Source organism: Oceanobacter antarcticus (assembly GCF_044962685.1).
Classification (GTDB): Bacteria; Pseudomonadota; Gammaproteobacteria; order Pseudomonadales; family Oceanobacteraceae; genus Oceanobacter; species Oceanobacter antarcticus.
In genome coordinates this window covers 56,226-171,568 of record NZ_JBBKTX010000007.1, presented here as the reverse complement: position 1 = coordinate 171,568, position 115,343 = coordinate 56,226, and the positions used below count along the sequence as shown (strand labels likewise).

Annotated in this window: 107 protein-coding genes and 2 tRNA genes (2 of these 109 cut by a window edge); 66 read left to right on the top strand and 43 right to left on the bottom strand. The window is 54.5% G+C overall.

Going from position 1 to position 115,343, the window contains the following annotated elements:
• Positions 1–1,466, top strand: the 3' portion of a protein-coding gene (locus tag WG929_RS07725; RefSeq protein WP_416205585.1) for a response regulator. The gene continues 604 nt to the left of window position 1, outside the view; the window shows 1,466 of its 2,070 coding nt (coding positions 605–2,070); the start codon falls outside the window, past its left edge; it ends in the stop codon at positions 1,464–1,466.
• Between the two features lie 21 nt (positions 1,467–1,487).
• Here the strand turns inward: WG929_RS07725 and WG929_RS07720 are convergent, their stop codons facing one another.
• The gene (locus tag WG929_RS07720; protein ID WP_416205584.1) at positions 1,488–1,892 is read right to left on the bottom strand and encodes a hypothetical protein; all 405 of its coding nucleotides are present in this window, start codon (positions 1,890–1,892) and stop codon (positions 1,488–1,490) included.
• Between the two features lie 141 nt (positions 1,893–2,033).
• Here WG929_RS07720 and WG929_RS07715 point away from each other — a divergent pair, with 141 nt between their 5' ends.
• From WG929_RS07715 to WG929_RS07685, 7 genes are all read left to right on the top strand, one after another.
• Entirely contained in the window at positions 2,034–3,185 is a 1,152-nt protein-coding gene (locus tag WG929_RS07715) for a 1-acyl-sn-glycerol-3-phosphate acyltransferase (protein WP_416205583.1), read from the top strand.
• Positions 3,186–3,341: 156 nt separating this feature from the next.
• Positions 3,342–4,457, top strand: a complete 1,116-nt coding sequence (locus tag WG929_RS07710) for a hypothetical protein (RefSeq protein WP_416205582.1) — start codon at positions 3,342–3,344, stop codon at positions 4,455–4,457.
• A 111-nt stretch (positions 4,458–4,568) separates the two neighbouring features.
• Complete coding sequence (locus tag WG929_RS07705; protein WP_416205581.1) at positions 4,569–4,895, top strand: PepSY domain-containing protein; 327 nt, start codon at positions 4,569–4,571, stop codon at positions 4,893–4,895.
• A 15-nt stretch (positions 4,896–4,910) separates the two neighbouring features.
• Entirely contained in the window at positions 4,911–5,432 is a 522-nt protein-coding gene (locus WG929_RS07700) for a cytochrome b/b6 domain-containing protein (RefSeq protein WP_416205580.1), read from the top strand.
• Positions 5,433–5,502: 70 nt separating this feature from the next.
• Positions 5,503–7,485 (top strand): DNA topoisomerase III, encoded by a 1,983-nt coding sequence (locus WG929_RS07695; RefSeq protein WP_416205579.1) that lies wholly within the window; start codon positions 5,503–5,505, stop codon positions 7,483–7,485.
• A 105-nt stretch (positions 7,486–7,590) separates the two neighbouring features.
• On the top strand, positions 7,591–8,523 hold the full coding sequence (locus tag WG929_RS07690; protein ID WP_416205578.1) for an AEC family transporter: 933 nt from the start codon (positions 7,591–7,593) through the stop codon (positions 8,521–8,523).
• 340 nt (positions 8,524–8,863) lie between these two features.
• Positions 8,864–9,820, top strand: a complete 957-nt coding sequence (locus tag WG929_RS07685; protein ID WP_416205577.1) for a glycine betaine ABC transporter substrate-binding protein — start codon at positions 8,864–8,866, stop codon at positions 9,818–9,820.
• Between the two features lie 85 nt (positions 9,821–9,905).
• Here WG929_RS07685 and WG929_RS07680 read toward each other — a convergent pair whose 3' ends face one another.
• Positions 9,906–11,618 carry a sigma 54-interacting transcriptional regulator gene (locus tag WG929_RS07680; protein ID WP_369856741.1) on the bottom strand — a complete coding sequence of 571 codons (1,713 nt, stop codon included), beginning with the start codon at positions 11,616–11,618 and terminating at the stop codon, positions 9,906–9,908.
• Between the two features lie 400 nt (positions 11,619–12,018).
• Between WG929_RS07680 and WG929_RS07675 the strand changes: the two genes are divergently transcribed.
• Positions 12,019–12,948: a catechol 2,3-dioxygenase gene (locus WG929_RS07675; protein ID WP_416205576.1), complete on the top strand. Its 930-nt coding sequence runs from the start codon at positions 12,019–12,021 to the stop codon at positions 12,946–12,948.
• A gap of 134 nt (positions 12,949–13,082) precedes the next feature.
• Here the strand turns inward: WG929_RS07675 and WG929_RS07670 are convergent, their stop codons facing one another.
• Positions 13,083–13,655, bottom strand: a complete 573-nt coding sequence (locus WG929_RS07670) for an antibiotic biosynthesis monooxygenase (protein ID WP_416205575.1) — start codon at positions 13,653–13,655, stop codon at positions 13,083–13,085.
• 107 nt (positions 13,656–13,762) lie between these two features.
• On the opposite strand from WG929_RS07670, the gene WG929_RS07665 reads away from it, so the two are divergent.
• From WG929_RS07665 to WG929_RS07600, 14 genes are all read left to right on the top strand, one after another.
• Positions 13,763–14,665, top strand: a complete 903-nt coding sequence (locus WG929_RS07665; RefSeq protein ID WP_369856744.1) for a LysR family transcriptional regulator — start codon at positions 13,763–13,765, stop codon at positions 14,663–14,665.
• Positions 14,666–14,938: 273 nt separating this feature from the next.
• The gene (locus WG929_RS07660; protein WP_369856745.1) at positions 14,939–16,399 is read left to right on the top strand and encodes a 2-hydroxymuconic semialdehyde dehydrogenase; all 1,461 of its coding nucleotides are present in this window, start codon (positions 14,939–14,941) and stop codon (positions 16,397–16,399) included.
• 37 nt (positions 16,400–16,436) lie between these two features.
• Positions 16,437–16,664, top strand: a complete 228-nt coding sequence (locus tag WG929_RS07655; RefSeq protein ID WP_416205596.1) for a 4-oxalocrotonate tautomerase — start codon at positions 16,437–16,439, stop codon at positions 16,662–16,664.
• Positions 16,665–16,878: 214 nt separating this feature from the next.
• Positions 16,879–17,151 carry a CopG family ribbon-helix-helix protein gene (locus WG929_RS07650; RefSeq protein WP_416205574.1) on the top strand — a complete coding sequence of 91 codons (273 nt, stop codon included), beginning with the start codon at positions 16,879–16,881 and terminating at the stop codon, positions 17,149–17,151.
• Positions 17,148–17,429 carry a type II toxin-antitoxin system RelE/ParE family toxin gene (locus tag WG929_RS07645; protein ID WP_416205573.1) on the top strand — a complete coding sequence of 94 codons (282 nt, stop codon included), beginning with the start codon at positions 17,148–17,150 and terminating at the stop codon, positions 17,427–17,429. Before WG929_RS07650 ends, WG929_RS07645 begins: the two co-directional genes overlap by 4 nt.
• 144 nt (positions 17,430–17,573) lie before the next feature.
• Entirely contained in the window at positions 17,574–17,843 is a 270-nt protein-coding gene (locus tag WG929_RS07640) for a type II toxin-antitoxin system Phd/YefM family antitoxin (protein WP_416205572.1), read from the top strand.
• Positions 17,844–18,137: a type II toxin-antitoxin system RelE/ParE family toxin gene (locus WG929_RS07635; protein ID WP_416205571.1), complete on the top strand. Its 294-nt coding sequence runs from the start codon at positions 17,844–17,846 to the stop codon at positions 18,135–18,137.
• 240 nt (positions 18,138–18,377) lie between these two features.
• On the top strand, positions 18,378–19,844 hold the full coding sequence (locus tag WG929_RS07630) for a TolC family protein (protein WP_416205570.1): 1,467 nt from the start codon (positions 18,378–18,380) through the stop codon (positions 19,842–19,844).
• A gap of 1 nt (position 19,845) precedes the next feature.
• Positions 19,846–21,165, top strand: coding sequence for an efflux RND transporter periplasmic adaptor subunit (locus tag WG929_RS07625; protein ID WP_416205569.1), 1,320 nt, complete (start codon positions 19,846–19,848; stop codon positions 21,163–21,165).
• Positions 21,158–24,328: an efflux RND transporter permease subunit gene (locus tag WG929_RS07620; RefSeq protein WP_416205568.1), complete on the top strand. Its 3,171-nt coding sequence runs from the start codon at positions 21,158–21,160 to the stop codon at positions 24,326–24,328. Before WG929_RS07625 ends, WG929_RS07620 begins: the two co-directional genes overlap by 8 nt.
• Positions 24,322–25,014, top strand: coding sequence for a response regulator transcription factor (locus WG929_RS07615; protein ID WP_416205567.1), 693 nt, complete (start codon positions 24,322–24,324; stop codon positions 25,012–25,014). Before WG929_RS07620 ends, WG929_RS07615 begins: the two co-directional genes overlap by 7 nt.
• A complete protein-coding gene (locus WG929_RS07610) occupies positions 25,014–26,372 on the top strand; it encodes a sensor histidine kinase (RefSeq protein ID WP_416205566.1) in 1,359 nt (452 codons plus the stop codon). The genes WG929_RS07615 and WG929_RS07610 overlap by 1 nt, the downstream gene beginning before the upstream one ends.
• Positions 26,373–26,450: 78 nt before the next feature.
• Positions 26,451–27,317, top strand: a complete 867-nt coding sequence (locus WG929_RS07605) for a cation diffusion facilitator family transporter (protein WP_416205565.1) — start codon at positions 26,451–26,453, stop codon at positions 27,315–27,317.
• 59 nt (positions 27,318–27,376) lie between these two features.
• Positions 27,377–28,387, top strand: coding sequence for a hypothetical protein (locus tag WG929_RS07600; RefSeq protein WP_416205564.1), 1,011 nt, complete (start codon positions 27,377–27,379; stop codon positions 28,385–28,387).
• On the opposite strand, the gene WG929_RS07595 is transcribed toward WG929_RS07600, so the two are convergent.
• The 7 genes from WG929_RS07595 to WG929_RS07565 form a co-directional block, all read right to left on the bottom strand.
• The gene (locus WG929_RS07595) at positions 28,379–28,987 is read right to left on the bottom strand and encodes an alpha-ketoglutarate-dependent dioxygenase AlkB family protein (protein WP_416205563.1); all 609 of its coding nucleotides are present in this window, start codon (positions 28,985–28,987) and stop codon (positions 28,379–28,381) included. The genes WG929_RS07600 and WG929_RS07595 overlap by 9 nt on opposite strands.
• Before the next feature lie 239 nt (positions 28,988–29,226).
• Positions 29,227–30,090 carry a fumarylacetoacetate hydrolase family protein gene (locus tag WG929_RS07590; protein ID WP_416205562.1) on the bottom strand — a complete coding sequence of 288 codons (864 nt, stop codon included), beginning with the start codon at positions 30,088–30,090 and terminating at the stop codon, positions 29,227–29,229.
• Between the two features lie 107 nt (positions 30,091–30,197).
• Positions 30,198–31,259 (bottom strand): cupin domain-containing protein, encoded by a 1,062-nt coding sequence (locus WG929_RS07585; RefSeq protein ID WP_416205561.1) that lies wholly within the window; start codon positions 31,257–31,259, stop codon positions 30,198–30,200.
• Between the two features lie 201 nt (positions 31,260–31,460).
• Positions 31,461–32,750 (bottom strand): TRAP transporter large permease, encoded by a 1,290-nt coding sequence (locus tag WG929_RS07580; RefSeq protein ID WP_416205560.1) that lies wholly within the window; start codon positions 32,748–32,750, stop codon positions 31,461–31,463.
• Positions 32,751–32,754: 4 nt separating this feature from the next.
• Positions 32,755–33,255 carry a TRAP transporter small permease gene (locus WG929_RS07575; protein WP_369856764.1) on the bottom strand — a complete coding sequence of 167 codons (501 nt, stop codon included), beginning with the start codon at positions 33,253–33,255 and terminating at the stop codon, positions 32,755–32,757.
• Positions 33,256–33,271: 16 nt separating this feature from the next.
• The gene (locus tag WG929_RS07570) at positions 33,272–34,294 is read right to left on the bottom strand and encodes a TRAP transporter substrate-binding protein (RefSeq protein ID WP_416205559.1); all 1,023 of its coding nucleotides are present in this window, start codon (positions 34,292–34,294) and stop codon (positions 33,272–33,274) included.
• Between the two features lie 69 nt (positions 34,295–34,363).
• Positions 34,364–35,560 carry a 3-hydroxybenzoate 6-monooxygenase gene (locus tag WG929_RS07565; protein WP_416205558.1) on the bottom strand — a complete coding sequence of 399 codons (1,197 nt, stop codon included), beginning with the start codon at positions 35,558–35,560 and terminating at the stop codon, positions 34,364–34,366.
• A 182-nt stretch (positions 35,561–35,742) separates the two neighbouring features.
• On the opposite strand from WG929_RS07565, the gene WG929_RS07560 reads away from it, so the two are divergent.
• The 3 genes from WG929_RS07560 (at position 35,743) to leuD (ending at position 38,450) form a co-directional block, all read left to right on the top strand.
• The gene (locus WG929_RS07560) at positions 35,743–36,333 is read left to right on the top strand and encodes a MarR family winged helix-turn-helix transcriptional regulator (protein WP_416205557.1); all 591 of its coding nucleotides are present in this window, start codon (positions 35,743–35,745) and stop codon (positions 36,331–36,333) included.
• A gap of 61 nt (positions 36,334–36,394) precedes the next feature.
• Complete coding sequence (leuC, locus tag WG929_RS07555) at positions 36,395–37,822, top strand: 3-isopropylmalate dehydratase large subunit (RefSeq protein ID WP_416205556.1); 1,428 nt, start codon at positions 36,395–36,397, stop codon at positions 37,820–37,822.
• Positions 37,815–38,450, top strand: a complete 636-nt coding sequence (gene leuD / locus WG929_RS07550; protein WP_416205555.1) for a 3-isopropylmalate dehydratase small subunit — start codon at positions 37,815–37,817, stop codon at positions 38,448–38,450. Before leuC ends, leuD begins: the two co-directional genes overlap by 8 nt.
• 125 nt (positions 38,451–38,575) lie before the next feature.
• On the opposite strand, the gene cysK is transcribed toward leuD, so the two are convergent.
• From cysK to WG929_RS07530, 4 genes are all read right to left on the bottom strand, one after another.
• Entirely contained in the window at positions 38,576–39,523 is a 948-nt protein-coding gene (gene cysK / locus WG929_RS07545) for a cysteine synthase A (RefSeq protein WP_416205554.1), read from the bottom strand.
• A gap of 108 nt (positions 39,524–39,631) precedes the next feature.
• Entirely contained in the window at positions 39,632–40,534 is a 903-nt protein-coding gene (gene yihG / locus WG929_RS07540; protein WP_416205553.1) for a 1-acylglycerol-3-phosphate O-acyltransferase, YihG family, read from the bottom strand.
• Between the two features lie 126 nt (positions 40,535–40,660).
• On the bottom strand, positions 40,661–41,023 hold the full coding sequence (locus tag WG929_RS07535) for a hypothetical protein (protein ID WP_416205552.1): 363 nt from the start codon (positions 41,021–41,023) through the stop codon (positions 40,661–40,663).
• A gap of 1 nt (position 41,024) precedes the next feature.
• Positions 41,025–41,933 carry a glucosaminidase domain-containing protein gene (locus tag WG929_RS07530; protein WP_416205551.1) on the bottom strand — a complete coding sequence of 303 codons (909 nt, stop codon included), beginning with the start codon at positions 41,931–41,933 and terminating at the stop codon, positions 41,025–41,027.
• A 209-nt stretch (positions 41,934–42,142) separates the two neighbouring features.
• Here WG929_RS07530 and WG929_RS07525 point away from each other — a divergent pair, with 209 nt between their 5' ends.
• Positions 42,143–43,069 (top strand): diguanylate cyclase, encoded by a 927-nt coding sequence (locus WG929_RS07525; protein ID WP_416205550.1) that lies wholly within the window; start codon positions 42,143–42,145, stop codon positions 43,067–43,069.
• Here WG929_RS07525 and WG929_RS07520 read toward each other — a convergent pair.
• Both WG929_RS07520 and WG929_RS07515 read right to left on the bottom strand, forming a co-directional pair.
• Positions 43,050–43,379 (bottom strand): hypothetical protein, encoded by a 330-nt coding sequence (locus WG929_RS07520; protein ID WP_416205549.1) that lies wholly within the window; start codon positions 43,377–43,379, stop codon positions 43,050–43,052. The two genes, WG929_RS07525 and WG929_RS07520, sit on opposite strands and share 20 nt — an antisense overlap.
• Positions 43,380–43,494: 115 nt before the next feature.
• The gene (locus WG929_RS07515) at positions 43,495–44,262 is read right to left on the bottom strand and encodes a GNAT family N-acetyltransferase (protein ID WP_416205548.1); all 768 of its coding nucleotides are present in this window, start codon (positions 44,260–44,262) and stop codon (positions 43,495–43,497) included.
• 64 nt (positions 44,263–44,326) lie between these two features.
• On the opposite strand from WG929_RS07515, the gene WG929_RS07510 reads away from it, so the two are divergent.
• Complete coding sequence (locus tag WG929_RS07510) at positions 44,327–45,067, top strand: hypothetical protein (RefSeq protein WP_416205547.1); 741 nt, start codon at positions 44,327–44,329, stop codon at positions 45,065–45,067.
• A 19-nt stretch (positions 45,068–45,086) separates the two neighbouring features.
• On the opposite strand, the gene WG929_RS07505 is transcribed toward WG929_RS07510, so the two are convergent.
• Both WG929_RS07505 and hemN read right to left on the bottom strand, forming a co-directional pair.
• Complete coding sequence (locus tag WG929_RS07505; protein WP_416205546.1) at positions 45,087–45,650, bottom strand: TlpA family protein disulfide reductase; 564 nt, start codon at positions 45,648–45,650, stop codon at positions 45,087–45,089.
• Positions 45,619–47,013, bottom strand: coding sequence for an oxygen-independent coproporphyrinogen III oxidase (gene hemN / locus WG929_RS07500; protein WP_416205545.1), 1,395 nt, complete (start codon positions 47,011–47,013; stop codon positions 45,619–45,621). Before hemN ends, WG929_RS07505 begins: the two co-directional genes overlap by 32 nt.
• Before the next feature lie 364 nt (positions 47,014–47,377).
• Between hemN and WG929_RS07495 the strand changes: the two genes are divergently transcribed.
• Positions 47,378–48,040, top strand: a complete 663-nt coding sequence (locus WG929_RS07495) for a TetR/AcrR family transcriptional regulator (RefSeq protein ID WP_416205544.1) — start codon at positions 47,378–47,380, stop codon at positions 48,038–48,040.
• Between the two features lie 5 nt (positions 48,041–48,045).
• Here WG929_RS07495 and WG929_RS07490 read toward each other — a convergent pair whose 3' ends face one another.
• Both WG929_RS07490 and fliK read right to left on the bottom strand, forming a co-directional pair.
• Positions 48,046–48,336, bottom strand: a complete 291-nt coding sequence (locus tag WG929_RS07490; RefSeq protein ID WP_416205543.1) for an EscU/YscU/HrcU family type III secretion system export apparatus switch protein — start codon at positions 48,334–48,336, stop codon at positions 48,046–48,048.
• Positions 48,333–50,033, bottom strand: coding sequence for a flagellar hook-length control protein FliK (fliK, locus tag WG929_RS07485; protein ID WP_416205542.1), 1,701 nt, complete (start codon positions 50,031–50,033; stop codon positions 48,333–48,335). Before fliK ends, WG929_RS07490 begins: the two co-directional genes overlap by 4 nt.
• Positions 50,034–50,434: 401 nt before the next feature.
• Here fliK and ccmA point away from each other — a divergent pair, with 401 nt between their 5' ends.
• The 9 genes from ccmA to ccmI are packed head-to-tail and all read left to right on the top strand — an operon-like array spanning position 50,435 to position 57,549.
• The gene (gene ccmA / locus WG929_RS07480) at positions 50,435–51,118 is read left to right on the top strand and encodes a cytochrome c biogenesis heme-transporting ATPase CcmA (protein ID WP_416205541.1); all 684 of its coding nucleotides are present in this window, start codon (positions 50,435–50,437) and stop codon (positions 51,116–51,118) included.
• On the top strand, positions 51,115–51,783 hold the full coding sequence (ccmB, locus tag WG929_RS07475) for a heme exporter protein CcmB (RefSeq protein WP_416205540.1): 669 nt from the start codon (positions 51,115–51,117) through the stop codon (positions 51,781–51,783). Before ccmA ends, ccmB begins: the two co-directional genes overlap by 4 nt.
• A gap of 25 nt (positions 51,784–51,808) precedes the next feature.
• Positions 51,809–52,570, top strand: a complete 762-nt coding sequence (locus WG929_RS07470) for a heme ABC transporter permease (RefSeq protein ID WP_416205539.1) — start codon at positions 51,809–51,811, stop codon at positions 52,568–52,570.
• Positions 52,570–52,791, top strand: a complete 222-nt coding sequence (ccmD, locus tag WG929_RS07465; RefSeq protein ID WP_416205538.1) for a heme exporter protein CcmD — start codon at positions 52,570–52,572, stop codon at positions 52,789–52,791. Before WG929_RS07470 ends, ccmD begins: the two co-directional genes overlap by 1 nt.
• Position 52,792: 1 nt before the next feature.
• Complete coding sequence (gene ccmE, locus WG929_RS07460) at positions 52,793–53,305, top strand: cytochrome c maturation protein CcmE (RefSeq protein ID WP_369856787.1); 513 nt, start codon at positions 52,793–52,795, stop codon at positions 53,303–53,305.
• Entirely contained in the window at positions 53,305–55,317 is a 2,013-nt protein-coding gene (locus tag WG929_RS07455; RefSeq protein WP_416205537.1) for a heme lyase CcmF/NrfE family subunit, read from the top strand. Before ccmE ends, WG929_RS07455 begins: the two co-directional genes overlap by 1 nt.
• Positions 55,314–55,835 (top strand): DsbE family thiol:disulfide interchange protein, encoded by a 522-nt coding sequence (locus WG929_RS07450; protein ID WP_416205536.1) that lies wholly within the window; start codon positions 55,314–55,316, stop codon positions 55,833–55,835. The genes WG929_RS07455 and WG929_RS07450 overlap by 4 nt, the downstream gene beginning before the upstream one ends.
• Positions 55,835–56,347 (top strand): cytochrome c-type biogenesis protein, encoded by a 513-nt coding sequence (locus WG929_RS07445; RefSeq protein WP_416205595.1) that lies wholly within the window; start codon positions 55,835–55,837, stop codon positions 56,345–56,347. Before WG929_RS07450 ends, WG929_RS07445 begins: the two co-directional genes overlap by 1 nt.
• Positions 56,344–57,549: a c-type cytochrome biogenesis protein CcmI gene (gene ccmI, locus WG929_RS07440; protein ID WP_416205535.1), complete on the top strand. Its 1,206-nt coding sequence runs from the start codon at positions 56,344–56,346 to the stop codon at positions 57,547–57,549. The genes WG929_RS07445 and ccmI overlap by 4 nt, the downstream gene beginning before the upstream one ends.
• Positions 57,550–57,647: 98 nt before the next feature.
• On the opposite strand, the gene WG929_RS07435 is transcribed toward ccmI, so the two are convergent.
• On the bottom strand, positions 57,648–59,582 hold the full coding sequence (locus WG929_RS07435; protein ID WP_416205534.1) for a VacB/RNase II family 3'-5' exoribonuclease: 1,935 nt from the start codon (positions 59,580–59,582) through the stop codon (positions 57,648–57,650).
• Positions 59,583–59,756: 174 nt separating this feature from the next.
• Between WG929_RS07435 and WG929_RS07430 the strand changes: the two genes are divergently transcribed.
• Positions 59,757–61,523: an alkaline phosphatase D family protein gene (locus tag WG929_RS07430; RefSeq protein WP_416205533.1), complete on the top strand. Its 1,767-nt coding sequence runs from the start codon at positions 59,757–59,759 to the stop codon at positions 61,521–61,523.
• Positions 61,524–61,583: 60 nt separating this feature from the next.
• On the opposite strand, the gene WG929_RS07425 is transcribed toward WG929_RS07430, so the two are convergent.
• Positions 61,584–62,267: a class I SAM-dependent methyltransferase gene (locus WG929_RS07425; RefSeq protein WP_416205532.1), complete on the bottom strand. Its 684-nt coding sequence runs from the start codon at positions 62,265–62,267 to the stop codon at positions 61,584–61,586.
• Between the two features lie 65 nt (positions 62,268–62,332).
• Positions 62,333–63,076 (bottom strand): MBL fold metallo-hydrolase, encoded by a 744-nt coding sequence (locus WG929_RS07420; protein WP_369856795.1) that lies wholly within the window; start codon positions 63,074–63,076, stop codon positions 62,333–62,335.
• A gap of 58 nt (positions 63,077–63,134) precedes the next feature.
• Here WG929_RS07420 and msrA point away from each other — a divergent pair, with 58 nt between their 5' ends.
• Together msrA and WG929_RS07410 are read left to right on the top strand one after the other, a co-directional pair.
• Positions 63,135–63,785: a peptide-methionine (S)-S-oxide reductase MsrA gene (gene msrA, locus WG929_RS07415; RefSeq protein ID WP_369856796.1), complete on the top strand. Its 651-nt coding sequence runs from the start codon at positions 63,135–63,137 to the stop codon at positions 63,783–63,785.
• Positions 63,786–63,934: 149 nt separating this feature from the next.
• Positions 63,935–64,669 carry a ParA family protein gene (locus tag WG929_RS07410; protein ID WP_369856797.1) on the top strand — a complete coding sequence of 245 codons (735 nt, stop codon included), beginning with the start codon at positions 63,935–63,937 and terminating at the stop codon, positions 64,667–64,669.
• Positions 64,670–64,684: 15 nt separating this feature from the next.
• On the opposite strand, the gene WG929_RS07405 is transcribed toward WG929_RS07410, so the two are convergent.
• Positions 64,685–65,059, bottom strand: a complete 375-nt coding sequence (locus WG929_RS07405) for a hypothetical protein (protein ID WP_416205531.1) — start codon at positions 65,057–65,059, stop codon at positions 64,685–64,687.
• A 441-nt stretch (positions 65,060–65,500) separates the two neighbouring features.
• Between WG929_RS07405 and WG929_RS07400 the strand changes: the two genes are divergently transcribed.
• From WG929_RS07400 to WG929_RS07380, 5 genes are all read left to right on the top strand, one after another.
• On the top strand, positions 65,501–66,355 hold the full coding sequence (locus WG929_RS07400; RefSeq protein ID WP_416205530.1) for a TatD family hydrolase: 855 nt from the start codon (positions 65,501–65,503) through the stop codon (positions 66,353–66,355).
• 225 nt (positions 66,356–66,580) lie between these two features.
• Positions 66,581–67,927 carry a DUF1329 domain-containing protein gene (locus WG929_RS07395; RefSeq protein WP_416205529.1) on the top strand — a complete coding sequence of 449 codons (1,347 nt, stop codon included), beginning with the start codon at positions 66,581–66,583 and terminating at the stop codon, positions 67,925–67,927.
• Between the two features lie 53 nt (positions 67,928–67,980).
• Positions 67,981–69,126: a murein transglycosylase domain-containing protein gene (locus WG929_RS07390; protein WP_416205528.1), complete on the top strand. Its 1,146-nt coding sequence runs from the start codon at positions 67,981–67,983 to the stop codon at positions 69,124–69,126.
• On the top strand, positions 69,123–69,800 hold the full coding sequence (locus WG929_RS07385) for a class I SAM-dependent methyltransferase (protein WP_416205527.1): 678 nt from the start codon (positions 69,123–69,125) through the stop codon (positions 69,798–69,800). The genes WG929_RS07390 and WG929_RS07385 overlap by 4 nt, the downstream gene beginning before the upstream one ends.
• Before the next feature lie 63 nt (positions 69,801–69,863).
• On the top strand, positions 69,864–70,400 hold the full coding sequence (locus tag WG929_RS07380; protein WP_416205526.1) for a hypothetical protein: 537 nt from the start codon (positions 69,864–69,866) through the stop codon (positions 70,398–70,400).
• A gap of 167 nt (positions 70,401–70,567) precedes the next feature.
• On the opposite strand, the gene WG929_RS07375 is transcribed toward WG929_RS07380, so the two are convergent.
• Entirely contained in the window at positions 70,568–71,629 is a 1,062-nt protein-coding gene (locus WG929_RS07375) for an AraC family transcriptional regulator (protein WP_416205525.1), read from the bottom strand.
• A gap of 175 nt (positions 71,630–71,804) precedes the next feature.
• Between WG929_RS07375 and WG929_RS07370 the strand changes: the two genes are divergently transcribed.
• From WG929_RS07370 to WG929_RS07325, 10 genes are all read left to right on the top strand, one after another.
• Positions 71,805–71,881: transfer RNA gene (locus WG929_RS07370), tRNA-Met, on the top strand.
• 44 nt (positions 71,882–71,925) lie between these two features.
• A tRNA-Met gene (locus WG929_RS07365) sits at positions 71,926–72,002 on the top strand.
• 298 nt (positions 72,003–72,300) lie between these two features.
• Positions 72,301–73,986 carry a type I restriction-modification system subunit M gene (locus WG929_RS07360; protein ID WP_416205524.1) on the top strand — a complete coding sequence of 562 codons (1,686 nt, stop codon included), beginning with the start codon at positions 72,301–72,303 and terminating at the stop codon, positions 73,984–73,986.
• Positions 73,983–74,402 carry a nucleotidyltransferase substrate binding protein gene (locus WG929_RS07355; RefSeq protein ID WP_416205523.1) on the top strand — a complete coding sequence of 140 codons (420 nt, stop codon included), beginning with the start codon at positions 73,983–73,985 and terminating at the stop codon, positions 74,400–74,402. Before WG929_RS07360 ends, WG929_RS07355 begins: the two co-directional genes overlap by 4 nt.
• Complete coding sequence (locus WG929_RS07350) at positions 74,395–74,706, top strand: nucleotidyltransferase family protein (protein ID WP_416205522.1); 312 nt, start codon at positions 74,395–74,397, stop codon at positions 74,704–74,706. Before WG929_RS07355 ends, WG929_RS07350 begins: the two co-directional genes overlap by 8 nt.
• A 99-nt stretch (positions 74,707–74,805) precedes the next feature.
• Positions 74,806–76,191 carry a restriction endonuclease subunit S gene (locus tag WG929_RS07345; protein ID WP_416205521.1) on the top strand — a complete coding sequence of 462 codons (1,386 nt, stop codon included), beginning with the start codon at positions 74,806–74,808 and terminating at the stop codon, positions 76,189–76,191.
• 189 nt (positions 76,192–76,380) lie between these two features.
• Complete coding sequence (locus WG929_RS07340) at positions 76,381–76,728, top strand: virulence RhuM family protein (RefSeq protein WP_416205520.1); 348 nt, start codon at positions 76,381–76,383, stop codon at positions 76,726–76,728.
• A 60-nt stretch (positions 76,729–76,788) separates the two neighbouring features.
• Positions 76,789–80,079, top strand: a complete 3,291-nt coding sequence (locus WG929_RS07335) for a type I restriction endonuclease subunit R (RefSeq protein ID WP_416205519.1) — start codon at positions 76,789–76,791, stop codon at positions 80,077–80,079.
• Between the two features lie 312 nt (positions 80,080–80,391).
• Positions 80,392–83,238, top strand: coding sequence for an excinuclease ABC subunit UvrA (gene uvrA, locus WG929_RS07330; RefSeq protein ID WP_416205518.1), 2,847 nt, complete (start codon positions 80,392–80,394; stop codon positions 83,236–83,238).
• A complete protein-coding gene (locus WG929_RS07325) occupies positions 83,238–83,816 on the top strand; it encodes a tRNA-uridine aminocarboxypropyltransferase (protein WP_416205517.1) in 579 nt (192 codons plus the stop codon). Before uvrA ends, WG929_RS07325 begins: the two co-directional genes overlap by 1 nt.
• A 64-nt stretch (positions 83,817–83,880) precedes the next feature.
• Here the strand turns inward: WG929_RS07325 and WG929_RS07320 are convergent, their stop codons facing one another.
• On the bottom strand, positions 83,881–85,206 hold the full coding sequence (locus WG929_RS07320; RefSeq protein ID WP_416205516.1) for an adenylate/guanylate cyclase domain-containing protein: 1,326 nt from the start codon (positions 85,204–85,206) through the stop codon (positions 83,881–83,883).
• A gap of 265 nt (positions 85,207–85,471) precedes the next feature.
• Here WG929_RS07320 and WG929_RS07315 point away from each other — a divergent pair, with 265 nt between their 5' ends.
• Complete coding sequence (locus WG929_RS07315; protein ID WP_369856814.1) at positions 85,472–85,642, top strand: hypothetical protein; 171 nt, start codon at positions 85,472–85,474, stop codon at positions 85,640–85,642.
• 34 nt (positions 85,643–85,676) lie between these two features.
• The gene (gene serB, locus WG929_RS07310) at positions 85,677–86,924 is read left to right on the top strand and encodes a phosphoserine phosphatase SerB (protein ID WP_369856815.1); all 1,248 of its coding nucleotides are present in this window, start codon (positions 85,677–85,679) and stop codon (positions 86,922–86,924) included.
• 27 nt (positions 86,925–86,951) lie between these two features.
• Here the strand turns inward: serB and WG929_RS07305 are convergent, their stop codons facing one another.
• The gene (locus tag WG929_RS07305) at positions 86,952–89,054 is read right to left on the bottom strand and encodes an EAL domain-containing response regulator (RefSeq protein WP_416205515.1); all 2,103 of its coding nucleotides are present in this window, start codon (positions 89,052–89,054) and stop codon (positions 86,952–86,954) included.
• A gap of 231 nt (positions 89,055–89,285) precedes the next feature.
• Entirely contained in the window at positions 89,286–90,311 is a 1,026-nt protein-coding gene (epmB, locus tag WG929_RS07300; protein WP_416205514.1) for an EF-P beta-lysylation protein EpmB, read from the bottom strand.
• A 35-nt stretch (positions 90,312–90,346) separates the two neighbouring features.
• Here epmB and efp point away from each other — a divergent pair, with 35 nt between their 5' ends.
• The 3 genes from efp to WG929_RS07285 all read left to right on the top strand — a co-directional run bounded on the left by efp (position 90,347) and on the right by WG929_RS07285 (position 92,484).
• Positions 90,347–90,913 carry an elongation factor P gene (gene efp, locus WG929_RS07295; protein ID WP_369856818.1) on the top strand — a complete coding sequence of 189 codons (567 nt, stop codon included), beginning with the start codon at positions 90,347–90,349 and terminating at the stop codon, positions 90,911–90,913.
• A gap of 148 nt (positions 90,914–91,061) precedes the next feature.
• On the top strand, positions 91,062–91,988 hold the full coding sequence (gene epmA / locus WG929_RS07290; protein ID WP_416205513.1) for an EF-P lysine aminoacylase EpmA: 927 nt from the start codon (positions 91,062–91,064) through the stop codon (positions 91,986–91,988).
• Positions 91,989–92,139: 151 nt separating this feature from the next.
• Positions 92,140–92,484, top strand: coding sequence for a hypothetical protein (locus tag WG929_RS07285; protein WP_416205512.1), 345 nt, complete (start codon positions 92,140–92,142; stop codon positions 92,482–92,484).
• Here the strand turns inward: WG929_RS07285 and asd are convergent.
• From asd to WG929_RS07270, 3 genes are all read right to left on the bottom strand, one after another.
• Positions 92,478–93,491 carry an archaetidylserine decarboxylase gene (asd, locus tag WG929_RS07280; RefSeq protein ID WP_416205511.1) on the bottom strand — a complete coding sequence of 338 codons (1,014 nt, stop codon included), beginning with the start codon at positions 93,489–93,491 and terminating at the stop codon, positions 92,478–92,480. The genes WG929_RS07285 and asd overlap by 7 nt on opposite strands.
• A 69-nt stretch (positions 93,492–93,560) precedes the next feature.
• Entirely contained in the window at positions 93,561–94,385 is an 825-nt protein-coding gene (locus WG929_RS07275) for a sulfurtransferase (RefSeq protein ID WP_416205510.1), read from the bottom strand.
• 101 nt (positions 94,386–94,486) lie between these two features.
• Positions 94,487–96,220 (bottom strand): hypothetical protein, encoded by a 1,734-nt coding sequence (locus WG929_RS07270; RefSeq protein WP_416205509.1) that lies wholly within the window; start codon positions 96,218–96,220, stop codon positions 94,487–94,489.
• 81 nt (positions 96,221–96,301) lie between these two features.
• Here WG929_RS07270 and motA point away from each other — a divergent pair, with 81 nt between their 5' ends.
• Positions 96,302–97,153 carry a flagellar motor stator protein MotA gene (motA, locus tag WG929_RS07265; protein WP_416205508.1) on the top strand — a complete coding sequence of 284 codons (852 nt, stop codon included), beginning with the start codon at positions 96,302–96,304 and terminating at the stop codon, positions 97,151–97,153.
• Positions 97,153–98,142 (top strand): flagellar motor protein MotB, encoded by a 990-nt coding sequence (locus tag WG929_RS07260; RefSeq protein ID WP_416205507.1) that lies wholly within the window; start codon positions 97,153–97,155, stop codon positions 98,140–98,142. Before motA ends, WG929_RS07260 begins: the two co-directional genes overlap by 1 nt.
• A gap of 28 nt (positions 98,143–98,170) precedes the next feature.
• Here the strand turns inward: WG929_RS07260 and rsgA are convergent, their stop codons facing one another.
• The 10 genes from rsgA to urtA all read right to left on the bottom strand — a co-directional run bounded on the left by rsgA (position 98,171) and on the right by urtA (position 108,416).
• Entirely contained in the window at positions 98,171–99,199 is a 1,029-nt protein-coding gene (gene rsgA / locus WG929_RS07255) for a small ribosomal subunit biogenesis GTPase RsgA (RefSeq protein ID WP_369856826.1), read from the bottom strand.
• Between the two features lie 278 nt (positions 99,200–99,477).
• The gene (locus tag WG929_RS07250) at positions 99,478–99,864 is read right to left on the bottom strand and encodes an FmdB family zinc ribbon protein (protein WP_416205506.1); all 387 of its coding nucleotides are present in this window, start codon (positions 99,862–99,864) and stop codon (positions 99,478–99,480) included.
• Between the two features lie 90 nt (positions 99,865–99,954).
• Complete coding sequence (fmdA, locus tag WG929_RS07245; RefSeq protein ID WP_369856828.1) at positions 99,955–101,187, bottom strand: formamidase; 1,233 nt, start codon at positions 101,185–101,187, stop codon at positions 99,955–99,957.
• Positions 101,180–102,355 (bottom strand): AAA family ATPase, encoded by a 1,176-nt coding sequence (locus tag WG929_RS07240; RefSeq protein WP_416205505.1) that lies wholly within the window; start codon positions 102,353–102,355, stop codon positions 101,180–101,182. The genes fmdA and WG929_RS07240 overlap by 8 nt, the downstream gene beginning before the upstream one ends.
• 13 nt (positions 102,356–102,368) lie before the next feature.
• Positions 102,369–103,415: an aliphatic amidase gene (locus WG929_RS07235; RefSeq protein WP_369856830.1), complete on the bottom strand. Its 1,047-nt coding sequence runs from the start codon at positions 103,413–103,415 to the stop codon at positions 102,369–102,371.
• Positions 103,416–103,443: 28 nt separating this feature from the next.
• On the bottom strand, positions 103,444–104,133 hold the full coding sequence (gene urtE / locus WG929_RS07230; RefSeq protein WP_416205504.1) for an urea ABC transporter ATP-binding subunit UrtE: 690 nt from the start codon (positions 104,131–104,133) through the stop codon (positions 103,444–103,446).
• A 30-nt stretch (positions 104,134–104,163) separates the two neighbouring features.
• Positions 104,164–104,928, bottom strand: coding sequence for an urea ABC transporter ATP-binding protein UrtD (urtD, locus tag WG929_RS07225; protein WP_416205503.1), 765 nt, complete (start codon positions 104,926–104,928; stop codon positions 104,164–104,166).
• Positions 104,915–106,126, bottom strand: a complete 1,212-nt coding sequence (urtC, locus tag WG929_RS07220; RefSeq protein WP_416205502.1) for an urea ABC transporter permease subunit UrtC — start codon at positions 106,124–106,126, stop codon at positions 104,915–104,917. The genes urtD and urtC overlap by 14 nt, the downstream gene beginning before the upstream one ends.
• A gap of 10 nt (positions 106,127–106,136) precedes the next feature.
• Complete coding sequence (gene urtB / locus WG929_RS07215) at positions 106,137–107,066, bottom strand: urea ABC transporter permease subunit UrtB (RefSeq protein WP_416205501.1); 930 nt, start codon at positions 107,064–107,066, stop codon at positions 106,137–106,139.
• Between the two features lie 87 nt (positions 107,067–107,153).
• Positions 107,154–108,416, bottom strand: coding sequence for an urea ABC transporter substrate-binding protein (urtA, locus tag WG929_RS07210; protein WP_369856835.1), 1,263 nt, complete (start codon positions 108,414–108,416; stop codon positions 107,154–107,156).
• Positions 108,417–108,609: 193 nt separating this feature from the next.
• Here urtA and WG929_RS07205 point away from each other — a divergent pair, with 193 nt between their 5' ends.
• Genes WG929_RS07205 through orn form a run of 3 tightly spaced genes read left to right on the top strand, consistent with a single transcriptional unit; the run spans position 108,610 to position 113,535 of the window.
• Positions 108,610–112,005 (top strand): hybrid sensor histidine kinase/response regulator, encoded by a 3,396-nt coding sequence (locus WG929_RS07205; protein ID WP_416205500.1) that lies wholly within the window; start codon positions 108,610–108,612, stop codon positions 112,003–112,005.
• The gene (locus tag WG929_RS07200) at positions 111,995–112,927 is read left to right on the top strand and encodes a response regulator (RefSeq protein ID WP_369856837.1); all 933 of its coding nucleotides are present in this window, start codon (positions 111,995–111,997) and stop codon (positions 112,925–112,927) included. The genes WG929_RS07205 and WG929_RS07200 overlap by 11 nt, the downstream gene beginning before the upstream one ends.
• Positions 112,928–112,986: 59 nt before the next feature.
• Positions 112,987–113,535, top strand: coding sequence for an oligoribonuclease (gene orn / locus WG929_RS07195; protein WP_369856838.1), 549 nt, complete (start codon positions 112,987–112,989; stop codon positions 113,533–113,535).
• Positions 113,536–113,618: 83 nt separating this feature from the next.
• Here the strand turns inward: orn and WG929_RS07190 are convergent, their stop codons facing one another.
• Together WG929_RS07190 and WG929_RS07185 are read right to left on the bottom strand one after the other, a co-directional pair.
• Entirely contained in the window at positions 113,619–114,530 is a 912-nt protein-coding gene (locus WG929_RS07190; protein WP_369856839.1) for a lysophospholipid acyltransferase family protein, read from the bottom strand.
• Between the two features lie 61 nt (positions 114,531–114,591).
• On the bottom strand, positions 114,592–115,343 hold the 3' portion of the coding sequence (locus WG929_RS07185; RefSeq protein ID WP_369856840.1) for a fatty acid desaturase CarF family protein. It continues 7 nt past the right edge of the window; 752 of the gene's 759 nt are visible here — the last part of the coding sequence; its start codon lies beyond the right edge, outside the window; its stop codon occupies positions 114,592–114,594.

Sequence of the window (115,343 nt, the reverse complement as noted above, 5' to 3'; positions counted from 1 at the left end):
AACAACAAGGTTTTCAACGGGTTATCCAGAGTTCTTCCGAACATTTGCTGGCGATCATCAATGATATCCTCGATATATCCAAAATTGATGCTGGTAAGCTGAGCCTTGAGACCGACGTGTTTGATCTGCCTGAACTGGTGCAAAGCCTGTTGGAAATGGTGTCCAGCAAGGCGCAGGAAAAACAACTGGTGTTACAGTCGTTTATGGACGAAAAAATACCGGCTCAATTGATAGGTGACCCGATTCGTATTCGCCAGATTCTGATGAATTACCTGAGCAACGCCATCAAATTTACCGAGTCTGGCCATGTCTTGCTGCGGGTGGTGCAAGTTCGGGAACTGGGTCATAAAGTGCAGTTGCGGTTTTCGGTTGAAGATTCGGGGATCGGTATCGGTGCCAACAAGGTGATGGCGTTATTCGAGGAATACAGTTTTGTTCACGGCAGGATTTCCTTCGCTGCGGGCGGTTCCGGGCTGGGTCTGAATATCTGCCAACGGCTGGCCAAACTGATGGATGGCTATGTCGGTGTGGTCAGTTCGCCGGGTGTCGGATCCAACTTCTGGTTTGATGTCACCTTGCCAGTGGTCTCCGTCAAAGCCGGTGATGAAGGGGATATTTCGCCGATCGGCGGGCAGGCGTTGTGGATCTGTGACGAACTGCAGGCAAATCGTACCTTGCTGATTTCGGTTGCGCGTCAGCTGGGGATGCCGTATCGGGAATTTGGCCGCCCAGCCGATGTGGTGGCCTTGTTGCCGCATGAGCAGCCGGCCATTCTGGTACTGGCTTATCGCAGCTGGATGGCGAGTGACGAGGACTTGCGCCGTACGCTGGCGGCCAGTCCGGTGCGATTGGCCTTATCGTCCAAGGATGTGTTAACCACTGGCCGTGACGCCTTGTTGGCTGCCGGAGTGGGCGCTCACTGGGACTGGCCAATCAGCCAGAGCAATTTGCGTGAATTGCTCAGCCGTCTGCTACAGCAACCGCCTCAGCCCACCTTGATGATTACCCGTGCCAATCGTTATCAGGGTGTGGGCAAGCCGGTTGCTGAAGATGATGCACTGTTGCACAACTGTCGCATCCTGCTGGCAGAAGACAATGCCGTGAACCAGAAAGTGGCCACCCAGATGCTGGCGCACCTGGGGTGTATTGTTACTGTCGCCAATAATGGCCGCGAAGCGGTTGATAGCAGTGCCGTTGCTGAATTCGACCTGATCCTGATGGATTGCCATATGCCGGTGCTGGATGGCCTTGATGCCTGTCGGGAAATTCGTCGACGAGAGCAACAGCAAGCGCTGCCTGGGGTACCCATTGTGGCGTTATCTGCCGATGTGATGTCAGACCGCAAGGGCGCCTGTGAAGCTGCCGGTATGAATGGTTACCTGGCCAAACCGGTACGGCTGGAAGACTTGCGGCGCGAGTTGCCAACGTTTCTGCGGGCTGGACGAGGGCCGGTAAGCGGCCCCTGAAGAGCTGTTACTGGCGGTTATTCAGAGAGCGCTACCGTGCGGAATATAGCGGTTGTCGGTGAGTGCCTTGATGGCCCGGATCTGCTCCTTGCTCGCCGGAGTGCCCTGTTTCTTCAGGTAACGAAATACCCAGATCGCCGGATTGCTGCTGCCACATTGCCAATCTTCCAGTTGTTGCTCGGCGCAGACAAAAAAAGTAGCAACCTGTAGCAACTGGTCAGCTGCTATCCCGGCCAGCGCCGTCTGCCATGCCGCTTCGTCCAGTGTGATCCAGGTATGGGCTTTGGCCCGTACGCTGTCATCCAGACGCTGACGGTCAATAACCGGTGATTGCGGTTGCTGGGGCAGGGCTGCTAGCAGTTGCAGCAGAGTGTCGGAATCCGGTTTGCTGGTCTGGCTGGAAGCCGGTTGCCACTGCTCAATCATCGGGTGTCTCCTCAAAAACCGTCAGTACGGTGCACTGACCAGAAATTTTATGGGGCTAACGGTACCACATCCCTCAATGTGCCTTAACAGCAACGCATTGTTCAGGCATCATCCCCGCGCCTTTTACTGCCGAATCCAGATATGCCAATACCAGATTGTTACGCCGATATCCGCCCCTACCAGGATGATGAAGTTGCTGCCGTACTGGAGCGAGTGAGTCAGTCCGACACCGTACACCGGGCACTGCTGAAATACCGCCTGCCGATGTTGCCGCATTGGCTGCGCGAACGGATGCTGCCATTAGCCCGTTACCTGTTGGATCGCCAGCTGGCGGGCGTCAATACGGTGCACGATTTCCAAATGTGGATGGAAGGCTGGATTGAACGTCTGCTGGCCAAAACCGCCACCGCTGTGGTGGTACGGGGACTGGATAAAATGACCCCGGAACAGGGGCATTTGTGGATATCCAACCACCGTGACATCGCCATGGATCCAACGCTGATCAACTACTCGCTGTATCAGGCGGGCTGGCCCACCAGTCGGATTGCGATTGGTGATAATTTGCTCAGTCACCCGGATATTGCCGATGTCATGCGTCTCAATAAATCATTTATCGTCCGACGAAACATTACCAATAAACGAGAAAAGCTGACGGCATTACAGCAGCTATCGGGCTATATTCGTTTTTCGCTGGATCAGCATGAATCGGTCTGGATTGCCCAGCGGGAAGGCCGGGCCAAAAATGGCATCGACCTGACCGACAAGGCGGTATTAAAAATGCTGGCCCTGCATGGACGTGAACACGCGGAGACCTTTGCCGCAACCCTGTTCGCCCTGCGTCCGGTACCAGTGTGCATCCAGTACGAATGGGATCCATGTGACTTGATGAAAGCCAGAGAACTGGTGGCCCGATCCAAATACGGCTGTTACAGCAAGGAAGAAGGAGAAGATACCCGCAGTTTGCTGGCGGGCATTATCGGTCAGAAGGGAACGATACACGTTGATTTTGGCCAGCCATTGACAGATGACGAGCTGGCCAGCGCAGAAACCATGGCGGCGGCGATTGATCGCCAGATGCGTCACATGACTGAAATTCTGCCTGTGCATCATGCTGCGGTGCGGTTGTTGCAGCAGCGTTTCGCTTGTTATCCGGATGTTGATGGCGGTGATTGCAGTCGCCAGATTCAGGATACGTTGTGGCAGCGCATCGAAGGTGAAGCACAGGATGTACAAAAACAGGTATTAATTGGCTACGCCATGCCTATTCTATTGCAGCAAGGCATTGAGCAATAACTGGCTGTCATAACCCGCCAGTCCACCGCTATGAGTGTCACCTATTAATAAGGGGAAGTGCTGTGGTTATGATGCCGTTGTGATGCCGTTGTGATGCCGTTTGATATGGTTGTTATTCTTATTCGATGAACACGCTAACAGAAGAGAGTTGAACGGATGCGTTGGATAATACGATTGCTATGGCCGGTGATGGCACTGTTGCTGTCGGGCTGCCTGGAACTCGGGCGTCACTGGGACGACCAGGCCGAAACCCGCCAGGTCGACTATTACAAAGAACAGTGCGATACCGACAGCACCAGCCTCTGCTTTCGTATTCGGGAAGAGAGTGACGACAGCTGGGGTGTAGTCGAAGAAACTTTCAGTGGCTTCAGCGAATTTGCCTGGGGTAACCGTTATGTGGTGAATGTCACCGTCTCATTTGACGAAGATGGCGACCCTAGCCGTTACCGCTTCGATAGCATCGCTTCGACCGAGGCCGTCAGCGACAGTGAAGAAACCTTCGCCCTGACCCTCTACACCGACACCGGTATTCTCTACGCCGTAGATGATACGAACTGGAATCTGGCCAGCGAGATCGACTTTGCCTGCAACAGCGCCTGTGATGAGCTGACTGCGGCGGTTGCCAATGGCTATGTGGCACAACTGGAATTCAGTGTCGACGGGGCTGGTGGCATTACACTGGACAATATTCTCTGTGCTGCAGCTGAAGACGATTTTGACAGCAGCTGTGAAGGCAGCAGCAGCGTGTCCTGGTACATCGGCTGGTTCCAGAGCGAATGTGGTTTGGCCGAAGCGGCCATGTGCCTAGTGTACAAGGTTAACAGTTCGGACGATTTTGAACTGCTGCAACTGGACGATGGTATCGACGGCTTTACGCCGGTATGGGGAGAGCAGCCTTATATTGATGTGATCAAAACCACCAGTGACGGCGGCAGTATTACGGCAGTCGAGCTGGATAATGATGACAGCAGCCCGGATGACCGTCTTGGCAGCAGCTACGATTTCAAAATAATTGTACGGGGCAGTGAACTGTCAAAAAGCAGTGGCGGTTCTATCTCTGTGTACGACAGTGCCCCCAATCTGGATTGCAGCAGCTTCAGCCAGTGTTCTGACCTGGATAATGCCATCGACGATGACAAGTGGCTGCTGCTCGACGGTTACTACGACGGCACGGATATCGTCGTAACCGACCTGACCTGCAGCAACGCCACACTGGCGACGTTCCGTACCGATTGTGTCGCAAAACACGAGGATGTGAACTGGAGTATCTGAGGCTCTGGAGCGTCGTTGTTGTCAGGGTGTAATTGTTTACAAACGATATTGATAGTAATTTATATTCAATGTAATGTCGGGCCGATAAGTTACCCTTTGTCGGAGTCTTCCATGATGTTGAAAAAAATGTTGAAAAAAATGTTGAAAAAAGTGACGTTGAAAAAAATAGTGTTGCTGTCATTCGCTACCCTGGCCAGTGGCCCACTGTATGCCAGTGCTGATTGCCAGAAGCACCCCAAAGAAGAACAACTGCATGTGCTGGAAATGCAGAAAAAGATCGTGAATGACTATGGTTTTGCCATCAAGAAATTCCAGTCAGCTGGCCATTGTTATGAAATCTATGGCTGGGGTCTGAACGAGGCAAAGACCGAGTTTGTCAAAATCGAAGTGTATTTCGATACCAAAACGGGCGACATCGTCAAGAAAAAAATCGACTGAGTTGGTGCTGCTGGAATGATCTGGGATCGTTTTATACGTCTGTTTCACTGGTCGGTGGCGGTTTTGTTTCTGGCTAACTTCTGGTGGCTGGACGATGGCGACGATGCGCATGAATGGGCCGGTTATACGCTGTTGGCACTGCTGCTGGCGCGTCTGGTCTGGGGCTTTGTTGGCCCGACCAACGCCCGCTTCAGCGACTTTCTGCCGACACCAGCGCGGTTACGCGATAACTGGCAACGGTTTGGCGAGTACCAGCGCCAGCATCGGCATAACAGTCGTCATAGCCCGGTTGCCGGGCTGATGGTGCTGTTGTTGCTGTTAATGCTGACAGTCACCGGCGTCAGCGGCTGGATGCAGGAACTGGATGCCTTCTGGGGCGAAGATTGGGTGCAAAATCTGCATCGCTGGTCGGCCAATAGCGTTATGGCCATGGTGGTGATCCACGTTGTGGCGGTGTTATTGATCCAGTGGCGTTACCGGGTGCCTCTGCTGCAGGGCATGCTGCCCGGTATCAAGGATAACCGACCGCAGCGTTAAACCACGCGGTACGTTCCCTTTGTCGCCAGTCTGGATATACTGTACAAAATCCCAGTTATCCAGAAAAGCCATGCGTCTGTTTATTGCTGAAAAACCCTCTCTTGGCCGCGCCATTGCGGCAGTGCTGCCGAAACCCCATCAAAAAGGTGAAGGTTTTGTACGTGCTGCCAATGGCGATGTCGTCAGCTGGTGTATCGGTCATTTGCTGGAACAGGCCGAGCCAGAAGCTTACAACCCGGCGTTCAAACAGTGGCGGCTGGATGTATTGCCGATCGTGCCCGAGACCTGGCAACTGCAACCCAAAAGCCAGACCCGTAAACAACTGTCGGTGTTACGTAAACTGGTGAAAGAGGCCAGTCAACTGGTGCATGCCGGCGACCCGGATCGGGAAGGGCAGCTACTGGTGGACGAAGTCATCAGCTATCTGAATGTCCCGGTAGTCAAACGTCAGAACATGCAACGCCTGCTGATCAGCGACCTCAATCCCCAGGCCGTGAGCCGGGCCTTAACGCAACTACGTTCCAATCGGGACTTTATCCCGCTCTCAACCTCGGCGCTGGCACGCAGTCGGGCTGACTGGCTGTACGGCATTAACCTGACTCGCGCCTGTACCGTCAAGGGGCAGCAAGGTGGGTTGAAGCAGGTACTGTCGGTGGGACGGGTACAAACACCGATTCTCGGACTGGTGGTGCGTCGCGATGAAGAAATAAGCGATTTTGTCTCCAAGCCTTTTTATGAAGTCCGTGCCGCCATTCATCTGCGTGCCGGTCACCCCTTGTGTTTTTACGCTCGCTGGCAACCCAGTGAAGCCTGTGCCAGCCACCTGGATGACGAGGGGCGGGTACTTAACCCCAAACTTGCCCATAACGTGGCTGAACGTATTCGACAGCAACCCGCCACCGTCACAGCCAGCGAACGCAAGGAGAAACAGCAAATCGCACCGCTGCCCTATAACCTGTCGGCGTTGCAGATTGATGCCGCCAAAGCGTTTGGACTGAGCGCCAAACAGGTGCTGGATGGCTGTCAGTCGTTGTACGAAAACTATCAGCTGATTACCTATCCCCGCTCCGATTGCCGTTACTTACCAGAGGATCACTACAGCCGCCGCCAGTCGGTCGTTAGTGCCATTGGTCATCATCAGCAAGATCTGGCGACGGTGATTGAGGGAGCCAATCTGTCGTTACGTTCCAAAGCCTGGAATGACCGTAAGGTCGAAGCGCACCATGCGATTATTCCTAGCGAAAAAACCACGGCTTCCGGCAGCCTGACACTGGCAGAAAAACAGCTGTATTCGATGATTGCCCGCCAGTATCTGCTGCAGTTTTATCCGCCGCATCGTTATGCCGACCGTCGTATTGAGCTGGTCATTGCGGGCGGCCAGTTTGTCGCCACCGAACGGGAGAACCTGGAACCTGGTTGGAAGGCCGCCATGCCACAAGGCAAACAGCAGCGGCAAGCGGATGATTCAGCGCTACCCGGCGACGGCCGCTTGCCCATGCTGGCACCCGGCCAGACAGTATGGAGTGGTGAGCCGTTGGTGGATGAAAAACATACCCAACCTCCGGCGCATTTCAGCGATGCCACGCTGCTGGCGGCGATGACGGGCATCAACCGCTTTGTGAAAGACCGCGAGCTGAAAAAAATCCTCAAAGACACCGATGGCCTTGGCACCGAAGCCACGCGGGCCAGTATTATCGAACTGTTGTTCAAGCGGCGCTTCCTGCAGCGCGCAGGCAAAACCATACTGGCCACCGAGCTGGGTCGTGCGTTGATTAATACCCTGCCAGAAAGCACCACCGTGCCAGACATGACCGCGCATTGGGAACGCCAGCTGAACGACATCAGCGAACGGGCGTTAAACTACGAGGGTTTTATGCAACCGCTGCTAGGGCAGTTGCACACCCTGGTTGGCCAGGCCTGCCAGCTCAATACTCAGGCTTTTAGTGGTATCCAGAGCGACAACTCCAAGGCGAAACCCCGGCGCCGTAGCAGCGCCAGCAGCACACATAGCAAGGGCCGCAAGACGGCAGGTCGACGTCGCCAGGTGGACTGAAGCACAACGGCCAGCGCTTGTGCCCTACCAATCGCTGTCTGGTGCCGGGCAATATTTTCTCTTTATACTGCTGGCCCTCCATGCGGGAGGTATTTTGGGGGTGAAATGTCGATTTTGATTGATACGGTTTTTCCGGTCTTCCTGATCATCCTGGCCGGATTCCTGGCTGGGACATTCAGGATTTGCGGCAGCGAGGCGGCCAAGGCATTAAATGATTTTGTCTTTTGGTTTGCCATGCCGTGTCTGCTGTTCAAGGCCATGGCGGTGGTTGATCCACAGGTGTTGCTGAATCTGGATTACCTGATCCTGATTGCAATCAGCGTGGTGCTGACCATGGTGATCGGGGTTGTGCTGGCGAAATACCTGCTCGGCAAGCGGCTTGGCAGCGCCACTATGCTGGGTTTGAACTCGGCTTACGGTAATACCGGGTATCTGGGTATCCCGCTGGCGTTTGCCAGCTTTGGTGACGCAGCCAGTGTGCCAGTGATTCTGTTTGTGGTGGTTGGCTCTCTGCTGACCATTACCATGGCCACTATCATGATTGAACTGGATAACAAGGTGGCAGCCAGTCCCGGGCGTATTACCCTGGATATTGGCAAGGCGGTGTTTAAAAACCCGATGTTGTTATCGCCGCTGGTCGGCATCCTGTATGCGATGTTGCCACTGGAGCTGCCCTCCATGGTATTTAACTTCTGCGATATTCTTGGCGCTGCCGCCGGGCCATGCGCGCTGTTTTCGCTCGGGTTGTTTCTGGTGGGCAAACCCCTGTTTGGCGATCTCGGGGCGATCTCGATGACGGCGGTACTGAAGTTACTGGGGCAGCCGTTGCTGACCTGGGGGCTGGCCAGTTATGTCTTTTCGCTACCACCACTCTGGACCAGTGTGGCGATTCTGATGGCCAGTACACCAACCGGTGCAGGCAGCTTTGTACTGGCGCAAAAATACAACACTTTCGTGCAGGAAACCTCCACCACCATTATTTGGACATCGATGATTTCGCTACTCACCATCAGCTGGGTGCTCGGCTCCGGCTTGTAGGTTGTGATCTGTTCCGTGTAACAATCCGTTCCGCACAGACGGAGGTCTTTCTGTCATATTGTCCGCCTCGGCTCAGCTAACCCTGTCTGAGCCATTGCGTAGCCTTTTGGCGCGTCAATCACCCCAACGATATACCCCACCCGAGTTATTCCTTTTATCAAAAGCCGGTTTTTTTGCCGTTTTCCGCTGCCTGGTTACCTCTTAGGGAATGTCCCTAATGGGGAAATGCTGCCGCTGGCGGTTATTTATAAGCTGAAGGCTGCTTGCTGCGTGATTGGTGATGTTTCCCGGCTCCTCACCAGTTAATTGCTAATCCCCAGGGTCTGAATCGAGGTAATTCATGAAATTTGTTTCCCGTTGCGTACTGGTGTGGCTGCTGGCACTGACCGGTTATGCCGAAAGCGCGACAGAAGCACAGTGTCAAACCGTGCGTATAGGCGTGGTGGACTGGACCGATTTGCATGTGGTTAACGGCATTGCCAAATCGCTGCTGGAGCAATTAGGGTATCGGGTGGAACTCAGTAACCAGCCCGCCACACCGGAAGTATTCAGCCAGATGCAGCAACGGAATATCGATGTTTTTATGGGTTACTGGACGCCCGCCATGGTTGAGGTGGCAGCGCCGTTTTACGGCCCGCAAGACGTATCAACCTTGACGGCCAACCTCGATGAAGCGCTCTGGACACTGGCGGTGCCCGATTATGTTTATGAACAGGGCGTGCATGATTTTGCCGATATCGCCCGGTTTAGCGACAAGTTTGAAGGACGTATCTACGGCCTGGAGAAAGGCAGTAGCGGTAATGCCGCCATTCTCGAAATGATTTCCTCCAATGCCTTTGGGCTGAAAGACTTCAAACTGATTGAAACCTCCGAACGGCTGATGCTGGCACAGGTGAATGGCCGAGTCCGCAAGGGAGAATGGATCGTGTTTATGGGTTGGAAACCGCATCCGATGAACCAGCAGTTTGCCATGCGTTATCTTGACGGTGGTGATCAGTATTTCGGCCCGGATTATGGCAAGGCCACGGTGAATACCAGTATCCGCAAGGGACTGGAGCAGGAATGTCCCAACCTCGCCCGCTTTTTCAGTAATCTGACCTTCAAGGCCGCGATCGAAGAAGAAATTATGCAGAAAACCAGCAATGAGTTTGTCCCGGTCGATCGCGCCGTGCGGATGTGGATGCACCGCAACCCGGCCCAGGTCAGTGCCTGGCTCAGTGGCGTCAAAACACTCACCGGTCAGCCGGTCGACGCGCAGATGATGGCCGATGAGATGGAAGTGACCTTTGGGCGGTAGCCGTCGTGGCATAGCGTTGGTGTAAAACAATCAAAATTACAATTGCACTACGGACATGGACACCCGGCCACGGACGGTACGTGATTTATTGCCGTTTTTTCATCCGGTAGGCCAGCGCCGGGCGTGTCAGTCCCAGCTGTTTCGCCGCTTCGGTGACTACGCCATGGCTGTTCTGTAGTGCTTTTTCGATCAGCAGGGTTTCCAGTTCATCAAGGCTGGTGCCGGAGGCGATGAGGATGTCGGCCAGCTGGTCGGTCGATAACCCCGGCGCTATGGTGGTTATTTCGCTGCCGGGTGAAGCAATTCTACCCTGACGGTTAATGATGTTGAGCGGATGAGATGGCTCTGTCAGGGAGGGGAACAGATGTTCCAGCTCAATGACCCGATGGTTGTCGGTCAGAATCACGCCGCGTTCGATCATATTTTCCAGTTCACGGACGTTACCCGGCCAGGCGTATTCCGCCAGCATCGACATGGCGCGGTCGGTGAGGCCGAGAATTTTCTTGTTGTACTCTCGCTGGTAGCGGTCGAGAAAGTGCTCTACCAACAGCGGGATGTCTTCCTTGCGTTCACGTAATGATGGAATACGAATGGGCAGGACGTTAAGGCGGAAGAACAGGTCGGCGCGAAAGCGTCCGTCCCGGACGGCCTGTTCCAGGTCTTCATTGGTGGCAGCCACAACCCGTACGTCGATTTTGCGGGTCATGGTGTCACCAACGCGTTCCAGCTCACTTTCTTGCAGTACCCGCAGCAGGGTGGCTTGTGCTCTGGGGGTCAGTTCGGCGACTTCATCCAGAAATATGGTGCCGTAATCGGCGCGTTCAAATTTGCCTTTGCGCGATTGGTGGGCACCAGTAAAGGCACCTTTTTCGACCCCAAACAGTTCCGATTCAATCAGGTCGGGTGGAATGCAGGCGCAGTTGACGGCGACAAAGGGTTGTTCAGCGCGGTCGCTGAGACGATGAATGTTGCGGGCCTGAACTTCCTTGCCGACCCCGGTTTCTCCCAGCAACAACACGCTGACTTTACTAGCGGCGGCTCTGGCAATCATATCGCAGGCCTGTTTGAACACCGGGGCATTGCCAACGGCGGAAAACGGTGTCCAGTCGGCCTGAGTCTGGGCTTCATAACGGTTTTTTAATTCGGTGTATTCGTGCTGCAGCAACTCCAGTTCGTCGATCAGCGGGCTGGGGCGGAGGTATTTTTCCAGTTCTTCGCGATCTGGCCACTCATGGGCCGGACGACCGATGTTGACGCAGTGGCTATCGCCACAGGCGCAGCACTGGGTTTCCTTGAATAGAATCTGTCGCCCCATGTAGTAACTGGTGTAGCCACTGGCATAGCCGAGCAGTGTCCAGCACACGGCTTCTTTGCTGGGGCCGATCTCTTGCAGGTGTTGTTCGGCTTCCCAGGAGTGGTGCCAGTCAAATTCGCCGTAATAGGCACCGCTGGCCATATCGAACTCCAACCGGATCGGTGTCACCTTGACCTTGCCTTCGAGTTTGTGCAGCTGTGGCCCTACTACAAAGGAATCTCTGGTGCTGAGGTCGGGACGCAAGCGTTTGGCCAGCTCTGCATCCAGGCGGCCAGCGGCGTAACCAAAGCGCATCAGCACACCTTTGGCACGTTCCCAGCCAAGAATATCAATCAGGTCTTTGCGCAACTTGCCAAACACGGCGGAGTGGGTCAGTAGCATACGGTTTTCGTGCAGCCATATGTGGCCGCTGTCGGGGTCGAAACGCAGCTGATGAATCAGGTCATCGTCGCTGGGGACGGGTAACGCAGTTCTTTGGCTCATTGTTGTTATCTTTTTTTGTGTTGGCCGGTATCAGATTGATCATATCGTCAATCGGATAGATCACGATCACTATATCGTCAATGCCTATCGGGATCTGGTCGTCCCGTAGTTGGGCGAAAGTTCGTTTTTTGGGGTCGGAGTTTTCTTTAAAATATTATATAAAACAATGGTTTATGGTTTTCCGTATTTCAATCGAGTTGTTTTTCAAGCGCTGGCACGGCGGTTGCTTTTACTTGTGGGCAGGCAGGGATAATGGCCAGACAGGCTTCGTATCCATTCGTCATAATCACAAAAAACAAGACGAACGGAGATCAAGATTCTCTCATTGGTTCCACCCGGCTGAAAGCCAGTGGAGTCATGTGTACTATCAAACGTAAATAACAATAAACGGGAAATAGCTATGAAATACGGCGTAATGCGTCCTGGACATGTCCAGATTCGGGTTCTCGATATGGCAGATGCCCTGAAGCACTACTGTGACTTGATGGGTCTGATTGAAACGGGTCGCGATGATCAGGGTCGCGTTTATCTGAAAGCTTGGTCGGAAGTGGACAAGTATTCAGTTGTACTGCGTGAGGCCGATGCTGCCGGTGTGGACTTTATCGGTTTCAAGGTTGTTTCAGAAGAAATGCTGGATCTGCTGCAAGGCCGTTTGGTTGAATACGGTGTTGAAGTTAATGAGGTGGCCGCCAACGATCTGCAGGATTGTGGCCGCCGAATTCGTTTTGTGGTGCCGACCGGTCATACCTTTGAGCTGTTTGCCACCAAGGAGCAAACCGGCAAATGGGGTATATCGAATGTTAACCCGGAAGCCTGGCCGCGTGACCTTAAAGGGATGGGCGTGGTGCGTTTCGACCATTGCCTGTTGTATGGCCCGGATGTTCCGGCAACGGCAAAATTGTTTCAGCAAGTATTGGGTTTTGATATGGCTGAGCAAGTCATCGCACCGGATGAAGACAAAACCCTGATCGCTGCTTTTCTGTCTTGCGGCATGAAAGCGCATGATATTGCCTTTATTGAAAGCCCCGAGTCTGGCCAGTTCCACCATTCGTCCTATTACCTGGAAACTTGGGAAGACGTGCTGCGTGCTGCTGATCTGATTTCCATGACGGATACCCCTATCGATATTGGCCCGACTCGTCATGGGTTAACTAACGGTCGTACGATCTATTTCTTTGACCCATCCGGTAACCGCACCGAAGTGTTCGCCAACGGTAACTACCACTATCCGGATCATGAACCGATCACTTGGACAGCAGATCAGCTGGGCAAGGCGATTTTCTACCATGACCGTGTCCTGAACGAACGCTTCCTGACCGTCACTACCTGATCTGGCTGAATAGCCCATAAGCATAACGCCACGGTCAATCGTGGCGTTATGCTTGCTGGACAAGCTGGAAGGTGTCGATACATTGCATGTTGAGAGGGGCGGGTGTCAGGTTCACAGGTGTCAAATTCGAGTTGTTAGCGTTTGGAAAATAACCAGAACCCGAACCAGCGTGTCATGCGTGGCATGGCGACGTAAGACATCAGAACCATCACCGCAGCGGTCACCAGCAGTGTGCGCAGTAGCAGTGGGATATGGGCAAGCGGTTCACCAAACAAAAAGAAAATCAGCGTTACGATAGGATACAGGGCCATCCAGCTGACGATGGTCATCTTGTATTTGGCTGGTGGAGATTGTTGGTTCGCCGCTGGGTGTCCAGGCAGATCAAACCAGTTGGCGATGCCGTAGGTTCTTTCTCGCTGGGTGGGTGACGACAACAGGGCTTCAATCGAACCGAGCAGTTGTGCCCGCTGCTCCGATGCTTCCCAGACGTTAAGCGCGGCATGGGAGGCAAAGCGGAAGATGATTCGGTACTCTGGGTCTTCGCTGCTGGCCGGGCGAAACAGGTTGGTACCCAGATAGCCCTCGAAGCGTGAAGCGGCGAGGGTCATTTCGGCGCTGAGTTGTTCGAACTCGGACTCCTTGCCGGGAATAACACGGCGAGAAATGACAACCGTAACAGGGCCGTTTGTGTCGCTGTGGGGTTCCATAACCACTCCAATAATAATAATTTCAAAATGCTAGCGCGAATAGAAAACAAGGTCAGGTGTTGTTTTTAATATGCGCGGGAATTCCGAATGTCATATATGGGTGCTCAATGAATTATCAGGATTTGTATTTCTTTGTGAAGGTGGTGGATAAAGGCAGTATCGTGGCAGCATCGCGTTATCTGAACGTGCCCACCTCCACGCTGAGTCGGCGGATACAGTCGTTTGAAGCCGAGCTGGGTTACAAGCTGATTCATCGAAGCGCCAAAACCTTTGGTCTGACCGAATCCGGCCAGCGTTTTTATCAGAGTGTCGTTCACACGGTACAGGATCTCGAAACCCGGCTGGAAAACGTCAACAGTGAGTTGTCGTCGATGTCGGGCGACATCAAAATCACCGCTCCCGTCAGCCTCGGGCACTACTACGTCAAGCAGTGGGTGTTCGAGTTCATGAAGGAAAATCCACGTATTACGGTAGAAATGTTCCTCAGTAACGAGAATGTCGATCTGGTGAAAAACAGCATTGATATCGCCTTCCGCATGGGTAATGTGACCCTGAATGAATGGGTGTCTCGGCCGCTGTTTCGTTCCAGTAATCTGATCTGTGCCACACCCGCCTATATGACTCAATTCGATAATCCGCAGCGCCCGCAAGAATTGTCGCGCATGCCGCTGGTGGCACTGAAGCGTAATCCGGTCTGGCGCTTCTTTAATAACAACGGCGAAGCGGAAACTTTCGTGCCGAAACCGGCGTTACGAACCGATGAAATCCAGTTCGCCCTGGATGCGGTACTGGATGGTGTTGGTGCTGCCTGTTTGCCGTCTTACATTGCCCGTGACGAGCTGGAAAAAGGCGAGCTGATTCAATTGTTACCGGAATGGCGGATGGAAGATCGGCAGGTCAATATTGTCTTCCCGCACCGCGAAAACCTGCCCGTCAAAACCCGCGCTTTTATTGATTTTGTCATCGCCAGGGCAACCCAGAAAGCCGCTCTTCTGCGTGAAGCCGTGTAATCGACAGAGCGATTATTATTGCGCTGCCAGCGGACTGTCTGGCTCCCCCCGGCAGGACTGACTGCGCTGAATGGCCCCTTTTTGGTACTTTGTTCATCCCGTAATCGGGATGATCAACTCTCGAAATTATCGGTTTTAACCGCTTATGCCAGCCATATACTGAGGGTCTGATATAGGGTTTCTGAAGTAGCAAGCCGAATAACAATAAACCGTGATCCCGAACGGCGGAATTACGTTTTTTCCTGCGCAAACAAATGATCAAACAGGTGATATATGAAAGAGTTTCGACACTTTATTAATGGTGAGTATGTTGCATCTCTGAGCAACCGGACATTTGAAAATCGTAACCCGGTTGATAACAGCCTGATTGGCCTGGTGCACGAAGCCGGAAAAGAAGAAGTTGATGCTGCCGTCAAGGCTGCCAAAAAAGCCCTCAAAGGCCCTTGGGGCAAATACACTCAGGCACAGCGTATCAATCTATTAAACAAGGTAGCGGATCGTATCAACGAACGCTTTGACGAATTCCTCCAGGCTGAATGTCTGGATACCGGCAAGCCACACAGCATTGCCAGCCATATCGACATTCCACGCGGTGCGGCCAATTTCAAGGCTTTCTCTGAAACCCTGGCCAACCATCCGACTGAAAATTTCCGTCTTGATACTCCAGACGGCAAAGGCGCTATCAATATGGGTCACCGTACTCCGAAAGGGGTGGTTGCGGTGATTTCGCCATGGAATCTGCCGTTGCTGCTGATGACCTGGAAAGTTGGCCCGGCGCTGGCGTGTGGTAATACCGTGGTGGTTAAACCATCAGAAGAAACCCCGGCCACCACCACCTTGCTGGGTGAAGTGATGAACGAATGTGGCGTTCCAGCCGGTGTCTTTAACGTCGTTCATGGTCTGGGGCCAAATTCTGCCGGTGAATTCCTCACTACGCATCCACTGGTCGATGCGATTACCTTTACCGGTGAAACCCGCACCGGCGAAATCATTATGAAAGCCGCCGCCTGTGGCCTGCGTAATATCTCGCTGGAATGTGGCGGCAAAAATGCCGGTATTGTTTTTGCCGATTGTGATATCGAAAAAGCGGTGGAAGGCACCATGCGTTCCGCCTTTGTTAACTGCGGTCAGGTGTGTCTGGGCACCGAGCGTGTGTACGTTGAGCGGCCCGTGTATGACCAGTTTCTGGCCCGTATGAAAGAAGAAGTTGCCAAACTCAAGCTGGGTCGCCCGGAAGACAAGCAAGCCAATTTCGGCCCGCTGGTTAGCCTCGAACACCGCGACAAGGTTGCCTACTACTACAACCTGGCAAAAGAAGAAGGCGCGACGGTAGAAATTGGTGGCGGTATCCCGGATATGGGGGCTGAACTGAATGACGGTGCCTGGATTGAACCGACCATCTGGACCGGTCTGCCAGACGACGCCCGTGTGGTGCGCGAAGAAATTTTCGGCCCTTGCTGTCATATTCGCCCGTTTGATTCGGAAGAAGAAGCGATCGAACTGGCCAACGACACGGTGTACGGCCTGGCTGCCGCGATCTGGACCGAAAATACCTCCCAGGCGATTCGTGTCGCCGAGCAGATGGAAGCCGGTATCGTCTGGGTCAACTCCTGGTTCCTGCGCGACCTGCGTACTGCCTTTGGTGGTGCCAAACAGTCCGGGATTGGCCGTGAAGGCGGAGTCCATGGTCTTGAGTTCTACACCGAACTGAAGAATATTTGCATCAAGTTGTAATGCCTGTTGGCATAACCGCACGGGTGAGGCGTAGCCCATCCGTGTATCCAGTACAGTAACAGAGAGAGCCGCCATGCCGATTATTCAGGTCAGTATTATCGAAGGCCGTCCTGATGAAATGAAGGAACAGCTGATTGTCGAACTGACAGAAGCCGCCGTACGTGCTCTGGGCGCTCCTCGTGAAAGTGTCCGGGTACTGATCACGGAAATGCCCAAGCAACATTTTGGTATTGGTGGTGTCTCGGTGAAAAAGCTCGGCCGCTGACGGCAGTGAGTGAGTGATTGTTTTCTTTTTGCCCGCAATGATTGCGGGCTTTTTTGTGGGCTATTACAACCAACAGCGGCCACATACGGCGAATGGTGGTATCAGCCCTCTCGCAGCAGAAGAAAAACTTAACACCGTGTCCGGAATCAGTTGACCACTACACCTCGCAGACTATGATGTAATACATTGTAGTTTCAGGTTCGAGGGTATAGCTATGAGTGTCACCACCGTTCGTCTCCAAGCCGAAGTTGAACAGCACCTGGAAGCAATCGCAAGCAGGCTGCAGCGGAGCAAAGGTTGGGTAATCAACCAGGCACTGTCGGAATACATAGAAAAGCAGCAGCTTGTGCAGGAGCGTTGGAAACAAACGTTAGAGGCAATGGAGTCTGCCGCCCAAGGCAAGGTTGTTGATGCCAGTGAGGTTCATAGCTGGCTTAATAGTTGGGGAGCCGAGAACGAGCAGGATGCACCGAGGTCAGGTAAGTGAAACTGGTTTACACGGATGAAGCCATCGAAGATTTGAAACGTTTGAGGGAGTTCATTGAAGTCCACAATCCATCGGCGGCAGCCAAGATTGCCGCCGAACTGGTTGGTAAAATCGGACTGCTTCCAGACTTCCCCCAAATGGGCACACCCGTTGAAATGGCACCGGTGCCAGACTCCGTTCGAGATATGGTTTTCGGCAAATACGTCGTTCGATACTCACTTCATGCCAGTGCCATCATCATTCTCCGGGTATGGCATGGCCTTGCAGGTGAACGATAGTAATTTAACCAGACGCGGCACTCGGATGCCTTTGTCTCCGCTTCGCTACGTCAAAGGCTCCGTTGTGCTCAGCGTTATATTCTCTTGACCGCACCTGTTAACTGGTGCTATTAGTGATAGCTGTTCCACTTTGGAGTATGCATCATGCAAGTAAAGTTTTCAGAAGACGTTGTCCCTCTCTCAGACCTAAAGATTAACCCTGGAAAGGTGGTTAGCCGAACTCAGAGTACACACCGCCCAATCTTGCTTACGAGCCGAGGTCGTGGAGTAGCTGTTGTTCAAGGGCTTGAGGAGTTTGAGAAAACTGCTGAGGAACTCCGATTCGTTAAAGCGGTGGCACAGGGTCTCATGGATGTTCGCGAGGGCAATACTGTTTCTCTAGCTGATGCGAAGAAAACCCTGGGCATTAACTAAATGGAACTGCGCGTCGCACAGTCCGCTCTTGAGGATTTGCAAGCTATTCAAGAACACTACATCGAAGAGAGCGTGCCGCATAGCGGTGATGAGTATGTGACCGCCATTCTGGAGCAAGCTGAAATGCTTGTGCGGCACCCTGATGCTGGCCGGGTTGTCCCCGAGTTTGGTTTGAACCATATCCGAGAGCTAATCCATTCGCCATTTCGGGTTGACTACCTGAGACAAGAAACCGACGTTGTGCTCATTCGAGTTTGGAGAAGTGAGAGACAACTTGAGCTACCAGAGAGCTGATATAACAAGCGGCTGTTGTCGGACTCGCCTACGCTGCGCTCTGTAGTGGTCAACTGATTCCGGACACTTCATAAAGTGACTCTCACCTCCACAGCTTACCTCCAGTCTGCTACTGATAGAATCGCGCTGGATTTGCTCTTAACCTTCCGTTCCCCTTAACCCCACCTTAACCCCACCTTAACCCCACCTTAACCTTGGCTGCTCTAGCATGGCCGACCAGATTCCTGCGGAGTATCTTTTATGCCTTTTCCGGCATTCCCGTTGCCCCTGATTCCACGAACAGCCCGGCTGCTACCTGTCATGTTACTGGCGGGGTGTGCCAGTTTGTCTGGCGAGCAGCAAGCGGTACAGCAAACCTTGATGGATGAACAGGCCAGCGTTCAGCAGTGGCAAGCCACTCCCGTGACTTTTGTGGCAGGGGAGGAAGCGGTCGAGTCCAACAGTCTGCTGGCGCTACTGCCAGACGAGCAGTTAACCCAACTGGTCAAACAAAGCCTGGCAGCCAATCCCGGTTTGCAGCAAACCTGGCTGACGTTGCAGATTTTGCGTAGTGAACAGCGCGGTGTGGAAGCTGGCCAGTTGCCGCAGGCGGATCTGGGCTTTGCCGCCAGTCGTGGTGAAAATACGGGCAACAGCTTCAGCACCGAGTTGTCGGTCAGTTGGGAGCTGGATTTATGGGCCAAACTGGCCAACAGCAGTGCTGCCGCGGCGGCGGATGTGGCCGAGCAACTGGCGTTATACCAGTCGGCCCGAGACACACAGGTGGCGGAGGTGATGTCGTCCTGGTTGCAACTGATCCAGCTGAACAACGCTATCGAATGGCAGGCTCTGCGTCTTGCCGCACTGGGCAAAAATGAACAGGCGATTCTGCAGCGTTATCGTCGCGGTGTTGGCGATCTGGACGATCTGGACAGCGCCCGTTCGGCACTGGCCAGTGCCGAGTCGACTCAGGCCGATAACCGGTATCAGCTGGCTGCAGCAAAACGCAGTTTACGTACTTTACTGGGTCAAGTGACAGATACGACTGCGGAATCGGCAGGTGTTGTTATTCCGGATGATTATCCTGCGGTATTGATGCCGCTGGTGGATTTGCCGGAACAGACATTGGCGCGTCGGCCGGATTTACAGGCCGCCTGGCAGGCGCTGGAAGCCGCTGATTTACGCACCCGTGTTGCCTACAAGGACATGTTGCCATCACTGAGTATTTCGGCGGCGTTGTCCGACAGTGGCCGTTCCCCTGCAGCATCCTTGTTGACGGATCCGGTCTGGAGTTTGTTGGGACAGCTGACGGCACCGCTGTTTCGGGGCGGTGAACTAAAAGCGGCGGCTCGTACCGCCGAATTAACCGCTGCCCAGTCCGCCCAGGCCTATCGGGAAACGCTGCTGACCGCTGTGACGGAAGTGGAAAATGCACTGGATCAAGAGGTGGCACTGGAGCGCCAGCAAGCCGCCATTCAGCGGGCCTTGCTGAGCGCTCGTGCCAATGAAGAACGTTACCTGCGCCGTTATCGTTCCGGGCTGGTCGATCTGCTCGATTTGCTGACGGTACAGCAATCCCGCTATGACCTGGAGGGCACGCTGAACACCCTCACGTATCAGCGCCTGAGTAACCGCATTACGCTGGGTCTGGCACTTGGCTTGCCGGCTACTACCAGCCTGAAAAACACCACTGGATCCTCATCTGAATTATCTACGGAGACTCGCTGATATGAGCGCTAACTCGACTCACTCTGGCTGGCGCAAACTGATCTGGTTCGCTGTGGCCGTCGCCTTTGTTGGCGCCGTCGTGGCCTGGAACAGCTACAAAATGAATCAGCAGGACAACCGTCCCATGCCCGGGCAGGGAGATAACAAGAGTGCCGCTCCAGGCGCTGAACCAGGTGCTGAAACGGCGGCTGTACCTGAGCGTGCACTATCGTCCACTGGGACCTCAACCGTTGCCGCTGCCGGCGTTCGTGTGGTGGAAGTGTCTGCAGGCCAGTATCAAGCCGAGTTATCTGGTTATGGCTCTGCCGAGGCGCATTTTGAATTAAGCCTTACCGCCAAGGTGGCCGGTGATATCGAACAGATCGCTGCTGTTTTTGACAGTGGCCGCCGTGTGCCAAAAGGGACGGTGCTAGCGACGCTGGAAGACAGTAGTTACAAGGCCGAAGTGGCGGTTGCTGAGCAAGCCGTGGCCGATGCCAGACTGGCGTTGCTGGAAGAGCAGCGCGAAGTGGATCAGGCACGGGAAGAATGGCAGGCGGCTGGCCTGGCGGGGGAGCCGGATTCGCCCCTGTTGCTGCGCGAACCACAATTGGCGGCGGCGGAAGCGGCGTTGAACAATGCCCAGGCCGCCCTTATTTCCGCTCGCAAGCGACTGTCCTGGACGCGTATTAGCACGCCGTTTGATGCCCTAATTATCGAACGCCTGGTCAGTCCGGGTGGCTATATCAGTGCGGGTGGCGCGGTGGCAACACTGTACAGCACCGATCGGGTAGAAATTGCCGTTGCCCTGTCCGAGCGGGAATGGGAAATGTTACCCGGTGTTGATGAGTTACTGAGCGGAGACTGGCCGGTGACACTGACGTCGGTGGAATCTTCCGGTCAATGGCAGGGCGTGGTGATTCGGGCGCAACAGCATTTGGATGAGGCAACACGGCAGCGAGCACTGATTGTGGCAGTTGCAAAACCGCTGGAACAAACGCCGAGGTTACAGCCCGGCATGTTTGTCAACGTCGCGCTGTCGGGCAAGGCGGTGGATCAGCTGTGGAAATTACCCGCTTCGGCACTGAGCCAGCGTGGCGAAATCTGGTTGGTCAATGGCAGTCATCAGCTAGAAAAATACGTCGCCAATACCCTGTTCAGCGATGCCCATTCCATCTACGTACAGGTGCCCGACGGCTTGTCTGGGCTGCGTCAGGTGGTGGTGCAACCGCTGTCGAGCTACGCTGAAAAGAGTCAGGTGGTGCCGGTGGTGGTGAAGGCGGGCGAATCTGGCCTGCAAGCGGACAAGCCAAAACAGGGTGGGGTATCGTCGTATGAGTAACCTCAGCAAACCATCCTCGGGTGGTCTGATCGGCTGGTTTGCCTGCAACCCGGTGGCGGCCAACTTGCTGATGGGGCTGGTGATTGTATTGGGTTTGCTGCAGACGACCCAGCTGCGCAAGGAAGCCTTTCCGAGTATGGAGCCAGATGAGGTAACGGTGTCGGTCAGTTACAGCAGTGGTTCGGCGGTGCAGTCCGAAGAAGGTCTGGCGATCAAGATTGAGGAAGCGCTGGAAGGGGTGATGGGGATTGAGTCGATTACTTCCAGTTCGACCGGCAGCGGTGCCACCGTCACGATAGAGCGCAAATCGGACTACGATCTGGATACCTTGCTGCGCGATGTCCGTGCCGAAGTGGATGGTATTTCAACCTTTCCGGTGGATGCCAAGAATCCGGTGATTGCCAAGGCCCAGCGGGAAGAGCACTCGTTGTGGATTCAGCTCTATGGCGATGTGGATCGCCATACCTTGCAACTGCTGGGCAAGGAACTGAAATCCGATTTATTGGCACGTTCCGAGATCAGCCGAGTGTCGGAATCGGGCTGGCGTGATCCGCAGATGGTGGTCGAAATTGATGAGGGCCGCTTGCAGGCTTATGGCCTAAGTCTGTCGGACGTTGAGGATGCGGTGAATTCTGGCTCGTCGACCAGTATGACGGCGGTATTGAAGAGCGAGCAACTGTACTTACAGTTGCAGGCATCGGAGCAGGCTTACGATGTCACCGCCTTTGAACAATTACCACTGATCAGTCTGGCCAGTGGTCGTCAGCTGCTGCTCGGTGACGTGGCCAGCGTGCGTGATACCTACGACGAAGACTCGGTGGTACTGTCTCGTTTCCAGGGTCAGAACAGTATTGCCCTGCAAGTCATTACGACGGGTCAGGATGATATCAGCGATTCCGTCGTGGCGGCACGTGCAGTGGTAGCGCAGTGGCAGGAAACCGGCCGCATTCCACCCTCGGTGGCGCTGGATACCTGGTACGACCGCAGTGAATCGATCAATAGTCGTCTGTCGCTGCTGGTCAGAAATGCGATTACCGGTGTGCTGATGGTGTTCCTGTTGCTGGCGTTGTTTCTGAACGTGACGGTCGCCTTTTGGGTGGCGATGGGATTGCCGTTTATCTTTTTTGGCACGCTGTATTTTATGGGCGACAGCTGGGCGGGATTATCGCTCAACGCCTTCACCACTTTCGGTTTTATTATGGCGCTCGGTATTGTGGTGGATGATGCCGTAGTGGTGGGCGAAAGTGTCTACACCGAACGAAGTCGGCACGGTGATGCGTTAAAAAACACCATTAGCGGTACCTTGCGCGTTGCCGTTCCCACCCTGTTCGGGGTGTTTACCACGGTGGCGGCGTTTTATTCGCTGTCGCATATCGAGGGGCGTCTGGGCCAGGTCTATAGCCAGTTTGCCAGCGTAGTCACTATTTGCCTGTTGCTGTCGCTGGTGGAGTCGAAGCTGATTCTGCCAGCCCACCTGGCGCATCTGAATACCCGCAAGCGGCCACGTCGTAACCTGCTGTCCAAGGGATGGGGGAAAATACAACACGGCTGTGATGTGGGCTTGCAATGGTTCAGCGAACGGGTATACCGCCCGCTGATTGATGCCGCACTGGCGCAACGTTATGCGGTGATTGTGGCGTTTGCCGGTGTGTTTGTACTGGTGCTGGGGATGCCATTTACCGGGGCAGTACGGGTCAGCTTTTTCCCGGATGTGGAAGGCGATACGGTTCGTGCTTCACTGACCATGCAACAGGACGCCAGCTATGGCTTGACCCACAGCCATTTATTGACTCTGGAGCAACAGGCCTATGAGGTCGATCAAGCGCTGGGAGGTCATGGAATTGCCCATATCCAGGTACTGTCCCAGGCCGATCAGTCTGGCTCGCTGACCATTGAGCTGGCTGAAAACGCCCCTTACCGGATTGGTGAATTCACCCGGCAGTGGAAGGCGCTGGCCGGTACGCCGGAAGGGGTAAGAACGCTGCGTATCCAGAGCCGTCATGAATCTATTTCGGCCTTGCGGGTTGAATTGCGCGCCAGTGCCGATGATGTTCTGGAAGGAGCTGGCGAGGCCTTTCGTGAGCGGTTAATGGCCATTCCCGGTGTCAGCGGCGTGGAAGATAATCTGGATCCGACCCAGCCCCAGGTCAGTTTGCGGCTGAATGCCCAGGGTGAGGCACTGGGGCTGACCACCGCCATGCTGGCGCAGCAAGTATTACAGGCCTTCAGTGGCCAGGTGGTACAGCGCTATCAGCGTGGCAGTGATGAAATGGAAGTGAAGGTTCGTTATCCCGTGTCGGATCGTCAGAATCCGGCGGATGTTCTGAGTGCGCGGGTGCGGACTGCCGATGGCACCGTGGTGCCACTGTCTGCGGTGGCAACCATCAGCTATGGTTATTCTCGTGACACGATCACCCGGATTGACGGTAAGCGTGCGGTTTACTTGACCGCTGATGTCGACAAGAGCGTATTGTCATCGACCGAGCTGGTCAGCTTGCTCAAGCGCGATGTCGCGCCGCAGCTGCAAAAACAGTATCCGGGGCTGGATGTGCATTTTGCCGGTGAGGCAGAAGAGCAGGCCACTACCCAGTCGAGCATGACTTCGCTGTTTATTGTTGCCATGCTGGTGATCTACATCCTGCTGGCGGTGCCGCTGCAGTCCTATGTGCAGCCGGTGATTATCATGACGGCGATTCCGTTCGGGGTGATGGGGGCAATTCTGGGGCACTGGGTAACCGGGCTATCGCTGACCATTCAGTCGTTTTTTGGCATCATCGCGTTGAGCGGGGTGGTGGTGAATGACAGTCTGTTGCTGGTGTCCCGTTTTAACGAACTCAAACCGGATGCCGCTCACTACAATAGTGCCATCAGTCTGGCCTGTCGGGATCGTTTACGGGCGGTATTGTTAACCTCGGTGACGACCTTTGCCGGTCTGGCGCCGCTGTTGGGAGAAACCGATATGCAAGCCCAGTTCCTGATTCCGGCCGCTGTTTCCCTGGGATACGGCATTCTGTTTGCGACAGTGATTACCCTGATCCTGATCCCGGCTTTGCTGGCGGTGCAGCACGATGCGATTGATCTGCTGGCGGCACTCAAGCAGCGTTTTGGTGGCCGTGCTGATTCGCCAGACGAGACTGACCCCGCAGGAGACAAGCCGTGCTGAGTGTCTTGCTGGTGGAGGATGATCTCGATCTTGCTGCGACACTGGTCGACTATCTGCTGCTGGAAGATATTCAGTGCGATCACGCCAGTAATGGCGTGGCCGGGCTGACGCTGATGGCACAAAATCACTATTCTGTATTGTTACTGGATCTGAACCTGCCCCGGCTGGATGGCCTCAGTGTCTGCCAGCGATTGCGGCAGCTGGGCAACGATACGCCGATCCTGATGTTGACTGCCCGTGATCAGCTTACCGATAAACGGGATGGTTTTCAGGCCGGTACCGATGATTATCTGGTCAAGCCATTTGAAATGAGTGAGCTGGTGATGCGGGTGCAGGCCTTGGCCCGACGGCGCAGTGGTCAGGTCACGCGTCTGGAATGCGCTGATCTGGTGATGGATCTTGGCCGTCGCTCGGTGACTCGCAGTGGCCGCGAGATTCGACTGTCTCCCACTGGCTGGATCTTGCTGGAAACCCTGTTACGGGCATCTCCCACCGTTGTCACCCGACGTCAGCTGGCACAAGCAGTGTGGGGCGACGAAACCCCTGACAGCAACAGTCTCAAGGTGCACCTGTTTAATTTGCGCAAGGCCGTTGACGGTGGCGTGGGAGTGCCGCTGATGTATACCCTGGCAGGGCAGGGCATCGCTTTGCGCGTGCCCAATACGAACAACGGGCAGCAGAGCTGATGCGTATCAGTCTGAAATGGTTGCTGGTGGCGGCATTTATATTGCTTGGTTTGTTGTTGGCCGTGGGCTATTCCATGCTCAGCGTCCAGTACATGATTCGTGGTATGGATGCGGTGTTGATACGGGATATGGAGCACACCCTGCAGCAGCTGTCGTCTGCAAAGCAGCCTCCTGCCGCTGGCCAGTACAACGAGTTTTATGTTGCCCCGGACTGGCAGCAGCTCCCGCCAGCAACACAGCAGATATTCCAGCACATTCCTGAGCAAGCAGGGGTGTTGTATAAGCGCCACAATACCCGCTTGGGTACGGAGCCTCACCAGATCCATTTTCTGATGCGCTACTCGCTGATACGGGATGGCCAACAGCAAGACTGGTATATCAGCCGGACACTGGAGCGTTCAACCAGCTCATCTCTGGTCAGTACCCAGATCGACAGCAGTCGCCAGCGACTGCAGTTGATTCTGGCGGCGACCATGGCGCTGATTATCGGTATTGCGGTGTTGCTGTACCGGTTTTTGTCCCGCCCTGCAGGGCGCTTGCTGGACTGGACCCGTGCGCTGGATACCGACCGGTTACAGCAACCGGTGCCGGATTTTGGTTATTCGGAACTGAACGAGCTGGCCGGACTGATGCACGGTAGCCTGACTCGTGTGCAGCAGACGCTGAATCGCGAGCAGGCGTTTTTACGTCACGCCAGTCATGAGTTGCGCACTCCGATTGCGGTGATGCGTAACAATACCGAGTTGCTCCGGCGTCTGACCGAACGTCATACCCCGCTCGACGATGGGCGGGTGTTGGCGACCGTAGAACGACTGGAACGCGCCGGAGTGACCATGGCCCAATTGACCGAAACCCTGCTTTGGCTCAGTCGTGATGATATGGATCGTCTGCCAACCCGGCAGGTCGCACCTGGTGTATTACTCCGCCAGCTGGTCGACGAGCTGACATTTCTGTTAAACAACAAGGCCATCGAGCTGGTGGTTACAACCGACAATGACTGGCAGGCCTGCCTGCCAGAAACACCATTACGGATTGTGTTGGGCAATATCCTGCGTAATGCCTTTCAGCATACCTGGGAAGGCCGTGTCGAGGTTAACCAGCAGGGCAGCCGGATTGTGGTGAACAACTACGATAAACAGGCCGCTGATGATTTTCGCCAGGCAGGCGGTGACCATCATCCCGATGATGGCAGGCACCAGGATCAGGGGTTTGGTCTCGGGTTGCAGCTCACCCGGCAACTGACGGCGCGGTTGAACTGGCACTACCAGAACGTTGCGGAGCCGGATGGCCACCGCGTGACACTCGATATCGCCCTCGCTAATACCTGTGCTGCCGATGGTCAGCGACCATGTGCCTGAGTGGCTAATTTGCTGCCGGGCCACCACCTGAGCAGGTTCTCTGGCATAATCAGCCGATCATGTTAAAGGTTGGCACTTATGTCTTATCAACCCGATGCCATACTGATCAAGCGTGCAGCTATGGCATCCATTGCAACAGCAGTGGTTTTGCTGGTGGCCAAACTCGGCGCCTGGAGCGTGAGCGACTCGACCAGTGTGCTGTCGTCGCTGCTTGATTCGCTGATGGATATTGCCGCGTCCGTGGTGAACTATTTTGCTGTGCGTTACGCGCTGATGCCGGCGGATGATGATCATCCATTTGGGCACAGCAAGGCTGAGGGACTGGCAGCTCTGGTGCAGTCCGCGTTTATTCTGGGTTCGGTTGTGGCCTTGTTGCTGCACGTCACCGATCGGCTGGTGGATCCTCAACCGCTCAAGGCGGTGGGTGAAAGTATCGGCGTTATGCTGTTTTCCACCGCCCTCACTACCGCGCTGGTGCTCTATCAGCGCTGGGTCGTACGCAAGACCGGCTCCCTCGCAGTCAAGGCAGATTCAGCCCACTATTATGGCGATATTCTCACCAGTCTGGCGGTGGTGGTTGCTCTGGTTGCTGCCTGGTTCGGACAATATTGGCTGGATCCTGTGATTGCACTGGTGATTGCACTGGTGCTGGTGCGCAGCGTTTACGACATTATCCAGGAAGCGCTGGTGGTGCTGATGGATCAGTCTATGCCCGAGACAGAAGAAGTGGAATTACAACAGCTGATTCGAGCTATTGACGGTGTGCGTGGTGTGCATGACCTGAAAACCCGTCAGGCCGGAGCGGTGCAATTTATCCAGTTGCATCTGGATATGGATGGCGACCAGACCCTGAGCCGTGCCCATGCGATTGGCGATCAGGTTGAAGCCGCGATTCTGGCGCGCTTCCCCCGTGCCGAGGTACTGATTCATCATGATCCGGTTTAGCGGGCTGTCAGGACTTGTGTAAACTCTGGCCATGTCCAGGAATGACAGGGAGTGACCGTATGCACGGACGCTGGGCTATCATCCTCGGGATCAGCCTGTTAACCGCAGCACCGGTTAAGGCATTGACATCGGAACCCTATCTCCGCGCTGGCCAGGAAACCTTGTCGGCGGAGGCCAGCGAGGCGTCAACCAGCGAACCCTATACCGCAGAAACGCAGGTGACGGACGATATGGTGAACCGCTCCCGAGAGTGGCTGGCCAGTTATCTGGATAACCTGTCGGGTGGCCTCGACAGCTTTTTTGTCGATACTTTTTTTAGTGAAAACATTCTCGAAGATGACGTCAAGGGCAGCCGTGCCAAACTGTCGTTTTATACCCGGCGCGAGCTGGGCGATCCGGTGGATTATAAATTTGGAATCAGCGTGAATCTGGAGTTACCGAATATCAGCGAGCGGTTGAATTTGCTGTTGCAATCGGAAGACGAGGAAGCGCGTGAAGCCGACCCGCTGGAAAGTATTGAAAACAACCATTACTCCGCCGCGTTGCGGTTTATTCTGCAGGAGAGTGAACGCTGGAAGACCGACATTGATACCGGTGTCCGCTGGGGGCTCCCCCCCGATCCGTTTACTCGTCTCCGGGCCAGGCGCTACGGCTATTTTGCCGAATGGGAAGTAAAAGCAACCCAGACTCTGTCTTACTACGCTACCAAGGGCTGGGGAGAAGACACCAGTCTGCAAATGAACTACCCGCTCAATATCGAGAAGCTGTTCCGGATCAACGCCAAAGCCGCTTATTTGCTTAACGACGATTATTTTAAGCTGTCCTACAGTGGCGGTTTGTACCACGAACTCAGCCGTCGAGCCGCGTTGGGTTATATCGCCGGTGCCAGTGGTGATACCGAGGGATATCCCAGTTTTTACAACTACAGTGTCAGCGTGCGTTATCGACGCCAGATCTACAAGGATTGGGTGTTTGCTGAGTTTGCCCCGGAGCTGGTATGGGAGCGGGACAAGGATTATGAAACCACCCCCGTGATCATGTTCCGTATCGAAAGCGTGATTTCAAAATAACGGCGCGGGATTGGCCAGGCAGCGAAAGGTCAGGTTGATTCTGGCCGCCTCAATACCTGCCCGACGTGGCAGGGCGTGCTGCCAGCAAGTTTGCATACCGGCGTTCATCACCAGTACCGAGCCATGAGCCAGCGGCAGTTTGCCATACATCCTGGATTGTCCTTTACGCCGCAGGGCGAAATCCCGCTCGGCCCCGAGACTGACCGACACGACTACCGGCGCTGGGCCGAGTTCCGGTTCATCATCGCTGTGCCAGCCCATTGTATCCTGACCATTACGGTAGAGATTGCATAACACCGAATTATTAGCCAGGCCCAATGCCTGGTTCAGCTCGTGGTTGAGTGTTTTTAAGCGTGGATGCCAGGCCAACGGTTGTAGGGTTTTGCCTGAGTAGGTGTAGTTCAGTCCGGTGTCGCCAAGCCAGCACTGCCGTCGGGGAATCGTGTGTTCCTTGCCATAAACTCGGACTGAGTCAGAGTGCCAGGGCAGTTCGGAGAGCAAGATTTGCAGCAACGTGTCGGAATCGCGGATAAGCTCAGGGTAGTAACTTAGCTGACCGTCGAGGAGCTGCTCTGGCGTCATTCCGGAAAGCAATAACATGCTGATATTTTCCTCCAGCCTCCTTATTGGCACAGGGCTGCGACGGTGGCAGTGTATATCTATAAATGACTGCGCTCGAAATTACGGAGTTAAAAATATCCGGGTATACCCTGAAAATCCTTGGTTTGAAATTCTGCGTTTGAACACAAGCCGACTTTTGCTATTAAGCTGCACCCATCACTCGTTGTCAAAGAGGATGGGTGTTGGTCTGGCGGAGCGTTTACGGCCGCTAAATGACTTTATGAAACTATCGGTTTTACTTCTACGTCTATGGTGCCGATCTTGTCGATACTGGCGCAGAGCTTGTCACCGGGATGAATGGGCGCGACACCTTCAGGAGTGCCGGTCAATAAAATATCTCCCGGTTCCAAGGTGTAGAACTTGGATGCAAAAACAATCAGGTCTGCGACATCCAGAATCAGATCTCTGGTATTGGCATGCTGACGTTGTTCATCATTGACCAATAATGTCATTTCGAGTTGCGATGGATCGCTTAGCTCGTCAGCCGTTACTAACCAGGGGCCGAGCACGGTATATGTGTCCAGCGACTTCCGCAGGCTGCGTTCTTCCGGGCCTCGAATGGTAATGTCCAGGCCAATGCAGTAGCCTGCCACCTGCGCCAGGGCATCTTCATAGTCCACATTCCGGCATGTTTTACCAATGATGACCGCGAGTTCGATTTCATGGTCGGTACGGCGCTCCAGCAATTGAAGTTCAATGCCTTCACTGGCACCTACCAGAGAATGTGTTGCTTTGAGAAATAATCCGGTTTCCTGGATTTTCCGCACGTGGGCGCGCGAGAAGGTGGCGGTATCCTCGATCGCTTCTTCCAGATGCTTTTGGTAGTTGACCGGTGCAGCAACAATCTTGCCTGGATTTTGTACCGGGCTTAACAGGGTCACCTGATCTAGGGCAATAGCCGGTGCAGTTGCTGCGAGAGCAGTGATCTTGTCATGCAGCTCAGGTAACGCAGCAATAAGCAGGTCATGCCTGGGGTAGGGGTAAGCATGAGCCGGGAGCTCTTTCAATATTTCGCTGATGTCTCGTACCTGGTTGTTATCGACGAGTCCCAGACGTTGATCATTAAAGAAACAAATGCGCATTTTTGGTTCCTCTCGGAGTTTAAAGATTCGTTAGTGGCACGACGCCATATAAAGCCCCTGATTTGCCACGATGAGTGAGTTCATATAACGATAAATCGTGGCCGGCTTTATAGTTGAGTTTCTGCTCCTCCCTTTTGCTCTTGCCAAATACCCAGCTTCTCCTGCGCGCTGCGATCGGAGAAGAAAAACAATACGGAGTCTTCACTGGCATGAAACTGGCGCCAGGTCCAGCCGGGCAGGGCCATCACGTCGTTCTGGCCTAGCTCAAAGGTTTCATCGCCAATATCCACCTGCACAGTACCTTCTGAGACAACCAGTACCTGGTTGTCTGTTGTTCTGTATTTTTGCGTGATCATCTGGTCTGGGATATATGCTAACCAAGCCGCCATTGTTGGCATAATCCAGTCGCCAGTTAACGGATTCGCATACTTGAGTACATATCCCCAGTGCGGATCAGGTTTTTCTGATTCCGTTATTGCTAACAATGCTGCCCGCGCGCGCGAATAGGGATAAGAAAATATAGGCGATGTTGATCCAAATGGAGATCTGGACTCGAAAGGCGCCATGCCTGAACCAAACGCTGCACCCGAATAGCCTTCTACCTTGGTTATTAGTTGCCGTTCGGTATCAAGTTGGGCACTGAAACCACATTGGAAATAATTCACAATGGGCACATCCAATCCATCGATCCAAATAACGGGCCCTTCTCCATCATGGCCGTGATCGTGGAAAGTACCACTGGGTGTCAGAACCAGATCGCCACGATGCATGGTGGTTCTTTCACCGTTTACCGAGGTATAGCCGCCCCCGCTTTCGAGTACGAAACGCAAGGCACCAGCGGTATGTTTGTGGGCTGGAGCCGTCTCTCCAGGCAGGATAAGCTGAATACCAGCATACAAAGTCGAGTTGACAATAGACTGTCCCCGAAAGGATGGATTTTCAAACACCAATACGCGGCGTTCGGCTTCTGCTGCTGTCAACAACTCCCCTGATTTCATCAATAACGGACGCATCTGTTCATAGTGCCAGGCGTAGGGAACGGCCTTGTTTGTCGGTTCAAAAGGAACCAGGCCTTTCATAACCTCCCAGAGAGGTGCTAGTGAAACGGGATCTAGCTCTTGATAAAAATTTTGCTTGTCAGCGTTAGTTAGCGAATCAAACGATGCCATTACATATTTCCTCCGGCTGTGATGGTTGCTATCAGTGCGGGTTTTTATTGTTCTGCTTTCTTTACTGTTAATCCTGGTTGAAATCAGTAGCCCATTTTTTATCTTTGTCAGACATCTCAAGAAAAACGTCAGCTATAGCGATCGTAGCTGACAGGATTGATATGCCAGAAATATATTGACATGGGTCAGTAGTTGGTGGTTTCACCTCATTAAAGATGGTAGCCATAGTGAAATTGCCGGGAAAATAATCAATAATGATATTCGTGCCAGATCAGCAGAGATAAAAGGTATGACGCCTTTGAAAATGGTTTTTGTCGGTATGTCTGGTAATACGCTGCGTAATACGAATATGTTGATCCCGATTGGTGGCGTTATCATGCTGATTTCAATGACCACAATGACGAGAATGCCAAACCATATAAGGTCATAACCCATCATCTCAACGATAGGGTAAAATATAGGTACGGTCAGTAACATCATCGACAGTGATTCCAGAAAACAACCCAGAATTACGTACACGGCGACAATTACGAGAATCACATAAATAGGTGCTAGTTCCAATCCAGAAACCCAATCTCCGATCGTCTGCGGTAATCGCGCAACGTTGATAAAATTGGCAAACAACATGGCACCGATCAATATCGTCAACAAGGTGACTGAGGTGCGAGCAGAGGTATAAATCACCTCCAGGAATTCCTTCCAGTTGAAGCGTCCGCGCAGGGTGGTGATCAACAGAGCGCCGCAGGATCCAATACCCGCCGCCTCAGTTGGAGTGAATAAGCCGACATAAAGCCCACCCATTACTAGCGTGAACAAGGCCAAGATACCGATCACACCACGGAGAGAGGCTATTTTTTCGGGAAAACTGTGTTTTTTAGCCGCAGGCCCTATATCGGGATCGATACGCACCCAGATGGCGATTGCGGCCATGTACAGCACAATTCCCAAAATACCCGGCAGCACACCGGCAGCGAACAGTTTGCCAATATCCGATTGCGTCATGATGCCGTAGAGCACTAGGGCGATGCTGGGCGGGATCAAAATGCCAAGTGTTCCACCCGCTGCGACTGCGCCTGCAGCCAGGGTGTCTGAGTAGTGATAGGAACGCATCGGGGGGATAGCCACCTTGGCCATTGTCGCGGCTGTCGCAAGACTGGATCCGGAAACTGCACTGAATCCACCACAGGAAGCGATAGTGGCAATAGCCAGTCCGCCACGAGCCCCTCCGAACCAGACATTGGACGTGGCATAAAGATCGTCTGATATGCCGGATCGCCCGATTAGGTTGGCCATGAGAATAAACATGGGGATGACCGCGAAGTCGTAGCTCATCACGGTATCGGATGCTACTCCGCCCAGACTCCTTAGCGCTGGCTCGAGTCCGACGATCGCGGCAAAGCCCCCAGTTCCTATCAAACCAAGCGCAAATCCAATCGGCACCCGGCAGAGCAGCAGAGCGAACAGTACAACAAAAGCCAAGAAAATAAGCACTGTGTTATTCCTTATCGAATCGTCGAGCGTGCCTGGCGTCAATGACCACCAAGGCAACAAATATCAGGGCAGTAAACATCGCCAGCACTGCCATGAAATACACAAAGGGAGCCACCGGCCAGCGGGTAAACATCGTCACGGTATTCAGCATCTCCAGCATCTCACCCTGCCGCCAGAGCTCCTTGGCAGTGACTGCCAGGGCTCCAACGCAGAGTAAATTGACCAGGGCAGCCAGTACGCGAACGCCGAATGAGTCAGGGTTGATAGCAATCAGGTCAACGGTAATGTGTTCGCGCCTGAGCGTAACCAACGGCAGAACGGTATAGAACATGATGCCAACCGTGAGCTGGGTGATCTCAAAAGCAAACGCCAGTGGATGCCCGAATTGACGTCCGGTAACATCCACAAAGGTAATAAGTACCAATAGAAATATCAGCGTTCCGGCAACCACTGCTGCCATGGATTCCAGCTGGCGGGCAATGGTTCGTGCAGTATTAAAATGCATAGCTGGTTCCCCTGCGTTATTGACCCCTGGAGGATTCGGCATGATACATCTCAAGTGCAGCCTGACCGTCTACGTTGAGCGCATTGGCTTTTTTCACCCAATTGGCGTCCTGTTTGGATAGGCGTGACTGGATGAATTCGAACAGCGGCCCGGAGGCCACATTTTTCTCAATGCCATCTGCTGCCAACTGGGCGGCAGCATGGTTCAGTTCATCCTGCCAGACTTGACCCATACGACGGGCGAGTACTTCTCCTGAGATCGACGTGATGGCCTGCTGGTCAGCCGCAGATATTTGATCCCACTTATTCTGGTTCACGACAAGAAACATACTGGCGTTGTATATTCCGCCTGGAACCTCAAGCTTATGCTTGATCAAACGGTCGATATTGAAGCTGTAAAGGGCTTCATCGGTCAGCGATACCCCATCCACAATACCTTTGTGCAAGGCGTCGCGCATTTCAGTAACCGGAATGCCGAGAGGAACTGCACCGAGTAAAGCAAGAGATTCGGCAACACCACTGTTGGTCGAGCGGATTTTGAGGCCTTCAAAGTTACTGGCTTCGGTGATCGCTTGCTTGGCGCTGAATATCTGCCCTGGCGGCTGCGTGTGTACGGTCAGGGTGTGTACCCCTTTATGCATACCAGCGGGTTCAAAATATTTTTTGAACACTTTCCAGTAGGCGGCTGAGTTTTCGACGGCATTGGTTGAATTAAAAGGAAGTTCCACCATTTCACTCAATGGAAATGTACCAGGTGTATAGCCATGCAGACCCCAGGTAATGTCAGCGATACCGCTCAGGGCGAGTTGGAAGTTTCGTGGCGCAGGTCCCAATGGAGCGGCGGATATCTCGACATTGACTCGACCCTCTGTGACCTGCTCAATATCTTCAAAATACTTATAAAGCGCATTTTTATGCATAAAATACGTCGCTGGCAGCCAGGCGCTGTAGCGCAGTATTGTTGTTTCAGCATAAGAAACAGAGTTGAACGAAAGCATTAACGCTAATAATATGATGAGTTTTAGATGTCTTTTTTTCATTATCTGCACCGTTTATTTTTATTTATAGAATGGCGTATCTTGTTGCTTGGATTGGTCTTTTTTTGCTAGTTATTGATCTCTCCAAGACGGTTGGATGTCGTAGAGCCAGGACATCCCGGTATAAAATTTTTCATCAGACCAACTGGCCAGCTCGGCATTACGGAAATCGCGGACAGCGCCGCTGGCATGGTATATCTCGCCGTAGAGCCTGGCCTGCATCTGGACTCGGGTAGTCCTGAGGTAGCGGGCGTCGCGATAACGTATAAATGCCTTGGCATAGTCACCGTTCTCATTTACCAACATATCGGCGAGACAAATGGCATCCTCAATGGCCATATTGGCGCCCTGGGCAAGGTACTGAAGCATTGGGTGTGCGGCATCCCCCAGTAATGTAATACGACCCTTGACCCAATCACGGGTTGGTTCACGATCGCTTAATACCCACATACGCCAGCTTTCAATTTTGCCAAGTAGGGAAAGTACTTCTGGGCACTTGCCTGCAAAACGGCGCTCCAACTCTTCGTTGTCACCGAAGTCATTCCAGCCTTGGGTAAACTTGTCTGAGTGAAAAACAGCAACTAGATTAAACAGCTCACCACCGCGCATTGGATATTGCACCAGGTGAGACTTTTCTCCAGCCCAGAGGCACATGGAATTCCAGCGCAGCGCTTCTGGCATATCTTCCGCCCGTATAACGGCCCGGTACGCAACATGACCGGAAACACGAGCATCACCATCACCGACAACATACTGACGAATGGTGGACCAGATCCCGTCGGCTCCGACAAGCGCACCGCCGTTGACTCGTAAACCTTGTTCTGTTGTCACGCTGGTGCCGGTATCTGACTCCTCAATCCCGGTAACCTTGGCACCTGTCCGGAGTTCGATCTTGTCTGATGTTTGGCATTTCTTTAATAAAACACCATGCAGGTCAGCCCGATGAATCACGGCATAGGGAAACCCGAATTGCTGTTTAAATTGCTTACCGGCTGGTATTTCAATGACGGATTCACCGGTCATGCTGTCACGCATCATCAGGCTTTCAGGGAACGACGAGATGCTGTTGATTTCATCCACCAGTCCGAGCCGTTCAAACATCTTGTACACATTGGGACCCAGCTGGATCCCGGCACCGATTTCTGCAATCTCTGCTGCCTGCTCTAGCACGCAGACGTGTTTGCCAATGTTCGCCAGCGCCAGGGCAGCGGCCAAACCGCCGATGCCCCCTCCTACGATAATAATTTCGGTATTGATAACGTCGCTCATATAGCTCTCCTGAAGCCTCTGGTTGCGTATGGTTCGCACGTGAAAGGGCTTGTTTTCGCTCGGGTCATACCATGATTGATAAACTATCAGTACACTGATGATCTATTGTCAGTATGCTGACAATTTGCAGTAGGGATGTCAATAGGTTAATATTGCCTTTGTAATTTTTTTGGGGAATGGCCTTGCATACACCACCAGATCAGTGGGCATCCGATGAGCCCATTGAAGAAGAGCAGCTGGATTCGTCGCAGCGTAGCGTAAAGTTTTGGGACAATATTTCTGTCTCTGGAGAGCCTCCGGAGATAGCCGCTATTTATATGGCACCAGCGCACCTTATACGGCGATCTCACCAGATTTCTGTTGCCCTGTTTGCTGATGAACTGGGCGAATATGGTTTAACGTCAGTTCAATATGCATCACTGCTGGCCATCAGAGATCATGGAGGTATCGATCAACGAGGTCTGGGAAATATAGTAGCGATTGATCGTTCCACCGTGGCGACGATGCTGAAAGGACTGGAAAATAAAGGTCTGGTTCGGCGTCTTACCCCCCCAGAGAACTTGAGGGTCAAGCAGCTTTATATCACCGATGCTGGCAATCAACTGTTGAGAAAAACGGTCGAACAAATTTCTCGAATACAACAGCGTTTATTAGCCCCGTTATCTGCGGAAGAACAGGATGTCTTCATGGCTTTGTTATCCAAGCTGGTTCATGTGAATAATAAATTCAGCCGGGTTCCGCTCAAGTTGAAGATGAACGATTCAGCGGAATAATAAATATTATCGTCCCTTGTCAATAAGTCGGGTGTTCTTGTAATCAGAGGCTGAGTCTATTATGGCTTGTATAACGTTATTTGAAAAACTGTGGCATCGACACGTCGTGACCGAGATGGAAGATGGATCATCTCTGATATATATCGACCGCCATCTTGTCTATGAGGTCACAAGCCCGCAAGCGTTCGAAGGACTGCGAGTGTCAGGTCGACAGATGTGGCGCCCGGGTAGTGTGCTTGCGACGGTTGACCATAATGTTCCGACACTTGCAAGTGAACGAACCTCGATCGGATCAATTCAGGATAACCTTGCCAAAATTCAGATTGAGCAGCTTGATCAGAATTGTACCGAGTTTGGTCTGAATAAATTTGGTTTGATGGATCATCGTCAAGGCATTATTCATGTGATCGGGCCGGAACAAGGGGCGATACTGCCGGGTATGACGGTGGTTGCAGGAGACTCACATACCAGTACGCACGGAGCCTTTGCGGCCCTGGCGTTCGGCATTGGTACATCGGAAGTGGAGCATGTACTGGCAACTCAATGCCTGATATTGAACAAACCGAAGACCATGATGGTGAAAATTGATGGGGATCTGGCTGCGGGCATCACGGCAAAAGATCTGATTCTCGAGGTGATCCGTCGGTTAGGCACCGCTGGTGCGACCGGTTACGCAATCGAGTTTATTGGTAAAGCCATATCCGCGCTGTCGATGGAATCCCGCATGACACTTTGTAATATGGTGATTGAGGCGGGTGCCCGAGTTGGATTGATTGCTGTCGACGACAAAACGATTGATTACATTCATGGCCGACCCTTCGCCCCCAAAGGCGATGACTGGATCAATGCGGTGGAGTATTGGCTGACATTAAACAGTGATAGCGACGCCATCTTCGATGCTTTTTTGACTATTGATGCGTCGTTGATCAAGCCTATGGTGACCTGGGGAACCTCGCCCGATATGGTGGTTCCCGTTGATGGTTACGTACCGGATGCAGCTGATGAACCGGATATCACTCGACGTGCTGGTTTACAACGAGCCATTGGGTATATGGGTCTTGAGTCAGGCATGCCGGTCAAATCCATTTGCCTGGACAAGATTTTTATCGGCTCTTGCACTAATGCACGGATTGAAGACATTCGGGCAGCTGCCGAGATGGTACGTGGTAAAAAGATTGCACCCTGGATCAAGCAGGCTTTGGTGGTACCAGGCTCCGGCCTGGTAAAGGAGCAAGCAGAAGCGGAAGGGTTGGATAGCGTGTTTGCTAATGCCGGGTTCGAGTGGAGAGAGCCCGGCTGCTCAATGTGTCTGGGGATGAATGACGACCGCTTATCCTCTGGTGAACGGTGTGCGTCGACATCTAACCGTAACTTTGAAGACCGGCAAGGATCCGGGGGACGTACTCATCTGGTCAGCCCGGCCATGGCAGCAGCAGCGGCCATTGCCGGTCACTTTGTGGATATTACTCAGGAGCTGATAAATGGATAGGTTCACCCGCATTGAGTCTCTGGTTGTCCCGTTAAACCGCGCAAACATAGACACCGATGCAATACTGCCAAAACAGTTTATGAAATCGATCAGTCGTACCGGCTTTGGCCCCAATCTGTTCGATGAATTGCGCTATCTAGATCAGCACCAGCCGGGTCTGGACGATCAAGAACGCAGATTAAATCCCGATTTCCCGTTAAATCAGTCCCGCTATCTAGGGAGTCAAATCCTACTTACCCGTGAAAATTTTGGTTGTGGCTCCAGCAGAGAGCATGCGCCGTGGGCACTGCGAGACTTTGGTATTCGCGCGATACTGGCCCCCAGTTTTGCTGACATATTCTCTGGCAATTGCTTGAAAAACGGATTGTTGCCCATCGTATTGGATACTTTCGAAATCGATACGCTTTTTTCTGAAGTCGACATTTCGCCGGGTTACTGGCTTACCATTGATTTGATATCGCAAACGATATTAAAACCCGATGGAACTGCATTAAAATTTGATATTGGATCTGTCGTGAAAAACAAGCTTTTGGCTGGATTAGACGATATTGATATCACTCTTGAGCAGTCAGAGGCTATTGCCGCTTATGAAGCCTGTCGTCGCGAAATCGAGCCATGGGTATTCTAGTTTGTCCAGTGTTGCTATTGCCCGTTACATTGCAGACCGGCCCCGAAGGGCTGGACACGTTGTGGCTTTCTTTAACGCGCCCCAAAGCAGCCCTGCCATAAGATCTACAGCGGGGCCGGGTGTTATTACTTGTCAAAAAAGCCGTCAAACAGGGGTGACGTCAGGTAACGCTCACCGGAGTCCGGCAGGATCACCACGATTTTCTTGTCTTTGAAGGCATCTTCGGCTGCCAGGCGCAAGGCGGCTACCATGGCGGCACCACAAGAGATACCGGCCAGGATACCTTCTTCCGACATCAGTCGATGTGCCATGGCCATAGCGTCTTCGTTGTTGACCTGTTCAACCCGGTCAAGAATATCCAGGTCCAGGTTGCCTGGAATAAAGTTGGCACCGATGCCCTGGATTTTGTGTGGCGCCGGGGTCAGGTCTTCGCCTTTCAGTTTCTGGGTGATAATGGGTGAGGCTGCTGGTTCCACTGCCACAGACGTAATGGCTTTTTGCGTTTTGAGGTAGCGGGAAATGCCGGAAATTGTACCGCCGGTACCCACTCCGGCAACCACAACATCGACTTCACCGTCGGTATCGCGCCAGATTTCCGGGCCAGTGGTCTGTTCATGAATCGCCGGGTTGGCCGGGTTGTTGAACTGTTGCAGCATGATGCGGGTTGCCGGTGCTTCCGCGAGCAGTTCTTCAGCCTTGTCGACCGCGCCTTTCATGCCTTTTGGGCCTTCGGTCAGTACCAGGTTGGCACCCAGTGCCATCATCACTTTGCGACGTTCCATGCTCATGGTCTCTGGCATGGTCAGGGTGACCTTGTAGCCACGGGCTGCACCAACAAAGGCAAGGGCAATACCGGTATTGCCACTGGTCGGTTCGACGATTTCCATGCCCGGCTTCAGCAGGCCATCTTTTTCGGCCTGCCAGATCATATTGGCGCCAATCCGGCATTTGACCGACTGGGCCGGGTTGCGGCTTTCCAGTTTGGCGTAAACGTGTGGGTGATCGGTCAGGGTACGGATACGTACCAGTGGGGTGTTGCCAATCGACTGGCTGACATCTTCAAAAACATTCATCGAATACGCTCCTTGGTAGTTTTGTAGTGGCAATTCTGTCACCGTGTAGTCTCGGAGTCTGTCCATTGCGGGTCAGGAAAGTTCGTTTTTCCGATTGTGGTGTTGCGGCTATTCCACTCGACGGGTTGACGAGGTCAGCGACAGCCGCTCCAACGTATCATCCTTATCCAGCCACAATTCATGTACCCATTGTTGAAACCGGTTGCGGAAGTCTATGTCGTTCTGATAATCCCCCTGGGACAGTTCTGCCGGGATGTCTTTTTGTTGAATCAGCACCTGACAGCGACGCATCTTGCCGCTCAGGAACGACCAGAACGTGGGTACGCCATCCGGGTAGTGAATGGTGACATCGACCAGTGAGTGGAAGTTGTCTCCCATTACACTCATAGCAAACGCCATGCCGCCTGCTCTGGGTTGCAGCAAATGGCGATAGGACGGGCGTTGCAGCGCGTGTTTTCCCTGGCTGAAGCGGGTGCCTTCGAGAAAGTTCATCACACTGGTGGGCTTGCGCTGGAATTTCTCACAGGACTTGCGGGTCGTGTTGAGATCCTGTCCGCGTTTTTCCGGATGGCGGGCCAGGTAGGCTTTGCTATAACGCTTCATAAACGGAAAGTCGAGTGCCCACCAGGCGATCCCCATAATCGGCACCCAAATCAGCTCTTGCTTGAGAAAAAATTTGAGCAAGGGGATACGGCCATTGAGGCAGTGTTGCAGCACCAGAATATCTACCCAGCTTTGGTGGTTACTGACAACAAAATACCAGCCCTTGGAGCTCAGTTGTTCTGGCCGTTCGATTTGCCAGTCCATGGCTTGAGTCAGTTTCATCCAGGCGGAATTGCCGGCAATCCAGCAGCTGGCACAGCCATCAACCAGCCAACTCAGAGTCGTTTGTACCACGGGAATGGGCAACAATAATTTCAGCAAGGCCAGGCCGATCAATAATGGCGCCCAAAGCAGGGTGTTTAATATTAACAGCAGGATGGCGATCAGTCCGGTCAGAAATGCGGGCATGGGAGCGTTCTTCGTTATCGTTATTGAATGGCCGAGATTCTTTGTCGAGGCAGCATAAAACCCTACCGATTTGCCTGGGTCAAGCCGGGATGGAGGCTGTTTCTGCCTTCAACCGGGGTTGACTGCTCAGCCAGCGGGGCTGGTGAGCAGACGTTGCAGAACGGCTTCTGCACTTTGGCGTGAACTGTCCGACAGGGAGTCGAGATCGAAGTGCAGCGTGTAGATAAAATCGCGACCTTGCGGGGTTTGCTGAACCACGTCAGCAGTGAGCTGTTGCAAACTGTGGTGACGGTTGCCGAGGGCGATCAGCAGCTGCTGGCCCCGGCGGATCTTCAGAGGCGACAGAATGGACAGTCCATCCAGAGTGATCTCCAGTGCAATGGCATGGTGGGGTGGTTGCCACTGGCCCAGCCAGTTACGCTGACACAGCTCCACTTTTAATGGGGCGGCATCATGGCGTGGGCTGAAACGACGGTCTGGCGCGTTCACATCACCCTTCCTGTGTCTTTGCTTTGAGGCCGGCCAGCACGTCGGGGTCGAGCTGGTCGAGCTTGTTGAACCGGATCATGCTGCGGATTTCCTTGATGTATTCGTGGCCCCGTTCGGAGTAGCCTTCCAGACCGGCTGCCAGGTTAATACCGGTGGGGTAGCCCTGTTTGGCCATCTCGGTGTGACGCAGGTCACGCAATTTCTGGTAGGTCGGGTGGCTGTTCAGGTTCCGGATATAGCTTTCGACTGATTCCAGCGGGTCATCAAATTTGGCTACTTCATGGGCAGCCCCGTCGTTACGCTGGCTTGGCACAATGCCGCAGCCTTTGGAAAAGCACCATTGACCAAAAAAGTTGTTACCTTGGCGGGCAAAGCGGGAGGTACCCCAGGCGCTTTCATTCGCCCCTTGCGCCAGTACCAGGGATGGCGGAATGACCTGGACACGTTTGAGCAGCAAGGCTTTCTGTTCGGTTGCTGACAGAGTGTCTTCGACCCGATATTTTTCAACTAAAGCACTGATGGTGCTGTTTGCGGCTTTGCTGGTATCCCATTGTTTAACGGCAGTACGTTCCTTGAGTACATTGGCATTGGCGCGCTTGACCAGATTCAGCATGTAGCTGAAGAAAGTTTTTTTCTTCTGTTTGACATCGGTATAGCTGGCAAAATTGGGCAGTGTGGTACTGGTGTTGGTCTGCACCGGGCTCTTGGCTGCTTGTACCGGTTTGGGTTTTACTTCAGCACTAGACAGGGTCGGTGCCGGTTTGGCTGCAGTGGTTGCTTCTGCAGTGGCTGCTGGAGCCTTGCTGTCTGCTGCTTGATCACAGCCAGCTAATAAGAGCGTCAGAGCGGTGAACAGACTCAGTGGCAGGAAGGGGCGGGTGATGATCCGTAAAGTGGTTTGCGGTGACATATGTTGCTCCTGGGTCACGGTAGTTTGTGGTGGGCAGTGTATACGAGGTTGAGGGTTGATCCCAAAAATAGCTGACGGCGGTGTCTTTCCAGGCGGCGCTGGTCGACGATGATAAAAAGTCTGTTATTTTTTTGTAGCGGTGGGTGTTGTTTGTCTCATTATGATGACAAATTGTAAGTATTGATTCACAGCAAATGGTTCCTCTGAATATGAATAAGCCTCTGACTATTTTGGTCGCAGATGCCAGTCTGGCTGACCAGGCGTTGTTTGGCGACGTATTGCCAGCGGCCAGTCGGGTCATGAATCTGACGTCGCTGGCACAGCTGGAAGACTGTTTGCAACAACCCGAGTTTTATCCTCAGTTGCTGCTGTTGGCCGTGGATTTACCCACGCTTGATTTTGCTGCCTTCATGGCACAGTGGACGGTGGATCCGCTATATCGCCACGTTGATGTGGTGGCGATTGGCACGGCTGATGTTGATCAGGAAGTGATGACCCTGGAAGCAGGTGCATCTCTCTATCTGGGGCGTCCGCTGCAGTCGACTCTGGTTGCTGCCCGGCTGGGCGTGCTGGCGCGCCAGCGTCGGCGTCTGCGGCAACTGGAGGCGTTATCCACCACCGACGGCCTGACCGGTATTGCCAATCGACGGCGTTTTGATGATTTTTTACTGGCAGAGTGGCGTCGGGCGCAGCGGCACCAGAGCGGTCTGGCGGTGATGATGATTGATATTGATGCTTTCAAGGCGTTTAACGATGAATATGGGCATCCTCAGGGCGACGACGCCTTGCGCAAGGTAGCTGGGGCACTTGATGAAGCCGTCAATCGTTCTCACGATCTGGTTGCTCGCTACGGGGGGGAGGAGTTTGCAGTCGTCCTGCCGTCGATTGAGCCGGAAGGTGTCGCTATTGTGGCGCAACGTATGCTGCAGGCGATTGCTGATCTGCAGCTGCTGAATACCGGGTCTCCGGCAGGGCCATTACTCACCGTCAGTATCGGCAGCGCCTGGTTTCAGCCGCTGATGGATGATCCGGTAATAACGGCGGTTGTTGCTGCTGATGAGGCACTTTACCGGGCCAAGCGTAGTGGCCGCGCCCGTCATGTGGCTGCGGATCTGGTCAGCCAGTCAGTCCAGTGAGCAGGTTGTCGGCCAGTGTTGCCAGTTGCTGCCGAGTGCTGTTGCGGGGGCAATGTCGAGCTACGTCTCGCTGGAGGTTGATCATCAGGTCATGCAGCTGCTGAGGTGGCAGGCTGATCACTTCGTATTCGAAATGGTGATCCTGCACGCTGAGTTTGAGCAGCTCGATGTACTCCCGTTGCAACACCTGCAGCAAATTAAACAGCTGATCCTTGGCGTCCATTGAGCTGGCTTCCCAGTATCCCGTTTCGAGCCCTTCGATAAGGTCCCAAATCGCGATCAGCGCGTCACTGATGTTGATCTTGTTCATTCCTGATCCTCGCGGCGACAGTGTTGACGTCGCCCGGTTAATGTTGGAGTCAGGGTTCAGCGTAGCAGAGAAATGGGTATCAGGATGGCGACGACAATAGCAGCATCACGCCGAGTTAACCCTGACCTTCGGTTTTGGTGAAATGGCGCAGGTAGCGCTGGTTGATGTTGTCGCGGCTGAGCAGGATCAGTGCATCGGCGACATTAAAGTCCTTGTCGAGGCAGGGTTCGCCACACACCTTGACGCCAATACGCAGGTAAGCTTTTAACAGTGGTGGCACCAAGCTGGCACCATCCATATCGACATCAATACGTGGCATATGCAGGCGTGGTTCTGCCCGCATATCGGCGGGTGAGAAGTGTTTTTCTCTCAGGTAGTTAATGATGGCGATTGCTCGTGCATAGCCTTCGTTTAAGGAAATACTGGCGCAACCCATCAGGAAATCAATGTTGTGGGCTGACATGAATTGGGCAATACCAGACCACAATAATCCGATTACGGCTCCGCTGCGGAAATCGGGATCGACGCAGGTGCGGCCGATTTCCATATAGCTGTGACCTGGCTTGACGATGTTGCCGAGGTCAAATTCGGTAGCGGAATAAAAACCGCCTGCCTGAATGGCCAGTTCGTTGGTGAGAATACGGCTGTAACCGACAACACGATCGTTGTTGACGTCCTTAACAATCAGATGCAGACAGATATCATCGAAGTGATCGCGGTCAATTCCCGCTTCACCACTATCGATGTGCGCCCCCATTCCCTCGGCAAACACCCGGTAACGCAGTGCCAGTGCCTGGCGAATTTCAACGGGATCCTGAGTCACCCGGGCCACGAGTGGAGAGTCGCTGCTGACGGCGCTCTGGGGAGCAGTGGCTTGCTGCATGGTAATACCTGACTGTTGAATTAATCTGGCCGAATTTACGGCGTGCGTATGACATTTGGGTGACATGTCCGACATTCGTCCCAAGAAGCGCTATGGTATTGATATGAACTGCACTCGTGAACCGTCATTACAAAAATATTTCAGCTGCGGCCTTGTCGCGGGGGTTGCGCCTGTTCTATTGGTGCTGTTGCCCGTGCTTGGCATTGTCTGGGTCGATCGGGTGTTAGCCTGGGCCGCTCCGGCGGTTCAACCTGAACTGCTCTTCGAGGATGCGGAGGCGCTGGTAGTTCAATCTATTCCCCATGAATTATTGATCTGGGACGGTATTACCTTGCCGTTGCTGATACCGAAGACCGAGCAGTCCAGGTTGGCTCGCTGGTTGTCGGTGTTGGCAGAGGAGCGGCTGGTCAGCCGCGAGGAAAGCATTCAGATGATCGACGAAAGCAATGGCCGACGGCGTATTGCTGCGCTGTGGCAGTATCGATCTGGCCCTGGCAGCGATTGGATCGACAGTCCGGATGGGCAGCGTTTACAGTACGGCCACCCGGCTCTGAAGCGTGTGGTGTCGGTGTCTCCAGCCTATTGGGTGGATGATGCCTGGTACGCCGAGGTGTATCTGGAGTGGTACGTCGAGGCTCTGTCACCCTGGGCCAGGTTACCCTTGTTCAAACAACAGCGACTGTTCCGCCGCAGCGCTGAATCCTTCGACAAGCCATTCGCTCGTACCGTGTATCTGCAGTTTGACGAGGATGGTTGGCACTATTGGCGTGGTCATCTTGCGGCGACAGGCTGGAGTGCATTCTGAGGAGAGCCGGTTTGTCGGGTTATTCCTGGTTGGCCAGGCGGGTTCGTAGCCAGAGGCCGGGCAAGGTGCTGAGGCCCTGATCGGCAAAGCGGATGTTGCCATGTTGATCGATTACGTAGTAACTCGGATAGCCCCGGATATTGAGTTGTCTGGCAGTCTCCGCATCACCCAGCAGGGTGGTGCCAGCGTAGTGTACGGATTGGACCATATTGGCCACTTCAGACTTGTTGCGCCAGTCCAGTGCGATGGCAATGATACGGATGTCGTCGCTGTCCAGCCACTTCAGCGCAGGCATGCTGACCCGGCAGACACTGCACCATGGCGCAAACAGATACACCAGCGTGGTCTTGGGGGCCTGAGTGGCGTCGGGGAATCGCACGGGCAGGCCATCAAGGCGGGTGAGGGTCAGTGCCGGAAGGGGGGTATTGCGGTCAAGCAGGTGGCGGCTGAGCCATTGGCTCAGCAGTGTTACCACGAGGAAGGCCAGTAGCAGTTCGATCCCCCAGCGTTGCCAGCGGGGTCTGATCCGGTAGCCTTGTCGCCAGCCAGAATCAGATGGCTTTGGAGAAACGTTGTTGCTCATGCTGGTAAATGTACTCGTCGAAGGCCATGCAGGCATTACGCACTAATAATTGGCCCTTGTCACGGATAGCGACACCGCTGCCGGTAATGATCACCAGTCCGTCGTTCACCATGGGATCAAGGCGTCGCAGTGATGGCAGCAGGTAGTCGCGGCTGTTGATCTGAAACTCGGCATCAATAGCAGAGAAGTCGACGTGGAGATGACACAACAGTTCACTGATGACCCGCCGCCTGATCTGGTCGTCGCGGGTTACCTTGCAGTATTTGTTGGTTGGCAGCTGCGTTTTGTCCAGCGCTGCGGTATAGCCATCCATACTGACCTGGTTTTGCAGATAGTAGTCGCCAATCTGGCTGATGGAAGACACGCCGAATCCGAGCAGGTCACAATCGCCATGGGTGGTATAGCCCTGGAAGTTACGATGTAATTTGCCTGCAGTCTGGGCCAGCGCCAGCTCGTCATCCGGTCGGGCGAAGTGATCCATGCCAATATATTGGTAGCCCGCTGCTGTCAGGCGCTGGATACAGTGCCCCAGAATCGTCAGCTTTTCTTGTGCCGAGGGCAGATCTTCGGCATGGATGCGACGCTGTGGCTTGAAGCGCTCTGGCAAGTGGGCGTAATTAAACACCGACAGTCGATCCGGGCTCAGCTCGATCATGGTGTCCAGCGTCTGGTCGAAGCTGTCCCGTGTTTGATTGGGCAGGCCGTAGATCAAGTCAATATTGATGGAACGAAAACCCAGTACCCGTGCTTTTGCCATCACTTCCCGAATCATCTCTTCCGGCTGCAGCCGATTGACAGCTTGCTGTACCTCTGGCTGCAAATCCTGCACGCCATAACTGAGGCGGTTGAAACCCAATTGGCGTAACAGTGTCAGTGTACCGGGACGTAATTCACGCGGATCTATCTCGATGGAGTAGTCGGCGTCTTCCGAAGTGCTGAATTCAAAGGTCTCGCGCAGGAAAGAAACCAGATCCTGCAGTTGTTCGTCACTGAGGAAGGTTGGAGTACCACCCCCAAGGTGCAGTTGTTCGACTCGAGCAATACGGCCTCCCTGGTTACCACCAAGCAGGGCATGTTTACGGCGGATTTCGTCTTTCAAATATTGCAAATAAGGGGCGGCGCGACTTATGTCCTTGGTCACAATCTTGTTGCAGCCGCAGTAGTAGCAGACATGGCGACAGAAAGGGATGTGCAGGTACAACGACAGTGGCCGTTCAGGGTTGCGTTCGGCATAGGCCTGGCGTTCAAGGATGTCATTGTCGAGCGGTACAAATTCAACTGCCGTCGGGTAGGATGTGTAACGCGGTCCGGGACGGTTATAACGCTGGATCAGCAAGGGATCCCAGGAAACAGTGTGATTCATGCTGATTTTACCTCGTGATGGGCCATGCCTGCCGGGCAGCTCTGGCAGCGTGCTATTGCAGATGCATCCTGCTGCTGCCTGTTTTTGAGATCGGGTTGGCAGGTATGGGCATGGCGCTTTCGCTTGTATGTGCCATATGCTGCTATCTGAGCGAATGTTAAATAAAATGATGACGGGTCGAGTTGCCCTGCATCAAGAGAAACCTATAGTAAGGCCGTTATGCTTTGGTCTGGCCACTGCGACGTTTTACTCACTCATTTGACTTGATTTGGTATTGGTTCCCGTTAACCTTGGCGGTCAAGTTATCGGGCCGTCAGACCCTGAACATGCTTGCCGTCTTCCATTGCAACGACCAGGAGTAGTCATGCCCAAGAAGCCGTTTTCACCGGAAGAAATCGCTTGCCAGCGTGAGCGCATCATGGATAGCGCTGCTGGCGTCATGGCCGATGTCGGTTTTCATTATCTGTCCATGCGTAAGCTGGCTGCTGAGTTGGGAATGACCGCCAGCAATATTTATAATTATTTTCCCAGCAAGGAGTCCTTGCTGCTGCACATTCGTCGTCGTGGCTTCGAAATGCTGTTTCACGATACCAACCTGGCATTGATGGACAGCACCAGTTCACTTGACTCTCTGCACCGTCTGGCCCGCCAGTTGATCTGTTTTGCGCGGGATTATGCCGGTTATTATCAGCTGATGTTTCAGCCACCCCGTATTCGCCCGGGGCTGGCCGATGAGGATGACGGTCTCGCGGCTATGCAGCTGGGTCGTTTGCTGGAGGAATGGCAACGCCATGCACAGATGTTGCTGACGGATGCGATTGGCGGGCTGGCAGAGCAAAGTGATGTCGAGCGTCAGCGTATTACACTGTATTTTCTTACCGCCATTCACGGTCTGGTGGATTGTTATCAATATCAGGCGCTGCCACAGTTGCTGGAAGGTGTGGAGCTGATCCCGGAAGATATGGTGCGTACTCATACCGACTGGCTGGTCGAGGCGGTGAAAAAGCGGGTGGTCGATCTCGTCTGAGTGTTTCAGCTGCCATCCGGCGTTTTGCCTTGCAGCTGATACACCACTGCCAGAATTTCAGCAATTACCTGATACAGCGGCTCAGGGATTTCATCGCCAACCGCCATTTGCCCCAGCCAACGAGTGAGCGTGGCATTTTCATAGACCGGCACCTGATGGGCCAGCGCCAGTTCAATAATGGCCTGGGCCAGTTCGTCCTCGCCACTGGCACTGATGCGTGGGGTGCCTGTCTGCTCGGGCTGATAACTCAGTGCAATGGCCTGGTTGGCCTGCTTGAGGGAATCCGGAATACTCATGTGTGCAAATCCACCAGTCGTTGGGTAATAACGTTTTGCTGCCCGACGGGCAGTGAGCCGTGACGCACTTCCATTTGTTGTACTTCTGCTCCTAGCGCTTGCAGCCGCTGGCGTAATGGCTGCAAGGCGGCGCTTAGCATGTGCCGGGTGTGCTGTTGGGAAGACCAGAAAGTGATGTCCAGCCTGGGCCAGCCCAGCTGGATCTCCACATCCAGCGGCCCAAATTGTTCCAGTTCGAAATGTAATTTGAGCTGCCACACCGGCTGGCGTTGTGCCGCCGCTGATGGCGGGCTGTGCTGGTGTTGGGCGTTGGGGTCGTCGCTGTTATGTGTGGGTGGTGAATGTGGGCTATTGGTGCTGGCCGCTTCGCTACTGCGTGGTTCTGGCGGACGTTGCTCGGCGCTGTGGGGAGAACCGTCTTGGCGTTGCACGTCAATCCGTACCTGCTGCAAGGCCTCACCGTCCTTTAACAGCAGCAAGGTCTGCAACAAGGAACGCGGCTCGCTGGCCATGTTGAGTTGCCGGGTTTCAATACCGGCCAACAGTTGTTTCAGCGGTCGGCTGAGGGGTGTTTCTGACGCCAGCGTCCAGCTTAATGGAATGGTGCGCGAGTGGTTGCCTTCCAGATCCAGAATACTCTGTGCCAGTACGGCCTTGAGGTTGGTCAGACTCGGCGTACGGTCGCTGACATGCGCTACTGCGGCGGCCATTTGCTGGCTGTAATTCTGGCTGATCTGCTGCAACGTTTGTTGTAATGGTTGTGGTGGCTGCTTGGCTGGCTGGCTCAATGGTAAGGGGGCTGTTTGCTCTGGCGTTGTCGTGGCTGCTGGCATCTGTGGTCGCGCTGGCGATAATGCCGCCAGGCGTTGCCATAGCTGCTCGGCGATACCTGACATTTTGCCGCTGCCGCTATTATCTGAGTTGCCTGGGCTGCTCACGGCGGCGTTCAGTTTGGCTAATAGCTGGGCTTCGTGAAAAACCCCGGATTGTTGAATGGCTGTTTTGATCGCGGCGGCATCACGGCCGCCTGCCTGTGGCAGCTGGTTATGCCATTGTTGTAACAACGCTTGCGTCTGCTGACTCAAACCGGGTGTCGTGGTGCCATTGTTTGATGGGGTGTTTGATGGGGTCGTCAGAGATGGGCTGACGGGTGTGGGCAAAGGGCGGTTGCCCTTGGGTTGGGCGGAGGACGGAGTTTGTAGCAGCTGCATCAGGACGCCGATGACATTCGTGCTTGTATTGGTTGTTGTGGTTATCGGGCTGGGTATCGTGCTGCTGGCTTGATTGCTGATCGGGTACGCAGGGCTGGTCAGTGTGGCCGTCGTAGGCTGTGCCGGTTGTGAGGCGGGAGGTTGCAGGGGTAAGCGCGAGGCCAGCAGGCGGGCAATAGCCTGTTCCGGTGGGACTGATGTGGACTGGGACGGCTGGCCGCTGTGTTGTTGGGCATCCGCTTTGATCACCGTCAGTGCTGGCCCCGGTTTGAGAACCATGGTCAGGCGTGTTCCCGGTGCAAAATCCTGTTCGCTGTTCACCGTCAGCTGTTGATCCGCCACGGCCAATGTCAGGGTGTAGCGTCGGGCGGTAGTGTCGGCAGAGGGTGTGCTGGTTAATACCCGCGCCTGTATCACCGGCTCGCGCCGTGCGGGTGTCTCCAGCGCGGTACGTTGCAGTAAATCGCTTGTAATCAGCGGCCTCACGCCAGGCTCCCGTCCAGGCTTGGCTGGTAGCGCTCAGTGTCAGTGCCAATCGGGTAACACGTCGGCCTGAATCGGATCATCGGTTACCTCCCGCATAGGTTGAGGGCGCATCTGTCAATGACTGCGTGTATTAATGACTGTGCGTCGAAACGACGGCGCTGACAATCGACTCAAAATACGCATTGATAAACTCGGTTTTGCCTTGTCCTGTCATCGCTCGCTACCTTTTTGGCTGTACCCTGTTATCGGCGCTTGAGGCAGGATCTGAAGTGCGTCTGATGAATGAGACAAATTGATCGAATGACCCATCCGGTCAAGCCACAGTCTGTACGGTTTTTGTATATAATGCGCCCGCCATTATTGGCAGTGGCAACTGATTTGGCACAACTACCGGGGTTTGAATGGCGAATCGTTATAGCGATAACAGCGTGTCTCTGAGCGCAACTCAGTTGTATTGTGAGCGCGATGACCGGGTGTTGTTCGATCGTCTGAACCTGGCCGTCAATAATGGCGATTTATTACAGCTGGCCGGCCCTAATGGTGCCGGTAAAACCACCTTGTTGCGGTTGCTTGCCGGTTTGAATCGCGATTTTGACGGGGCGTTGCAGTGGCATGGCCAACCGCTATCCGTCGTTTTTTCCGATTACGCCCGTCAACGTCTGTATCTTGGCCATCTGGCAGCGATCAAGCGGGGGCTGACGCCGCTGGAAAATTTGCGCTGGCTGGTCAGCCCATGGATGTCTGCGGAATCTGCGGCGGTGATTACCGATGATGATCTCTGGCGGGCGCTGGAGGCGGTCGAACTGGGCGGCTATGAAGAGACGCCTTGTAATCAGCTGTCGGCAGGGCAGCAGCGCCGCGTCGGCTTGTCGCGTCTGGCGATTGTATCGGCACCGTTGTGGATTCTGGATGAGCCGTTTACGGCGCTGGATATTGCCGGTGTTGCCTGGCTTGAAACACAGATCCAGCAGCATGTTGCCCGCAATGGCGCGGTCATTATTACCAGTCATCATGCCTTGCAGAATATACCGTCGCTCACACGTCTGGATCTGGGTGAACTGGCGTTGGCGGGAGGACTCTCATGAGCCTGGTCGTCGCGACCATTAAGCGGGACTTGCTGCTGGCCGGGCGAAATCCCGGTGAGTGGCTCAACCCCTTGATGTTTTTTTTAATGGTGGTGGCGATGTTTCCGCTGGCGGTGGATCCGGATCCTGACTTTCTGGCGCGTATTGCCGGTGGTGTGATCTGGGTGGGTGCCTTGCTGGCGACCTTGCTGTCGCTCGATGCGCTCTACAAGGCGGATGTCGAGGACGGCACTCTGGAACAGTGGCTGGCGTCGGGTGAGTCGCTTTATCTGTTGGCACTGGCCAAGGCTCTGGTGCATTGGCTCTGCAGCGGTTTGCCGCTGACGTTGATGGCGCCGGTGTTGGGATTGATGATGGCGCTGCCTGATGACGCCTACCTGGCGATGTTGCTGAGCCTGGCAGTGGGGACGCCGATCCTGAGTTTGCTGGGGGCTGTGGGTGCGGCGTTGACCGCCGGGGTACGCAGCGGCGGATTGCTATTGAGCCTATTGATTTTGCCTATGTATGTGCCAGTTTTGATCTTTGCTGCCAGTGCGGTTTATCACGCCGGGCTGGGGATGGCATACAATGGCCAGATCGGTTTTCTGGGCGCCATGTTGGCGCTTTCTGTGTGCCTGACGCCGTTTGCTTCGGCTGCAGCACTGAAACTGAATTTGTCGCGCTAGGCGCACGTTTTTGATCGGGGATTTTATGTGGCAGTGGATTGTACGGCTGTATCACCGCCTGGGTTCGCCCAAATGGTTTTATGAACTGACATCAAAATGGATCTTCTGGCTGGTTTTGTTGTCAGTGGTGGGCGGTGTGGTCGGGCTGGTACTCGGTTTGCTGTATGCGCCAGCGGATTACCTGCAAGGCAACAGTTTTCGCATCATTTATATTCATGTTCCGGCGGCACTTGTGGCCCAGAGTGGTTTTGTCATGATGGCGCTTGCCGGGGCGGTGTTCCTGATCTGGAAAATGAAAATGGCCGCCTGGGTGGCCCGCGCAGTGGCTCCGGTAGGGGCCAGCTTTTGTCTGATTGCACTGTTTACCGGAGCGATCTGGGGTAAGCCGACCTGGGGTACCTGGTGGGTCTGGGATGCACGCTTGACCTCGATGTTAATGCTGTTGTTCCTCTACTTCGGGGTGATGGCATTGCAGCGGGCGATCGAGTCAGAAGAAGCCAGTCACAAGGCTGGCGCGATTCTGGCGCTGGTGGGGCTGGTGAACATTCCCATCATCAAATACTCGGTGGAGTGGTGGAATACCTTGCATCAACCGGCGACCTTGAAGTTGACCGAAAAACCAAGCATGCACCCGGATATGCTGATACCGCTGCTGATCATGATTTTAACCACGTATGTGCTGTTTGCCTTGCTGGTGATTTTGCGCACCCGTAATGAAATCCTCTGGCACGAGCGCAAGCGCAGCTGGGTACAGACGTTGCCGGAAATGTCGGGGGGGCGTCACTGATGGAATTTCACAGTGTCGGCGAGTTTCTCGCCATGGGCCGCCATGGCTTGTATGTCTGGCTGTCATATGGTCTGAGTGCGCTGGTGATTATCGCCAATCTGGTGCTGCCGATGATGCAGCGCCGTCGTTTGATTCGGCAACAAGGGCAGCAGTTGCGCCGCGATCGTCGTGCGCAACAGGCCAGCCACGACCGAACTGTTGTTAACGAGGAGAAAAACTGACATGCATCCACAACGAAAGAAACGGCTGACGCTGATTCTGTTTTTGGTGATCGGGTTTGGTGTTGCCGTGGGGTTGTTGATGTACTCCCTCAGCCAGAATATCAACCTGTTCCAGACACCCACCCAGATTGCCAGTGGTGACGTGCCGGTCGGCCGTACCATTCGTGCCGGTGGCCTGGTGGTCAAGGGCAGCCTGCAACGGGATGATCAGGGGCTGGCGGTGACTTTTAATGTCACCGATGGTGCGGCGACGGTGCCGATTCATTATGAAGGTATCCTGCCGGATCTGTTCCGCGAAGGGCAGGGGATTGTGGCGCTGGGCAAGCTGGATGAACATGGCGTTATCCAGGCATCCGAAGTACTGGCCAAACACGATGAAAACTACATGCCGCCCGAAGTGAAGGATGCGCTGGAGCAGGCTCACGAAGAAGGCAAACAGGCGCTGCAGGACGCGGCGTCGAAACCGGCGTCTTATTCGATCTCTGAATCGATCAAAACCGGCGGAGCGTACTGATGTTTACCGAAGCCTACGGCACCTTGTCGTCGATCCCGGAGTTTGGCCAGTTGGCGTTGATCATGGCGTTTCTGGTGGCGGTGTTGCAAACCCTGGTGCCACTGTGGGGCGTCCGTGCCGGGAATACCTTGGCGATGGCGTATGCCCGGCCACTGGCGGCGGCACAGGCGCTGTTTCTGCTGATCAGTCTGGTGACGCTGGCCTGGTGTTTTGTGGTGGATGATTTTTCTGTCACTTATGTGGCCACCAACAGTAATACTGCCTTGCCGACGCCGTTCAAGATCAGCGCGGTATGGGGTGCTCACGAAGGGTCGTTATTGCTGTGGGTCACCTTGCTGGGCTGCTGGGGCGTCGCCGTGGCGCTGTTCAGTCGTTCGTTACCGCTGGAAATGCTGGCGCGGGTGCTGGGCATCATGGGGCTGGTCTCGACCGGCTTTATTCTGTTCACATTGGAAACCTCCAACCCGTTCGCCAGAACCTTGCCGTCGGTTCCCTCTGAGGGCGGTGACCTGAATCCGCTGTTGCAGGATTTTGGTCTGATCGTCCACCCGCCCACCTTGTATATGGGCTACGTTGGCCTGTCGGTGGTGTTTGCCTTTGCCATTGCGGCTTTATTGGGGGGGCGTCTGGATGCCGCCTGGGCCCGCTGGTCGCGTCCCTGGACAACCGCTGCGTGGATTTTTCTGACCATTGGTATCGCGCTTGGCAGCTGGTGGGCCTACTACGAACTGGGCTGGGGCGGCTGGTGGTTCTGGGATCCGGTTGAGAATGCCTCGCTGATGCCCTGGCTGGTAACAACCGCTCTGATGCACTCATTGGCAGTCACCGAAAAACGTGGACTGTTTAAAAGCTGGACGGTGCTACTGGCGATCTTTGCCTTTTCGCTCAGTCTGCTGGGCACCTTCCTGGTACGTTCCGGAGTGTTGACCTCGGTTCATGCCTTTGCTTCCGATCCGGAGCGGGGTGTGTTTGTGCTGGCGCTGCTGGGGATCTGTGTCGGTGGCTCGCTGCTGATTTATGCGCTCAAAGCGCCGACTGTTGCGTCGGTGGGACGTTATGAGTGGTTGTCGCGGGAAAGCTTTTTGTTAATGAACAACCTGTTATTGCTGGTTGCTGCCTTTGCGATCCTGCTCGGCACCCTGTATCCACTGCTGATCGATTTCCTTGGTATGGGCAAGATATCGGTGGGGGCGAGCTGGTTTAACTTTATGTTTGTGCCAGTGAGTGTGGCGTTAACCCTGATTATCGGTATTGGTGCCATTTCACGCTGGAAAAAGGACCAGTTCAGCCGCCTTGGGCGGGAACTGGGTCTGGCGGCGCTGGCGGCGCTGGTACTGGGAGTGGCGACACCCTTGATTGTTTCTGGTGAATTGAATGGCAAGGTAATGCTGGGGATGGGCATTGCGATTTGGCTGGTGCTGGCCAGTCTGGCTGAAGTCTGGAAAAAATGCCGTGGCCAACTCCAACGTATTCCGTCGCTGAGCCTCAGTTTTAACGGCATGATTCTGGCGCATATCGGTGTGGCGGTCACGGTGGTCGGGGTGACCATGGTGGCCAATTACAGTCAGGAGGTGTCTGTTCGTATGGCACCGGGCGACAGTCACACGCTGGGAGACTACCGCTTTGAATTTGTCGAAGCTGGGCCGATTCGTGGCCCTAACTATCAGGCTGATGCCATTCGCTTCCGGGTCTATGACGGTGAGCGTCAGATTGGTGAGCTGATGCCGGAAAAACGGCGCTACACAGCGCGCGGCTCGGTGATGACTGAAGCCGCCATCGACGTCAGCCTGTTCCGCGATTTATACGTGTCGATGGGCGAACCGCTGGAAAACGGTGCTTGGGGGATGCGGCTACAGGTCAAACCCTTTATGCGCTGGGTCTGGCTGGGAGCAATATTCATGGCGCTGGGTGGCTTGATGGCCATGTTCGATAAACGTTATCGTCAGCCCCGACGGTTGGTACAGGATCCGTCCGCACCCAGTCAGTTGGCAACAGCGGAGGTGGCGGTATGAACCGGTTTATTCTGTTTGTCCCGTTGGTGGGCTTTACTATTTTGGCCGGGTTGTTTTTTCTCACTATCGACCGTAAGGACAAAGAGGTTCTGCCGTCGCCGTTGGTTGGCCAGCCGTTCCCTGAGTTTGAGATGATCTCGCTGGAAACCGGTGAAGTGGTTAGTCGCAAGGATTTGCTGGGCAAGCGGGCGCTGGTGAATGTCTGGGCCACCTGGTGCCCAACCTGCAAGGCTGAGCATTCCTTTCTTAACCTGCTGGCCTCCGAAGGGGTACGTATCTTTGGTATTAACTACAAGGACGAGGACAACAAGGCCAGGCAATGGCTGGCGTCCTACGGCAACCCCTATCGCTGGAACCTGTCCGATAGCGACGGCAAGCTGGGTCTGGAGCTAGGGGTTTATGGCGCACCGGAAACCTTTTTGATTGATGGCAGCGGGGTTATTCGGGGTCGCCATGTGGGCGATCTTAATGCCCGAGTCTGGGCCACCCTGAAACCTGAATTTGAGAGCCTGCCGTGATGCGCTACCCATTTCGCCACTGGCTGACAGGGTTATTGCTGCTGCTTGCTGCCGTAGCGGCTCAGGCCGTTGTTAATGGCTACCAATACCCGTTTGAAGACCCTGCCGATATTGCCCGCTTCCAGCATCTTGCCGAAGAATTACGTTGCCCCAAATGCCAGAACCAGAATCTGGCAGACTCCAATGCCCCGGTAGCTGGAGATATGCGCGAGAAGGTGTATGAACTGATGAACGAAGGTCAGAGTGATGACCAGATTGTGGGTTATCTGGTGGCCCGCTACGGCGATTTTGTCCGTTACAAACCTCCGGTTCGTGCTGAAACCTACCTGCTTTGGTTCGGCCCGTTGCTGGTGTTTTTATTGGGGCTGCTGGTGTTGAGACAGATGCGTCGTAATCAGCGCAAGGCACCGGCACCGGCACCACTAACGGACGCAGAACGTCAGCGTCTTGAACAATTAAAAGCCGCAGTGACGGCGGATTCATCGAATGACCAAAAGGCGAATAACCCATGATCTGGATGTTGTTGATCCTGTTGCTACCACTGGTGGCCTTGCTGTATCGCCCGGTGTGGTTCCGACCTGAAACCAATCAGCAAAGTGAAGAAAACCTGCGGCTGTATCAGGAACGCACCGACGAAGTAAAAAACAGCGACCTGAACGACGCCGAACAGGCGGCATTACAGCTGGAACTGGATCGTGAGTTTCTGGCCAGTGCCGATGCGCGTCAAAGCAGCGCAGACAAAACCTCTGGTAGCTGGTTGATGCTGGGCAGCGTGGCGGTGATTGCGCTGCTGGGTTCGATGCTGCTGTACAGCTTCTGGGGTTCTGACAATGCCTTGCGCGCCAGCGCCTTGCTGGACAAGGGCGAGCAGGTGGAGTTGACCATGCCGGAACGGCAGGAGTTGATACAACGACTGGCGGCAGAAGCACAGCATGATCCTGATCATTTGGAATGGGCCTATCTGAATGCACGTCTGCTCAGTGCCAGTGGCGAATATCGCCGTGCTACCGAGGCGTTTGCCAGCATTCTTGATGCTTTGCCTGACGATGCCAGCGCCGATCGTGCGGCAACCTTGACCTTGATGGCCGAAGCGCAATTTTTTGCTGCCGATCAGCAAGCCGATGAGTCCACCTATGCCTTGCTGGATGAAGCCTTGACGCTCAACCCCCAAAGCCGTCAGACGCTGGGCATGGCCGGTATTCTGGCGTTTGAACTGGGCAAGCATGAGCGCGCCATCAGCCACTGGAAAGCATTGTGGCAAGGTTTGCCGGAAGGGCCGGAATCCCAGGTGCTGGCGCAGGGAATTCATCGCGCTGCGGAACAGCTGGAGTCGCAGGAGATTACGGTTGATCTGAGCTGGCTGGAACGGGTCGGGTTAACCATCGCGGTCGACATCACTGCTGAGGCGCGGGCTGCAGTTGCACCGGATGATCTGGTGTTTGTCTTGGCCAAAGCAGTGACTGGCCCACCAATGCCCCTGGCGGTTCAGCGGCTGACAGTGGCGGATTTGCCAACACAGGTGACTCTTACCGATGCCCAGGCGATGGCACCGGGTATGACCATCAGCGGTTTTGACCAACTGACGCTGATTGCGCGTGTATCCCGCACCGGGCAACCGACCGCGCAGCCGGGGGATTGGCAAGACGAGCGCTCACCGGTCAGTAATCGTGATACTGACGTTCAGACGCTGACCATTCAAACCCGAGTCAACTGAGTAACGTTGGAAATGAAAGAGTTGGAGATAAAAAGAGAAAGAGTTGGAGATGAGAGAGCTGGGGACGACCACGGCGGGTCGTCCCCAACGGATGGTTGTTACTCCTGCAAGGCCAGCTTGAGTTCGCGGGCATCCGGCTCCAGTGTCAAGACACTAACCCGAACCGTCTGACCAATGGCCAGCGTCTGCTCGCCATTGCTGTGCGACAGGGTTTTACTGTCAAAAGCCCAGTTGCCTTTTACCTTGCGGCGGTCTATCTGCCCTTCAATCCCTGAGTCTTCAAAACGCACCATGATGTTGTTGGCGGTGGCGTACTGGATAACCGCATCAAACTGGGCTTCTGCTGGCAGGGTTTTTAACCACTGCAGCTTCAGCCAGGTATCGGTCTGATTGGCAGCGATCCGGGCTTTGGTTTGCTTGTCCTGAATGGCTGCCAGCGCCAGCGCATCCACTTCGGGGGCGGGCTGTGCGGTGAGAATCGCCGCGATCATGCGGTGCACCAGCAGATCGTTGTATTTGCGTAACGGTGACGTCATGGTGGTGTAGCGAGGGAAGCCCAGCCCCATGTGGGGTTTGTCTTCCTGAGTCAGGTTGCTGCGTTCAAGCTGGCGGCTGATGATGTCCTTGACGTTCAGTCCGCTGTCACAGGCCGCTGCCTGTTTCATCAGGCTGACGTAATCTTCCAGCGATTTGATTTTGGGTTTCTTTTCCAGCCCGAGCTGTTCCTTGAGCAGACTGGTTACATCGCCAATACGTTCGGTACGGATACCGGCATGTTCGATAAAAATGCCGCTCTCGTGCTGGCGCAGCCAATCGGCACAAAGACGGTTGCACACCAGCATGCATTCTTCGACCAGGCGTTGGGCGTCGTTGCGTTCCTGCCGCACGATGTCTTTGACCTTGCCATTTTCATCCAGTACCAGACGATAATCGGGACGGTCTTCCATCACCAGGCAGGCTGTTTTGCGCTGGCTGGCGAGTGCTCTGGTACAGTCTTTTAATGCCGCCAGCGACGGTTGCAAGGCGGCGTCGATGTCACCCTGGTGCGCGTCAGCGATAAATTCACTGACTTGCTGATAGCTGAGCTTGGCGTGGCTTTTGACGTGTGCTTGCTGCAAACCGATCAGGGTGGATTCGCCTTCCTGATTGACGGCCACTTCGGCAACCAGTGCCAGACGGGTAACCTCAGGTTGCAGGGAGCACAGCTGTTCGGACAGCGCTGCTGGCAGCATGGGAATGACCAGGTTGGCAAAGTAGGCTGAGGTCGTGCGGTCACGCGCCATCAGATCAAGTGCCGTGCCCGGTTGAATAACAGCAGCCGGATCGGCGATGGCGATGTGCAGCGTCCAGCCGTTATCGGTGACGGTCGCACAGAGGGCGTCGTCCAGATCGCGGGTGCTGGCAGAGTCGATCGTTACCAGTGGCAGCCCGGTCAGATCGACACGTCCGGCGGTGAAGCTGTCGATGCCTGCCGCAGCCAGTTCATTGGCCTGTTGTAATTCGGCTTCGGTGAACTCAGTGGCCAGATTCCATTTCTGACACATGTAGCGGGCTTCGATACCGGCATCCTGGCTACTGCCAATCACCGCATCAATTTCCGCCTGGGCGCGACCCGCAGGGTAAGGGTGTTGGGAAAGATGACCCTTGACCAGCATGCCATCTCCGGCGCTCTGGCGAGATTTGGGCGGCACAAAAATCCAGCGGTTCAAGGCTGGATGGTCGGGCTGGATAAAGTGACCCTTGCCCTTGACGATGTAAGTGCCGCAAAAATCGCTCAGTTCGGTACTGATCAGACTTTCGACAATGGCTTGAGTCTTCTTTTCGGTGACTTCCTCAACACGAAAAGCGACCTTGTCTCCCGGCAGTACCTTTTCCATTTCTTCCGGTGACATGTAGAACTGCTGGTTATCGTCCGTGACTACGAAGCCGAAGCGTCCGCCAGTCGCCCGAACCTTGCCCTCAAACCTGGGAACACTGTCGTGTATTTCCTGTTTGAGAGATTGCAGTTGTGACAACGCATTCTTATCTAGCATTCCGATCTGGCCCCGGCCGGTGAAAAAGGTCGTTGAGTTTAATGGACGCGTGCCATACAGGCCAGTAGGGAAAATTCATGCTGTCTTCAGTTCTTAACAAAGATTCACGACTATGGGTGTTTTAAGGCACTAATGGGGCGGATCACGCCTTAATTTTTATTCTGAGGTCTGAGCATGTCACATACGCCAAGTTTGAGTCGTCGTCGTTTTTTGCAATCGGTTGCTGGTACGGCCAGCGCGGTGAGCGTTCCTGCGGTTATTACCGGTTGTTTTGCCGATGATGACGACAATGAGTCCAGCCGCAACCTGACAGTGTTTGTATTCGGTCATGGGGTAGCGTCGGGCGATCCGCTGGCGGATGCGGTTATTCTCTGGACGCGTGTTACGCCAGATGAATCGGCGACGGCGGATGCCGAAGCGGAAGTGGGCTATACCCTGGCGACCGATGCGGCGATGACCGACGTTGTCGCCTCTGGCACTGTGTATACCGATGCCTCACGCGACTATACCGTCAAGGTGGATGTCACCGGTTTGTCTGCGGGCACCAGCTACTACTATCAGTTCTCTGGCAAGGATGGCGAAAGCTCGACCGTAGGCAAGACCAAAACCTTGCCAGAAGGCAGTGTCAGCAGCGTCAAGCTGGCAGTATGTTCGTGTGCCAACTTTCCTGCCGGGCTGTTTAACGTCTATCAAGAAATTGCCGACAGTGATGCCGATGCGGTTGTACACCTTGGTGACTATTTGTATGAATACGGCACCAATGAATACCCTACCGAAGATGCCGAAGGCCGTGAGCCGGAACCATCGGTAGAGATTACAACGCTGGCGCAATATCGTCAGCGTTATGCGCAATACCATATTGATGCCAACCTGCAGGCTGCGCACGCGGCGAAGCCGTTTATCTGCGTCTGGGATGACCACGAACTGGCCAACGATGCCTACAAGGACGGCGCTGAAAATCACGACGAGACGACCGAAGGGTCGTTTGCCGATCGTCGTGCGGCGGCAGAGCAGGCCTATCATGAGTGGTTGCCAATCCGTACCGGGTCAGATAATACGCATATTTACCGCGCCTTTGATTTTGGCGACCTGGTACGTCTGCATATGCTGGATACCCGTATTCTGGCCCGTAGCAAGCAGCTGGATTATACCAATTACATGACTGCCAGCGGCCTCGATACTACTGCGTTTATGACCGCGATGGCCGATACCTCGCGTGTTTTGCTGGGGGATGAGCAATCGGCCTGGTTTGGTAATAGTCTGGCGACTTCGGGGGCCACCTGGGACGTACTGGGTCAGCAAGTGTTGATGGGCCGCATGTATATTCCAGCGGATATTCTGACCGCTATGGCATCACTGGCAACGGTTGAAGATCAGCAAGCGCTGGCGACCATGCTGGAAACCTATGCGACGGCCAAGTATATGCAGAGCCTGGGTATGGATATTGATGCCGATGTTGCCGCCGCACTGGCAGTCACGGCGCCTTACAATCTGGATGCCTGGGATGGTTATGAAGTGGCGCGCCAGCTACTGTACGCGCAGATTGCGGGTCAATCCCGTGACGTTAACCTGGTTGCTCTGGCCGGTGACACTCATAATGCCTGGGCCAGCCAGTTGACTCAGGGTGACAGTGCCATCGGCGTTGAATTTGCCACCCCATCGGTAACGTCGCCAGGTCTGGAAGTGTATGCCGGGTTTGGTAGCGATGCGGCGTTGCAGGCTTCTTTCGAGTCCGCTATTACCATTCTGATTGATGACCTCAAGTATCTGAATGCCGGTAATCGTGGTTTTATGCTGGTAACGTTTACACCAGAAAAAGCCAGCTGCGACTGGGTATTTGTCGATTCCATCACCAGCTCCAGCTATATCGCCAACACCCGTAAGCGTATGCAGGTGATGGCGGGTAGCGAGCTGACTCTGGAAAATGTCGCATTGAGCTGATTTGAATCAAGGATGGCTGCTTAAAAAACACCCTGATATCAACAGATGTCGGGGTGTTTTTTATTGTTTGGCACCCGGTCTGGAGCAATACAGCAACGACGTTGCGTAGGGATCAGGGTGTCCGCTGTCGGGTTCGGTGGCATAGTGGTGTTGGCCGATGTGATCAAAGGCGGGGTGCTGAATGTCTGCTGCCCGCGATTCCGACAGCCAGACCTGCTGGCTGATCGTCATAAACTCGTCCAGCAAGGTGTGGTTGTGGTGGTCGTACAGCAGATCGGCCGCGAGCACGATATCAATACCATCAGTTCGGTGGAAATTGGTACAGAATTCCAGCTCGTTGTTATTTTGCCTCGTCTGGTTTAATTCGGCATTGGCGCGACAGGCCGCAAGCGCCTGCTGATCCAGGTCGCAGGCAATCACCCGTTTGGCTCCGGCACGAGCAGCCGCAATCGCCACCAGCCCTGATCCACAACCGAGATCCAGAACGGCCTTGTTTCTGACGAGCTGCGGGTGATCCAGAATATAACGTGCCATGGCCAGGCCGCCTGGCCAGCACACTGCCCAATAGGCCGGGTAAGCCGCGATGCGCTGTTGTTCCTCGGCAGAAAAGGGCCGATTGATGCATTCCGGCGCAACCAGCCACAGCTGCAGTTCAGGACAGGCAGCCAGATGTTGGCGGCGGACATAGCTGCCCGGCAGCATCTGTTGCAGTTGCTGGTCAAGCAGTGAATGAGCGTGATTCACCAGGGACGATCCTTCATGCCAGTAGCCATTCCAGTACTTATGCCAGTACTTATGCCCGTACTCATTCAGGCCCCTCCAAGCGCAAAACATTCGCCGGGTTTGGCAACACGATAACCGGCGGCGGCCAGTTGCTCGCCAGCGGCGGCATTGGCGTAGTGATACAGTACCAATTGCTGTCGCAGCGGCTCGGGGTACTCCCGGTCGAGGTCATCGAGGCCGGTATGGGATGGATTGGCACTTAACCCGCAATCGTGAAAGACCACTTCATTGCCGCTCAGCTGGTGGTTGAGAATCTCGGGAATCGGTCGGGTATCGCCGCTGTAAAAAAATTGTCCGGGTAAATGCAGCGCGAAAGATGATCCGGGAGCATGATGCCGGGTCGGATAGCAGCAAAATGTCATGCCTGCGTATTCAAACTGGTCGGTTACCGGTAACAACTGGAAAGATTGCCAGAAATTATGCCCACCCTCTGCCATGGTGCCGGGATAGGTGGCCAGCCGCTGATGCAAAACCGGTATCACACTGAGTGGTACAAACATGGGAATCGGTGCAAGCTGTTGCAGTCGCGCCCGTACGGTCAATATTTCCAGATCGGCGATATGATCCATATGGGCATGGGTCATAAATAGAGCGCTTGGCAGAGCCTGATAGCGTTGCTGTAGTTGTGCCAGTGTGCCCGGCCCGCAATCGATCAACAGCAAGGGCTGGCCCTGTTGTTCCAAGGTAGCGGCGGCACTGCCGAGGGCTAAATGCCCGCCGCTACCGACACCCTGAAAACAGAGGGATAGGTGATTCGGATGTGTTGTCATAGGATGCCTGTAGAAAATAGCCCTGCCTGAATACGGATACTGTTACTGGAGACTGATTATGTGGCGTCCAAAGCGTATGTCCATTCCTACTGCGGCCGAAGCACTGCCCGGCCGTGCTGAACCCTTACCGACCACCAGCCATCATTTTGTTAATGGCCATGACATTGCCGGAGAATGCCCGGAGGATCTGGCTGAATTAATGGTGGGGATGGGATGCTTCTGGGGAGCCGAGCGGGCTTTCTGGTCATTGCCGGGAGTGTATTCCACCTCGGTCGGCTATGGTGCCGGGCATACGCCCAATGCCAGCTATGAAGAGGTTTGCAGCGGTTTAACCGGTCACAACGAGCTGGTGCGTATCTGGTATGACCCGCAGCAAACGTCATTACCGCAACTACTCACTGTATTTTGGGAAAAACATGACCCTTGCCAGGGCATGCGCCAGGGTAACGATATTGGCACCCAGTACCGTTCAGGGATCTATCTGACCAATGCGGAAGATATGGCGCTGGCGGAGCAGAGTCGGGATCAATACCAACAGTGCCTGACTGCCGCAGGCATGCCCGAAATAACTACCGAGATACTGCTGGGCATTCGTTATTACATGGCCGAAGGCTATCACCAGCAATATCTGGCTAAAAATCCCGGTGGGTATTGTGGGCTGGGTGGTTGTGGTGTCGTCTTCGCAGACGCCGTGTCAGAGCAAAAATAACCACGCTATCCATTCCGCCAGCTGCGATCTGCCGTGACCAATACCGCCCTGTCCCTAGGCTCTGGCCGTTGCGGTATGGTATTGGTTGGATTATCCGTAATAATCGCGTGTTAGACTGGTCGCCAATGTTACCAAGGGATGACCGTTTAGTGCGCGCTATCGCTGTATTTCAGTTGAAAGGCGGGGTGGGGAAAACCACCTCCGCCGTCAACCTGGCCGCATTGGCTGCCAGTAACTCCATTCGTACCCTGCTCTGGGATCTGGATCCCCAGGGGGCTGCGACCTGGATACTGGGGGTTGAGCCGGATCGCAAGCAAGACAAGGTCTGGAGTGAAGGCAAGCCCATTGGCCGCTATATTTACCCGACCCAGTACGATCGTCTGGATGTGCTGGCGGCTGATATCTCGTTACGCAAGTTTCACCAGAGTGTTGCCGACAAGCGTACCGCCAGGGATTTGACCACCGATGCCATCAGCATGCTGGGAGAAGACTATGAACTGGTGGTGATTGATTGCCCGCCAGTACTGTCGCCGCAGATTGAGGGTGTCTTGCAGGCCGTGGATAAAATTCTGGTACCGATAGAACCTTCGTTGCTGTCCATTCGGGCCTACGAGCAGTCCAAACAACAGCTCGACTGGGTCAAAAGCAAGCAGTGGATGCCCTTTGTGACTCTGATTGATCGTCGCAAGAGTGCGCACGTCAAATGGGCTGCAGAAGTAGCGCCAAAAATTCGCGAGTTATTACCCGTGTTTATCGGCCACTCTGCCAGTGCTGAGCGGATGCTGGAATTACGCAGTCCGATCGTGGTCTGTCAGCCCCATGTTCCCCTGTCCCGTAATTACCGGGCGTTGTGGGCTGCAGTAAAAGAGCAGTTGAAACTTTGAGCCAGGTGCTCTGATTCAGGCGCTCTGGCTCAGGTCGCTGGCTTGCACCTGCGGATAGGCAATAAAAACGGCCCAGGCGATGGCAGTGGCATAACAGAGGTTGGTTTTTAATTCGCTGTGAGGATTAACCAAAAATTGCCGCTGGGAAGCCAGTCCACGAATCAGGCTGGCCTGATCCGGATCAAAGGCAAGATATTGATCCCAGACTTTCTGATGAATATCGGCATCCAGCGGATACAGCGAGCAGTCTTCGCAAGCATTGACCTGGCTGTGTTCCTGTTTTTGCGCCAGAGCAATCAGCAGGTTTTCCGCAGTGCCGGTATAACAGCCCAGATAGTCCAGTGTTGGGCGAATAATGGTGTCTCTGAGCTCGTGAGGCATAAGCTTCATCGCTCACCCTCCTGTCGTTTTGGTTAGGTTGTATACCCTTAGGAATAGCACACTGGGCGTTATTGACTGGTTTGTTTGAACGGTCGTTGGCCAGTGATGACGGGGTATTGGTTGATTTCTGTGACACTTGTATCAGTTGCAAAAAGAACGCCATTATTCTTGCTGGGAGGGAAATTGATGCAATTAACGCCCATATCGTATTGTGGCTACCGCTGCGCTGTGGCGGATTACGTTGGGCGGGTCGATTTCTGACCGTCGACGTTATAAATATTGTCAGAAATTTGACGGTTGGCGGTTTGTTTACGAATGGATAATTGGCTGGTGATGGTATTGCCGTGTCGATATCCCGCCGTCCACTGGGCGCGGATGGTCGCTGGTGGGGATATTTGCGAATTATTCTCCGTGTTTTTATTTTAAATTATTCTTAAAAACCAAATTTAAATGAAAAAATATTCACCCCGTGACTCTTTTTCAGGCTCGCTTCCCGGTTCATGTCAGAAATTATCTTCGCCAGGCTGGTTTGATACCCACTGTCATTTTGATTTTCCGGCATTTGATCCAGATCGGCGAGCGGTATGGCAGCACTGCGAAACACTGGGTATCTCCGGTTTGATTGTGCCAGGTGTCTGCCGCGAGCAAGGCGAACGTCTGGCATCGTTCTGCGCCGGGCAGCCATGGTTTTTTGCACTGGGGTTACATCCCTGTTTTAGCGAGCGGCACCGTATGGCCGATCTCGACTGGCTGGAGCAGGTATTATCTACGTCAGAATGTGTCGCGGTGGGGGAGTTTGGCCTGCATTTTAGCCGCCCTGTCGATCTGGCGGTGCGTCAGCAACAGCGCCAGCTGTTTGATGCGCAAATACAGTTGGCGCAACAGCACAAACTGCCGGTTATTCTGCACGGCGTGGGAGCGCACGATGAGATTATCCAGGCGTTGCGACTGGCCCGGTTTGACGGTGGTGGTGTCGTGCATGCCTTCAGTGGCAGTGAACAGCAGGCGCGGCAATACCTGGATCTGGGTTTTTGTCTGGGTCTGGGAGGATTATTACTGCGGCCTAATGCCCACCGCTTGCGTCGCACGGTTCAACAGCTGCCGCTGGAAGCCTGGCTGCTGGAAACCGATGCACCGGATATGACGCCCGCGATCGCGGCGTCACGGCGCAACTCGCCCGTTTTCCTGCCGTTGGTGGGGGTGGCACTGGCGCGGATCAAACAGCTGACTCCGGCAGCGCTGCAAGCCTGCCAGGCCGATAGTATTCGCAAGCTATTCTTCCCCTTGTCAGACCATCCTATATAACAGAAAGCTGAGAATGACCTTCAATACCGAACATTCTGGAATGGATGTCACTCGAAAGTATGATTAAAGCCTGGCTGTTGTTTTTGGTAACAAGCCAGAGTTGTTGCCTTTTGTAAGGTGAAATTGATCCCAGGTAACGCGCTCATTATTCTTCCCGGTTGAGATAACAATAAAAATTATGTGGTTGAACATTCAACTGCGGCAACACCGGGTAGGCAAAAAGACATGAAAATAATCAGTGCTGCTTTTTTGATGATAAGCGCGGCAATGTCGTCCTGGGCGGAATTACCTGCCAGCGAGATTGAACGATTACAGCAGGATTTAACCCCATTGGGTGCTGAGCGTGCCGGTAATGGTAAAGCGATACCGGCCTGGACGGGGGGCTTGCCACAAAATAAAGGCCCCTGGGAAAGCGGATTTCATCTTGACCCTTATGCCGGAGAACAGGCCTTATTTCGTATTGAAGCCAGTAACCTGGAAGCACATAAGGCGCAATTGACCGCAGGACAGCGCCAGCTGCTGATGCGGTTTCCGGATATGTACCTGAATGTGTATCCGAGTCATCGTTCTGCGTCTTACCCGGATTATGTTTACGAGGCGATCAGAACCAACGCTGCTACCGCCAAATTGTTGCCTTATGGCTCGGGTGTCACCGGCGCAGTCATGAGTTCGCCCTTTCCGATTCCCGCCAATGGACTGGAAGTGCTCTGGAACCATACGCTCAGATTTCGGGGCCAGACGGTATCCTACGAAGCGGTCAGCTCACTGATAACGGCGTCGGGCCAGCGGATGGATACCCTGCGGGAGTACAACTACTACTTCAAATACAGCGAGTCTGGCCTCCAGCCATCGGCGCTGGATAACAAGGTGTTTCTGTTAACGCGGGAGACTTTGGCCCCAGCGCACCAGGCGGGCAGCCTGACGCTGGTACATGAAACGCTGGATCAGATGCGCTCGCCCCGTAAATCCTGGATTTATACGCCGGGTGCCCGGCGCTTGCGTCGTACTCCAGATCTGGCGCACGACACACCGGATGTGAACAGTCAGTCACTCCGTACCATTGACCAGGTCGATATGTATAACGGTGCGCCGGATTATTACGACTGGACATTGATCGGCAAACAGGAAATCTATATTCCCTACAATGCTTATCCGGTGCATCAGGGGAACCTGCGACTGGACGATATATTACAAAAACACCATCTGAATCCGGCCTTGTTGCGCTACGAGCTGCACCGTGTGTGGGTGATTGAAGCCACTTTGCGGGTAGGGTTCAGTCATCGTTACAGCAAGCGCCGCTATTACCTGGATGAAGACTCCTGGTCGATTGTGTATGCCGAAGAATACGATCATCACGGGTTACTGGTGCAGGTGACAGAAGGCCATCTGATCAACTATTACGACCTGCAAATGATGATGACTACACTGGAAGTGACCTATGATTTTCCCTCCGGGCGTTATTATGTCGAAGGTCTGGATAACGAACGCGAACGCAGTTTCCGCTTCTTTGATACCGGTTTGAGTGAAAACGATTTTTCCACCAATGCCGTCCGCCGCCAGGCCAAACGCTGACAGGCTGATAACAGGCCGCTACACTGCGGCCTGATCTTTAGGGATGTGCTCCGTTGGCTGTCTTTTTTTTGCTCACACCGATGTTCCGTTTGGTGCTCAGGTTGCTGCTGCCACAGTGGCAACGCCGCCGTTACCTGTTGCTTTATCCGTTGCTGTGGTTCTCCCTGACGGGGGGGCTGGTGTTGGCGGATGCCGAGCTGCCGGATAATTTTGCCGAGCTGTCGGACGATGTACAGTCCGTCATTCTGGAATTCATGTTTTTCCCGGAACAGGCCAACCAGGTCTGGGGTAACGATCTGGCGGTGTCGGGCGTTCGCTCGCTGGTGAAATACCTGGACGATTTCCATACCCAGGTACGCATCGACTTTGATGTGGGCACGATTCATATCGAAAGTCGCGGCAGTCACACACCGCTTCAAGCGCTGCGACATGCCATTGAAGCCACCTTGCTGACCCCCGCCGATCCTGCTGCTGTCGACTTGCTGACCGCAGCGGATTTCGGCCTGACGGGAACCCCCTTTCTGGCTGGCAAGGTACAAGATCAGGAAGGCAAATCGGTCGAGTTTCCCTGGCGTGCCCGGCGTTATGCCGAATATCTGGTGGCGCACCAGCTGCAACACACGGGCAGTCGCTACTGGGTTTCGATTCCCATGGTTCGGCAATTTCGTCAGGTCAGTGCACAGCAGTACGGTGAACTGGTGCATCAGGCAGCAAATCGTTATGGCATTCCTGCTGCCCTGATTCTGGCCATTATTGAAACCGAAAGCAGTTTTAACCCCTTTGCCGTCTCTCCCGTGGGGGCCTATGGTTTGATGCAGGTGATGAGTCGTACGGCGGGTCAGGATGTCTATGACAAAATCTATCAGCGCAGTGGTCGACCCGGTCGTGATGTGCTCTTTCGTCCAGAGCAGAACATTGATATCGGCACAGCGTATTTGTCTATTTTACGGGATCGCTATTTGCGCGGCATACAGGATGCCCAAAAGCAGCTCTACTGCATGATCGCATCCTATAACGGCGGTGCCGGTAATCTGTTGAAAACCTTTCATCGCGATCGTCAAAAAGCCATTGCCCGCATTAACGCCATGTCTGCCAATCAGGTTTATCGCACCATCCTGTCGAGTCATCCGAGCCAGGAATCGCGTAACTACCTTAAAAAAGTCTCAGCGGCACAGCAACGCTACGGCGGTGGGACGTGAATCCCCTTCATCCTCAGCCACCAGAGGCGCTGTTGGCGGGTCTGCAACAACATGCAGTCTGGGCTGACGCCGGACTGGCGCTGGTGCCGCTGGAGCATGATATTCGCCTCTGGCTACTGGCAGTGAATGAACAGCGGCTGTTTGATGCTACAGAGATTGCAGCCCTGTGGCGTTACATGCCCTACTGGGCATTTGCCTGGGCAGGGGGCAGGGCAATGTCATCCTTTCTGGTGCAACAGCCGTACCGGGTTGCAGGCAAACGGGTGCTGGATATCGGCTGTGGTGGAGGTATTGCAGCGCTACAGGCCGCTCGCCAAGGCGCGAGTATGGTGGGGGTCTGTGATATTGATCCGCTGGCGACCCTGGCAGCACAGCACAACGCCAGCCTGAACGGCGTGGTCGTCGAGGTTGTTCGTGCCGGAGACTGGGGTGATTTTGATGTGTTTCTGGCGGGCGATCTGCTCTACGACCCGGCGAGTCACCCTCTGTTAGCCGAGCTGCAGGCCAATATTTCGGCAGGGCTAACGGCTGAACCCGCTGCTGCCCTGCGTCATTTCTTCCCGTCTTCAGCGGCTGCAGCCCAGGACTCCGGGCTATTTGCTACCTTACCGGCCATCGGTGATTTTGATCAGCAGGTTTTGATTGAAATCCACGCCATGCCACACTCGCCTTGATCTGGCTGTGATAATCTCGCGGCTTTAGAACAGCTATCAGAAAAAATAAACGGAGATTATTGTATGCGTCGTGTGATGACACTGGTTGCCATGCTGGCAACATCCCCGGCATGGGCCCTGACTGCGACAGAGCTGGATGTGTGGATTAACTCCATGCCACAGATACAAGGCTGGCTGGATCAGCATGAAGATGCCATGCCAAAAACCAGCGCTTCCATGGAACAAGGCATGGCCGCGATGTTTCAGGACGGTATCAAAAGTCTGAAAACCTCAGGCCTCTACAGCGAGTTTGGTCGAAAGGTATCCGCTGCCGGATTTGACAGTGTGGAGCAATGGACAAGGGTAACAACCGAAGTCAGTCTGGGCATGCTGGCCGTGGAAATGAGTGAGCAGGGCGGCAGCCGTGATCAAGTAAAGCAACAACTGGCCCAGCTGCAACAAATGCGCAACGCCGGTGGCATGCCAGCAGAACAGCTGGATGCCATGGAAACCATGATGCGGGGCACGTTGAAAATGATGGATGAAATGGAAGCGGTTGATGCAGCCGACAAGACACTGGTGAGCGGCCGTATGGCGGAACTGCGTCAGTTAATGCAATAACGTAACGGCATCTGAGTGTGAGTGCCTGTTACCATAGCTACCATAGCTACCATAGCTACCATAGCGGTAACGCACTCTAATTCACCCTGACGCTCTTGTAGCGACAGTCCGGCTGCAAACAAACCCAGCCGGGTGTCGGAGCGCGTCAGAGCGACGTTTTCGTCAGGTCAGTAAAACCCCATATTCGATTCCAGCGCCGACATGCTGGAGACCGCAGCGACGGCCTGATTGCGCCACTGACGCCGGAAGGCTGCCGGTGTTTGCCCTGTCCACTGTTTGAACGCCCGTTCGAAACCTCGGCGATCAGAAAATCCCAGCTCGTTGGCCAACTGTTGCACATCCTTGCTGGTACGCTTCAGCGCAGCGGCTGCCCGAACCAGACGGCAGTGTTTGCTCAATTCCGAAAACTGGCTGCCTTCTTCCTGCAATCGTCGGGTCAGGGTTCGTGCGCTGGTGCCCAACAAATCGGCGACAGCTTCCTTGGTCATCGGCAGACAGGTCGGCCAGTAATAAAGGATATGGCGTAACTTGCGACTGAATGGGCGTTCGGTGTCTTCCGAGCGCCAAGGCACTTCAGCACCTTCCAGCATGGTTTCCAGGAAAGGCATGGCCTTTTTCATCGACTTGTCGAGATAGTCGCTGGAGAAACTGATCCAATTACAGCTTTCGCCATAACGTACAGGCACCCCAAAGTAGCGGTCGAGTTGTTCCCGATACTGTGGTGGTGGCTGCTGAAAGCCAATGCCTGTGATGTTGTAAAACCCGTTCCCCAGCCGGGAGCCGACATCATGAATGCCAGCGGCAACCAGTTCGGCACGGGTTTGACGCGCATGCGGTGTTCCATCGCTCACATAAAACACGACTTTGACCGCCTGTTGGCCAATAAATACATCGGGGGGATGACTGTCGCTGATCAGCGGATAATAACGCCGCAGTTGTGACAGCGCATCGCGACCGGTGCGACATTCACTGAGCAAATACGCTAGCAGTCGAAATCGTCGCCAATCCAACCGGCTCCCCATCATGACGCCAATAGCAGGCGTTTTCAGGGACTGACCGGCCTGTTCGATGATGCGATCAAACACAGGCACAGGAAATTGATGTTGGCTGTTACCCCAGTCCTGAGCCAGCTCAGGAAGCTCGTCAGGACTCAATCCCCGCTCACGCATGAGCTGAAAAAGGGGGTGCAACGCCGCCGACGTCAATGTCGGAGTAAGATAAGCACTCATAAATAATGTCATTGTTGTTATTTTTGTTACAGACAACGTATCACCACCGCTGCTTTCAGACCAGCCCCCAAGAGTATTTTTTAATCAGTAGCGGATATTGAACGGTAGACCCTGCTTTATTTGTGAACGTGACTTGACAGTCGAAGGTGTCGTCCGTAGTATATGCAACCTCTGACGCGGGATGGAGCAGTCTGGTAGCTCGTCGGGCTCATAACCCGAAGGTCGTAGGTTCGAATCCTGCTCCCGCAACCAATTTCCAACGTAGTGCGGTTTAGGTCAGAGAAGCAAGATGATGTCGCGGGATGGAGCAGTCTGGTAGCTCGTCGGGCTCATAACCCGAAGGTCGTAGGTTCGAATCCTGCTCCCGCAACCATTTCCAATTAAACCAGCCAAGTGCTGGTTTTTTTGTGCCTGAAATTCGCTCGTTCTCGTCGCCTCAACGTAAATACCTCTGGCTCTGAATCAAAAAACGTACGCCAAGCTGAATGATTTTAATCCCCACCGCTGTTTTTCGGTGAGCATCCGGGTTTGAACGATTATTACCCTGCGAGACAACCTCCACTGCGAGACAACCCCCACTGGTTGGGGGCAGAATAGACAGCAACCCCATGCAGGGAAGTGAATGGTGCTGGTTCATGCCGCTTCTCTGTGCAGCCCAAGGAATCGCCTTCATGGCCCGCAAGCCCGCTAAAAAAGACGCCTCGAAAACCCAATCCTTTGAACAAACGCTCTGGGCCACCGCCGACAAACTGCGCGGTAGCGTTGAATCGTCAGAATACAAACACGTGGTGCTGTCGCTGATCTTCCTCAAATTCATCAGCGATAAATTCAATCAGCGCAAGCAGCAACTGATAAACGAAGGACAGGGCGACTATGTCAACATGGTGGAGTTTTACACCATGACCAACACCTTCTACCTGCCGGAAAACAGCCGCTGGGAGTACATCGCCCAACACGCCAAGCAGGACGACATCGCGGTAAAAATCGACACCGCCCTGTACATCATCGAGAAAAACAACCCATCCCTGCGCGGTGCGCTGCCGGATAACTACTTCTCGCGCCTTGGCCTCGACGTCAGCAAGCTGGCGGCGCTGATCGACGGCATCAACAATATCGACACTATTGTTCAGGCCGTGGGGGCTGATGGTGAAGACAGTGCCGACAGCGCAGCTCAAAAAGCCGCCAGCGAAGAAGACATCGTCGGTCGCGTTTACGAATACTTCCTCGGCAACTTCGCCGCCACTGAAGGCAAAGGCGGCGGCGAGTTTTACACCCCCAAATGCGTGGTTAACCTGCTGGCCGAAATGATCGAGCCGTATCATGGCAAAATCTATGACCCCTGCTGCGGCTCCGGCGGCATGTTTGTACAGTCGATCAAATTTGTTGAAAGCCATCAGGGCAACAAAAAAAACATCTCTATCTACGGTCAGGAACAAACCAGCACCACCTACAAGCTGGCCAAGATGAACCTGGCGATTCGTGGCATCAGCGCCAACCTCGGCGACGTGCCTGCCGACACCTTCTTTAAAGACCAGCACCCGGATTTAAAAGCCGACTTTATCATCGCCAACCCGCCGTTTAACCTGAAGGAATGGCGCGGCCCCGACGAACTCACCGACGACCCGCGCTGGGCCGGTTACGACACTCCGCCCACCGGCAACGCCAACTACGGCTGGATTTTGCACATGATCAGCAAGCTCAGCGACAATGGCGTCGCGGGCTTTGTACTGGCCAACGGCTCCATGAGCACCAACACCAAGGGCGAAGGCCAGATTCGCCAACAGATGATCAACAACGACCTGGTCGACTGCATGATCGCCCTGCCGGGCCAACTGTTCTACACCACCCAGATTCCGGTGTGTCTGTGGTTTTTAACCAAAAACAAAAAAGCTCAGACCTTCAGCGACGGCCGCAAGCAACACCGCAACCGCGAAGGAGAAACCCTGTTTATCGACGCCCGCAACATGGGCAGCATGGTCGACCGCACCCATAAGGAACTGACCTCTGGCGGTGAAGAGAGCGATATCGCCAGAATTGCCCGCACCTATCATGCGTGGCGCGGTGAACCCGTCAGCCCGGAAGGTTCAGGTGAGGCAGAAAACGGCTATGAAGACCTGGCGGGATTCTGTAAAAGCGCCACCCTCGACGACATCAAAGCCAACGACTACGTCTTAACACCGGGCCGTTACGTCGGTGCGGCGGAAGTGGAAGACGACGGCGAACTGTTTGAAGAAAAAATGCAGCAACTGACCCAAACCCTGTTCCAGCAGATGGCAGAAGCGCAGACGCTGGACAGCACCATCAAACAGAATCTGGTTAATCTGGGTTTTGGCCCTAACGCTCAGGAGGCACCATGATCGATACCGAGTTTTACCTGCGCTGTATTAAAACGCTGGAGCAAGCCTGTGCCCTGCTGCAAAAAGCCGAACCCGACAGTATCGAATACGAGCTGTACCGGTCTGCCTGTGTCAAAGAGTTCGAAATCATTCTGGAGCAGTCCGGCAAGTTGCTGAAAAAATGCCTGCGCGCCTACAAACACAGCGCCCGTGAAGCCGACAAACTGACCTTTAAAGACATCTTCCGCCACGCAGCCCATCACGGCCTGATCAGCCTGGAAGAAACCGAACGCTGGCTGCAATACCGCGATAACCGCAACAACACCGCCCACGATTACGGCGTTAACTTCGCCCAGAAAACCCTGGTGTTACTGCCTCAATTCATTACCGACGCCAGCCGTCTGCAACAGGTGATCAGCCAGCACTCCCATGATTGATTTACGCCCACAAGATCGCCAGCTGATTGAACAACTGGCCCGCGAACATTTACCGAGCGGCAGCCAGCTCTGGCTGTTTGGCAGCCGGGTAAAAGGCACTGCCCACGAAAGCAGCGATGTCGACATGGTGGTGTTCCCGCAAAACGAACAGGACGCCGCCAGCGCCACCCTCGACTTTCAGCAAGCGCTGCAAGACTCCAACCTGCCGCTGATTACCCAGGTGTTTTACTGGCCGCAACTGCCGCAACGCTTTCAGCAGAATATCCAGCAGGCCTATGAAGTATTGGTGGAGGTCGGGAAATGAGGATAACCGCAGAAATGATTGCACAAACCCTGTTTCAGCAGATGGCCGAAGCGCAAGCGCTGGATGCCGTGATTAAACAAAACCTGAAGGGGCTGGGTTATGGGGAGTGAGTGGGTTCAAACCAGCGTTGGTGATTTCCTCGAAGAACACGGTGGGGAAATTAAAACAGGGCCATTTGGAACGAAGTTAAAAGCTTCTGAATATTCTGAAGTCGGCGTTCCTGTTATCTCTGTTGGTGAAGTGCAACTTGGTCGTCTCACTTTGCATGAACGAACGCCGAAGGTGGATGTTGACGTGACAGCTCGCATGCCTGAGTACCTTCTGGAAACCGGAGATATTGTTTTTGGTCGAAAAGGAGCTGTAGAGCGTTCGGCCAGAGTTCGTAGTGAAGAGGACGGTTGGTTTCTCGGTTCAGATGGAATTCGTCTGCGCTTGCCAGATTGCTGTGATAGCAGGTTTATTGCTTATTCATTCCTGACTACGGCACACAAACAGTGGATGGTACAACATGCCGCTGGTACTACGATGGCGTCTTTGAATGAAAAGATTATTCGCCTGATCCCACTGTCGTTGCCGCCTTTACCTATTCAAAAAGCGATTGCAGATAATTTAGAAGTCATCGACAACAAAATCGCCCTTAACCGCCAGATCAATACCACGCTGGAGTCGATGGCGCAGGCGTTATTTAAAAGCTGGTTTGTGGATTTTGACCCGGTGATCGACAACGCCCTCGCCGCCGGAAGTGAAATCCCCGACGAGCTGCAAGCCCGCGCCGACCGCCGCAGCGCTTTGCTCAGTGCCAACACGGCAACCACCGCCGCCCGCCTGCCGCAGGACATTCAACAGCTCTTCCCCGACCGCTTTGTCTTGACCGAAGATATGGGCTGGGTGCCGGAAGGGTGGGAGTCTAGTTGTGTCGGTGCAGAATTTGACGTGACGATGGGACAGTCCCCCCCTGGCCATACCTATAACGAAAACGGAGATGGGTTACCGTTCTTTCAGGGTAGGGCTGATTTTGGCTTCAGATACCCGTCCAACCGTATCTATTGTTCTGAGCCAAAAAGGTTGGCCAAAAAAGCAGATACTTTGGTGAGTGTGCGTGCGCCTGTTGGTGATGTGAATATGGCTTCAGAAGAATGTTGTATCGGTCGCGGAGTTGCTGCTGTTAGACATCTATCAGGTTCCTGTTCATATACCTATTACTCTATGGCTCAGCTTAGAGAGCATTTTAAAGTTTATGAGGGTGAAGGAACTGTATTTGGCAGTATCAACCAGCAAGGCTTTAAGGCGTTACCAGTGCTGACAGTTCCAGAGCAATTAGTAAGTTGTTTTGATCGTATCTCAGGTGGTCTGGACAAAAAGATCGAGTTGAATACACAGGGTATCAACTCACTCGCCAACCTCCGCGACTCTCTGCTCCCCAAACTGCTCTCCGGCCAGTTATCCATCCCGGAGGCAGAGCAAGCGTTAGATAAGGTGAATTAACCGTCTGTGGGTCGGGCAACTGTCGCACCTGTTGAAAAACACTGGTGCGACAGTTCGCAGGCAAGCCTGCTCCTACATGTAGGAGAAGCCGGGACGCGCAGTCTTGCGTCCGATTGTGGAAACACCGCGTGTCGGATGGCGCAGGCTTATCCGACCTACCGTCTGATAAACACAAGAGGACACAGATTCATGAGTGATTCGGAGCTGGACGAGCAAGGACGCGGTGAGTTTATTCTCTACACCACAGAGGATGGCTCTACGCGGGTGGAGTGCCGTTTTGAAGACAACACGATTTGGCTGTCTCAAGCCCTGATTGCTCAACTGTATGACCGTTCTAAAAAGACCATCAGCGAACATTTGGTCAACCTTTTCGATGAGGGCGAGCTGATGGCCGATTCAGTTGTCCGGAATTTCCGGACAACTGCCGCAGACGGCAAGCTGTACGATGTTAAGCCAGTAGGGTGCGCACTGCGCACCAATAAACGGCGCTATCAGGTTTGGCAGGCGTTGCATCCGCGCAATGTCGTGATAACGTGATTTCAACGTATCAAATGTGCGCCCGGATACGGCAGGGCGCTTAACCAAAAGGAATCAGGGATGAGCTTTACTGAAGCCAGACTGGAACAGGCCATTATCGACTTACTCGGGCAGCAGGGTTTCCCCTATGTGCCGGGCGGCACGTTAATCCGCAGTCAATCCGAGGTGCTGATCAAGGAGGATTTTCGGGCATATCTGGGCAAGCGTTACGCCGCTGATGGCATTACTGGCGCGGAAATCGACTCGGTGATCAACCGGCTGGAACGTTTGCCCTCTGCGGATTTATACGATTCCAACCGCAGTATTCACAAGCTGGTTTCAGACGGTTTTTTGCTGAAGCGGGAAGATCGCTCGAAGAAAGATCTGTATGTGCAGCTGATCACTCCTTCACCTTCTGGCGATAAGTCGCCCGCTGAAGGCTCTTCCCGCCTGCCAGAACAGCGTATCCCTGAAGACGGCGAAAACCGTTATGAGTTGGCAGCGGTGGCGGATTCCGCTGCCGGTTACGGCGACGGCAATATTTATAAAGTCGTGAACCAGCTGGAGATCGAGGGCAAGGAGCTGCGTATCCCCGATGCCATTGTGTATATCAATGGTCTGCCATTGGTGGTGTTCGAGTTCAAAAGCGCGATTCGCCTGGAAGCGACCATTCACGATGCCTACGTACAGCTCACTAGCCGTTACGCCCGCGATATTCCCGAGCTGATGAAGTACAACGCCGTATGTGTGATCAGTGATGGCGTTAACTCGCGCATGGGCTCGCTGTTTGCGCCGTATGAGTTTTTCTACACCTGGCGCAAGGTCAGCGGCAACGAGACCATCGAGCAGGACGGCATCAACGCCCTGCACACCATGATGCAGGGGTTGTTCGACAAAACCCGCCTGCGCGAGGTGATTCGCCACTTTATTTATTTTCCGGATGTGTCGAAGCGCGAAGACAAGATCATCTGCCGTTATCCGCAGTTTTACGCCGCCAACAAGCTGTACCAAAACATTCTGGCGCATCGCAAAGTGCCGGATGGTCAGGGTGGTATTCGTGGGGGCGACGGCAAGGGCGGCACCTACTTTGGTGCCACCGGCTGCGGCAAAAGCTACACCATGCTGTTTTTAACCCGGCTGCTGATGAAAAGCGTCGAGTTCGAAAGCCCGACCATTGTGCTGATTACCGACCGCACCGATCTGGATGATCAGTTGTCGGGGCAGTTTGTGAACGCCAAGCAGTACATCGGCGACAACACCGTGGTGAGTGTGGAAAGCCGCGCCGACCTGCGCGAAAAGCTCAAGGGCCGTAACAGCGGCGGTGTGTTCCTGACCACCATTCACAAGTTCAGCGAAGACATCGAGCTGCTGACTGAGCGCAGCAATGTGATCTGTATTTCCGACGAAGCCCACCGCAGCCAGGTGAATCTGGAGCAGAAAATACGAGTGACGGAGCAGGGCGTAAAACGCACGTATGGCTTTGCCAAATACCTGCACGACTCGTTGCCCAATGCCACCTTTGTCGGCTTTACCGGTACGCCAATCGACGCCACGCTGGATGTGTTCGGTGACGTGATCGACAGCTACACCATGACCGAGTCGGTGAAAGACGAGATCACTGTGCGCATCGTCTACGAGGGCCGCGCCGCCAAGGTGGTGCTGGACAACAACAAGCTGCAAGAGATCGAGGCGTACTACAAGGAGTGCGCCGACGAAGGCAGCTCCGACTACGCCATCGAGGAAAGCAAAAAAGCCAGCGCCCATATGAACGTCATTCTCGGCGACCCCGACCGCATCCAGGCGCTGGCCAAAGACTTTGTTCACCACTATGAACAACGCATCGAAGAAGGCGCAACCCTGAAGGGTAAAGCCATGTTTGTGTGCAGCAGCCGCGAGATTGCCTACCGCTTCTGGCAGGAAGTGACCGACCTGCGCCCGCAATGGAACGAAATGCTGATTGCTGAAGAGAACGACAAGCTGTCGGAGAAGGAAAAACAGGACATCAAACCGATGGAACGGATCAAGATGATCATGACTCGTGGCAAGGATGACCCGGCAGCGCTTTATGAAATGCTCGGCACCAAGGAGTATCGCGAGATGCTCAGTCGCCAGTTCAAAAAGGCGGAATCCAATTTCAAAATTGCCATTGTGGTGGATATGTGGCTGACCGGCTTCGACGTGCCGTTCCTCGATACCATCTACATCGACAAACCAATCCAGCGCCACAACCTGATCCAGACCATCTCGCGGGTGAACCGCAAGTTTGAAGGCAAAGAGAAAGGCCTGGTGGTGGATTACATCGGCATCAAAAAGCAGATGAACTTGGCGTTGGCGCACTACAACAAGGCCGACCAGCAGAACATCGAAGAAATACAGCAGTCGGTGATTGTGGTGAAAGACCACCTCGACCTGCTGGGCAAGATTTTCCACAAGTTCGACACCACGCCGTACTTCAGCGGCAGCCCGCTGGAGCAGCTTAACTGCCTGAATATGGCCGCTGAGTTTGTGCAGATCACCGACAAGATCGAAAAGCGTTTTATGGCACTGGTGAAACGCCTGAAAGCGGCGTTTGATATTTGCAGTGGCTCGGAATCCATCAACCAGGATGAACGTGACTGGATCCACTTCTATCTGGCGGTGCGCTCGATTGTGTTCAAACTCACTCGGGGGAACGCCCCGGACACCGCGAAGATGAACGCCCGCGTGCGCGAGATGATTGCCGAAGCGTTAAAAGCCGACGGCGTCGAAGAAATCTTCAAAATGGGCGAAAACCAGGGTGGCGAAGTCGACATCTTCGATGACGATTACCTGGCCAAGATCGAAAAGATCAAACTGCCTAACACCCGTATCAAGCTGCTGCAGCAACTGCTGGCCCGCGCCATTGAAGACTTCAAAAAGGTCAACAAAACCCAGGGCCTGAACTTCAGCGAGAAATTCCGCCAGTTGGTGGAAAACTACAACGAACGGAATGAAGACAGTGTGCTGGTGAGCGACGTGCTGGAAGACTTCTCCGACCAGATCGTTGATCTGCTGCAGGCGCTGAAAAAAGAGAAAGAATCGTTTGCTGATCTGGGCATTGATCTGGAAGAAAAAGCCTTCTACGACATCCTCAAAAAACTCGCGATCAAATACGACTTCACCTACCCGGAAGACAAACTGTTAACGTTGGCTCAAGCGGTAAAACAACTGGTTGATGACAAAGCCCAATTCACCGACTGGGATCAGCGAGAAGACATTAAAGCCGAACTCAAAGTGGGTTTGATTCTGCTACTGGCCAAACACGGCTATCCGCCTGTAGACAAGGACGAGGTGTACAAAGAAATATTCGAGCAAGCCGAGAACTTCAAGAAGTACCGGAAGGAGTCGCTATAGCCAAGTGGGAAGCGAGCTTGTAAACCTGATTCACATGGTAGTAGTAGCTGTAGCAGTGGTTGCATAGCAGTGGTTGCATAGCAGTAGTGGTTTCACCGTGGATCCCCGGCAACCGGCACACTCTCGGTGTCATGGTGTATTTATATTGCTAAGTCAAACGTCGGTCTTTTTGGGTGCCAGCGGGGGTCAGCAACCACTTGGTCTGACAGGTGCCACTGAATGGATACTCTGTTGTTGTGCAATAAGCAGATCAATCCTGTATCTGGACACGGGTTCTATTACAATAGCGCTTTTGCCTTGGTGTAGAGCTGCATGGACAAGATTCTGGTCAGGGGTGCACGCACTCACAACCTCAAAAACATCGATCTGGATATTCCCCGCGACAAGTTGGTGGTGATCACTGGCCTGAGTGGATCGGGCAAGTCCTCTTTGGCATTCGATACCCTTTATGCGGAAGGCCAGCGTCGTTACGTCGAATCCCTGTCTACCTATGCACGCCAGTTTCTGAGTGTGATGGAAAAGCCCGACGTTGACCTGATCGAGGGCTTGTCGCCGGCGATTTCCATTGAGCAAAAATCCACCTCGCACAATCCCCGTTCCACGGTGGGGACTGTCACTGAAATCTACGATTATTTACGCTTGTTGTTCGCTCGGGTGGGCACGCCGCGTTGCCCGGATCATGGCGTTGCCCTGGAGGCGCAAACGGTCAGTCAGATGGTTGATGGCATTCTGACGCTGGAGGAAGACAGCAAGCAGATGATCCTCGCGCCAGTGGTGCGTGACCGCAAGGGAGAACATGCGCATATCTTCGATAGCTTGCGCGCTCAGGGCTATGTGCGGGTACGTATTGATGGCCGTATCTACGATCTGGATGATACGCCGGATCTCGATAAACGACGCAAGCACAGCATTGAAGTGGTGGTCGATCGTTTCAAGGTCAAGCCTGGTCTTGAGCAGCGTTTGTCTGAGTCCATCGAAACCTGCCTGGAGCTGAGCGGTGGTCTGGCGCTGGTGGCATCGATGGATGACGATGACGCGGCACCCCTGTTGTTTTCGTCACAATTTTCTTGTCCTCATTGTGGTTACAGCCTGTCTGAACTGGAGCCTCGGCTGTTTTCGTTTAATAACCCGGCCGGTGCCTGTACCACGTGTGATGGTCTGGGGGTCAAGCAGTTTTTTGATCCGGATCGGGTGATTGCCGATGCGAGTTTGTCGATTGGAGAGGGTGCCATTCGGGGTTGGGATCGCCGCAGTGTTTATTACTTTCAGATGTTATGTGCGGTGGCTGAGCATTATGGTTTCCAGCTGGATGTACCATTTTCGACGTTGAGTGTTCAGGCACAGGAGCAACTGCTGTACGGCAGTGGTGATGAAGAGATCGGTTTTGTTTATGTGAACTCGCGCGGTGAGCAGATTCGCAAGCAGCATCCGTTTGAAGGGGTGCTGCCCAATCTGGATCGTCGTTATCACGAAACCGAGTCACAAACGGTACGTGAGGAGCTGGCCAAATACCTGAGTGTGCAGCCTTGTCCGGCGTGTGCCGGTTCGCGCTTGCGGCAGGAAGCACGCAATGTGTTTATTGAAGATAAAAATATTCATGCCTGCACCAGTATGTCGATCGAGGATGCCCACGCTTATTTCACCAGCCTGGCGCTGGCGGGCAATAAAGGCGAAATTGCGGAAAAAATTCTCAAGGAAATTCGTGAACGCCTCAGTTTTCTGGTCAACGTCGGGCTGGAGTATCTGACCCTCAATCGCAGTTCCGATACCTTGTCCGGGGGGGAATCCCAGCGTATTCGCCTGGCTTCGCAGATTGGCGCTGGCTTGGTTGGCGTATTGTATATCCTGGATGAACCGTCCATTGGTTTGCACCAACGTGATAACGACCGTTTGCTGCAGACGTTGTTTCATTTGCGCGATCTGGGTAATACCGTGTTGGTGGTGGAGCATGACGAAGATGCGATTCGCAGTGCCGATTACCTGATTGATATTGGTCCTGGTGCCGGTGTGCATGGCGGACAGGTTATTGCCCAGGGCACACCAGAGCAGGTGGCTGCGGATCCGAACTCGGTGACGGGGGAATATCTGTCCGGTGTCCGTGCCATCCAGGTGCCCGATATCCGCACGCCATATCCAAAGGGCAAGGAGCTGAAACTCAAGGGCGCACGGGGTAACAACCTCAATAACGTCGACCTGACTATTCCGTTGGGGCTGATGACCTGTGTGACCGGGGTGTCGGGGTCGGGTAAATCGACGTTGATCAACCGCACCCTGTATCCGCTGGCAGCCACGGCTTTAAATGGCGCAACGACGCTGAAAGCCTCTGAGCACGACAGCGTGCATGGCATGGGGCTGCTCGACAAGGTGGTGGATATTGACCAGAGTCCGATTGGTCGTACACCGCGCTCCAATCCCGCGACTTATACTGGCATTTTTACTCCAGTCCGTGAGTTGTTTGCGGGCACTCAGGAAGCCCGTTCCCGTGGTTACAAGGCCGGACGTTTTTCCTTTAACGTCAAGGGCGGGCGTTGTGAGGCCTGTCAGGGTGATGGCGTCATCAAGGTGGAGATGCACTTCCTGGCAGATATTTATGTGCCTTGCGATATTTGCCATAGCAAACGCTATAACCGCGAAACCCTGGATATTCGCTACAAGGGCAAAAACATCCACGAAGTGCTGGATATGACGGTTGAAGATGCCCGCGAATTTTTTGATCCGATTCCGGCGGTGGCGCGCAAGCTGCAAACCCTGATGGACGTCGGGCTGAGTTACATTCGTTTGGGACAAGCGGCGACGACGCTGTCAGGTGGTGAAGCACAGCGGGTCAAGCTGGCGAAAGAGCTGTCGAAGCGGGATACCGGCAAAACCCTGTACATACTGGACGAGCCAACGACCGGGTTGCATTTTCATGATATTGAACAGTTGTTGGAGGTGCTGCACCGGTTACGCGACCACGGCAATACTGTGGTGGTGATTGAACATAACCTGGATGTGATCAAAACCGCTGACTGGGTAGTCGACCTCGGGCCAGAGGGCGGTTCCAAGGGCGGTTATATTATTGCTGAAGGTACTCCAGAAGCGATTGCGGCAGCTGAGCAGTCCTATACCGGCCGCTTCCTCAAGCCGTTGCTGGAAGTGGCGAAACAGCGGCAGCGCTGATGTCGGGTCGGATAATTTGTCACCAGTGCGACCGTCCTGCCAGTGTGTGTTTGTGTGACGCGCTGGTGCACACGTTGGCACCGCTGGAGCTGGTGATCTGGCAGGATCCGGATGAGGCGCGTCACCGTTTATCCACCGCACCACTGTTGCATAAAAGCATCACTAACAGTCGTCTGGTGGTGGCGGATCAATACGATCCAGTCAAGTTGCTGGGGCCAGGCTGGCGTCAGAACACCGTCTTGCTGTTCCCGTTGGAGCACAAGCCCGAGTGTCCGGTCGAACAGGCGCGTCAGTGTCAGCAGCTGCTGATACTGGACGGCACCTGGCGCAAGGTGCGACGCTTGTTGTTGCTGAATCCCTGGTTGAAAGAATTGCCCCATCTACAACTCACGCCAGCCGAACTCAGTCGTTACCGTCCGATTCGCAAATCGCCTCGTCCTGATGGCTTGTCCACGCTGGAAGCGGCGGTGGCCGGACTGAACCGGCTGGCGGCCTCGTCGGAGTTTGATGCGGTCGCGGGGGTGCTCGACCGGTTGGTTGAGTTGCAGTTACAGAGCCAGGCCCGTCAGGTGAAGTGAACCCAGGCTGACTGGCAATTATCGTCCTGGTAATTATCGTCCTGACCGTAATCCCTGCGGCTGCTCAGACTTGCTCTGTCATATTGGCAATATGCAATATCTGACGATCAATCAGCGTCCGGCTGTTTTCTGGCAGGGCGGTGAGCCAGAAGTTGGCTTGTTGGTTACCTTGTAAATCCGCCACCATTGGGCCTTCTTCCCATTCCAGCCCGTATTCGGGTGGCAGCTCACCAAGCAGTGTTTGGCTGGCCAGCAGGCGGTATTCTTCACTGCGGCGGGCCAGATGCGATGCCCAATAGAGGGTGTCGCCAATCAGGCTGTAATGACTTTCGTCACCTTGCTCAAGTGGTGCCAATAATACCGGCCCCCAGTGGGCGGCAGCACGGAAACTGATAGCGGCCAGATGGGGATTTTTTTGCCGAGCGTACTGCATCAGTCCCAGACACAGTTGGGCGGCGTAGACGCAGTGCAGGGTGTCGCGTTCATTTTCATCGTTGAGGCCAAAAATCATCACGATGCCATCACCCTGATAGCGGTCCAGTTTGCCGTTATACAGTTTTGCTGCCTGGTTTAATAATCGATGGTACTCGCCCAGAGCCTGGGCCAGCTCTTCGGCACTGAGGCGTGATTGCAGCACATCCAGTTCGCTAATTTCGATGTAGATCAGCGCACAGCGCTGGTAGGTCGTAGCCTTGACCGGCACCTTGTTGTCGTTATAGAGAAACTTGCCAAGTGCTTTTTCTAATGCCAGGCGTTGCCGTTCCTGCTCGCGGATGTTGTTCAAAGCGGTATGGAGTTGATCAAACTCGATCACCGGGGGTGGCGGGGGCGGTAACTGCAGTGGCTCGTCGTCGTGCCAACCTTGCAAGGTACGGGACAGTTTTCGCAAGTAGTCGGCTACCCGTTCGGCCAGAAAATAGCTGATCAGACCTGCCAACATGGCGCTTAGCCCAGTAGCAATCAACGCCAGCGACAGATAACGGCCACTGTCGCGGTGGGCGGCGGCGAGGTTGATGTCGGCCTGGATGACACCGACCACCTGGTCGTCCTGAGTGATTGAGCGGCTGATATGGATGCGGTTATCGAGGGTTTTGCCGATTTCGGCAATCACTTGGCCATCGGTATCCAGTACTCTCAACGCGCTGATTTCCTCACCTCGTTGCCACTCCGCCAGCGCCAGGTTGAGACTGATGCGGTCTTGCTGGATCAGGCTGTGGGCCAGGGTCAGTGCCAGCCGTTGGGTCTGCCTGGTGGCATCCTGCTGCAGCCGCCGCTCGAGCTGGTCGCTGAGGTTGTTATAGGTCAGGAATGTAATCAGCAGCCCAAGTAGCAGTACTTGGGTGGCACCTGCAAGGCCGCAGATCTGGCTGAAAGGAAAACTTCTGGTCAACTTAACCTGCATCTGGTTCGCCATTAGGGTGTTGAAATCCGGGGTCTGACTGGTGATCTGGTACGACCATACCGGTTTGCGGCATAACTGACGTGGGCAACGCTGGAAATTATTCGCCGTCGGCAATCAGTACCATCGCAGTGATAGTCAGAGGTGTCTGAGGTGGTATTATAGGCGCCGCCCGATATATGGCCAGAACCGAGCGGCAGTGATGCCAATTCCGTCGGGCATCGGACGACCAATACTGAACCCAAGAGGAACCGCCATGAGCGACGTTAAGCAGTCTCTGCAAGAAAAACTGGAACAGCTGGAAAAAGGCCTGTTTCTGATGAGTGTTGACCGTATCCGTGCACTGTCTACTCATGAAACTACCGATCTGATTGAAGACCTGCGCTCTGTCGTGGCTGCAGCCAAGACCGATCTGGGTAAGCTGTAAACTGACAACCGCCTGAGGGCAACAGGAACGCATTGTGACCGAATTGGTTCTTATCCGGGTAACCGGTGCCGATAAACCCGGCCTGACTGCCAGTATCAGCGCGATTCTGGCCCAGTATGGTGTCACCATACTGGATATCGGTCAGGCTGAAATTCACGATACCTTGTCTTTGGGTATTCTGGCAGCGATTCCTGACAACGCAGAATCCGCTCCGGTATTAAAAGATGTGTTGTTCAAAGCACACGAACTGGGGCTTTCTATCCGTTTTACACCGGTCACCGCCGAGAGTTACGCGCACTGGGTGGCTGGTCAGGGCAAGTCCCGTCATATCATCACCCTGCTGGCCCGTACGATCGAGGCCGATGCCATTGCCCGTGTTACCGCGATTGTGGCGGAACACGGACTGAATATTGACCAGATCAGCCGTCTGTCTGGGCGGGTGCCACTGGATCAGGCCGCCAGCAGTAACGACAATACCCGTGCCTGTGTTGAGTTTTCGGTACGCGGCGAAGCTGATCAGAGTGAGTTGCGCGCCCGCTTTCTGGAGGTAGCCAACGAGCTGGGTGTCGATGTCGCCTTCCAGGCTGATGATGTTTATCGTCGTACGCGGCGCTTGGTGGCTTTTGATATGGATTCGACTCTGATCGAAGCGGAAGTCATCGACGAGCTGGCTCGTGCCGCCGGAGTCGGGGATCAGGTGGCAGCCATTACTGAGCGGGCGATGTTGGGCGAACTGGATTTCAAACAAAGTTTTGCCGAACGCATGGCGCTGTTGCGGGGGCTGGATGCCAGTGTGCTGGAAGGCATTGCCGAGCGACTGCCGATTACCGAAGGTGCCGAGCGGTTGATTTATAACCTGCGGGCACTGGGGTATAAAACCGCTATTCTGTCCGGTGGTTTCAACTACTTTGGTCGTTATCTGCAGCAACGTCTGGGTATTGATTATGTGTTTGCCAACGAGCTGGAGATGGAGGACGGTGTGGTTACCGGCCGTGTCATCGAGCCGGTGGTTGATGGCCAGCGCAAGGCAGAATTGCTGCGAGAGTTGGCCGCCAAGGAGGGTATTCGCCTGGAGCAGACCATTGCCGTGGGAGACGGTGCCAACGATCTGCCGATGCTGAGTATTGCTGGCTTGGGCATTGCGTTTCGTGCCAAGCCGCTGGTGCGTGAAAATGCCCGTCACTCTATTTCAACCCTGGGTCTGGACGGCATTCTGTATCTGCTGGGGTATCGCGACCGGGATATTGCCGAGCCGCCGTGTACTACTGCTGGCCAGCGGTAGACTGAATGGGTTTTCGGCAGCTTCTGATCAGAAGCTGCTTTCTTCCTCGAAGTTGTAGTTCATGCTGTCTTGAGGTGCCTGCACGTAGTCACCCTGAATAAAATGGACGCCCATTTGCCACAGTGTGGCCAGCATGGATGCACTCTCCACCATGGGAATGATGGTCTTCTTTTCCGCTTCGTGCAGTTCTTTCAACAAGGCTTGCAGCTGTTGCTGGTTTTCCTGATTCTGATTCAGTTCGCTGGTATAGGAACCATCGATCTTGACGTACTCTACGGCGAGATGCTGCAGATTACGCAGTGGATTAAGGGAGCAGCCAAAACGATTGAGGGCCGTGGTGATACCACGAGAATTCAGTGATTCGACAAATTGCTGTGCCTGTTTCAGTACCTTGGTGGCGTTGTCTTCCGACAGTTGCACCACCAACGAGCCTTTGGGCAGGCGTGCAGCGCGCATGGCAACACCAATCCAGTTGGGCAGGCTGTCATCCTGAATTGATGGTGCTGCCAGATTCACAAAGACGCGGGTGTCATGGCCTTGCTGACGATGTTCTCCCAGGCGTTTGACGGTATTCAGCAATACCCAGCGGTCTACCTTGCGCTTCAGGGCGTCACTGATATCCGGGTTGTTCATCAGTTCACCGGCAGTGGCATCGCGGCCACCGGGCAGATTCAGTCGTATCAGAGCTTCATAATGTTCGATGTCATCACCGCGCAAACTGATCATCGGCTGGAATAGCAACTGGAAGCTGTTCTGGCGCAAGGCTTCTGTAATGGCTTCTTCAAGGCTTATGTCACTTGGGGCCACACTGTGTGGTGCGCTGGGAACAAACAGCATGACGCCATTGCCATTGGCGTGATCAGCTTGCTGGTGCACCTGTTCACACGCGGTATGGGCATTTTGCAGCACGTCTTCGGGACGGGAACAGGTGTCGTTAATTAACGCAACGCCTACGCTCACGGTCGCGGTGATCGTGCGGTCGCCAATATCGATCAGCAGGGTTTCAACGTGATTCCGCAGTCGTTCTGCGAACTCCATGGCCTGATCGGCGTTATAACCGGTGAGAATGGTGGCAAAAATATCTTCGCTGATACGGGCCAGGCTGTGAGTGGTACCAATTTCTTTTTTGAGCGACTGGGATAACTCAGACAAAACCGTGTCTGCCCGGCTGATACCAACGTCACTTTTGATTTTGCCAAAACCATCAAGATTGAGATAAAGCGTGGCTCCGTGGCTGCCTCCCAGTACGGCGTTATCGACTGCAATTTCCAGCTGGGCCATAAAATAGGGTTTGTTGTACAGCCCGGTCATCATGTCGAGATTACTGACTTCGCGCAGCTTTGCTTCGAGGGCGGTATTTTTTTCGTTGGAGCGAATGGTGACCTGGGTGCAGCGTTCTTCGGCATACGTTGCTGGTGAAAAGCGCATCAACATGGGAAATAACTGCCCCTGACCATCAACACCAATGGTGTTGAGCTCTTCCAGTTTGTGGGGGCCAGTCATGTATTTTTTGAGGAAATTCTTGAATTCAGCCTGGCCCGAGCTGTCGACCATGTCCATCAGCGGCATGCCTTCGAGCTCGTCGACGGATGCGTAGCCAAACATGCCCAGATAAGAAGGGTTGGCAAAAATATGCATGCCGTCGTGGACGTAGGCTACTGCATCACGAGAACTTTCAAGCAGCGCCTGAGAGCGTTTTTCGGCGTCCCTTAACCGGACTTCAAGGGAGCGCAGCTCCCGGCGGTTTTTCAGGTGGCGTAATTCACGCTGCAGGGCGAGCACCAGTAAATTGGTTTCATCCATGGGAACCATGGTGCACACGCCACGCTTGAGCGCGTTTTCCATGGCAATCAGGTCTATTTCCCGGCTGATCAGAATGATCGGCAGATCCTTGTTCAGACGCCGGATCTGATCTTGTAATGCCTGATAGTTAATGCCGTTTACTTCTTCTTCGGCAATGAGCAGATCCCAGGATTTTTGTTCCAGCTGTTCGTTAAAGTCTTCCAGCGAGGTAATTTGATGAGCGCGGGTCGCATTGCCTGAGTTCCGCAACAGACTGACAATTCCTTCTGCGTCATTCTGGGATTCGGTATGAATCAGCAGGTGTAGCGTCTCTTGGTTGCTCGCCATTGCTCGGTTTACTCAGTCGTATTCTTGGATGATCTGACGTTGTTTGTCTAATTGTACCCAAAGTTGGTCAATAAAGCCCATCTTGGTCAGCTGCAAGCAGAAGGACATACTGTTTGCTCTTCAGGAACAAATTATGACAGCAGGCAGTAACAACAGACAGTTAATGTCATGCCAGTCAGTAGATAACTGCAGATTGTAGCGACATATGACAAATAATGAGTGATCTGTCTGTCAAAAATTGTCATCCATAAGAATCAATGACTTACCTGCCTTACCTGCCTCTTCGCGTACCAGTCTGGGTAACAGGTAGCCGGGTAGCTGCTGATGCAGTTGACGGTATAGGGCCAGTGCCTCCTGTTCCGGGTTATCAAAGTGATGTGTGCCTGTTACCGGATCGAGCAGATGCAGGTAATAGGGCAGAATGCCTGCATCGAATAAAGACTGGCTAAGATTGACCAGAGTATCCACCCGGTTATTGACGCCGTTTAATAACACCGACTGATTCAGCAGAGTGATTCCGGCCTGGCGCAAGGGCTGGATATATTGCCGAAACAGCGCATCCAGCTCGTTGGGGTGGTTGATATGTAACACCAGACTGATCGACAGGTGGCTGGCACTGAGCTGTTGAATCAGGTGATCGGTCAGACGTTGGGGAATGACGACGGGCAGCCGGGTATGTATACGCAAGCGCCGGACATGGGATATGTGCCCGATCGCTTCAAGCAGTTCGTCGAGGGCGTCGTCTTTCAGCATCAGCGGGTCGCCGCCACTCAGAATCACTTCACTGATCGACGGGTCATCGCGTACATAATCCAGCGCTGTTTGCCACTGGCGTCGGCTGAGACGGTTATCGGTATAATCAAAATGACGCCGGAAGCAGTAGCGGCAATTGACGGCACAGCCGGTCGCCGCGAGTAACAACAGTCTGCCGTTGTACTTGTGCACAATGCCAGGGGTGACATTGGCTTGCTGTTCACCCAGTGGGTCGGTGACGTAACCGGGCATGGCGACCAGTTCTTCTGCATCCGGCATGACCTGACGTAACAGCGGATCATCGGGGTTACCGGGTTCCATTTTGCGCAGATAAGGCTCGGGTACCAGCAGCGGGAATGTGCTGGCTGCCTGTTGGCGGGCGCTCAGGTCGGTCGCTGGAAGACGAAGTGCCGCGAACAGTTGTTCGGGGCTACGGATGGCGCTGGCCAGAATCTGTTGCCAGTCTTGCTGCTCAATGGCAGCGGATCGCGCTATGATACGCACTTTATAAAAATGTCCTACTCTAATTGGATTGCGAAATGGCGAACTATTCTACCAACGAATTTAAATCCGGTCTTAAAGTCATGATGGATGGAGAGCCGTGCTCCATTATTGAGAACGAATACGTAAAACCCGGCAAAGGTCAGGCCTTTAACCGCGTCAAGTTACGCAACCTGCGTCTCGGCCGGGTGATTGAAAAAACCTTCAAGTCTGGCGACTCGCTCGAAGGTGCCGACGTGATGGAAATTGACATGGAATATCTCTACAACGATGGAGAATTCTGGCATTTCATGGCAACCGACGGTTCATTTGAACAGCACGGTGCGTCTGCCGAAGCGGTTGGCGATACGGTCAAATGGCTGAAAGAACAGGATGTCTATGTCATTACCCTGTTTAACGGTGCGATTCTGACGGTTGCTCCGGCCAATTTTGTTGAACTGGAAGTGGCAGAGACCGACCCCGGCATCAAAGGCGATACTGCTCAGGGTGGCAGTAAGCCCGCGACATTAAAAACCGGTGCGGTGGTGAAAGTACCACTGTTTATCAATATCGGCGATACGTTGCGTATCGATACCCGTTCTGGTGAATACGTCAGCCGCGCTTGATCGCGGCGCTGAGGCGTCGTCCATAAGGGAGTCAAGTCACTGGCTCCCTTTTTTGTGTCTGCAAAACCGGCCTCGTGATTCGAAGCCCTCCAAAAGCCCAGAGCGGGCAGCGGATTAAATAGATGATCCCTGTAGAGAATAAAATGTTATGACCACACGCTGGATCCCTTCTGCCAGTCTGGCGGCGATTCAGGCCAGAGCCCATCTGTATCAACACATCCGCCGGTTTTTTGCCGATCGTCAGGTACTGGAAGTTGAAACTCCGATACTGGCGCAAGCGCCGGTGTGCGACCCCAATATAGAACCTATGGCAACCCTGGATGGTCGCTATCTGCATACCTCGCCCGAGTATGCGATGAAACGGCTGTTATGTGCCGGTAGTGGTGATATTTACCAGATCTGCAAAGTCTTTCGGCGCGGTGAAGCGGGTCGTCGCCACAACCCGGAATTCTCGATGCTGGAATGGTATCGGCTGGGCTGGAACGAGCAGCAGTTGATGGCGGAAGTGGCCGATCTGGTCACCCAGCTGCTGGATTTGCCGGATGATCGGCCGTTACTGACACTGACTTACCAGCAAGCGCTGGAGCAGTATGCCGGTATCAACCCTTGTCAGGCGTCAGATGCAGTGCTGGCCGCACGAGGCCAGCAACTGGCGGGTCACGACTTGCAGTTGAGCCGCGATGGCTGGCTCGACATTATCATGAGCCACGCTGTCGAACCGGCACTGCCGACCAACACCCTGGTCTTTGTGTACGACTTTCCGGCATCTCAGGCGGCGTTGGCAAAAACCCGCCAGCATGAGGATGGCTATCAGGTCGCTGAGCGCTTTGAATTGTTCTGGAACGGCTCAGAGCTGGCGAATGGCTACCATGAGCTGACCGATGCGCAAGAGCAGGCCCGTCGTTTTGCCAATGAGGCTGACGGACGCCCGGTCGACCAACGCTTATTGGCGGCGCTGGCAGCGGGCTTGCCTGAATGTGCTGGCGTGGCCATGGGGCTGGATCGAATCTTGATGCAGCGCTTGCAATCGACGGTGATCGCCGAGGTGCTGAGTTTCGACTGGTCGCGTGCCTGACATTTATAACCAAACTATTGCATTTACTTGCTGATTCGCCGACCTACTTAACAGCGGAATATGGTCAGATTTTCACTCATCTTGTGGAGGTCTGGAAATGTCGGTTGGGAATACGGTTTGGGGCCTGTTGCTGTTGGGTTTAGGTATGCCGTTGACAGCTTTAGCAGCTGACATTGATTGTGAACTGATGATCGCCAGAATTGGGGTTGGCGGGGGTTTGCAGATTCGGGTGCCGGTCGCATTGGTGGCGGAGTACGACCAGCAAACCCTGAAACATCTGGTCTCTGCTGACGCCGGACGTATGGCCCGGTTAATGGGCTCGCTCAGCCGGGTGATCTGGCCTGAGAATGAGCAGCTCAGCCAACAATGGCGTTTTGCCGATATTCACCTTGATGGCAGCCAGCAATGGGTGTCATTACGTATCCGGCCACAGAGCAACCTGCCGGACATGCCCGGCGGTTGCTTGCGCAGTGTCAGTGCGGAGAGTGATTACTGACTGCGGCTATCGTCCGTTGCGGTTGATGTTGTGTCAGCGTTATCAGGGCTGACATTTTGGGCCTCTGCCTCTGCATTGTCAGTCGTCACGGCTGGTTCAGCATCGATTGCCGTCGCCGTGTTTTCGATCGGCGCAGATTCCTCTGTTTGTAACGCCCGGATTGAACCCAGTCGGCTGCCCATACGAATTGGGCTGCCCGCTTCCAGCTCCTTGCTCCAGTCGACCATGCCATCCGGAAAACACAGCACCACGGTGGAACCCAGGCAAAAACGGCCCATTTCTTCACCCTTGTCGAGTTCAACCGGCTGTGGGTCGCGATAATCAGTCACTTTCAGTTCGCGGGTCGGTGGCGTTATCCGGCCCGCCCAGACGGTTTCAATCGCTGCAACAATCATCGCACCAACCAGCACCATGGCCATCGGGCCATGCTCGGTATCAAAAATACACACCAGTCGTTCGTTGCGGGCAAACAGTCCGGGAACGCGCTCGGCGGTGGTCTGGTTGACAGAAAACAGAGAGCCGGGCACGTAGATCATTTCGCGCAGTTTGCCAGCCATCGGCATATGCACCCGGTGATAATCTCGTGGTGACAGGTACAGGGTGGCGAACTTGCCGCCAACAAAATCTTCGGCTCGCGGGCGTGAACCACCCAGTAACTCGGTCAGGGAGAATTCCTGTCCTTTGGCCTGAAAGATACGCCCGCGCTGGATATGACCAATCTGGGAAACCGCACCGTCAGCCGGGGAAAGCAGGCTATCGGCAGCGTTATCCAGTGGTCGAGCTTCGGGCAACAATTCGCGGGTGAAAAAATCGTTAAAGCTGCGAAAATCCTGGGGATGCTGCCGCTGGGCTTCGTCGAGGCGCACATCGTATTGGCGGATAAACCGGGTGATCAGCTGGTTTTTGAGCCAGGTGTTCTCACTGGCCGCCAGTTTGCCGACCAGACGAGACAGCCAGTGATGGGGCAGCACGTATTGGCTGGCAATAAACAGATCATCTTTTAACAAGGGGGGACTCTCTTTTATTAGGCCAGGCATCCTTGGCCGGAAATGGTTGTCTGTTGGGTTAGATTGGTTTCAAGGTTGGTCGCCAGTGGTGACCGGGGTTGACGGATCATTACCCCATTCTGCCCAGGAGCCGGGGTAGGCTTTCATCTTCAGCCCCAGAATCTTGCCCACCAGATAGGTATAACCGGAACGATGATGGGTTTGGCAGTGGGTGGCAATGTCTTTGTCGGCGGTCAGTCCCATTGACGACAACAGGCTGCGGAAGGCTTCCAGTTCGTTGATGCGCATGCCGTTGGCTTTGTCCATACCGAGTGTCCATTCGTAGTTCACGGCTCCGGGAATATGGCCGCCACGGGCCGAAATCACTTTTTCACCGTTGTATTCGGACTGGGAGCGGGCATCCCAAACGGCAAAATCCGGCTGGCCGAGGCGTGCCAGTATCTCTTCCTTGGTCAGGGAAAAGCCGTCTTGCAATTGGCTGACAGAGTAACCCGATGGCGTCGGTATCAGCTCGCCAGACTCGGTCGGCAGGCCGTCTTGCAGCCAGGCGTGAATACCGCCATTGAGATAGCTGTAGTGATGATGGCCGATCATATCCAGTACCCAGAGCAGTCGTCCGGCCCAGCCGCCGCCTTCGTCGTCATAGGCAATCACATGAGTCTCTGCCGTCAGTCCCAGCTGGCTGAAGACCTCGGACAGTTGCTGCAGCGATGGCAGGGCACCGGGCGTTGGGGCAATACCCAACTGCAGACGTTTGAAGTCCAGATGCACGGCAGCGGGAATATGGTGCTGGAGGTAGGTTTCTCGTTTGCTCTGATCAATGATCAGGACGTTATTCAGTGGCAGTCGCTCAGCAAGCGCCCGGGGTTCCAGCAGCAGCGGCAGTTGGCTCATGAACAATACTCCGGATAAACAGGTCGCAAAGATGCAGTGTATCCAAGCCGACGGCGACTGTCAGGCGTAAAGCCGTACTGGAAAACAGTTACTAAAAAAGATTAGGTCTTGTGGCGGGCGCTTTTTTGTTGCTCCAGCGATTGCTCGCGCAGACAGGCAAGCCCCTGGGAAGCGTAATGACAGAGCGATTTGAAATGCGGGTAGTCGCTCGCGCTAATGGCCAGTTGATTGCTGTCCAGTGTGCCCGCCATGACGATGCCGATGGGTTTGGCTCCGGCACTGATCGACATCAGCATGGCGTGATCTGGCAGTTGTTGCGCCAATACGGGCGGTATGCCGCGCAGCAGCTGCTGGCGATTACCCGGATGCAGGCTGATACCGGCATTACGTTCCATCAGTTTGCTGAACAGGCTGGTTTTATCCAGCGGCAATTGCAGGCCGACGATTGGTTGCTGCTCGGGAATGCCTTCCTGGTAAATCAGTCGCAGGCAGGTCTTGTCACGGTTGGGCAGCCACAAGGCGGCAAATGGCACGGACAACCCCAGCCGGATGCCATGGAGCAGGCTAGAGACCAGGCTGTGCCAGTCGCCAAAACTGCGGGCATCCTGTTGCATGCGTTGTTGCAGGGCTGCCAGGTTGTGTCGGGCTGATCGGGCTACCGGCGCGGCTGCCGATGCCTGGGCTGGCACCGCTGCCGATGACGGTAGAGGTGGAGCCGGTCGAGGGTCCGATGTCGCGGGAATAGCCGAAGCTGCTGGTGTTGACATATCTGGTGTTGACATATCCGGTGTTGCCGCAACGGGAGTTGCAACCGCAGGCGCTGGCCGGGTTTCAACCCAGGGGTATTTGATGCCTGCGGCTGGGTGATCATGAGCCGTTGTATGCAGCAGCTGGTGCAGTCCGGTCGCAAAGGCACTGCCCTGTTGCTGACTCACGTCCAACAGGGTTTCTCGGAGCTGGTTGGTCACCATACTCTCGGGCTTGCCGAGCCAGTGGCTGATCAGTGTCAACCAACGGGTGCTGCGCTGGCTTCGAGGGTGGATGTGCAGATGCCAGGCGAGGTGACAACACAACAATGTGGTCATCACTGGTTGCTGTCCCAGGTGTATCAGTGGCCGACCGGTTTGGGCGGGTAAATCACGGGGATCACAACGACGTAGCGCCTGCCATTGTTGTGGTGTTGGATGCTTGCGCGGATTCCAGACCTCACGCGCCAACGGCGGTAAATGCATGTGTGTTACCAGTCGCTGCCAGGGTTTCAGATCCTTGCCCCAGATCGCCTGCAGCGCTTGCCAGGGCTCAAGTCCGAGCGACAGGTAATACAACCAGTTGCGGGCTGGCGGGACAGATAACAGCCAGGGCCAGAGCGGCGCAGCCGCCAGCATGGTTGCCCAGAGCGCGTAGTGCGGGCTGATATTGCCCTTCTGCTGTGTCCACAGTGCGGCCAGCCTGCCCGCCAGGACGGCGTTTTGCAGCGCGGTGCGATACGCCTGTTCACCCTCGTCCAGAGTGTCAGTGGTTATGACCGGCAGCTGTTTTACCAGCCTGACCAGTTCCTGCATCCCCAGTAAGGATAAACAATTGGCAGCACCGCTGATCTGTTCCAGGCAGTCTGGATTTTGCTCCACCGCCAGCCTTTGTAATTGCAGGCACAGGGCCGGATCGCGTTCGACTTCAGGGGCCAGGTCATTAAAGGTGATTTGGCGGTCACGCAGGCGGGCGTGCAGGCGGGTACGGGTTTCTTCGAGGATAGGCAAAGGCCCAACAGCAAAAACAGTGTCCTGCTGCTGGCGATTAAACGGGCTTTCGCTGTACTGGCGGAGGTTTGGTTTCATGTCGGCGTTTGTGTAACTGAGAGTCATGTCCTTAACTATAGACAGGATTACCGGATTGACCTTGGGGAGCTGACTAACCACATGTTGTTTTTGATAGGGATGGTGATTGTTTTTGGCAGCGTCCTGTTTGGCTTTGTGATGTCACACGGCCAATTACTGGCGTTGTGGCAACCGTTTGAAGTGCTGATTATTGTCGGTGCGGCACTGGGGTCATTCTTGCTGTCCAATCCCTGGGCGGTGGTGAAACGCTGTGCCCGGCAATTGCCCTCGGTGATCTTCGGCGCACACCATCACAAGACCCGCCAAATGGAATTACTCAGCCTGATTTATGACATTCTCGGCAAGTCCCGTCGCGAAGGTTTGATGGCTATTGAAGCGGAGGTTGACAACCCTCAGGCCAGTGCCATTTTCGCTCGTTACGCCAGCGTGCAAAAAAATCCGGAGCTGGCCAATTTTGTGGCTGACTATTTCCGCATCATCATCGTCGGCAATCTCAGTGCTTATGAACTGGAGGGACTGATGGATCAGGAAATCGACACCCGGCTGAATGAACTGGAACAACCGGGTGTGGCATTAGGTAAAGTCGCCGATGCCTTGCCCGGTTTTGGTATTGTGGCGGCGGTACTGGGAATCGTGATCACCATGGGGGCGATTGGTGGTGATGTCGCCGAAATTGGTGCGCATGTGGCGGCTGCCCTGGTGGGGACATTTTCCGGGGTGTTGCTTTCCTACGGCCTGGTGGGGCCAGTCAGTGCCAACTTGAAGCATCTGGCAGAAGACGAAATCAAACTTTATGATGCCGCCAAGGCCGCCATTATTGCTTCGCTGCATGGGATTGCACCGCAGCTGGCGGTGGAGTTTGGCCGCAAGGCGCTGTACAGCCACAGTCGCCCGACTTTTAATGAACTTGAATCCCGTTTGCGGGGACGTTGATGGAGCATCTTGGCCCTCAGCCCCCGGTCATCATTCGACGCAGCCCCCGGCGCGGGCACGAAGAACATGGGGGTGCCTGGAAGGTAGCCATGGCCGATTTTGCCCTGGCGATGATGGCGCTGTTTCTGGTGCTGTGGATCATCAGTAATTCGACCGAAGCACAACGCCAGGCTATTTCTGGCTATTTTGCCGATCCGCAGGCTTTTATTGAGGGCCGTCGTGCGCCATCAGCTGCAGCCATTGACCTTGGCGGCTCGCCTTCGGTGCTGGCTAATATCGGTCAATCAGGGAACTCGGATGCGATGATTAATCGCCAACCGGCCCCGGATCGAGGCGACGACAATGATCAACAACAGCAGCAACAGCAAGAAGTATACGAGCAACTTGAGCGCTTGATTCTGGCCAGCCCGGCGTTAAGCCCGTTTCGGAATCAACTGCTGCTGGATATCACTACGGATGGTTTACGGCTGCAAATAGTTGATCGTCAGCAGCGGCCGCTGTTTGAGTCTGGCCAGGCGGTGCTGACCTATTACGCCGAAGATATGCTTTGGGAACTGGCACCGGTGTTGGCCGCTTCCGGTTTGCGGCTATCGATAACCGGGCATACCGATGCTTACCCGGCCAGTCCGAGCGGGCAAGCGGCAGAAGACAGTAACTGGCTGCTGTCCGCGCAGCGGGCGGATGCGGCCCGCCGGGCCTTGATGGAAGCGGGTGTTAGCAAGCCACAAATCGCTCAGGTGATCGGTATGGGCGACACGGCCCCGTACGATCGCAGCAATCCCCAGGCTCCGGTGAACCGGCGTATTGCGCTGCTGCTGTTGAATCGACAGCGCAGTGAGAGCTTGTCGGGCAGCGAGGTGTTGCAAGATAGCGAGATCTCATCGCGTTCAGATGGCGGTACGGCGGCGGATAGCACCCTCCAGCGGGTGCAGCAGCAACGTAACCGGCCCGATAACAGCTACGATAATCCACCCAATCAGATGGAATAGTCAGCCGTGCTGTTTTATCGGGAAGGCTTCAGAGTTCCGACAGGGTCTCGACGATCCGTTTGTAGCTGATAAACCGCTCCGGGCTGATCAGCTCTTCATCCACGGCTTGCAACAGTGCACAGCCGGGTTCGGTTTCATGATGGCAGTCACGGAAGCGGCAATGGCCAGCCAGCGCCCGTAACTCACGGAAGCCGTACAACACCTCATCTTCGCTCATGTGCCAGAGGCCAAACTCGCGGATTCCCGGCGAGTCAATCAGATCGCCACCCGCCGGAAAGTGGTACAGCCGGGCAGTGGTGGTGGTGTGTTTCCCCTTGCGGGTGTTTTCCGATAGCGGGCCAACCTTGAGTTCTTCATCGGGCAGCAGGGTGCCGATCAGCGACGACTTGCCGACCCCGGACTGGCCAACAAATACGCTGACACGGTCGTTGAGGAATTCTTTTAGCTCTCCCAAGCTGTCGGGGTCGTTGGCGCACACTTGCAGAATGCGGTAACCGAGATAGGCATAACGCTGCAGTAGCGGCTCCAGGTGAAACAGGCTCAGCTCGTCGAGCAAGTCGATCTTGTTCAGCAGGATAATTGGCTCGATCCGGCAGTTTTCTGCCGCCACCAGGTAACGGTCAATCAGGTTGGCGTGGGCGTGTGGTTCGGGGGCAATCACCAGTACAATAAAATCGATATTGGCGGCGACCGGTTTGATCTCATTGTAGGGGTTGGGGCGCGACAGCTCTGATTCTCGCTCCTGCACCATCTCCACCACCCCCTGATTGACACCCAGGGCATTGGCCGGTGCCGGGCGGAAGACAATGCGGTCACCGGTGACCAGTGAGCCGAGGTTGGCGCGTAAAAAACAACGGTAGATGTTGCGTTCGTTATCTTCCACTTCGACTTGGGCACCAAAATGGGCGATCACCTGGCCGTGCATTTCATCGCCTAATTCACCGGCGTTAAGCTGATCGGAAATCACCGCCTCTTTTTGCTGGGCGCGCTGGGCTTTTTCTTCCTGGATTTTGGTGATGCGCCAGGATTGTTTTTTGGTGAGCTTTCGTTTGGCCATGCGTTACTCGGAGTGTCGATTCGGCCGCCATTCTCCGCGCTGGCTGCGCTAAGCGCAAGCTGTAGCCGGGGTGATCGACGCCTGCCGAGTGCGGTTTTCAGTCCCGAGTCATGCCGCGTTCGACACCACACGCATGGCAGCAAAGAGCGAGCTGCCAGTGTGGCGTCTGAAATACCGGTATGCGTCCCTGCAGCAAGGTTTATTCTGCCGGTTTGGGCGTTTGCCAGCACGGTGGTGATGGTGTGTTGTTGATGTGCGTGTTGTTCAGTCGCGTGTATTTAATGGCTAATCATCCATGGCCGCATGCCAGGAAACATCTTGTCGCCCTTGGCGGTGTACATCAGGTTGCTCTTGCGTTTGCTGCCACAGCCGCAGTCCTTGCCATGCTGGTGGCGATGATCAAACCGCTGGCGTTCTTTTTTTTCGTTCTCCCTTTCCTGATACTGGCTGGTGCTCATCACTTCGGGTGCTTCGCGGGCTTTGTCGTTGCGCTCCATGGCTTCACGGGTTTCTTTTAATACCTTGGCAATGGCTGGAGGCAAGACAATCACCCGTGCCGAACGGGTGTTGCATTGGGGACAGGGCTGGGGCTGGTCGTGCTGCTGCATCGGGGCCAGTTCCTGAAAAACGCCGTGGCTGGGACATTTGTAGTCGTACATGGGCATGGCGGGTATCTCCGGCAGTTTTTATCATCAATTGTTGATAGAGCAACCGCTGCCGGAGCAACCCCGGCAGCGGTGTCTGGGTTGTTGTGGTCAGTCGAGATCCGCTGCTTTCGGAATATTCACCGAGCCATCCAGATGTTTGACCGGGCCATCCGCTGACGGCTTGATATCGAACTCGAAGATGTCGGTAGGTAACCACAGGGTGGCACAGGAGTTGGGGATATCGACCACGCCACTGATATGTCCCTGAATCGGTGCACAACCAATGATGGCGTAACCCTGGGCTTCGCTGTAGCCGAACTTGGTCAGGTAGTTGATGGCATTCATACAGGCTTGTTGGTAAGCCAGGCTGGTATCCAGATAGTGCTGCTTGCCTGTGTCATCAACGGAAATACCTTCAAAGATCAGGTAGTCATCGTATTTTGGTACCAGCGGGCTGGGCTTGAAGATCGGGTTTTTCACCTGGTATTTGCTCATGCCATCCTTGATCAGGTTGACGCGCAAGTGAATCCAGCCAGCCATTTCGATGGCACCACAGAAGGTGATTTCGCCGTCACCCTGACTGAAGTGCAGGTCGCCTACGGACAGACCTGCACCGTCGACGTAGACCGGGAAATAAATCTTTGCCCCTCGAGTCAGATCCTTGATGTCGCAGTTACCACCATGCTCTCGCGGTGGCACTGTACGGGCACCTTCTGCGGCAGCAGCGGCTTTGGCATCGCCTTGCATCCGCCCCATATGGGCGGTGTCGGCGTAAGGCAAACAGGCCAGGGCCGGTTCGCGATCCGGGTTGGTATCAAACAATTCTTTTTCGCGCTGATTCCAGGTATCCAGCATATCGCGGGATGGCAAGCAGCCGATCAGGCCGGGATGCAGGATGCCAGCAAATTCAACGCCCGGTACATGACGGGATTTGGTGTAGATACCGTTGAAATCCCAGATGGATTTTTGTGCTTCGGGGAAACGGTCGGTCAGGAAACCGCCGCCGTTCTTTTTGGAAAAGAAGCCGTTGAAGCCCCACTGTTGTTCGGCAAAAGTGCCGATGTCGAGAATATCAACTTCCAGCAGGTCACCTGGCTGGGCACCGTCGATCGCCACCGGGCCAGACAGAAAATGCACCTGGGTCAGGTCGACATCACGAATATCCTCGGCGTTATCGTTGTTTTTGATCTGGCCGCCGGTCCAGTCGTAGCACTCGATAATAAAATCATCACCGGGCTTTACCGTAGACACCATGGGAATATCCGGGTGCCAGCGGTTGTGGACGCTGTCGTTGTCGTAGGCAGACTGGTTAAGGTCAATTTTGATGATGGTATCAGTCATGGTTTGCTCCTTGATTGGCAAGTACAGCCTTGGAAAAAACGTGTGGATCGACGGCAGTAGCACCGTCTTGTCGGGTTGTGTTGGTGCGGGGTAATGCTGAATCCGTCGGGTCGGTTGCGGGTTTGGTCACAGCAGCGGCGCTGAAACTCAGTTCGCCATCGCATAGCAGCGCTCGCAGCTGACGCGGTTGCTGGGACTGGGGCAGGGTGAGCAGGTAACTGGCCAAGGGCGCGACGACCTGGCGCTGGAACAGCCGCTGGATCGCACGGGCACCATACTGCTGGTCAAAGCCGCTGCGGCTGAGCCAGAACAGGCAGGCATCGTCGAGCAGCAAGGTCAGTTGGTGTTTGTTCAGGCGCTGGTTGAGTTCGTCCAGCAGGGTGATCACCACCCGTGGCAGGTGTTCGTGACTCAGGTTGGCAAAGCGTTCGATGCAATGAATACGGTTGAGGAATTCCGCATCAAAGTGGCTTTCCAGTGCCTGTTGTTGTACCCGCTGTTGCAGCCTGGTCTGCCAGGCTTGCGGCAGCCACGGGCGTAATCTGTGTTGTTGCCATTGGCGTGAACCAATGTTGCTGGTCATGAATACCAGGGTGTTGCGGAAGTGCAGTGCTTTCTGGCCGGATGCCAGTGTCAGTTCGCCGTTATCCAGAATGTTCATCAAGCTGCGCACTACTTCTGGACTGGCCTTTTCAATTTCATCAAACAGCACGATGCCGGGGCGGGTGCTGCTGCCATTGATCAGTTCTTCGTTGAGCAGGGTCAGGTTGTCCTTGCTGCCAACGTAGCCCGGCGGTGCACCAGTGATGGCGGCGCTGTAATGGCTTTGCGACAGGGTGTTCATGTCGATGCGACAGAAGCGGTTGGCGTCACCATGAATGGCTTCGGCAATACGCCGCACCATTTCGGTTTTACCTACCCCGGTATCTCCCAGAAACAATGCCGTCAGCAAGGGGCGGCGACTGTCACTGAGGCCCGCCTTGAGCACATCCAACTGGCGGCGCAAACTGCGAATGACCTGACTCTGCCCCACCAGTTGGCTTTCCAGTTGCTGCTGTAGCTGGGCCGGATCAAAAGCAAAGCGGGAGTAAAGCGCCGGACTGGCCGACTCCGGTTGGCCTGCTGATGGCGGCTGACGCTGCTGCAGACGATCGTTAATGAACACCATGGTCGTCAGCGCCTCAGGATCCGGATTCCATGGTTTTTTCCGGTGCTGGCAGATCCCCCACAGGGCACTCTTCGGTGCCGATGGTGCTGCGGGTCATGGCTTCAACGTCGTCGCGGGCTTTTTCAGCATCGGTGACCCAGGTGCGATAGAACTCGAACGGACAGTCGGCAATACCCCGGTCGCCATCGCCGGAGGCATGCACGCCTGTGTAGCCACGGTGCAGCAGTTTGAACAGGTGGTTCTGTGACTGATCGTTTTTGCGGGCGTCACGAATCTGCGACAGCGACAGCTGGGCATACTGCACGCCCATGTCTTCTTCGCCGCATTCACCCAGGGTGCGGCCGTCGAAGCCAATCACGGCGGAGTGACCGAAGTAGGAGTAAACACCGTCGAAGCCGGTGGCGTTGGCGACGGCGACGTAGCAGTTGTTGGCCCAGGCCATGGATTTGGCCATCATCACCTGTTGCTCCTTGGCCGGGTACATATAACCCTGGCAACGCACAATCAGCTCGGCGCCTTTCATGGCGCAGTCACGCCAGATTTCCGGGTAATTGCCGTCGTCACAAATGATCAGGCTCAGCTTCATGCCTTTCGGGCCGTCGCTGACGTAGGTGCGATCGCCTGGGTACCAGCCTTCAATCGGACACCAGGGAATACACTTGCGGTATTTCTGGACGATGTCGCCGTTGTTATTGATCAGCACCAGGGTGTTGTAGGGGGCTTTGTTGGGGTGTTCTTCGTGCTGTTCACCGGTGAGGGAAAATACTCCCCAGGTGTTGGCGGCGCGGCAGGCGGCGGCAAAAATTTCGGTCTCGTCGCCAGGGATGGTGGCTGCCGTGGCCATCATTTCATCGTGGTCGTACATGATTCCCATGGTGCTGTATTCAGGGAAGACAATCAGATCCATGCCCGGCAGGCCCTGCTTGATGCCCTTGATCATGTCGGCAATGTTGCGGGCGTTGTCGAGCACCTCGGCTTTGCTGTGCAGGCGCGGCATTTTGTAGTTCACCACGGCAACGCCGACGGTATCGTTACTGCTTGAAATATCACCATGACGCATGAGGATTCTCCTTTGAATCAGATTTGGTTCAGACCGACAGGTAGCGGGTGATGGTGGCCTGGTCGGCCTCGGCAACGGGGACATCGAGTACGATGCTGCCTTTCTCGATCACCAGAATGCGGTCGGCGACATCCAGTGCGAAACTGAGCACCTGTTCGGAAACGATGATCGATAACTTGCGTTGGTCGCGGATCTTGCGCAGGGTGCGGGCCATCTCCTTGATGATGCTGGGCTGGATACCTTCGGTCGGCTCGTCCAGCAGCAGCACACTGGGGTCGCTAGCTAACGCCCGTGCGATGGCGAGTTGCTGCTGTTGGCCTCCGGAGAGGTTGCCGCCACGCCGGTGCTGCATTTCTTTCAGCACCGGGAACATCTCGTAGAGGTCTTCCGGGATCTGGTTTTTGCCGGTTGAGGTGAGGCCGGTTTCAATGTTTTCTCTCACCGTCATGGTGGAAAAAATCATCCGTCCCTGGGGCACAAAACCGACACCGGCACCGACCCGTTCATGACTTTTCAGGGGCACCAGGTCGGCACCGTTGAGTGCGGCGCGGCCGGATTTACTCGGGATCATGCCGATCAGCGACTTCATCAGCGTGGTCTTGCCCATGCCGTTGCGGCCCAGTACCGCGACGATTTCCTCGTCGCCGACACTCAGGTTCATATTGCGAATAACGTCGCTCTGACCGTAGGCCACGTTGTAATCGGTTAGCTCAAGCATTGTTTATCTCCTCGTTTACCGACTTGGCGATCAATGGCCCAGGTATACTTCAATGACTTTGGGGTCGTTCTGCACCCGTTCCATCGAGCCTTCCGACAGCACCTTGCCCTGGTGCAATACCGTGACGCGGTCGGCGATGTCGGCGACAAACTGCATGTCGTGTTCAATCACCAGTACCGAGCGGTCTTTGGTAATGCGTTGCAGCAATGCGGCTGTTTGCTGGCGTTCGGCAACCGACATGCCCGCGACCGGTTCATCAAGCATCAGCAGTTCCGGGTCCTGGATCAGCAACATGCCGATTTCCAGCCACTGTTTCTGACCATGGCTGAGCAGCTCGGCAGGCATATCGAGCTTGTCGGGCAGGAAAATCATCTCGGCGATTTCGTGTACCTTGTCGATCACTGCAGCGTCACGCCGGAAGGTCAGCGCTCCCCATACCCCTCGGCCTTTGGGGTAGGAGAGTTCGAGGTTTTCGAACACCGTCAGGTCTTCGTAAATGGAGGGGTTCTGGAACTTGCGGCCAACTCCGGCATGAACAATCTGGTGTTCGTTCATTCGGGTCAGCTCCTGGCCCTTGAACTTGATCGAGCCTTCGGTGGCTTTGGTGCGGCCGCAGATCAGATCCAGCACCGTGGTTTTACCTGCGCCGTTGGGGCCGATGATCACCCGGATTTCTTGTTCTTCGACGTACAGCGACAGATCACTCACGGCCTTGAAGCCATCAAAGGAAACCGTCAACCCTTCGACGCTCAGAACAAAGTCCTTCTGCTCGATGTGCTTGTTAACTGCCAGCATGGCTGTGCTCCTTGGTATTGAAGGTGTCGGCATTGGCGGTACTGGCGGTACTGGCGGTAGCTGGGGTCGTTGCGTTGTTAGTGGTGGTATCTGGCAGGGCAGCGGGCGTGTTGGTTTTGCAGAACCGTGCCTTGATTCGCGGCTCGATATGCGTGCTCCAGACCCCGGCCAGGCCGTTCGGGAAGGCCATTACCACGCCGATGAACAAGGCACCCATGGCGAACAGCCACAGCTCGGGAAAGGATTCCGAGAAGCTGGTCTTGGCAGCGTTGACCAGTAAGGTGCCGTACACCGCGCCGAGAATAGAAAGACGCCCACCAACGGCGCAGAAGATCACCATCTCGATCGACGGCACGATGCCGACGAAGGTCGGTGACATAAAGCCCACTTGCAGCGCGAACATGGCACCACCAATAGCCGAGAACACTGCGGCCAGGCAGAAGATGAAAATTTTGAAGGCGGATACGTCGTAGCCGGAAAAGCGCACTCGGTCTTCCCGTTCCCGCATCGCTACCAGCAGCCGACCGAGTTTGCTGTTAATCACGTATTTGGCGATAAACAGACAGCCGAACAGACAGGCAACACAGACAAAATAGAGAACGTATTTGGCGCTGTCGGTACGGATATCCCAGCCATGCAGGGTGCGCAGGTCGGTAATACCGTTAACGCCACCGGTGTAGCCTTGCTGGCCAATGATCAGGATGGTCAGGATGGCGGCGACGGCCTGGGTAATGATGGCGAAATACACGCCACCGACGCGGCGTTTGAACATGGCCACCGCGACGACAAAGGCAAAGATCGCCGGTATCGCAATAATGGCAATCAGGGTAAAGCCGAAGCTGTGGAAGGGTTCCCAGAACCAGGGCAGTGCGGTGATCTGGTTCCAGTCCATAAAGTCGGGAATTCCCGGCGTTGACTGAATGGTGGTGTTTTCCGGGCTGGAGGCTTCCAGCTTGAGAAACATCGCCATGCAATAGCCGCCAAGGCCAAAGAAAACCCCCTGGCCCAGGCTCAGAATGCCGCCGTAGCCCCAGCACAACACCAGGCCAATAGCGACGAAGGAGTAGGTCAGGTATTTACCCACCAGATTGAGGCGGAAAATATCCATCGACAACGGCAGTATCACCACCAGCAACAGCGCCAGGATCAACATATGCGTCATCTGGTAACGTGCGAAGAATTGGCTAATCGGATTCATGGGCAACCTCTTATTTCCGTATCTTCAGAGAGAACAGCCCTTGTGGACGCAGCATCAGGATGCCAACCACGACGAGCAGGGTAAGAACTTTGGCCATCGAACCACTGAGGAAAAATTCCATGGTCGATTGCGCCTGGGAGATGGTGAAAGCCGAGGCGACCGTGCCCAGCAAGCTGGAGGCACCACCAAACACCACCACCAAAAAGGTATCGACGATATAAAGCTGGCCAGAGGTCGGGCCGGTAGAACCGATCATGGTGAAGGCGGATCCGGCGATACCGGCAATGCCGCAACCGAGGGCAAAGGTCAGGCGGTCTACCATGGCGGTATTGATGCCGACGGCGGAGGCCATCGGTCGGTTCTGCACCACGGCGCGGGTTTGTTTGCCGAGTCGGGATTTCTGCATCATCAGCCAGACGCCCACCGTTACTACCAGGGTGATGGCCATCACGAACAAACCATTGATCGGAATTTCCACCATGTCGGTCAGGGCGATGGAACCCATCAGCCAGTCGGGCAGGGTGACGCCGACTTCGCGGGTGCCAAAAATGGTGCGGTACAGCTGTTGCAATATCAGGCTCAGGCCCCAGGTGGCCAGCAGGGTGTCGAGCGGGCGTTTGTAGAGGTGCCGGATCATGGCCCATTCAACCAGCGCCCCGAGTGCCCCGGCGGCAAAGAAGGCCAGAATCAGGGCGACAAAAAAATACGTGTCATAGAGGGATTCGGGCAGATACGACGAAAAAATATGGGATGTCAGGTAGGTCGTGTAGGCACCGAGAATCATGAATTCGCCGTGCGCCATATTGATGACGCCCATTTGGCCAAAAATAATCGCCAGCCCCAGCGCCATCAGAACAAAAACAGAAAACAGAATAAGACCGGCAAAACCTTGCATGGCAAAGATTGAGGTCAGTTCGGTCATGGTGTAATCGGCAAACATGGTGTGTCCTCCCAGTGGTTTGGAGCAGTACGAACAGCGCGATGAACGTGGTTGAAAGCGGCCCGCAGGGGCCGCTTGTTGCCGTTCTTACTGGTAACCTTTAGGGAAAGGGTTGGGTTCGATCAGCTCGGCACTCTCGTAAACCACCTTGTACTGGCCATCCAGCTGAGCGCGGCCGATGCGGGTCTTGGACCACAAGTGGTGGTTTGGATGCACGCGCACATAGCCTTCAGGTGCGGTGGTGAGTTCGATGCCAGGAGAGGCTTCACGGACTTTGTCGATGTCGAATGAACCGGCTTTTTCAACCGCTGCTTTCCACAACCATGGGCCGAGGTAGGCTGCCTGGGTGACGTCGCCGATAACAATGTCCTTGCCATATTTGGCCTTGAAGGCTTTGACGAAGGCGGCGTTGTTGGCGTTAGGCAGACTCTGGAAGTACTTCATGGAGGCGTAGATGCCGTCGATGTTCTCGCCACCGATACCGAGGATTTCGTCTTCAGTCACCGAAATGGTCAGGAACAACGGCTTCTCTTTGGTCATGTCGATACCTGCGGCTTTCAGCTGTTTGTAGAACGCCACGTTGGAACCACCGACCACGGAGATAAACACTACGTCAGGCTTTTTCAGCTTGATCTTGTTGATAACGGAGTTGAACTGGGTGTGTCCAAGCGGGTAGTACTCTTCGCCAACCACTTGTTCGTGCAATACGTTTTCGATGTGCTTGCGGGCAATCTTGTTGGAGGTACGTGGCCAGATGTAGTCCGAGCCGAGCAGGAAGTATTTTTTTGCGCCCTTGGTTTCTGACGCCCAGTTCAGACCTTCGAGAATCTGCTGGGTGGCTTCCTGGCCGGTATAAATCACGTTCGGAGACTGTTCCAGTCCCTCGTAGAAGGTAGGGTAATAGAGCATGCCGTTGTATTGTTCGAACACGGGCAAGACGGCTTTGCGGGAAGCCGAGGTCCAGCAGCCGAATACCGCTGCGACCTTGTCGCTGACCAGCAATTTCTTGGCTTTTTCAGCGAAGGTTGGCCAGTCACTGGCACCATCTTCCTGGGTGTATTCGATCTTGCGGCCCAACACGCCACCCATGGCATTGATCTGGTCGATGGCCAGTTTTTCTGCCTGCACAGAACCGGTTTCGCTGATGGCCATGGTGCCTGTTACCGAGTGCAGGATACCAACAGTGACCGTGCTGTCGGTCACTGCCAGGCCGGTTGTGTTGGCACTGTCGGCCAGCACTGGCAAGCTGAAATGAGCCATCGCCAGTGTTGCGGGAATCGCCAGCATGTTACGTAGCAGAGTACGGCGTGTACCTCTGAGCGAGTCGTAATTCCTTGATTTTGAAATCATAATTGGGCCTCTTCATGGGTTCTGCTGTTAGCGTAAGGAACGTTATTCAGCATCCATCATCGGCCCGGGAAAAAATATTCGCGTCTTGTGACACCGGTGTACGTACATTGACGCATACCCGCCAGCAGGGCTTGTCGTTATGGTCTTGATTCATTAGGAAAGGCGATTTGGTCGCCGTGGGTAAATACAGGTTATGCCGCAACCGTCGCCGTACTCGAGTCGCCGAAGTTACAACCGTTGGGTAGCGAATCAGACGCTGGAAGACTTTGCGTTACGCTTCACCGCCAAAAATGCCCGGCGCTGGTCGGCGGCGCGGGTTTCCAACACCGCGTTGGGGGCCATTTCGTTTCTGGCGATGGAAGCGATTGGCGCTACGGTGACGCTGATGTACGGCTTTCACTCTGCGGTGGCGGCCATCATGATGGTGTCGGCGCTGATTTTTCTGACCTCCATTCCGATCAGTTATTACGCTGCCCGGTATGGGGTGGATATCGATCTGCTCAGCCGGGGTGCCGGGTTTGGCTATATTGGCTCGACCGTTACCTCGCTGATTTACGCCTCGTTCACGTTTATTTTTTTTGCGATCGAAGCGGCCATCATGGCGTCGGCGATGGACATGCTGTTTGGCATGCCACTGTGGGTCGGTTACCTGTTCAGCTCCTTGCTGGTGATCCCGTTGGTTACCCACGGCATCACCGTGATCAGCCGCTTTCAGTTGTGGAGTCAGCCGCTCTGGATCGTGCTGCAGGTACTGCCGTTTGTGTTTATTCTCTGGCAGGAATGGTCTGCGGCGACGGAGTGGGTGAACTATCCGGGCACTATGTCGGTGGCAGAGGATAGCCATCGCGATGGCAGCCATTTTAATCTGATGTTTTTTGGTGCGGCGTCGGCGGTGGTGTTTGCCTTGATCGCCCAGATTGGCGAGCAGGTCGACTTTCTGCGCTTTTTGCCCGAGCCAAAACCAAACCATCGACTGCGCTGGTGGCTGGCCTTGCTGGGCGGCGGGCCAGGCTGGATTGTGGTCGGTATGATGAAAATTCTGGCAGGCTCCTTTTTGGCGGTGCTGGCGGTGCGTTCCGGCATGTCGATTGCCGAGGCTTCTGACCCGACCCGTATTTATTACGTGGCTTTCGGTTACCTGACCCAATCACCGATGGCGAACCTGGCTCTGACCGGCCTGTTTGTGGTGCTGTGTCAGGTCAAGATCAATGTTACCAACGCGTATGCCGGTTCCATTGCCTGGTCGAATTTCTTTTCCCGCCTGACCCACAGCCACCCTGGCCGGGTGGTGTGGTTGGTCTTTAATGTGATCATCGCGCTGTTGCTGATGATGCTGGGGGTGTATGAATCGCTGGAGCGGATTCTGGGGATTTATGCCAACGTTGCGGTGGCCTGGGTCGGGGCGCTGGTTGCCGATCTGGTGATCAACAAGCCCTTGGGTTTGAGTCCCAAACACATTGAGTTCAAGCGGGCTTACCTGTACGACATCAATCCGGTGGGATTTGGTGCGATGGTGCTGGCATCGGTGATCGGGGTGATGAGTTTTATGGGGGTGTTTGGTGCTGTTGCCCAGGCGCTGTCGCCCTACATTGCGCTGGCAACGGCGCTGGTGGTGTCGCCGTTGATTGCAATGCTGACCCGTGGGCGTTTTTACCTGGCCCGTGAGGTGATTGTGCAGGACTCGGCGGTCTGTGAATGTGTGGTCTGCAACAACCATTTTGACTCGGAAGATATCGCCAGCTGTCCGTTGTATAAAGGCGCGATTTGCTCCTTGTGCTGCACGCTGGAATCCCGCTGCCACGACCTCTGCAAGGAAAACGCCCGCCTGAGTGACCAGATTCAGCAGTTGCTGGAAATTCTGCTGCCAACCTGGATGGTGGAGCGCATGAACCCGAGGTTGCTGCAGTTTTGCGGCTTGATGGCGATTATCGGCTTTATCGTGGGTGGGCTGTTCTGGATGGTATATGCCCAGATTCCCGCCTATGCCGAAGGACACTCATTACTCGCCGGTACTCTGATACAGGTGTATCTGCTGTTACTGATTATTATTGGTGTACTGATCTGGTTGTTTGTGCTGGCGAATGAGAGCCGGATGTTTGCCCTTAATGAATCCCAGCGCCAGACCGGATTATTGCAACAGGAGATTGCTGCACACGAAGTGACCGATCGCGCCCTGCAGCAATCCAAGGAACTGGCCGAAGCCGCCAACCGCGCCAAAAGCCGCTATCTGGGCGGCATCAGTCACGAGTTACGCAGCCCGCTGAACTCCATTATTGGCTATGCCCAATTGCTGGAAAAAGACACTACGCTGTCTGTTCGGCAACGGGACAAGGTGAAACTGATTCACCGTAGCGGTGACCATCTGGCCGATCTGATTGAAGGGCTGCTGGATATTTCCCGGATTGAAGCCGGTCGGCTGGAAATTCACCGTGACGAGTTTGATCTGCATCGTTTATTGGATGAGCTGGTGGATATGTTCCGGCTCCAGGCCGAAGACAAAGGCATTCGATTTATCTATAAGCCCGGCCCGTACCTGCCACACATTGTCCGTTCGGACGAAAAACATCTGCGCCAGATTCTGATCAACCTGCTCTCCAATGCCGTCAAATTTACTACGGTTGGTCAGGTTTCGTTAGCCATCAGCTACCGTAGCCAGGTGGCCGAATTTATGGTGACGGATACCGGCCCCGGCATCAGTGATTACGATATGCAGCGCATATTCCTGCCGTTTGAACGGATTCGTAAACCCGGTTTGCCACAGACGCCAGGGACGGGTCTTGGCTTGACCATCTCCCGTTTGCTGGCCGACATCATGGGGGGTGACATTCATGTGGACAGCCAGTCGGGCCGAGGGAGTGTGTTCCGTTTGTCGATGATGTTAGCCAGTGTGGCAACACCAGGGCCGGGGGTTGCGCCGGAGCGCAAGATTGTTGGTTACCAGGGCAGTGGGAAAACCTTGCTGGTGGTCGACGATGACGCCACCCATCGGGGGTTGATCAGTGAGATCCTGACGCCGGTGGGATTTGAGGTGCTGGAAGCAGAAGATGGCTACGCTTGTCAGCGGGTTTTACACCAGACCCATGTGGATCTGTTGCTGATGGATATCTCCATGCCGGGCATGACCGGTTGGCAGCTGCTGCGGCAATTACGTGATGAGGGTGTGAAAAGCCCCGTTGTGATGGTGTCAGCGGATGCGGAAGACCGTCAGTCCGCGCTGGCCCAGGGAGATGCCAGTGAGCAGGGCAAACGCCTGAATGATGGTTACCTGATCAAGCCGATCCGTGATCGCAAGCTGCTTGATCTGGTGGCCAGAGTATTGGATTTGCAATGGCAATATGAAGACGATGAGATTGCAGTGAACAACAAGACCGCCATCGGTAGCGATTGCGATATGACACGATCAGAAGCACGGGAACTGCTGGCGGCGGCTGAACTGGGCCATATTGCCGGTATGGAAGCCGTGCTCGCCGACATGGAACAGCGGCAAGCTGCTGCTGATGTACAGTGGCAGATACGTCACCATCTCTCGGCCTTCCGGTTCGATGAGCTCATCACACTGGCGAAAAAGGTGATCAACCATGAAACATAGTGCGACCCACACGTCTTCCGGAACCAGCACTCGTGGGGTGGTACTGATAGCAGACGATACCATCGAGTCGCTGGGTATGCTGAATGAAACACTCGTTCAGGCTGGCTATACCGTATTGGTCGCTATGGATGGTTTACAGGCCTTGGCTGTGGCCGAAAGAATGATGCCGGATCTGATTCTGATGGATGCCATCATGCCCAACATGGATGGCTTCGAAGCCTGTGAGGCACTCAAAAAAGACCCGGATCTGGAAGGTATTCCGGTGATCTTCATGACCGGATTGAGTGACAGTATCGATGTCGTGCGCGGGCTGGAAGCCGGAGGCGTGGATTATGTCACCAAGCCGGTCAATCTGGATGTGTTGCTGGCCCGAGTTCAGGTGCATATCACCAATGCGCGCAAGACACGCCGGGCAATCGGTTCCTTGAATGAGATTGGTCAGCCCACGTTTGCCTGCGATGTGCATGGGCAACTGTTGTGGTGTTCCAGTCGTACTATTGAAGTGCTGGCCAAAGCCGGGTTATCGGAGCATGACTTTCAGGAAGCAACCAGCGCCTTTCTGGCCTCGTGGTTTGCCAGCGCACCAGAACGATTCCAGCAAGTCAGGATTGAACAGACCAGCAGCCCATTGCTGGTGAAATTTCTGGGTTTACCCGCTCCCGGTGAATATTTATTGCGGCTGGTGGATGATGACGAAGTATCACTGCGGCAAACGCTGCGCGACCATTTTCAGCTAACGGTACGGGAGGCCGAAGTCTTGCTGTGGTTATCGCGTGGCAAAACCAATCAGGAAATCGGCCGGATTCTGTCCATGAGCCCTCGCACGGTTAACAAACACCTCGAAACCGTATTCCGCAAGATGGGGGTCGAGAATCGCACCTCTGCGGCGGCTCTCAGCCTGGGTTATCTGAGTCGGCTGTGACGCGCAGTTCAACAGCCTGCTAGACTCCGGACATTGAGCGAACACAGGAAACGACAAACATGAGTCAGCAAGACAATCTGGTATGGATGGATCTGGAAATGACCGGTCTGGAGCCAGAACGGGATGTGATTATCGAAATCGCGACCATCGTGACCGATGGTAATCTGAATCTGATTGCCGAAGGCCCGGTGATGGCGGTATATCAACCGGCTATCCTGCTGGACGCCATGGATGAGTGGAATACCCGCACCCATGGTAATTCCGGGCTGGTCGAACGGGTCAGCAACAGCACGATTACTTGTCGTGATGCGGAACAAAAGACGCTGGCGTTTCTCCGTCAGCACCTCAAGGCCGGTACGTCGCCGCTGTGTGGCAACAGCATTCATCAGGATCGCCGCTTTCTGGTCAAATACATGCCGGAGCTGGAAGCATTTTTCCATTATCGCAATCTTGACGTCAGCACCCTGAAAGAACTGGCCAAGCGCTGGAATCCAGCGGTGGTGTCTTCATTCAAAAAAGCCGGCAGCCATCAGGCTCTGGATGATATTCGTGAATCGATTGCCGAGCTGGCGCACTACCGTGAGCATTTTCTGCGCTTGCCAGAGTAATTTGCCAGAGTAATTATTGCGGGAATAAGCCCAGTCGCAGCCTGCCTCAGCGTTTCGGAACCTGTGATTGTCAGGCCAGTTTATTATGGCCCCCAGCGATTGGTATCCCATAACAGCCAGCTGGCAGGGTTTTGCTTGAGCTGGTTCGACAAGGACTGGTTGATGCGTTCGGTGAGTTGGCAAGCAGACGCCTGAATATGATCGTTGGCGGTTGGGTGTTCGGAGGTTAATGAGGCTTCAAAGATCTGCCGATAGTGGCCATTGGCTTCTCTTTGGGTATAGGTGGGTATCAGCGCCAGGTTATGGCGAAGGGCCATTTCTGCCGCGAATGTGGAGGTCCAGGCGGGTTGTCCGGCGAAGTCGAGCTGCTGGCCATTACGTCCTTTCTTGACCTTGATGTCGATCAGAATATGGGCGTTATCGCCGTTGCTCAGGTGGCCGATCAATTCGCTGATACGGGCGGTTGAAATCATCTTTGGCCCGACTCGAAAGCGGCGGTTAAAGGTCAGATAATCAAACCGTGTGTCGGCAAAATCCCGGTACAGCTCCCATGCCGGGAATCCCAGTTGCTCGATGATACGGCGGTTCATTTCCCAGTTATTGATATGACCGCTGACAAATAAAATACCTTGTTGGCGGTCTCTGGCATGTTGCAGGTTTTCCAATCCATCTATTTGGCTGCGTTGCCGTTCGTTGCCATCCATCGTGAGGGATTCTGTTGCGGTCAAGAGCAGGTTGGCGTAGTAGCGCTGGCGGATATGCTGGCGTTGTTCCACGCTGGCATCGGGAAATACGCGTTGCAGGTTGTCATCCAGATAGTGATTTTTTTTGGCCAGTAGCAGTCTGGTTAGACGGGCAATAATCGGCCCGGTAACAGAATAGTGACTGATGCGCTGTATCCGGGTTTGGCCTGTGGCTCTGATCAACCCAACCAGCAGTGAACCCAATAACCAGAGTAGTGGCCGCAGCAGATAGCGTTGGAGATGAGGTTTCATGGCGTGTTTATCCTGGCAGGCTGTTGCATGGCCGCCTCGGGCTTGTGTGTGCAGTCGTTGGTTAAATGGGTTCCAGCCCTTCTTCGAAGATCCAGCCCCGCTGGCGGCAAAAACGGAAGATACGGTTGACGATCGGATTGGCCCAGCCGTTGAGTATGCAGAAGTCGACGCCAAGATCCAGGTGATGGGAGTTGTGTTGTTCTTTGGTCATAAAAACCCCCAGTGTCTGCAGATAACGCGCCACGATGGGGATCTGTTTACGATGAGCGCAGCTGTGCGCGTATTGCGCCAGGGTCAGGGCACCGATAACCACCCAGAGAAAGAAAGATACCAGGCCGTCAATCCATCCAAGTGCGTGTAATAGCAGCAGCAGGCTGGTGCTGGGCAGGGTGATAAAATACATGGCAGGCAGGATCACCCGCAGGAAACTGCGGCGTCCCAGAGCACCGGGACTGAGATGGTGGACTTTGAAATCAAAGACGATGGTTTCCAGTGGCGAAATCTTTTTCATGGCGATCTGGCGCTTCTGTAAATAGTCTTGTGAGCCCTTGTTGCCCTGATAAAAATACAATTCCTTGAGCCCGGAATTGGGCGTGGTACGGCGATAGTCGAGAAAAAAATGAGTAATACCGGACAGGGTATCAGCACAGTAAATAGCCATGAGGCCCAGTGGAATCGCCCAGAATGATAGGGCACCGGATAATATGGCCGCGACCAGTAGACCCATATACAAGGCCAGGCACAGAGCTGCTGCACTGTAATGCAGGGTCTTGTTGCCTATAACGCCAACCATGGCCCCTGATTTGTTGGTCT

What these genes read in the sequence shown, in the direction of transcription:
- WG929_RS07720 (WP_416205584.1), bottom strand. Translation starts at nt 1,892, where the DNA reads ATGATTGAGCAGTGGCAACCGGCTTCCAGCCAGACCAGCAAACCGGAT.
- WG929_RS07715 (WP_416205583.1), top strand. Translation starts at nt 2,034, where the DNA reads ATGCCAATACCAGATTGTTACGCCGATATCCGCCCCTACCAGGATGAT.
- WG929_RS07710 (WP_416205582.1), top strand. Translation starts at nt 3,342, where the DNA reads ATGCGTTGGATAATACGATTGCTATGGCCGGTGATGGCACTGTTGCTG.
- WG929_RS07705 (WP_416205581.1), top strand. Translation starts at nt 4,569, where the DNA reads ATGATGTTGAAAAAAATGTTGAAAAAAATGTTGAAAAAAGTGACGTTG.
- WG929_RS07700 (WP_416205580.1), top strand. Translation starts at nt 4,911, where the DNA reads ATGATCTGGGATCGTTTTATACGTCTGTTTCACTGGTCGGTGGCGGTT.
- WG929_RS07695 (WP_416205579.1), top strand. Translation starts at nt 5,503, where the DNA reads ATGCGTCTGTTTATTGCTGAAAAACCCTCTCTTGGCCGCGCCATTGCG.
- WG929_RS07690 (WP_416205578.1), top strand. Translation starts at nt 7,591, where the DNA reads ATGTCGATTTTGATTGATACGGTTTTTCCGGTCTTCCTGATCATCCTG.
- WG929_RS07685 (WP_416205577.1), top strand. Translation starts at nt 8,864, where the DNA reads ATGAAATTTGTTTCCCGTTGCGTACTGGTGTGGCTGCTGGCACTGACC.
- WG929_RS07680 (WP_369856741.1), bottom strand. Translation starts at nt 11,618, where the DNA reads ATGAGCCAAAGAACTGCGTTACCCGTCCCCAGCGACGATGACCTGATT.
- WG929_RS07675 (WP_416205576.1), top strand. Translation starts at nt 12,019, where the DNA reads ATGAAATACGGCGTAATGCGTCCTGGACATGTCCAGATTCGGGTTCTC.
- WG929_RS07670 (WP_416205575.1), bottom strand. Translation starts at nt 13,655, where the DNA reads ATGGAACCCCACAGCGACACAAACGGCCCTGTTACGGTTGTCATTTCT.
- WG929_RS07665 (WP_369856744.1), top strand. Translation starts at nt 13,763, where the DNA reads ATGAATTATCAGGATTTGTATTTCTTTGTGAAGGTGGTGGATAAAGGC.
- WG929_RS07660 (WP_369856745.1), top strand. Translation starts at nt 14,939, where the DNA reads ATGAAAGAGTTTCGACACTTTATTAATGGTGAGTATGTTGCATCTCTG.
- WG929_RS07650 (WP_416205574.1), top strand. Translation starts at nt 16,879, where the DNA reads ATGAGTGTCACCACCGTTCGTCTCCAAGCCGAAGTTGAACAGCACCTG.
- WG929_RS07640 (WP_416205572.1), top strand. Translation starts at nt 17,574, where the DNA reads ATGCAAGTAAAGTTTTCAGAAGACGTTGTCCCTCTCTCAGACCTAAAG.
- WG929_RS07635 (WP_416205571.1), top strand. Translation starts at nt 17,844, where the DNA reads ATGGAACTGCGCGTCGCACAGTCCGCTCTTGAGGATTTGCAAGCTATT.
- WG929_RS07630 (WP_416205570.1), top strand. Translation starts at nt 18,378, where the DNA reads ATGCCTTTTCCGGCATTCCCGTTGCCCCTGATTCCACGAACAGCCCGG.
- WG929_RS07625 (WP_416205569.1), top strand. Translation starts at nt 19,846, where the DNA reads ATGAGCGCTAACTCGACTCACTCTGGCTGGCGCAAACTGATCTGGTTC.
- WG929_RS07620 (WP_416205568.1), top strand. Translation starts at nt 21,158, where the DNA reads ATGAGTAACCTCAGCAAACCATCCTCGGGTGGTCTGATCGGCTGGTTT.
- WG929_RS07610 (WP_416205566.1), top strand. Translation starts at nt 25,014, where the DNA reads ATGCGTATCAGTCTGAAATGGTTGCTGGTGGCGGCATTTATATTGCTT.
- WG929_RS07605 (WP_416205565.1), top strand. Translation starts at nt 26,451, where the DNA reads ATGTCTTATCAACCCGATGCCATACTGATCAAGCGTGCAGCTATGGCA.
- WG929_RS07600 (WP_416205564.1), top strand. Translation starts at nt 27,377, where the DNA reads ATGCACGGACGCTGGGCTATCATCCTCGGGATCAGCCTGTTAACCGCA.
- WG929_RS07595 (WP_416205563.1), bottom strand. Translation starts at nt 28,987, where the DNA reads ATGTTATTGCTTTCCGGAATGACGCCAGAGCAGCTCCTCGACGGTCAG.
- WG929_RS07590 (WP_416205562.1), bottom strand. Translation starts at nt 30,090, where the DNA reads ATGCGCATTTGTTTCTTTAATGATCAACGTCTGGGACTCGTCGATAAC.
- WG929_RS07585 (WP_416205561.1), bottom strand. Translation starts at nt 31,259, where the DNA reads ATGGCATCGTTTGATTCGCTAACTAACGCTGACAAGCAAAATTTTTAT.
- WG929_RS07575 (WP_369856764.1), bottom strand. Translation starts at nt 33,255, where the DNA reads ATGCATTTTAATACTGCACGAACCATTGCCCGCCAGCTGGAATCCATG.
- WG929_RS07570 (WP_416205559.1), bottom strand. Translation starts at nt 34,294, where the DNA reads ATGAAAAAAAGACATCTAAAACTCATCATATTATTAGCGTTAATGCTT.
- WG929_RS07565 (WP_416205558.1), bottom strand. Translation starts at nt 35,560, where the DNA reads ATGAGCGACGTTATCAATACCGAAATTATTATCGTAGGAGGGGGCATC.
- leuC (WP_416205556.1), top strand. Translation starts at nt 36,395, where the DNA reads ATGGCTTGTATAACGTTATTTGAAAAACTGTGGCATCGACACGTCGTG.
- leuD (WP_416205555.1), top strand. Translation starts at nt 37,815, where the DNA reads ATGGATAGGTTCACCCGCATTGAGTCTCTGGTTGTCCCGTTAAACCGC.
- cysK (WP_416205554.1), bottom strand. Translation starts at nt 39,523, where the DNA reads ATGAATGTTTTTGAAGATGTCAGCCAGTCGATTGGCAACACCCCACTG.
- yihG (WP_416205553.1), bottom strand. Translation starts at nt 40,534, where the DNA reads ATGCCCGCATTTCTGACCGGACTGATCGCCATCCTGCTGTTAATATTA.
- WG929_RS07530 (WP_416205551.1), bottom strand. Translation starts at nt 41,933, where the DNA reads ATGTCACCGCAAACCACTTTACGGATCATCACCCGCCCCTTCCTGCCA.
- WG929_RS07525 (WP_416205550.1), top strand. Translation starts at nt 42,143, where the DNA reads ATGAATAAGCCTCTGACTATTTTGGTCGCAGATGCCAGTCTGGCTGAC.
- WG929_RS07520 (WP_416205549.1), bottom strand. Translation starts at nt 43,379, where the DNA reads ATGAACAAGATCAACATCAGTGACGCGCTGATCGCGATTTGGGACCTT.
- WG929_RS07515 (WP_416205548.1), bottom strand. Translation starts at nt 44,262, where the DNA reads ATGCAGCAAGCCACTGCTCCCCAGAGCGCCGTCAGCAGCGACTCTCCA.
- WG929_RS07510 (WP_416205547.1), top strand. Translation starts at nt 44,327, where the DNA reads ATGTCCGACATTCGTCCCAAGAAGCGCTATGGTATTGATATGAACTGC.
- WG929_RS07505 (WP_416205546.1), bottom strand. Translation starts at nt 45,650, where the DNA reads ATGAGCAACAACGTTTCTCCAAAGCCATCTGATTCTGGCTGGCGACAA.
- hemN (WP_416205545.1), bottom strand. Translation starts at nt 47,013, where the DNA reads ATGAATCACACTGTTTCCTGGGATCCCTTGCTGATCCAGCGTTATAAC.
- WG929_RS07495 (WP_416205544.1), top strand. Translation starts at nt 47,378, where the DNA reads ATGCCCAAGAAGCCGTTTTCACCGGAAGAAATCGCTTGCCAGCGTGAG.
- WG929_RS07490 (WP_416205543.1), bottom strand. Translation starts at nt 48,336, where the DNA reads ATGAGTATTCCGGATTCCCTCAAGCAGGCCAACCAGGCCATTGCACTG.
- ccmA (WP_416205541.1), top strand. Translation starts at nt 50,435, where the DNA reads ATGGCGAATCGTTATAGCGATAACAGCGTGTCTCTGAGCGCAACTCAG.
- ccmB (WP_416205540.1), top strand. Translation starts at nt 51,115, where the DNA reads ATGAGCCTGGTCGTCGCGACCATTAAGCGGGACTTGCTGCTGGCCGGG.
- WG929_RS07470 (WP_416205539.1), top strand. Translation starts at nt 51,809, where the DNA reads ATGTGGCAGTGGATTGTACGGCTGTATCACCGCCTGGGTTCGCCCAAA.
- ccmD (WP_416205538.1), top strand. Translation starts at nt 52,570, where the DNA reads ATGGAATTTCACAGTGTCGGCGAGTTTCTCGCCATGGGCCGCCATGGC.
- ccmE (WP_369856787.1), top strand. Translation starts at nt 52,793, where the DNA reads ATGCATCCACAACGAAAGAAACGGCTGACGCTGATTCTGTTTTTGGTG.
- WG929_RS07455 (WP_416205537.1), top strand. Translation starts at nt 53,305, where the DNA reads ATGTTTACCGAAGCCTACGGCACCTTGTCGTCGATCCCGGAGTTTGGC.
- WG929_RS07450 (WP_416205536.1), top strand. Translation starts at nt 55,314, where the DNA reads ATGAACCGGTTTATTCTGTTTGTCCCGTTGGTGGGCTTTACTATTTTG.
- WG929_RS07445 (WP_416205595.1), top strand. Translation starts at nt 55,835, where the DNA reads ATGCGCTACCCATTTCGCCACTGGCTGACAGGGTTATTGCTGCTGCTT.
- ccmI (WP_416205535.1), top strand. Translation starts at nt 56,344, where the DNA reads ATGATCTGGATGTTGTTGATCCTGTTGCTACCACTGGTGGCCTTGCTG.
- WG929_RS07435 (WP_416205534.1), bottom strand. Translation starts at nt 59,582, where the DNA reads ATGCTAGATAAGAATGCGTTGTCACAACTGCAATCTCTCAAACAGGAA.
- WG929_RS07430 (WP_416205533.1), top strand. Translation starts at nt 59,757, where the DNA reads ATGTCACATACGCCAAGTTTGAGTCGTCGTCGTTTTTTGCAATCGGTT.
- WG929_RS07420 (WP_369856795.1), bottom strand. Translation starts at nt 63,076, where the DNA reads ATGACAACACATCCGAATCACCTATCCCTCTGTTTTCAGGGTGTCGGT.
- msrA (WP_369856796.1), top strand. Translation starts at nt 63,135, where the DNA reads ATGTGGCGTCCAAAGCGTATGTCCATTCCTACTGCGGCCGAAGCACTG.
- WG929_RS07405 (WP_416205531.1), bottom strand. Translation starts at nt 65,059, where the DNA reads ATGAAGCTTATGCCTCACGAGCTCAGAGACACCATTATTCGCCCAACA.
- WG929_RS07400 (WP_416205530.1), top strand. Translation starts at nt 65,501, where the DNA reads ATGAAAAAATATTCACCCCGTGACTCTTTTTCAGGCTCGCTTCCCGGT.
- WG929_RS07395 (WP_416205529.1), top strand. Translation starts at nt 66,581, where the DNA reads ATGAAAATAATCAGTGCTGCTTTTTTGATGATAAGCGCGGCAATGTCG.
- WG929_RS07380 (WP_416205526.1), top strand. Translation starts at nt 69,864, where the DNA reads ATGCGTCGTGTGATGACACTGGTTGCCATGCTGGCAACATCCCCGGCA.
- WG929_RS07375 (WP_416205525.1), bottom strand. Translation starts at nt 71,629, where the DNA reads ATGAGTGCTTATCTTACTCCGACATTGACGTCGGCGGCGTTGCACCCC.
- WG929_RS07360 (WP_416205524.1), top strand. Translation starts at nt 72,301, where the DNA reads ATGGCCCGCAAGCCCGCTAAAAAAGACGCCTCGAAAACCCAATCCTTT.
- WG929_RS07355 (WP_416205523.1), top strand. Translation starts at nt 73,983, where the DNA reads ATGATCGATACCGAGTTTTACCTGCGCTGTATTAAAACGCTGGAGCAA.
- WG929_RS07350 (WP_416205522.1), top strand. Translation starts at nt 74,395, where the DNA reads ATGATTGATTTACGCCCACAAGATCGCCAGCTGATTGAACAACTGGCC.
- WG929_RS07345 (WP_416205521.1), top strand. Translation starts at nt 74,806, where the DNA reads ATGGGGAGTGAGTGGGTTCAAACCAGCGTTGGTGATTTCCTCGAAGAA.
- WG929_RS07340 (WP_416205520.1), top strand. Translation starts at nt 76,381, where the DNA reads ATGAGTGATTCGGAGCTGGACGAGCAAGGACGCGGTGAGTTTATTCTC.
- WG929_RS07335 (WP_416205519.1), top strand. Translation starts at nt 76,789, where the DNA reads ATGAGCTTTACTGAAGCCAGACTGGAACAGGCCATTATCGACTTACTC.
- uvrA (WP_416205518.1), top strand. Translation starts at nt 80,392, where the DNA reads ATGGACAAGATTCTGGTCAGGGGTGCACGCACTCACAACCTCAAAAAC.
- WG929_RS07325 (WP_416205517.1), top strand. Translation starts at nt 83,238, where the DNA reads ATGTCGGGTCGGATAATTTGTCACCAGTGCGACCGTCCTGCCAGTGTG.
- WG929_RS07315 (WP_369856814.1), top strand. Translation starts at nt 85,472, where the DNA reads ATGAGCGACGTTAAGCAGTCTCTGCAAGAAAAACTGGAACAGCTGGAA.
- WG929_RS07305 (WP_416205515.1), bottom strand. Translation starts at nt 89,054, where the DNA reads ATGGCGAGCAACCAAGAGACGCTACACCTGCTGATTCATACCGAATCC.
- efp (WP_369856818.1), top strand. Translation starts at nt 90,347, where the DNA reads ATGGCGAACTATTCTACCAACGAATTTAAATCCGGTCTTAAAGTCATG.
- epmA (WP_416205513.1), top strand. Translation starts at nt 91,062, where the DNA reads ATGACCACACGCTGGATCCCTTCTGCCAGTCTGGCGGCGATTCAGGCC.
- WG929_RS07275 (WP_416205510.1), bottom strand. Translation starts at nt 94,385, where the DNA reads ATGAGCCAACTGCCGCTGCTGCTGGAACCCCGGGCGCTTGCTGAGCGA.
- WG929_RS07270 (WP_416205509.1), bottom strand. Translation starts at nt 96,220, where the DNA reads ATGAAACCAAACCTCCGCCAGTACAGCGAAAGCCCGTTTAATCGCCAG.
- motA (WP_416205508.1), top strand. Translation starts at nt 96,302, where the DNA reads ATGTTGTTTTTGATAGGGATGGTGATTGTTTTTGGCAGCGTCCTGTTT.
- WG929_RS07260 (WP_416205507.1), top strand. Translation starts at nt 97,153, where the DNA reads ATGGAGCATCTTGGCCCTCAGCCCCCGGTCATCATTCGACGCAGCCCC.
- rsgA (WP_369856826.1), bottom strand. Translation starts at nt 99,199, where the DNA reads ATGGCCAAACGAAAGCTCACCAAAAAACAATCCTGGCGCATCACCAAA.
- WG929_RS07250 (WP_416205506.1), bottom strand. Translation starts at nt 99,864, where the DNA reads ATGCCCATGTACGACTACAAATGTCCCAGCCACGGCGTTTTTCAGGAA.
- fmdA (WP_369856828.1), bottom strand. Translation starts at nt 101,187, where the DNA reads ATGACTGATACCATCATCAAAATTGACCTTAACCAGTCTGCCTACGAC.
- WG929_RS07240 (WP_416205505.1), bottom strand. Translation starts at nt 102,355, where the DNA reads ATGGTGTTCATTAACGATCGTCTGCAGCAGCGTCAGCCGCCATCAGCA.
- WG929_RS07235 (WP_369856830.1), bottom strand. Translation starts at nt 103,415, where the DNA reads ATGCGTCATGGTGATATTTCAAGCAGTAACGATACCGTCGGCGTTGCC.
- urtE (WP_416205504.1), bottom strand. Translation starts at nt 104,133, where the DNA reads ATGCTTGAGCTAACCGATTACAACGTGGCCTACGGTCAGAGCGACGTT.
- urtD (WP_416205503.1), bottom strand. Translation starts at nt 104,928, where the DNA reads ATGCTGGCAGTTAACAAGCACATCGAGCAGAAGGACTTTGTTCTGAGC.
- urtC (WP_416205502.1), bottom strand. Translation starts at nt 106,126, where the DNA reads ATGAATCCGATTAGCCAATTCTTCGCACGTTACCAGATGACGCATATG.
- urtB (WP_416205501.1), bottom strand. Translation starts at nt 107,066, where the DNA reads ATGTTTGCCGATTACACCATGACCGAACTGACCTCAATCTTTGCCATG.
- urtA (WP_369856835.1), bottom strand. Translation starts at nt 108,416, where the DNA reads ATGATTTCAAAATCAAGGAATTACGACTCGCTCAGAGGTACACGCCGT.
- WG929_RS07205 (WP_416205500.1), top strand. Translation starts at nt 108,610, where the DNA reads ATGCCGCAACCGTCGCCGTACTCGAGTCGCCGAAGTTACAACCGTTGG.
- WG929_RS07200 (WP_369856837.1), top strand. Translation starts at nt 111,995, where the DNA reads ATGAAACATAGTGCGACCCACACGTCTTCCGGAACCAGCACTCGTGGG.
- orn (WP_369856838.1), top strand. Translation starts at nt 112,987, where the DNA reads ATGAGTCAGCAAGACAATCTGGTATGGATGGATCTGGAAATGACCGGT.
- WG929_RS07190 (WP_369856839.1), bottom strand. Translation starts at nt 114,530, where the DNA reads ATGAAACCTCATCTCCAACGCTATCTGCTGCGGCCACTACTCTGGTTA.